This is a genomic window from Mycobacterium sp. ITM-2016-00317, assembly GCF_002968295.1.
Classification (GTDB): domain Bacteria; phylum Actinomycetota; class Actinomycetes; order Mycobacteriales; family Mycobacteriaceae; genus Mycobacterium.
On the sequence record NZ_CP134399.1, the window covers coordinates 403,326 to 518,668 of the forward strand.

A 115,343-nucleotide genomic window follows, 5' to 3' on the forward strand; every position below is an offset into this window, starting at 1 on the left:
AACCGGTCGGTCTCCTCTGCGATCTTGACGATCGCGATGCCGCGGGTGATGCGGTCGCCGAGGATCTCGTCGATGGCCATCGCCATGTGGTTGCACGCCTTGCCGGCGCCGACCAGATAGACGTTGCGTTTGGTCGACAGGTCCCACGTGCGGGTGCCGATGGTGAGGATGTCGCCATCGAGGCGGGTGATCGCCTTGATCCGGTGGTAGGCGTCCAACCGGGTCAGCACCCGATCGGCGATGGCAAGCACGACTGACCGAGATTCGCTGTCTCCCAGTCGAACGAGGTCGTCGTAGTTCTTGATCTTGTTCACTTCTGGTCTCCGAGGGATGAGTCGTGGCTATTCCGCGTACGGTGTGTCCCACAACGCAAGATGGGTGCCGAGCCCCTTGTCCTGGGCTGTGCGGTAGATCTCGTAGCCCCACGCGAGGTCGAATACGGACATCCCGCAGGCGACGAAGACGGTGCGTCGGTGACCGTCGTCATCGCGCTCGGCGGCTGTCTGCAATAAGGATCCGAGGTCGGTGAAGTCCTTGAGCGCCGGCAACTTTCCGTCATCGATGAGGCGATAGAGCGGGCCGCCGATGACGCCGTCATACGCGGCCTGCTTGTCGAGGGAGGCAACGGCCTCGTCCACGTAGGCCTCGTGCAAGGCCACGTGATCGAGCACCACACGGTTCTCCAGCCAGAATGCGTCATCTGCAGAGATCGGGCCGGAGATCAGGACTGTTGCGTCAGGGTGGAGCCAGTCATTCTGCACAACAAGAGGTTTCACGCGCGAAGCGGCGACAGTGACGACTTCGGCCCCGGCCAGGGCCCTCTGCAGGTCGTTCTCGACGACTGCGTCGACGCCCAGCGTCTGGCGGGCCCAGTCGGCCAGTTTCTCGGCAGCCGCCTCGAAGATGTCGTAGAGGTACACCCGCTTGAGGTTCGGTAGCTGACTGGCGATCGCCTTGAGGCAGGCCTTGTTGATCGGGCCGCAGCCGAGCACGGCCACCGAACCCGCAGTGGGGCTCGCCAGATGCCGTGCTGCAACTGCTGGGACGGCCCCGGTTCGAGCGGAACTCAGCAGGTTCGCCGACATCAGGCACAGCGGCTCGCCGGTCTCCTTGTCATTGAGCATCAGCGTCAGGACGGATCGCGGCAGTCCTTTGGCGGTGTTGGCGTGGTTGGAGCCGTACCACTTGTTGCCACAGATATCGAACCGTCCGCCCAGGTAACCGGGCATGGCGACGAAGCGGCGGTCCGGTCCTGCGAGGGGCATGTTCGGGAAGGGGCTGGACTTCGGGAAGGCGACGCCGAGGCCGTGGCTGTTGTGACTGGGTCCGCCCATCAGGTAGTCGCCTTGTGCGAGCAGTCCGAACACCTCTTCGCACACGTCGACGCAGCGTGTGGCGTCGAGTACCCCGGCATCGATGCAGTCCGGTTCGGACAGGAAGAGGAACTCTGTGCGTGAACTCACGGGGGACTCCTGCGAAAGGGCACGTGGCCGGAAAGGGTTGGTGGGTCGAGAATTTCGTGGCGGAGGAAGAGCCTCGGACTCGACACTGCTTACCTTGGCACCCGATGACCGATCGGTCTAGCGATAGATTCCGGCCTATAATCATCGAGAAAAGCGAACGATTGGAGCTGCAGTGCTGAATGTGCACCGAATGCGCCTTCTGGTTGAACTCAGCCGGCGTGGCACCTTGGCGCGGGTGGCGCAGGCGTTGTCATTCAGTACCTCGACGGTCAGTCAACAATTGAGCCAACTGGAGAAGGAGGCGGGCGTACGGCTCATCGAGCCTGTGGGCCGAGGAGTGCGGTTGACGTCTGCCGGCGAAATCCTGGTCGAGCACGCCGAAGTGATCCTCCGCCAGATCGACCGGGCCGAGGCGGCGTTGGCGGCCGCCCGATCGGAGATCGTCGGCGTCGCCAAAGTGGCCACCTTCCAGACAGCCGCGATCTCGCTGCTTCCCGACGTGTTGCACGTCATGAGTGAGCGTCATCCCGGGCTCACGATCTATCTTTCCGAGATCCAGCCTGATTCCGGCACTGCGGCACTGCTGGCCCGTGAGTTCGACCTGGTGCTCGGCGAGCAGTACCCAGGCCACGTGTCGCCGGCACCCGCCGGTATCGACCGGCGCCCGCTGCTCAGCGATGCTTTGCGTCTCTACGTCAGCCCGCGGCTGCGAGGAGATGCGAAGCGGTTGGAGTTGGCGCAGTTCGCGGATCTACCTTGGGTGTTGGAGCCGAAGGGGAAGCCGGCACGCATATGGGCAGAATCCGCCTGCAAAGCAGCAGGATTCGAGCCGAATGTGCGTTTCGAGTCGGCTGACCTGCTGGTACACGCGAGATTGGCGGAGACCGGCCATGCGGTTGCCGTTCTGCCGGATCTCGTCTGGGAGACACGTCGGCCGGGCGCGGAACTCATCGATCTGCCGAGCCTGCCAGAGCGTCAGGTGTACACCGCGGTGCGTACGGGTGCGGAGACTCGCCCGGTGCTGGTGGAGCTGCGGAGCGTGCTGGCGGCGGTCGGCACTCGGCAGATGGCGTCGCACACATCGACGGATGCGGATCGTGCAGCACCGCATCGTGCAAAACCACAATGAAATGTCGCGATACCGGCCCCGAACTGGCCTGCCGGTGAACGGGCGATGGAGTCTGGCCCGTGGTTTTGGAGCCCGCACCCGGACGGTCGGGCACTTTACGTTCTGTCCGCTAGGGCGTGGGATGTACGTGACACTTCGCCGATATGGCGTGTGTCTCAGCGCGCTGCACTCTTGTTCGGCACGGAGCGGAGTGCGTGAATCGGCTTGCCGACCAGCAGGGGATCGTGCACGAAGACTGACTCCGGTACAGATCCGACTCGCGGAGGAGCGATATGTCGGGTAGCAGGTGGGCCAATCTAGCCGTCGCCTATTTAGCGCTGGTCGGTGCGTTTCTTCCGTACATCGGGTGGAGTCCCGGTCTGTCCGATATCAGCGAGGAGCTGGGTCTCAGCTATTCGGAGGCGGGCAGTATTTCCTCGGTGACAGGTCTTGTCGCCGGTGTGACGATCCTGGTCGGCGGCGTGCTGGCTTCCAGGTGGGGTGCCAAGCAGATCATTCTGGCCGGTTTGGCGGCCGGCGTGGTAGGGCAGCTGGTCTTCGCGATGGCCGACGGGCTGGAGTTCGTGATGGCCGGCCGGGTTCTCGCAGGGCTCTCGGTCGGCTTCCTGTGGGTGGCCACCTACACGATGGCCGTCGACTGGTTCCGGGACAGTGGGCAAACCGGGCGCGCGGTGGGCATCATGATGTCCGGCGACGGTGTGGGCGCCTTGTTGAGTCTGTTCGCGTTCTCTGCGGTGCTCGCGGCTTTCGGCTGGCGACTCGGGTTGGGCGTGCAGGCCGTGTTCATGCTCGTGGTGCTGGTCCTCGTTGCTGTGGTGTCGAAGAACGCACCTACTACCGGCGCGGACCTGGTTCGGGTCGGCGACCTGCCCGAGAGTCAGCACCCGGCGCGGCCGGTGGAGCAGTCTGTGCGGGCCATCGCGAACCGTAACGTGCTCTCCGCCTTGATCTTCTGGGTCGGCGGTGTCGGCCTGTTCTCCGTCATCGCCAGCTGGATGCCCGCCATCCTCATCGAGGATGCCGGGATGTCTGAATCGCTCGCCGGTTTCCTGACCTCGCTGTTCTCGATCGTCGGCATGGCCGCGGCCTTCGGGGCGCCGTTGCTCGCTGAGAAGCTGGGCAGCAAGAAGCCGGTGATTGTCGTGGCGGGTGTGCTGACAGCCGCTGCGTTGGCGACCATGACGCTGTTCGTTTCCACCGGCAACTACGTCTTGGTGGCCATCTGTATGCCCCTGATCGGCTTGGGCGTTTACGCTGGTGAACCCTTGACTCTCGCCGCGGCGGTCGAGTCGGTCAGCGCCAAACACGCCGGCATCGTGAACGGCGTCATCATCGGTATCCCGTGGATCGTCAGTGGGTTTGCCTTTCCGTACATCCTCGGAACCGTCAAGGATGCGACGGGCAGCTTCGTGCAGGGATTCGTGGCGCTCACCGTCACCACCGTGGTGCTGTGTGCACTTTCCCCGTTGTTCATCAAGAAATCCTGAACGGCCGCTGTGGAGCACATGGAGGTATCGAATCGACAGCCGTGACCGAAGCTGCTGCCCGGAGGTATTTCTCAAGTCCGCGGTGCGGCAGTGCCGGTACTGCGGCGGCCTCATGGCGCTCACGTAGAAACGTGTGGCGGCGTCACATCGACGAATGATGCTGGTGGCTGCTCATCCCAACCTCGCAGCAGGATCAGCGCGGCCAGCCGCTGCGAGTGTGTCTGCAGGCTGGTGCCGACGAGCTGGTCGATCTTCTTCAGGCGGTGCCGAACCGTGTTGGGATGCGTATGAAGTATGGCGGCAGCCTCTTTGATATCACCGCCGCACTCAAGCCACGCGCGTAACGTCGGCGCCAGAGATGTTCTGCCGCGGTGCTCTTCGCGGATGAGCTGTCGAAGCTGTTCGTGCTCGAGAGATGCCACTGCCGCGGCGGCACGCCGCAGGACGACCGTGTCCCACACTTCGTCGTACGTTCCGACAGGACGACCGAGGGCACGGACCGCGTTCAGTGTCTCGGCGGCCTCCAATCGGGCTGCAGGAAGTGACTTGTCATCGGATATGGCTCTGCTGGCCGCCATCTTGCCAGGCGCGGAGGCGAACGCGAGGTCGCGAAGCCACTCCCACCCTCCGGCTCCTGTTCGTTCCGGGACTATCGCGAAGGTGAACCCGTCGACATCGGCAAGTATCGGATCCGGCCAGGACTTTTTGCGGAAGAAACTCTGCCAAAGTGCGACGTCGTCAGCCGGGCTTGCGTCCGATAGCCGCTGTAGTGCAACAACTCGTTTGGAGTGGCACGGTGGCTCCCACCGGGCGGAAGTCTCACCGACGCTGCCGCGAAGCGCCGCACGGACGGTCGCGAGGGTATGGCGTCCGGCCGTATCCCGGCTGGCGCTGAGTTGAACCAAACTCACCGCGGCGCTGGATCCGGTTGTCATCAAATACATTTCCAACTGCGCGTCGAGCGTGCCATTCCAAATCGCCCAGATGGACCCCACTGCTTGGCCGCCCACACGTAGGGGAACGACGAGGCGCTGGAGGAAGTCAGGTTCGAGGGCGGGGACGATAAACGGTCGTGCATCGTGCGCCAACCTCTTCAATACGCCGGTGGCTCGCAATCGCCGCAGTACGGCGGGCGGCACTGCGCGACTCATGATCGTAGACGTCCGCGTGCTGTCGACACCGTCGGTGGTCGCCGAATAGGCCACCACCCGGCTGTGGGCGTCCTCGATGGTCACCGGTGCGCCGAGAGCTGCCGCAAGAGCATCGGCCATCGCAAACAGATCCTGCTGCGCAGTCGATTCCGGCTTCGACCCCAGCTCATCGCGATCCACCAGGCTGTGTACGAGCCAGACGAGGTGGGACCATTCGGCTTGCGCGGCAAGCTCAGCCAAACTGATGCCCAGTTCCTGGCAGAGCGCACCCGTGGCCGCCGAGGCAACTCGGCGAACAACCACCACCCCAGCCCCGGCGGACGCGGCAAGGGCCACCACTTCCGCCTGGTGCTCGGACGTCGTCGCACCCGCCGCCGCGATCAACGAACCACGGTGCGGTTGTGCCGAATCGCCGTGAAAGTGAACTGAAGAAACCGAGGTGCGGCGGCCGTATGAGACGACCTCGACCACGCCCGCGGCCGCCAACTCACTGAGGTCCACGCCACCGGTCACGGGCTTCATTGTACGAATGTCATCGAAACCGGCTGAAGCGTTGTTCGGCTCGTACAGTGATCCGGAGATGGTAAGGCTGCACCATAGATTCATGAATGGTCGTCAGTTCGGACATCAGCAGCGGGTGGCTGTTATCGGCGCGGGCATGGTGGGTCTTTGCACTGCGTGGTACTTGCAGGAACGTGGCGTCGACGTGACCGTGATCGATGCCGACGGTGTGGCGGCCGGCTCGAGTTGGGGCAATGCCGGATGGCTGACGCCCAGTATCGCGACTCCGCTGCCGGAGCCCGCGGTCCTCAAGTACGGCGTGCGCGCTCTGGTGAGTCACGCCTCGCCCGTTTATGTTCCGCCCTCTGCCGATCCGCGGCTGATCCGCTTTCTTCTGCAGTTTGTGCGTAACAGCACTGCGGCACGGTGGCATAAGGCGATGCAGGCGTTGATCCCGCTCAATAGGGACGCACTGGCCGCCTTCGATGAGATGGAAGTGGAGCTGGCGGAGAAGTCCGCTCCCGCTGCGCCGTTCATCGCGGCGTACCGGACCACCGCGGACCGCAAGACGCTTCTGGATGAGTTCGACGAGATCCGGGCAGCGGGGCAGAACGTGAACTTCGAGATTCTCGATGGTGACACCGCCCGGGCGGAGGAGCCTGCGTTGTCGTCGGAAGTGAACGCGGCGATCAAGATCCTCGACGAGCGCTTTCTCAATCCCGCCGCGTACGTGCATGCCCTCGCCGATCAGGTCCGTGCGCGTGGCGCACGAATCATCACCGGGTGCAGCGTCCACGAAATCCGTGATATCGGCTCGGCCGTCGTGGTCGCGGGCGAGCAGTTCGACGCCGCCGTGGCCGCGACCGGTGCCCGGCTGAACACGTTGCTGCGTCCGTTCGGTGTGAAGCGGTTGGTGCAAGCGGGCCGCGGATACAGTTTCACGGTCAAGGTGGACCATCTCCCGAAGGGGCCGGTGTACTTCCCCACACAGCGGGTGGCCTGTACGCCGGTGGGTGACCGGCTGCGTATCGCCGGAATGATGGAGTTCCGCGATGTGGACGCGCCGATGGATCCTCGTCGTATTCACGTGTTGCGCAACGCTGCCGGCGAACTGTTGAACGGGGCGCACCTCGACGTTCGCGAGGACGAGTGGGTAGGGGCGCGTCCATGTACGGCCGACGGTCTGCCTCTCATCGGTGGCACGGCGAGTCCCCGTGTGTTCGCCGCCGGTGGACACGGAATGTGGGGGATCACCCTCGGCCCCGTGACCGGAAAGTTGATCGCCGAGATGATCACCACGAGCCGGACACCCGAGGCCCTTCGCGCAGTAGATCCGCTTCGTTGACCAGAGAGAAGACCATGACCGAACTCACCCGTATCGCCGCTGCAGATGCTCCGGCCGCCATCGGCCCGTACGTGCAGGCGGTTGCCCACGCCGGACTGCTCTACTGTTCGGGAGCGCTGCCCATCGATCCGAGCACGGGATCGATCGACGTGACCGACGCGGCAGACCAAGCGCGCCAATGCCTGACGAACTTGACCGCGGTGTGCGCCGAAGCCGGGACTGCGTTGAAGCGCGCAGTGCGGACCACGATCTACACCACCGACCTGAGCGCTTTCGGAGCGATCAACACCGTCTACGCGGAGTTCTTCGACGGAGAGGTACCCGCCCGCACCACCATCGAAGTCGCGGCGCTGCCCATGGGCGCCACTGTCGAGATCGACGCGATCGTCGCGCTGCGCTGACCCGCCCCGAGAAGGCTGATTCACCGCGGGGGAGCCTTCTTTATCCGCGCGAGCAGGGGTGCGTACTCAGGCTCTCGACCGTAGGTTCGCGACCAGATGTGCAGTCGTTCCAGGCTCATCGCGGGTAGGCGGTGTTGGCTTTGCGCGACGATATGCAGGATGCGGTGGATGGCGGACAGGAAATCACCGCAGCCCAGGTCCACGAACACCGCTGTGCGTTCTTCGTGACTGAGTCGGGCGCCGATGCGGTCGGCCAACTCCCAAGCCAGTTGGCTTTCGGTCACTTGGATCGTGCTGCTCCGTGCCATCTGTAAAGGCCCTGTCTACCAGCCGCGTTCGGCCAAGCGGTGCGGCTGCGGGATGTCGTCGACGTTGATGCCGACCATCGCCTCGCCGAGCCCGCGTGACACCTTGGCCAGCACGTCGGGGTCGTCGTAGAACGTCGTGGCCTTCACGATGGCCGCCGCCCGTTCGGCCGGGTTCCCGGACTTGAAGATGCCCGACCCGACGAACACGCCCTCGGCGCCGAGCTGCATCATCATCGCCGCATCGGCCGGGGTCGCGATACCGCCTGCGGTGAACAGCGTCACCGGCAGCTTGCCGGCCCGCGCCACCTCGACGACCAGATCGTAGGGCGCCTGCAATTCCTTGGCCGCGACGTACAACTCGTCCTCCGACAGCGACGTCAGCCGGCGGATCTCGCCGCCGATCTTGCGCATGTGGGTGGTGGCGTTGGACACATCGCCGGTACCGGCCTCGCCCTTGGAGCGGATCATCGCCGCGCCCTCGGTGATCCGGCGCAGCGCCTCGCCCAGGTTGGTCGCCCCGCACACGAACGGCACGGTGAAACGCCACTTGTCGATGTGGTTGGTGTAGTCGGCCGGGGTCAGCACCTCGGACTCGTCGACGTAGTCCACGCCCAGGCTCTGCAGGATCTGCGCCTCGACGAAATGACCGATCCGCGCCTTGGCCATCACCGGGATGGTGACCGCGTCGATGATGCCCTCGATCATGTCGGGGTCGCTCATCCGCGACACCCCACCCTGAGCCCGGATGTCGGCCGGAACCCGTTCCAGCGCCATCACCGCGACCGCGCCCGCGCCCTCGGCGATACGCGCCTGCTCAGGGGTGACCACGTCCATGATCACGCCGCCCTTGAGCATCTCGGCCATACCACGCTTGACCCGCGCGGTACCGGTCCGCGTGTCTTCCAGATCTGCGCGCATAACGCCAGTCTGTCGATCGGTTCAATGGGAATCGAAGGGCTGACTGTCGGCTGTTCTTCGAACGCCTCTGACATGTTGTCAACTGATGCCCAGCGCTCGTGCGGCACACATCCCCGCCGGCGGCGGAAGAGCGGTAAGTCTCGCGACCGCACCGCGCCTCATCGGCAATCGGGATATCCGTGGTCAGGGGAGAGGTGGTGGATTCCATCGCGCGGCGAGGGCGTCGCAGATGGCTCGCTGTTGATCTGCGCTCAAGGGGTGCATGAGCAGCCCCTCGATGGTGAATACGCCGATCATGACTTCGGCGTCCAGGCCGTCTGCGGCCACGCCGGCGGCGTCGAGTTCGTAGCGGAACAGGCTGGAGGTCAGCAGGTGGAAGTTGTCGTGCCAGACCGCGACTGACGGTGAGCGTTCGGCCCGGGCGTGCACGGTGCTGACCAGACGGCTCATCTGTTGCAGTTGCTGCACCACCCACAGCAGGCGCGCGGGGATGGGTTCGGCGGCCACTGACTGATACTGGGCCCACGCGTCGGTCATCACCTCGTCCAAGACGGCGATGAGCACGGCGTCCTTGTCCTCGAAGTACCAATAGATGGTGTTGGCGGTGACCCCGGCCGCCGCTGCCAGACGGCCCATCGGGGTGGCGTCGTAGCCGGCATCGACGAAGAGTTCGCGGGCGGCGGCGACGATCTCCGCCCGCTTCTCCTGCGACGCCTGGGGCCGTCTGTTCTTCGGCACCCCTCGACCTTAGACGACCGTCTTGAACGGCATTCAACAAACTGTTACCGTTTCTTGAATGGCGATCAACGAGTCGGGTTCAGCTGGAGGGCCCAGGACAGCACACACCTACACGCGGCACGACGTCACCTTCCCCTCCGAGGGTGTGGCATGCGCGGCGTGGCTGTACCGCCCCGCCGGAGTGCAGAACCCGCCAATCGTGGTGCTGGCACACGGTTTCGCCGCGTTCCGGGAACTGCGCCTGGACGCCTACGCCGCCCGGTTCGCCCAAGCCGGGTACGCCGCGTTGGTGTTCGATTACCGGTCTTGGGGGGCGAGTGCCGGGCAACCGCGTCGGGTGCTCGACATCGCCGCCCAGCATGCCGATTGGCGCGCGGCAGTGACCTACGCCCGCAGCCTCGACGGCGTCGACACCACCCGGGTCGTCGGCTGGGGGTCCTCGTTCGGCGGCGGACACGTCCTGGACTTGGCCGCCCGAGACCACGCGCTGGCGGCCGCGATCGTGCAGGTGCCGCACGTCACCGGCCCCGCGTCGGCGTTCGCACAGGCCCCAACGCTGGTCGCCCGCTTGGCGTTGGCAGCGGTGCGCGACCAGGTGGGGGCGTGGCTGGGCCGCCCACCCCATCGGGTGAAGTCGATCGGACACCCTGGCGAGGTCGCCATGATGACCTCACCGGGCGCCTATGACCTGGTGTTGAGGATGGCCGGGGACAAGCGCGACGAACTGCTGGCCGAGAACGACGTCGCCGCCCGCATCGCTCTGCGCGTGCCGCTGTACTCCCCGGGCCGTCACGCCGCCAAGATCACCGCACCAACGCTGGTCCAACTCGCCATCAAGGACGACGTCACGCCGTACGCGAAGGCTCGAAAGATCACGTCCCGCATCCCCAAGGGCGAGGTGAGGTCCTACGACTGCACGCACTTCGAGCCCTACCTCGACCCGCACTTCGAGCAGATCGTGACCGATCAGATCGCCTTCCTGGACCGCCACGTCGGAGCAGGCCCGTGACGGCGCCGCAGCAGACGGCCCCGACGTTTCCGGCATCGGTCCACACGTTGGTGGTCGGCGCCGGATTCGCCGGGATGGCCGCCGCGGCGGCGGTCCTGCGCGCAGAGCCTCAGGCCGATCTGCTGATCATCGAGCGCGCCGACGAGGTCGGTGGAACATGGCGCGACAACACCTACCCCGGGTGCGCGTGCGACGTGCCGACGTCGCTGTACTCGTTCTCCTTCGCCCCCAGCGCGACGTGGAGTCACACCTTCGCCCGCCAACCCGAGATCCATCGCTACCTGACCTCGGTGGCTGACCAGACGGGGCTGCGGCGCCACCTGATCACCGGGTGCGAGTTGCTCGGCGCGACCTGGGACGACGACCGGCAGTGCTGGCTGGTCCAGACTTCCTTGGGCGCACTGACCGCCACCGTCCTGGTCGCTGCGACCGGGGCACTGTCCACCCCGAAGCTGCCCGACGTGCCGGGACTCAAGGACTTCAGGGGCACGGTGTTTCACTCCGCCACGTGGAATCACGACCACGACCTGACCGGTGATCGGGTGGCCGTGATCGGCACGGGGGCCTCGGCGGTGCAGTTCGTCCCCGAGATCGCCGACCGTACCGCCCATTTGACGGTGTTCCAACGGACCCCCGCGTGGGTGATGCCCCGACTGGACCGCACCCTGGGCCGCTTCGAGAAAGCCTTGTATCGCCGAGTGCCGTTGTTGCAGAGACTCGTTCGCAGCATCGTCTACACCTACCGGGAGGGCTACCTCGTACTACTGGCGCACTTCACCTGGCTCCTGCCGCTGGTTCAGATGATCGCGAAGGCACAGCTGCGCCGCCAAGTGCCCGATCCGGCGCTGCGCGCGGCGTTGACGCCAGACTTTCGCATCGGGTGCAAGCGGATCCTGCTGACCAACGACTGGCTGCCCACCCTGTCCCGCGCCGACGTCGACGTGGTGACCAGCGAACTGACTGAGATCACCGCCACCGGGGTCCGCGACGGCGCGGGAACGCTGCGCGACGTCGACACGATCATCTTTGCCACCGGCTTCACCCCTACCGAGCCACCCGTCGCGCACCTGCTGACCGGCTCCGACGGCGACACCCTCGCCTCGCACTGGGCCAGGCAGTCCCAGTGCGCACCTGGGCATCACAGTGGCGGGCTTCCCGAACTTGTTCCTCATGTACGGACCCAACACCAACCTGGGACACAGTTCCATCGTCTACATGCTCGAATCCCAGGCCGCCTATCTCGCGGCCGCCCTCCGCACGATGCGCACCGAGGGCCTCGCGTCGGTCGACGTCCGCCCCGAAGCCCAAGCGTCCTACAACGCGTGGGTTGACGATGCGCTCGAGGGCACGGTGTGGAACTCCGGGGGATGTTCTAGTTGGTATTTGGACTCCCGGGCCCGCAACTCGGTCATGTGGCCGACGTTCACCTTTCGATTCCGCGCGCGCACCAGAACTTTCGACAAGAAGAACTACCTGATCCGCGCGGCAGACCGCAGCGTGACCCCTCGACGGCCGCACTGATCACCGGTGCGTCGGCCGGCATCGGAGCCGCCTTCGCCCGCACCTCGCCGCCCAGGGCTACGACGTGCTGCTCGTCGCCCGACGCGCCGAGCGCCTCGAAGAACTCGCCGCCGACCTTCGCCAGAGGCAGTCTGGTACTGGGATTCGCCATTTGAATGGCAATAAACCGTTCGTTACTTCCGTGACAACAGGCCATCAGCGCTGGTCGCGGCTTCGAGATATGTCACGGAGTTTGGCAATCTACAAGTGACCGCGGCAACCGGCATCAGCAGCAGCAGCTCTTGGCCGGGACGTTCGCGCTTAGTCGTCGGCGGGGCGGGCATCCGTTGGTCATGGGACTGACCGACACCCTGCTGCTGTTCGCCGCCGAGGGTGAGCCGCCCGGTCTGATGCCGGCACGGCAGCAGATGGCGTTCTCGCTGGGCTGGCACATCGTGCTGGCCTGCTTCGGGGTGGCGTTCCCGACGATCATCTTCGTCGTGCACCGCCGCGGCATTCTGCGGGGCGACCCGGTCGCCCTCGGGTTGGCGCAGCGCTGGGCCAAAGTGTCGGCGGTGCTGTTCGCGATCGGCGCCGTGTCGGGAACCGTGTTGAGCTTCGAGATGGGGCTGTTGTGGCCTGGACTGATGGGCCGGTTCGGCGATGTGCTGGGGTTGCCGTTTGCGTTCGAGGGGTTGTCCTTCTTCACCGAGGCCATTTTCTTGGGCATCTACCTGTACGGCTGGGGGCGCATGCCACCGCGGCGGCACCTGCTGATGCTGATTCCGATGGGCATCGCGGGTGTCGTCGGGACGTTCTGTGTGGTCTCGGTCAACGCATGGATGAATCACCCCGCCGGGTTCACGATCCGCGACGGTGAGGTCACCGACGTCAACCCGTGGCGCGCGATGTTCAACGACGGCGCGCTGCTGCAGTTCGCCCACATGTGGGTTGCGGCCTTCATGGTCGTCGGACTGACGGTGTCCGGCGTGTATGCCGCCGGCCTGCTGCGCGGGCGGGTCGACGCCCACCACCGGCTCGGCTTCACGGTGCCGTTCGCATTCGCCTCGGTCGCCGCCGTCGCGCAACCGTTCCTCGGCCACGTGTTGGGCATGCGGATCCACGACACCCAACCGGCGAAGCTGGCGGCGTTCGAACTTGCCCAGACCACCGAGGGCCCCGCGCCGCTGCGGTTGGGGGGTGTGCTGATAGACGGTGAGGTGCGTTGGGCGCTGACCATCCCGCGGCTCGGTTCGGTCATCGCGCGCAATTCGTGGGACGCCCCGGTTCCGGGCCTCGACGAGGTGCCGCGGTCGGAGTGGCCGCCGGTCAACATCACCCATCTCGCCTTCCAGTCGATGGTGGCGATCGGCACGCTGTTGGCTGCCGTGGTGGTGGTGTACTGGCTGGCCCGATGGCGTGGGCGGGATCTGCTGGCAAACCGCTGGTTCCTGCGGTTGTCCGTCATCACCGGCCCACTGGCGATCATTGCTGTCGAGTCCGGCTGGGTGGCAACCGAAGTGGGACGACAACCGTGGACGGTGTGGAAAGTGCTGACCACCGTGGACGCCGCGAGCCGCAGCAGCGGCCTGTGGTGGAGCTACGCCGTGGTGCTCATCGTCTACCTCGGCATGACAGTCGGCGCCTATGTCGTCCTGCGGTCGATGGCCCGGCGATGGCGTGCCGGCGAGACCGACCTTCCCAGCCCGTATGGGCCGCCGCGAAAGGAGTCGGTGCCGTGACGTTGGCAACGCTGGTCGCGATGGCGATGTTCCTGGGTGTCGTCGTTTACGCGTTGTTCGGCGGCGCCGATTTCGGTTCGGGTTTCTATGATCTCACCGCAGGTGACGCTCGCAGCGGCGCGAAGGTCCGCACCCTCGTCGACCACAGCATCGGGCCGGTGTGGGAGGCCAACCACGTGTGGCTGATCTACGTGTTGGTGATGTGGTGGACCGGTTTCCCCCGGACGTTCGCCGCCGCGATGACGACGTTGTTCATCCCGCTCGCGCTGGCCTTGACCGGAATCGTGTTGCGCGGCGCCAGCTTCGTGTTCCGCAAGTACTCGGCGACGCTGTCGCAGGCGCGGCTGTTCGGCGCAATCTTCGCCGCCTCGTCGCTGATCAGTCCGTTCTTCCTGGGTACCGTCGCGGGGGCGATCGCCTCGGGTCGCGTCCCGGCCGAGGGCTATGGCGACCGGGTCGGGTCCTGGGTCAACCCGACGTCGCTGGTGGGTGGCTGCCTGGCCGTGGCGACGTGTGTGTTCCTCGCGGGGGTGTTCCTCACCGCTGACGCCGCGCGCGCCGGTGACACCGACGTGGCCGAGGGGCTGCGGCGACGCACGCTGATCGTCGGTATCGTCACCGGACTCGTTGTTTTCGCCGGGCTCTACCCGGTCGCCCACGACGCGCCGACGCTGGCCGAGGGACTGCGCAGTCACGCCGCGCCGCTGCTGGCCGTCGCGCTGGTGGCCGGAGTGGCCGCTGTGTGGCTGGTGTTCCGGCGTCGATATTCGATCGCCCGAGTACCCGCCGCCGTGGCGGTGGCTTCGGTAATCACCGGGTGGGGCGTCGGCCAGTACCCATGGCTGCTCGTCGACGAAGTGACCATCGATGACGCCGCAGGCGCAGACGCCACGCTCGTCGGGTTGCTGGTCGTTGTGGCCCTGGCGGGGGCGATTGTGTTGCCGGCGCTGGCGTATCTGCTCCGGCTGACCCAGACCGACGAATGGACCCATACCTAGCAGTGGAGCAGCCGAGAAGTCAGACACCCTCTCCGCGTACGCACGGGAATCGCTGAGCGATCCCGCCCGGGCGTGCCTGTCAGAGAATCACCACTGCTTCGTTGCGGACGATACGACGTGCGACCGCTGCAACGGGTTCGCCCCGTTCCCGCGACACGCGCACCAGGAAAGCGAATGCTGTCGCAGCGTCGACCATCATCCGCTCCATGAGCATCCCCTTCGCCTGACCGATGACGTCCCGGTGAGCCAACGCGGTGCGGAAGTACTTCTCTCGGCGCTTGTTCTCCACGAGAAGTGCGGCTTGCGCAGCGAACGCTATTGCTATTCCATCACTTTCGTCGCTCCAGGCTCCCGGTCGGTCCGCATGGAAACTGAGGACACCCATGCCGTCCTCGTCCTTGAACAGTCGTAGCGCCATCACCGACCTGATCGGGGTCTCGCGGAGGACGTCCTTGGCAAAGCACGGCCACCGTTCGGCGGCCTCCAGGTCAGGGACACACAACGGCTCCTGGCTGTTGACTGCATCAAAGCAGGGCCCCTCTCCATGCCTTTCCTGAAGCTTGTTAACGATCAACGGGAGCCCGTCGGTGCATCCCACCGGACGCAGCGTGTTGCCGAGAACCAGTGTCACTCCGGCGTGGTCGACGCCTGGGATATGGACCACAGCGGCCGAGGTGATCGCTTCAATGACGTGGTTCGGATCAGAGCCGGCCCCATCCTGAATGCTCCTGATCAGACCCACGGTCTTGCGGAGTCCGGTTGCGGTGGGCCGGTCATCGTTTGGCAGGCGCTGTGACACTTTCACGGGTTGCCGCGCTGTCCCGCCGGTGGAGATCACGCCCGTTCTCCGGCCGTGGCGACCCCAGGGTCTGCCTCGACGCGATGAGCGCCGGCGGAGCTGTCGAGTGAACCGACCAGCAGCGTCGCAACGTCATGCCAGGAATCCACCAGGATGCAGGCGCCGGCGGCTGCCAGTTCGTCGCAACGCCGTTCCCGCTCATCTGCCGGTACGAACATCACGTTGCCGATGGTGGGCACGCCCGCAGCCACCGCGCTCGCGACACCGGGCACCGAATCCTCCACCGCTACCGCCTGTGCCGATGTGATGCCGAGCGCATCGATGGCGAACCGATAGACGGCCGGGTCTGGTTTGCTCGTCGGAACCGGCAGTGAGTCCTCGGCGCTGAACCGGGACCGCTCAGGGATCAGGTCGTCCAAGGTGGCCGCGGTGAAACATGCCTTCAAGCGCCCCAGCGCGCTCGAGCTGACCGCGGCGAGTTCGTACTTCAGGCTCAGGAGGGCCAGTGGGTCGAGAACGCCGCGGTCGGGCTGAAGCACAGATCCCAGGTGTGCGGTGACCTCTCTGCGTTCCTGTTGGACCCACCGTTCCAGTTCGGCTGGGGTCAGCAGTTCTGCACCCCATTCGAGGGCGAGGTCGACGGCGGTGGTGCGGAAATTCTTGCCGGTGCTGGAGATTCGGAGCTCCTCAGCGGTGTAGCGACGCGTCACGCCTATCTGCGAAAGATAGCGATTGGTAACGCCCACCGACGCTTCGAAGGCAGGCTCTTCCGACGGGAAGAGGTTGCCGTCGGCGTCGCACAGAATCACCCGTACCGCTGCGACGTCGAACTCGTCAAGGTGCCGCAACATCGCGTCCCTCCTGCCAGCTCTGGTTGAAGTGTCGTGACCCCACTGTCTTTCGCAGTGTTGCCGCAAGACCCCGCTGGTCGATATCGCGCAGCATCCGCTCCAGTTCCAAGACGAAGCCCTCATCATCACCGAGATCCCCGAAGTACTTGCGCACGGCGAGCAGCGGTCGCGGATCACTGAGCCCCACCTTGGCGATCGGGGTCAATTCCTCTGCGCGTTGGTCTTCGACCGTGATCGGCCGTCCAGAAAGGTCGTAGCCGCGCAGGTACCGGAACCAGGCGGCCACCGCCAGGGTCAGCATGGACGTGGGTCGATTCTCGCGTCGCGCCTGTTGGAGGGAGGGCAACAGGTAGGACGGCATCTTGGTGGAGCCGCGCGCCGCGAGTCGTGAAAGCCTATCGGCTACACCCGGATTGGACAGGCGTTCCAGCAGCGTGGCGCAGTAGTCGTTAAGGTCCACGTCAGCTGTGCCATCCAACAGCGGGCACAGCTCCGTACGCATGAGCTGCTCGACGTAGTGATAGACGTCAGGATCATTCATCGCCGCGTCGGTGGTCTCGTGCCGCAGCAGGATGCCGAGGTAGCTCACAGCGCAGTGCGATCCGTTGAGCAGACGGGTTTTCACCAGTTTGTACGGAGCGACATCCGGGACGAACTGAGCGCCGACCCCATCGAGCGGCGGGCGGCCGTTGCAGAACGCATCTTCAATTACCCACTGGCGGAACGGCTCCGCCACTACCGGCCACCGGTCGGCAATTCCATGGGTCTCGGCGATGCGGGTGATTTCGGTCGGAGTGGTCTTCGGCGTGATCCGGTCAACCATGGTGGACGGGAATGCCACGTTCTGCTCGATCCAGCGAGCCAGTTCGGCATCGCGCTGTTCGGCGAAGCCCACGAGGGCGGTCCTTGCCGCGTCGCCGTTGTCAGGCACGTTGTCACACGACATCACGGTAAACGGTGGCAGCCCGCTACGTCGTCGTTGCTCGAGCGCGTCCACCAGGTAAGCCCACGCCGTGCGATAGGAGACTGGACCCTGGAGGTCGTGGCGCACGGCCGCGGAGTCGGCATCGAAGTCGCCGGTGGCAGGGTTCCGGTGGTATCCGTCACCGGTGATCGTCAACGTCACCAGGCGGGTGCGTTCGTCGGCAAGCACCGCCCTTACCGCGGCATGCTCGTCCGGTGCGAAAAGGTACCGGCGCATGGCCCCCACCACGCGCCCTTCGGAGCGGTCCGCGCCACGCTCGATGACCGTGTACAGACAGTCCTGTGGCACCAGCGCCTTCTTCATCTCATCGCGGTGCAATCCGACACCGGTGACGCCCCAGTCCATCGAGAGACCGGCGCGGGCGAGGTCATCGAAGTAGCTGCCCTGGTGGGCGCGATGGAATCCCCCCACGCCGATGTGAACGACCGAAGGGGTCAGCGCCGACCGGTCGTATTTGGGAACAGACAGCCGACCGGCGTGCAGGTCGAGGGTGGCGCTGTTCAGTGGAACTCCAGTATTCGGCCGAAGCCTGATGACATTGGACATGGTTCTCCCCAGGCACGAGTGGGATGGCGAGCGGCCGGCTTCTCGAGCGGCTCGTGCGAATCACGCAGTACTTCGGGGGGTCGATCGGCGTTGCGGGGCAGGAATACCACCGCAGGAGGCGCCTAAACTCGGATTACATACACCCGCGCCAGGATGACGTGTAATGCAGCCCACAACGCCGGGCTCGCCGCCAGGACGTCGCCGGAGGCCGGCCACACGCCGGCGCTGTGTCCCGAGAGGTCGCCCACCGAGCCACCCGCCTCTTCGACAAGCAGCACGCCGCCGGCGCCGTCCCACGGTTGCAGGCCTGGCGCCCACACACCGTCGGCGCGTCCGGTCGCCACGTGCGCCAGCGCGCTCGCGGCGCTGCCGCCGCGCCTGAGATCTCGTACGGAGCCGCCTAATTCGTGAACCATGGCCCCGGCGATCGCGCGCTGGTCGTCACGGCCCAGGTTGATCTCGATCAGTGCTCGGTCCAGCGACCACACGTCGTTGACGGTGACCCGTTGGCCGTCGCAGAACGTGCCTTGTCCCCGCTGGGCATAGGTGGTCTTGCCGAGAACCGGTTCGCACACCGCCGCCGCAACGATCACGCCGTCGCTGCAGCGGACCGCGGCGACACTGACGGCCCAGTCCGACCGGCCGTACAGGTAACTCGTCGTGCCGTCGATCGGGTCGATCACCCACCGGATGCCGCTGGATCCGTCCACCGTGCCGCCCTCCTCGCCCAGCACGCCGTCATCGGGGCGGAGTCGGGTCAGCTCGGCGCGAATCGCCTCTTCGGTCTCGCGGTCCGCGCGGCTCACCAGGTCGCGGGGGCCCTGCTTCTCCTGAACCTCGAGCTGTGCGTGGACCGCCCACCAGCGCATGGCCACCCGGGCGCCCGCCGCCGCCGCGATCCGCGCCACGTCAACGAGTTCGGTTCCTTCCGAAGGCAGGTCAGCGGCGATCTCGGCCCTAGTATTGTTGTGCTGCAGCGTCGCCCACGTCTGACGGCCGAAGACAGACCTGCCCGCCGACCTCCGGACCGACCTGACGGCTCGCGTCAGCCTGCCGGGCCTCCCGAGCGCGTACAGACTGCGACTGCTGAAGAACAAATAGGCCGCCGTGATCAGGACCCAAGGCGCCAGTGCAACTGCCGGGCTGGGGCATCCGATGAGGTGGTAGCAGCCCACCAGCGCCAGCGCGCCGACGGGTATCAGGAACGTCCGCGCCCGGGGTACACCGAGTACGGGAAGCGCCGTCACCGTGAGTCCGACGGCGGCAGCCGCGACGCAACCGGCGACCGAAGCGGGACCTGCCAGCAGTAATCCGGTCACCGCCGACGCCAGTCCGGCGACCATGATCGCAATGTTCCATGGCGCCGTGAGAGGTGTCTTCTCCGACAACGGAACCCAGCGCGTCGGGCCCAGTGCGGCGTCGGACAACCGCTCTGGCAGCCACCGGGCCAGCACCACCAGGTGCTCGCGTCCCTGATCCCCGCGCGCCTCGAATCGGACCCGCCCGTCCCCGCCCGCGGTGGCGAAAGCTGTCGCTTCGACCGCCCAGCGGCTGGTGACGAACGCGACGCCGTAGGCCCAGAGCGTCACCGCCGCCCACGCCGTCAGTGCGAGGTGGGAGCGCAGATCGACAGCAAGCGCCAACCCGACCAGGCCGCGCACGGCATACCCGGCACCGGCGACCAGCCAGATGAGCACCAGACCGCGATGAAGGCGCGGCGGTGCCTGCCCGTCCTGCCCCGTATATCGGGAACGCAGCCACTCGTAGGCGAAGGCGACTCCGAAGATTCCTGCGACGGCGCAGGTGAGCAGACCTCCGAGGTCCAGTCCCGGAAGCAGGAAGACAAGAGCCACCACGCCCAGCAATCGCAGCAGCGCCACGGCACCACTGGTGGCCACGTTCCGTCGGGCGTCGCTCAGTGGTCCGGGTAACCGACCGCGGGAACCGCTGTCGGGGTGCTGTTGGTCGGCGACGAAGCCCCTGATGTCGTTCCATTGGTACCGGGCGGGATAGATGAGTAGCTCCACCGCGGCCATCACGACAACGACACGGACAGCGGACTCGATGCTCACCTCTCCCGTAGCGGCCGCGCCCACCGCGTAGGCGACAGGGATCAGCAGCGCCTTCACCAGGTCCTTTGGACGGGGCATCAGCAGGTAGCTCACCAGAGTCCGCTGCATCGCGAAAATGTTCCCGGTTCGGCTCCGCCCAAACACCGTGCTCTGCTGGGCCTGGCAACCGTCGCTTTTGTTGAGACGATTGCAAAGCACCCCCGCGGGTACCTCGGTACGGCCCCACCGCGCTATGGAAGAGGAGGTGTGCCGTCATGTCGGGATCCGATCAAGCGCTCTCACACGTCGACGAGCAACGCGAACAGAACGAAGCCAAGGCGCAGAGGGAAGCCCAAGCCGGCCCTGTTCGCAGCTCGCCGGACGCCGCTCCGGTCGGCGAGGCGATAGAGGACTTTCATCGCCGAGGTGACCTCAGCTTCGGTATCCCGGCACACCGTTGCGCTACGGGACCGGCCGAGCCGATCGCGGCGCGCTGGGCGGGCAGGGACGCCTTCCGGGCCGACATCGGGATGAACAACGGCGTGGACAACCGGCATCAGTCCTGGCAGGTCGAGCCCACAGCCATGACATTGTTCGCCGACGCGGTCGGCGCGGACGAGACGCTGTTCTCCACGAACGGCAGTACCGAGAACGTGCACGTCGCGATGATGGCCGCGGTCCGACCCGGCGAAACTCTGGTCATGGCCCGCAACGGCCACAAGTCGGCGTTCTCTGGCCTCGTTCTCTCCGGGGCGATGCCCGTCTATGTCGATCCGGAGTACGACAACCAATGGCAGCTCGCCCACAACGTGGACCCCGGCCGCCTCGACACGGTCCTGCGCGACCATCCGGACGCGGTGGCCGCAATGGTTTTCACGCCCACCTACTACGGCGTCAGCGCCGACGTGCGCGGCCTCGCCGACGCCGCGCACTCCCATGGCGTGCCGCTGATCACCAATGACGCCTGGGGACTGGACTTCAGCTTCTGCAGCCGACTACCCCCATCGGCGATCGAGTCAGGCGCCGACCTGTCCATCGGCAGCGTCCACAAATCCCTCAACGGGCTGTGCCAGACCTCGGTACTGAGCCGAAAAGGCGAGCGGATCGACCCCACGCGGCTGTCCCTGGTTTTCGAACTGACCCAGTCGACAAGCGCATCGTCGCTGTTGCTGTCGTCCATCGACGCGGCGCGGTGCCAGTTCGCCGAGCATGGCGAAGAGCTACTCGGCCACGCCGTCGATGTCGCTGCGCAAGTCCGCGGCGCGCTGTCGGAGGTCGCAGGCCTCGACGTCATGGGTGAGGAGATTCTCGCGAGTCCCGGAGCATTCGCACTGGATCCCACTCACGTGTGCATTGACGTCAATCGCCTGGGGTTGACGGGCTATCAAGCTGCCGACTGGTTGCGTGAGCGCTGTGGCGTGCATGTCGAGTTGGCCGATCACCGCAGGGTCATGGCCCTGATCACCTACGCCGACACCGACGCCACCGCGCATCGGTTCATCGACGCGATGTCCGCGCTCGCAGACGCCCACTGCGACCGCGGCGCCCAACCGATCGGCGACGCTCCGCCGTTGCCCGAACTGCGCACCGAAACGGTGATGCTGCCTCGCGACGCCTATCTCGGCGCGACCGAAATGGTGCAGTGGCGCAAGGCATCGGGTCGCATCTCGGCGGAGATGATCTGCCCCTACCCGCCGGGTATCCCAGTCATCGCCCCCGGGGAAGTGCTCACCGACGCCATCGTGGACTATCTCCAGCAGCAGGCGGCCAAAGGCGTCATGGTCGAAGGCGCCGCCGACGAGTCGCTCGCCGAGTTCCGCGTCGTCGCCCCGTAAAGCGATCGCATTGTGGACGTGTAGCGCTGCGGCGCCCGGGAACACGGGTTGTTCCAGCGTTCCGCGCTCACTCAGGAGAACAGATGAAGCTGTCTTTGCGCCCCCTTTCCGAGCAGGTCATGGTCATCACCGGCGCATCGAGCGGGATAGGTCTGGTCACGGCCAGAATGGCCGCGCGCGAGGGTGTCGGCGCCTTGGTGTTGGCAGCCCGCAACGAGGACGCGCTGAGTACGCTCACCGATGAGATCCGGGCAGCGGGCGGCAAGGCCGTCTACGTCGTGGCCGACGTCGGCGAAGAAAGCGACGTCCAGCGAATCGCCGACACGGCGATCAGCGAATTCGGGAGGTTCGACACGTGGGTCAACAACGCCGGTGTGTCGATCTTCGGCAACATCATGGACGTGTCGACCGAAGATTTCCGCCGAGTTTTCGACACCGTCTTCTGGGGTGTCGCCTACGGATCACGTGCGGCGGTGGCCCATTTTCGAACTCGCGAACCCGGGACCGCCGGCGCCCTGATCAACGTCGGCAGCTTCTTCGGTGATCGCGCCACGCCTGTCCAATCCACTTATGGCAGTGCCAAATTCGCCGTGCACGGTTTTACCGAGGCGCTGCGGATGGAAGCAGCGCATGAGGGCATCCCCGCGTCGATCACCCTCGTACATCCCGGTCGGATAGACACGCCCTACAACGAACATGCCCACAGCTATCAGGAACAGCAGCCCGCGCACCGCGGCATGATCTACCCGCCCGAGGCGGTGGCCGAGGGAATCCTGTATGCGGCAACGCATCCGAAGAGAGACGTCTACGTCGGCGCACAAGCCAAGCTGTTGGTGCTCATCGCCAACATCGCACCGCGCGTCGTCGACCGTGTCATGCAGCATTATCAGTATTGGTCTCAGCGCGCGGATCGGCCGTCACGCTCGCGAGAGGACAGCGCGCTCTATAAGCCCGGTCACGGTTTGCAGGAGCGGGGCACCCAAGCCGGACACGTCCGGTCGGGCAGTTACTACGTCAAGGCGACGACCCACCCCGCTTACACGGCATTGGCCTGTCTGGGGGTGGCCGCCGGAGGGGCCGGGGCCGCTGCCGCTGCCGGTCGCAGGAGGCTGACGCATTCGGCTGGAATCGGACGACCCAGGACGGCGGTCAAGCCCGTCTCATGAACCTGCCGACCTTCTCAGCGGGTCGAAGACCCGCAGCCCCTGCACGCGCCGCGCTAGCTTTGCCGCGTGTCTCGAACTATCGGTCCGGACTCGGAACGTTGGGCCTAGCACCACGTTGGGCCTAGCACCCAGTTGCCTGCCGGATGGACTTGCCGTGGCAAGCTTCCGCCGGGCGTCGGCCTGTTCCTTTCGCAGGCGTACGCCGGATGCTGCTCGTGATCGACGACCACGTCATTGAGATCTGCGCCTGCCCTGCCATCCACGATCAGGACTTACCCGAAAGAGGAGAGGTAAACCGTCGGTCGACAGGATGTCGGGGGTGAGGGTTCGTGGGCAGCGCCAGCCAGGTGCGGCAGATGGTGCCGGCGGCGTCTTCCCGCCTCGGGAGCGAATTCTTCACTCGGCTACGGCACGTCGGCACTTCCAGGATGTGACGGATATCCGAGAACATCCGTGGCCCCTGAACCCCCGAGAGGAGGGGGAAGGCGTTGTACAGCCCCGACATGGCGAAGACTCCGAACAGCGCCGCCTCCGCGTGATGACCCGCGAAGGTCGGAGGGCAACCGGTCCGCGCGCGGCGTTGCGGCGCATCGACGCCGCCGCAGCGGGTGGAGACCGATAGGCAATTGCGAGGGCGTCGTGGCAATGAGCGAGGTCGACGATCGGCCGCCAAACGCCAGGGGACGGGTTGGTGTTGTGCCACGCGACGTCGTCGCCGGCACCGAGCGCGCCGGCGATCAGGTGCAACCGCCGGCGCTGTTTGTTGCGGTTGTGCCGCATCAGGTGACGTGTCGGTTTGTGTTGCCAGGTGCTGCCGGTAGAACGTCTTCTTGTCCACCGCCTGCAACCCGACCAGGATCGCGACTGCTCATCTAACCGAGGAACCAGTCGAGCGCGCGCCGCGCCCAGTCGCTGGGGACCACATGGCCGCCCTCGAACTCCGCGTAGGTCAGCGCATAGCCCGCCCGTTCCAGCCGGGGTCGCAGCCGGCGGCTGGTCCGGTCGATCGGCAGAACGCGGTCATCGACACCGTGGATGAGGAAGATCGCTGGCTCACCGACCCGTTCCGCTGGAGCGGCGAAACCCGGTGAGAACGCGATGATGTGGCTGAAGAGGTCGCCGTTGGTGAGCCCCAGCGACAAGGCGTACGAGGCGCCGTCGGAGAAGCCGGCGACGGCCAGACGTCGAGGATCCACCGCCCAGCGGTCGAACACATGGGCCAGCGCGGTGTTGACTCGCACGACGTCGGTCCCGAACGACTCGAAGAGCACGTCCCACGTCGCCTCCGCGCTCTTGACGGCCAGCAGCAGCACGCCTGCCGCGTCGGCGAGCGGCAGGAACGGGTCCATTCCCCCGCGGGCGTCACCACCGGCGCCGTGCAACATCACGGCAAGCGGCGCCGCGGTGTCAGGGCGGTAGCCGGTGGGGACGTAGAGCAGCGCACCGGTCAGCTGGTGTAGGCCAGGCCCGACGGGTGCGGCGATCGGCGGATGCGGCCGCGCCTGTAAGCGGCCTTGCGAGGCATCACCGGGAGCCGTCGCAGGGGCGGCCCTCTCGACTGCGGGCCCGCCGTTGGGGCCTGCGCCGTTCGGCGCCTCCATCGCGCACGCTGCCGTGAGGATCAGCAGTGTCATTGCCGCAGCTCTCCCGAACACCCTGCGGTGCTACCCCAACAACGTGGGGTTATGCGTCGATGTCGACGGCCACGACGGCCACGACGGCCACGCCCAGTGAGCACGACTCTTCGGCGTCATTACGCGCCCACGCTTCCGACGCCTGCGGCGGCAAGTGTGGCGGGGCAGGTGGGTAAACGTGCTTCGCGAAGTTTCGATTCTCTCTCTCGCTCAGCGGTTTCGACACGCAGTTCCCCTGTAAGGCCACGCGCTTGCCCGCGATCGATCTTGAAGCGTTCCATGATGATGCCTTTGGCTCGCCCGATGATGTCTCGGCCGGGGCCGGCGCAGACCGGAACGGGCTTGTCTTTGCCAGCCGCTATGAGCGTGATCGCGGCATGGGTGGAGAGCATCGCCAGTACGGTCTCGGGATTTGGAGTGAAGGCGTGTGGCTGCCTGCCAATAAGCACCTGCTCCGGGTCGGCAATGCGCTCGCTAGCGATCAGTGGGATCGACCGGAAAGGCGTTCAGCGGTGCACAGGTCACCGCAGGTCATGCTCGGCCGGGTCGGTGTCTTCGGCGATCGCCCGCAGTCGGGCGAGATCATCGGCGTGGATGTCGGTGCGTGCCGCCACGGCGTCCATCAGCAGAGTGATCTGTGCCCTCAACGCCGGGACGTGCTCGGTGCGTCCGGCCCCGACGACATGATCGATGAGCATCTGCAAGACGCGCAGAAGTGCTGTGACCACGTGGATCTGGGTGACCGCGGCCTGGCGGATCGGGTCGAACGCATGCTCGATGTACTCGTCGTGGGACAGAATCCATGGCCGCAGCAAAGTCCGGCCGTGGGGTCCGCGGACCGAGACCAGCGGCAGTTCCGACACGAGGATGTCCCGCAGAAGGCTGCCCAGGCGCAACACCACCTCCGTCGCCGTAGTCGGGTCGTTGATCGCCGCGCTCAGCGCGCGCAACGCGATGTCGACGAGCTGACGGATACCGAAGTCCACGTCGTACTGCATGGTTCGGATGTCGGCGACCTCGACCGTGGCAAGCAGACGAGCCCTCGTCCGCTCGGGATCCTCGGGCATCGGCCACGCCGACATCAGCACCTCGCCGCGGTGAATGTATGCGCCGGTGCGGGTTTCGAGCCGCACGACCGTCGACGGCGGTACCGCCGCGAGGATGTACTTGCTCGGCGCCTGGGTCACCCAACCACTGGTCCCGGCGCGGACCACCAGCCGGTCGTCGCTGGGTTCGCCCGCTTCTTCGAGGGCGGGTTCCTCCGCGCGCGCCTCCCTCGTGGTCGCCTCCAGCACATGGTCGGCTTCCTTCGAGATCGCCCGCACCACCTCGCCGACCTGTAACCCGTGGGCCAGGCGGTTGAGGTAGCCGATGATCAGCAGCACCGTCGTCAGAGTCAGGACGATGGCGAACGTCATCTGGAGGGGAGGTGCATTCGCCGCGGGATCGGCGCTGACGTGGCGCAGCGCCAACACACAGAAGACGAATGTCGCGACCAATAGACCTATGACGAGCTGGCTGACGCGGTCGCGGATGAAGGATCGCATCACCCGCGGAGAGAACTGGCTGCTTGCCAGCTGCAGGCTCACGACGGTCAGCGAGAACACCACCCCTGCGGTGGTGATGGTCGCGCCCGCGACTGTGCTGAGCAACCAGGTGGCGGCATTGCTGTTCATCCGGACGGTCAGCGGGATCGCAAGGCCGCCGACCGTGACTCGGTCGACGAACGCCGTCGCCTCCGCCAGGACGGCCCCGCCGATGACCACTACGGTCGGCAGCGCGAACAGACTCTCCCGAAACCGGTAGCGTCCGCTGGCGATCCGCAGAGCAGGCACAGTGCGGGAACGTCCCAACATAGGTAGCAAGGTTACGACTTGCGTGCCCACTTGGAGACCTTCGTCAGTTCCTTGCCCCGCACGTCGGTTCAGTTTGGCCCGGTACACTTTTATCGCGCTTGAGATGTAGCTGAGGGCCACGAGCTCCGGTGGAGCGGGCGACGGAAACGACCGCGAGCTATTTGGAGATGAATTTCGGTGGCATGTCCGCAAGGCGTGAATGGCAGCTCCTTCGGCGGCCAGCCTTGGCAGTGCTGGGCATCGATCAACGAGGCGGCCTGAAGGCCGGCTGTGCCTACTGCGGTGCCAATCTCGTCGGCGACGGGATGCCCACGGTCGTTCTATTGGTGAGGTGGGCCGGGCTGATCATGCAAGGTGAGTCGGTGGGCGATGATGTCGGCGGCCACCGAGGAAATGCGACGACCGTAGGCGTAGGCGTAGGCCCGTAGTCGGTCCAAGGCTTCGTCGGGCTCAGTGTTCAATTGGATAGCAAGCATGCCGGCAGCGACGTGGATCTGGGTGCGGGTGAACGGTTCGCCGATACCGTCCTGCACGGCGCTGCCGCCCGCGACTGCGTCGCTGCCGCCCGCGACTGCGTCGATGGCCTCCCTGACGCCGCCGAAGGAAGCAAGGTGCTTATCCCAGTTGGTTTGGAGCCGCTGGCCGATGGCTGAGGCGCAGGCTCTGGCGGCGGCGTGTTGGTCCTGGGTGAGACTGCCGGGGGCGCGGCGGTACAACTCCAGCACTCTTGATGGCCCCAGCGCACCAGGAACGGGAAAGGCGAACAACGAGTGCACGCCGAGCTGGGTGGCCTCGGTGGCAAAGGTGGGCCATCGAGACGTGTGGCTGATGCTGTCCAGATTGGGATGAATCTGCGGCTCGTCGTAGAGGTAGGCGTCCAAGCAGGGGCCCTCACCCAGGGTGAACTGCAGTTCGTCGAGTTGTACGGCAATGGTGTCGGTGGCGTACGCCAACTCCCGGGTGTGGGCGTATCGAGTCAGGACCGCCAAGGCAGCCCCATCGGCGAGGGCAGACCGCATCGCCCGTCCGCATAGCTCGTCCACTCCCGCGAACAGGCGAGCGAATTGACGATCACCTGAGGGCGGTGGCGGGGCGCCGCGTGACGGTAGCGGATCCGGTTCCTTCGTCATCAGATCACTGCTGCTGACGGGCCGAGGCGATACAGGAACGGCCCCGCGACACCCGCAGCCAACTCGTCGAACACACGGGTGTCGTTGGCGGTCGTGCCGAGTTGGGTCCACGACCGCCTACCTGCGGGGAAGGGCTTACGTTCCGGCACGAGCCAGAAGCTACCCTCGGGTGCAAGGGATAAACGGGCGGAGCCGCCGGTAACGCCATCGACGGTGAGAAACCGTCGCGACGGCTTGCCGCGCCGTGGGATTCGCCGTTTGGATCGCAATAACGGCTCCGCCATTTCCGTGGCAACCCACCATGAGCGCTGGTCGCGGCTTAGGACATGTCATGGTCAGCCGCTCCTGTGCGCCCGCGTCCACCCCGCAACCGAGGGCACGACCCCCCGCCGCATCCCGCCGCGACGACGCGGTCGAAGACGGCGGTCACCAGCTGATTGAACCCGCCGGCTCCGGGCATCCCTGCGCGGAAACGACGTGTCGTCACGGGCTCGCCTGACATCCCATGAGACAGGGGGGGGTTCTGAACCAATCCTCCCGCAGCGTGGTCTCGAAGACCTGACATGCCGGCAGACACCGCCATCCAGTTCTTCCTTGCGCTGGTCGTCATCCTTGTGGCCTGCCGTCTGGTCGGGCTGCTGGCGCAGCGGCTGGGGCAACCGCAGGTCGTGGGCGAGATGATCGCCGGCGTCGTGCTGGGACCGTCTCTGCTCGGGCGGATAGCGCCCGGCGTTCAGGACTACCTGTTCCCGCCGGGGGTGTCGAACGTCGTGCTGTACACCACGGCGCAGATCGGCCTCGTGCTCTACATGTTCCTCGTCGGGCTCAGCTTCGACGTCGACCTCATCAAGCACCGGGCAGGGACCGCGGCCGCGGTGTCGGCGGCCGGCATCTTCACGCCGCTCGTCCTCGGCGGGTTCATCGCGCTACCGCTGCTGGGTGCCGGCGGCTACTTCGAGGACGGCGTCACACCGCTCATGGCGATGCTGTTCCTCGGCGCGGCGATCGCGATCACGGCGTTTCCCATGCTGGCCCGGATCATCTTCGAGACGGGGCTGTCCGGAACGTCGTTGGGCACCCTCGCGCTGGCGTGCGGTGCGACCGACGATGCGATCTCGTGGTGCATTCTGGCCACGGTGCTGGCCATCCACCAGGGCAGCGCGGCCATCGCCCTGGTGGCGATCGTCGGCGGAGTGCTCTACACGCTGCTGGTGCTGACAGCCGGACGGAAAGCGCTCGGCGTACTCGGCGCGATGGCCGAACGCCGCAACACCGTCACACCCTCGATGCTCAGCGTTGTCCTCGTACTGCTCATGGCGTGTGCGTGGTTCACCGATCTCATCGGCATCTACGCGATATTCGGCGCATTCATCCTCGGCGTGGCCATGCCGTCCGGCGTCTTCGCCCAACGCGTCACGGCCGGCCTGGAGCCGCTGACAACCACCTTGCTGCTGCCGCTGTTCTTCGTGTACTCGGGGCTGAACACCGAGATCGGTTTGGTGAACACGCCCACGCTGTGGGCGGTGACCCTGGGGATACTCGTGGTCGCGATCGCCGGGAAGGGCATCGCCTGCACGCTGGCCGCGCGCCTGCGCAAGGTGCCTCTCCGTGAGGCGGTCGCCCTGGGTTCGTTGATGAATGCCCGCGGATTGATCGAACTGATCCTGCTGAACATCGGCCTCGAGGCCGGGATCATCACGCCGACGCTCTTCACCATCCTGGTGTTGGTGGCCATCATCACCACTCTGATGGCCACGCCGATATTCGAATTCGCCTACGGCCGGCACCGGCCGAAGGCCGCCACCGCTGAGGAGGTGCGACGTGAAAACAGTGATCTCGCAGGGCGCTGACGACTTTCTGACGGCCGGGTCGCCGACGACGTCGGCCCGATTTCGTTGCATGGCGTCGCCGGTGCCGGGGTACCTCCCGGACCCTGCGGCCGAGGGAGGGAACGCGTGAACGTCCGGACACAGTTGTCGCAGTTGGACCCCAAAGCCCGGGAGGCTCTTGCCCGACGGATCCGAAGCCGGCTCGGCAACGACGATGCGCCGGTCGCGGATCACGACGTCGTCATCATCGGCGGCGGCGCGGCGGCGCTGACCCTCGCGCTGGAGGTGCGCACCGCCCGCCCCGCAGCACGAATCCTGATCGTCGAACCGAACGCCCACCCGGTGCCCGAAGTCACCCACACGGTCGGTGAGTCGACCGTCGAGGTCTCCGCGCACTACCTGCGCGAGCGGCTCGGCCTGGGCGACCACCTCAGCAGCGCCCAGATCCGCAAGATGGGCCTGCGGATGTTCTTCACGAACCACGGGAACACCGATATCGCCCGGCGGATGGAGCTGGGGAGTTCCCGCTTCGTCCCGCAGGTGACCTACCAGATCGATCGGGGCAGGCTGGAGAACGAACTGCACCTGCGCTGCCTGTCCGCAGGCGTCGACATCGCGTGTGGCCGCGTCCGATCCGTCGAATTCGGCGCAGACCGTCAAGCGCACACGGTAACCGTGCAGAGCGATGACGCGACCACGCGGACCACCACGCGCTGGGTCGTCGACGCCTCGGGCCGCAACCGCGTGCTACCCCGGCAGCTGAATCTGCGGCGGGCCACCGAGCATCACTGCAACGCCGCCTGGCTGCGGGTGGCGACCGAACTCGACGTCGGCCAGTGGAGCGACGACGCGGGTTGGCGGACCCGCCTGGTCGAGGGCGATCGCGCGTTGTCGACGAACCACCTGATGGGCGAGGGCTACTGGGTGTGGCTGATCCGGCTCGCGTCGGGGGCGACCAGCGTCGGCATCGTCGCCGACCCCGCCAGCCATGCGTTCGACGACTACAACACGTTGGACAAGGCGAAAGCGTGGCTACGCGAGCACGAGCCGCAGTGTGCCGAGGAATTGGCCAAGCACGACGACCTGATCAGAGACTTCCGGGTCATGAAGCACTACAGCCATGCCGCGACGAAGGTGTTCGACGGTCGGGCGCGCTGGTGCCTCACCGGTGACGCGGGGGTGTTCCTGGACCCGCTGTATTCGTCGGGTCTGGACCTGGTCGCGATCGGCAACGGACTCATCACCGACATGGTGGTCCGCGACCTCGACGGTGAAGACGTCGTCGCGAGGGGCGCGATCAGCGACTCCCTCTTCCGCTCGCTGGCCGAGATGTGGCTGGCGGTGTATCAGGACCAGTACACCCTGATGGGCACGCCGAAGGTCATGGCGGCCAAGATCATCTGGGACGTCGCCTTCTATTGGGGCTTTATCGGCCTGTTGTATCGCAACGGCCGGTTCGTCAGCGTCGCCGACGATCCCGCGGTGGTGCCCCACCTCGACGGCCTCATCGAACTCAGCAATCGCATTCAGCGGTTCCTGCGGGAGTGGGCGGCGGTGGAGGACGCCGATTCGCCCGTGCCGTTCGTCGATCTGTACTCGCCGTTGAACTTCATGGTGGCCCTGCACACGGCCATGATGGGCACCGCCCCCGACTTCGCCCAGCAGTTCGACGCCAACGCTCTGTTGCTTCGTCAGGTCGCCGGTCAGCTGGTCGAGACCGTCGTCGCGGACAAGTCCGCGATGTTCGACGACGACGACGTCGTCGCGCAGGTGCAGGCGTGGCAGCGGGACCCGCTGCTGCGGGACCTACGGGCCGTGTACCGCCGCGAGCAGGCGGTCAACCCGATCAGCCGGGACTGGATCCTGACCGCCGTTCCTGAGCTCCGGCTGGGCTGAACAGCCCGGCACCCATCCTTGGCCGTCGCCGCTACGAAGTAACAGTGGCCGCGCAACGCCGACGAAGGGATCGCGATGACCGCGTGTTTCACGACAGACGGCGACGGGCAAGCATGAGGATGCCTTCGGAACGACCCAGGCATCCGGCGTTGGCGATCGTCGGGATCGGGTGTCGCCTTCCCGGCGGCGTCGACTCCGCCGACGGCTTCTGGGACCTGCTGTGCAGCTCGACCGACGCCACCTCCGTCGTTCCCGAGACACGGTGGAATGCCGACAGGTTCCACGACCCGAACCCGGAGAAGGTCGGCAAGATGGTCACCCGCCGAGGGGGGTTCCTCGCCGACATCGATCAGTTCGATCCCCAGTTCTTCGGCATCTCCCCGCGCGAGGCGCACTCGATCGACCCGCAGCAGCGCCTGATGCTGCAGGCCACCTGGGAGGCACTGGAGGACGGTGGCATTCCCGCGGACGCCTTGGCCGGCGAGGACGTCGGGGTGTTCATCGGCGGCTTCACCCTCGACTACCAACTCCTGCAGAACCAGGGCCGCACCAGCCGCTATCAGTTCAAGGCCCATTCGGCCGCCGGGATGATGATGACGATGTTGGCGAACCGGATCTCGTTCGCCTTCGATTTCCGCGGACCCAGCATGACCGTCGACACGGCGTGCTCGAGTTCCCTGGTCGCGGTGCACCTGGCCGCCCAGAGCATCTGGAACGGTGAAAGCGCTCTCGCCCTCGCCGGCGGCGTGAACATCATGATCGGGCCGAACACGGCCATTGCCGAGTCGAAAAGCGGATTCCTCAGTCCGGACGGCCGCTCCAAGGCCTTCGACGAGTCCGCCGACGGCTACGCGCGCGGCGAAGGCGGCGCGGTCGTCGTCATCAAACCGCTCGAACAGGCAGTACGCGACGGCGACCGGGTCTACGCGCAGATCCTCGGGACAGCGGTGTCACAGGACGGCCGCACCGACGGCATCACCGTGCCCCGGGCGGAGGCGCAGGCTGCTGCGATCACGTCCGCGCTGCGGCGTGCCGGTGTCCACGCATGCGACGTCGGGTACGTCGAAGCGCACGGCACCGGAACGCCGGTCGGCGACCCCGTCGAGATCCGTGCGCTCGCCGCCGCCCTGACATCGGACCGGACGCCCACTGAACCACTGGTGATCGGATCGGTCAAGACCAACATCGGCCACCTCGAGGCGGGCGCGGGCGTGGCCGGGCTGATCAAGACGGCACTGGTGCTCCAGCGAGACTACATCCCGGCGCACCTGCACCTCGAAAACCCGACCAGCCAAGTAAGTTTCGACGACCTGAAGATCGACGTACCCCGAACCGGCCGCCCGTTCCCGAGCACCGACCGTCGCATCGCCGGGGTGAACTCGTTCGGCTTCGGCGGTACCAACGCCCACGTGGTGCTCGCCGAGCCGCCAACCGACGCCGACGCCCCTGATCGGATTGCGCCCCAGTCGATGCCGCTGACTCTCCTACCGATCTCGGCGCGCAGCGAGGAAGCCCTGGTGGCGACCGTCCGCCAGTTGGTCGAACATCTCGAAACGCATCCGGACGTCACGCTGCCGGATCTGGCATACACGCTCTCGCGGCGTCGCGCCCACCTGAGCCACCGCCACACCCTGATCGTGGGCAGTATCGACGAAGCGCGCGAACAACTTCAGGCGATCGCCGACGTCGGGCAGATCTCGTCGGTCCGCACCTCCGCGACCGCGCCGAAGTTGGCGTTCGTCTGCACGGGAATGGGCCCGCAGTGGTGGAAGATGTGCCGCGGGATGCTCGACGTCCTCCCCACGTTCACCGAGAGCATCGCCCGCACCGACCGCGAGTTGTCCCGGTACGCGGACTGGTCCCTGCTCGACGAACTCCGCAGCGACGAGACCGATTCGCGCATGGGCGAAACCGAGGTGGCACAGCCCGCGAACTTCGCCATCCAGATCGCGCTGGCCGCGCAACTGGCCGAGTTCGGAATCGAACCCGACGCCGTGATCGGGCACAGCGCCGGGGAAGTGGCCGCCCACCATCTCGCCGGCCTGCTCACCTTCGAGCAAGCGGTCGAGGTGATCTACCACCGCAGCCGACTGCAGCAGCGCACCAGCGGACAGGGACGCATGCTCGCCGTCGGCCTCGACACCGATTCGCTGCTGCGGGCCCTCGACGAGAAGACCCGCGCGGAGTTCGGGCGGCGACTGTCCGTCGCGGCGGTCAACAGCACATCGGCGGTGACCATCGCCGGCGACGGTGACGTGCTGGACGACGTCGCCGGCCGGTTGGACGAGGCCGAGATCTTCAACCGGTATCTGTCCGGGAAAGTGCCGTACCACACCCACTACATGGAGGCGATCAAAGACGACCTCCACACCGCGCTGGACGGGCTCACCTCCAAACCCGCTGCGATCCCGCTGTATTCGACGGTGACCGGTGAACAGCTGGACGAGTATGCCGCGGGCGCCGCCTACTGGTGGCAGAACACCCGCGCCACCGTACTGTTCGAACCGGCGCTGCGTCGCATGCTCGACGACGGATACACCCACTTCGTCGAACTCGGTCCCCACCCCGTACTGGCTGCGTCGATCTTCGAGATCGCCGGCACCGAGAAGGCCGTCGTGCTGGCGACCCAGCGACGCCACGACGAGGATGTGCGGACGTTCCTGAACTGCGTCGGCGCGCTGCACACCAACGGCCACGACATCGCCTGGGACGCTGTGCATCCTCGCGGGGAATTGCTGAAGCTGCCCTCGTACCCGTGGCAGACCAAGCGCTTCTGGAACGAGACCCGGGAAGCCACGGAGGCGCTGCACTACAACCCGGTGCACCCACTCCTCGGGCAGCCGGTCAGCGGCGTGCATCCGACCTGGGAAGTCGAGCTGAGCACCGGCCTGCTGCCGTTCCTGGCCGATCACCAGGTCCAGGGCAGCGTCGTCGTCCCCGGGGCGGTGTACGTCGAGATGGCACTGGCGGTCGGACAGCAGACCTATGGCATCGACCTCGGCGTCGAGCATCTCGTTCTGCACCGCGCCGTCATCCTCGACGAGACATGCGATCCCATTCTCCGGACCACTCTCGACGAGAGCACGGGCACGCTCGAGTTCGCCGCCTACACCGCGACGGCGGGCGGCGACCTTAAGTGGACGATCACGGCGACCGCCGAACTCAACACTCGCCCGAAAGCCCCTGCCCCGAAGCTTCATCCACACGATCAACCGACCGGCGCACCGATCAGCGGCGAGGACTTCTACGCCATTACCCGTGCCATCGGATTCGACTACGGTGACGCGTTCCGATCCATCACCGCGGTGACCGCCGGGGAGGGCTGGGTGTCGGCCGCGCTGGCTGTCCCGGCGCCGGTCGCCGATGATCTCGACGCCTACCGGTTCCATCCGGCGCTTGTCGACGGCGCCTTCCAAACCTTGTTCGGCGCACCGATACTCGGCCGCAATGCCGATGAGAGCCCGTACCTGCCCACGCGTATCCGGCACAGCGCGGTCTACGGCGCACCCGAAGCCGGAATGACCGTGCACCTGCGCGTCGTGTCGGCCACCGCGGAGGAGATCGAGAGCGACATCGTGATCACCGACGGCCGAGGGGAGCCGCTGGCCCTTTTCGAGGGCTTCACGGTGCGCTCGCTGGGTGCCTCGGCGCGCATGGCGTCGGAACGAATCGACAAGGGACTCTACGAACTTCAGTGGGAACCGAAGCTCGAATCCGATCGGGACCTGCAGGAGGCCAGCCCGTCGTCATGGCTCGTCTTCGCCGACGACTGGGGCATCGGTGCCGGCGTCGCGGAGCGACTGCGGGCCGCCGGTCACCGCGTGTGGACCGTGACGCACCGCGACGTCGACACGCTCAGCGAGGTCGCCGGGGGATATGCGCTCAACCCCAGCAGAGCCGAGCAATTGGGCCGACTGATCGACGAGCACGTCGCGAGACAGGGCGACCTTGCAGGCGTTGTGGACTGCTGGCCGATGGACCTCGCTGCGGCCGACCCGGACCACCAGGTGGGTGTTCTCACGATTCTGCGCCTGGCCAAGTCCCTCGCCCACCACGACGCCGTCACGCCGCGGCTCTTCCTGATCACCGACAACGCCCAACCGGCGCTCGGAACCGAATCGTTGGCGCCTGATCAGGCGACCGTCTGGGGTCTCGGCCGGGTGCTCGGCCACCAGGAATTCGTGGACCGCTGGGGAGGGCTGATAGACATCGACAGTGCGGACGGCGTCCCGGAGACCGCGGCACGCATCTGCGCGCACATCCTCGGCGACGGGTCCGAGGACCAGATCGCGATCCGCGGCGAACAGACACTCGTCCCGCGGTTGCGCCTGAGCACGAGCCTCACCCGGGCCTTTCCCACCAAGCTCATCCCCGACGCCACCTACGTCGTCACCGGCGGAACGGGCGCACTCGGTAGGACGGTGGCGACGTACCTCGCCGAGCACGGGGCGCGTCACATCACGCTGCTGAACCGAAGCCAGATCCCGGGCAGGGACCAGTGGTCGGCAATGAGCGACGGCGACCCGCACTTCACGGCCGTCCAAACGATCCGGGCGATCGAACGCCTCGGGGTCCGCGTCCGTACCGCCAGTGTCGACATCACCGACGTCGAGCAGGTGACTGCCTGGCTGAACGACCACACCCGCCGCGGCGGCCGACCGGTGCGCGGGCTCATCCACGCGGCGGGATCCGTCCACGACCAACTCCTCGTCAACGTCAGCGAAGCCGACTTCACCAAGGTGCTGGCCCCCAAGATCACCGGCACCCGCGTGCTGCACGACGCCTTCGCTGACCAGGATTTGGACTTTTTCGTGATGTTCGGTTCTGCGGGGTCGGTGATCGCGTCGCCCGGGCAGGGAAACTACGCCGCCGCCAACGCCTTCCTCGACGCCTTCGCGCACTACCGCCGGGCGCAGGGGTCGCCGGCTCTGACCATCGGGTGGGGGCCGTGGTCGGTGGGCATGGTCGAGGACCTGCACCTGGAGGACGTGTACGCGATGCGTGGAATCGACCTGATCACGCCTTCGGCGGGAGCCGCGATCCTCGACCGGCTGATCAACCAGCAGAGCCCCAACGTCATCGCCATCAGCGCAGACTGGGGCCGGGCCCGCCAACTCCTCGGCGGACGGTTGCCTGCCATGTTCGCCGCGCTCGACTCGCCCGAGGCGTCCGCGCTGAGTACGGAGTCGGGCCGCTCGATCGTCGAGGTACTGGCGGCCACACCGGTATCCGGGCGCCTCGAGGTGGTCGCCGATCACGTCCAGCAACTCATGGCCGCCGTATTCGATTGCGCGACGACCGATATCGATCCCGATGCCGTCCTCGACGACATCGGCTTGGACTCGATGATGGCCATGGACTTCCGGGTCAGGATCAACACGACGTTCTCGATCGATCTGCCGGTCCTCGAGATTCTCAAGGGAGTCAGCGTCAATGCGCTGGCCGTTCGGATACTGGCCGAACTCGAAGCCATCCACGGCGAGGTCCCCTCCGCCACGGTAGCCACCGCCGCGGCGCCGGAACCTGCCGAGGAGACCGGCGACGTCGACCAACTGCTCAACGAGTTGTCAGAGGCCGACCTGCGGGAACTCTTGGCCGAACTCGAGGGCGGCGCCGTCGAAAGCGAGGAAGGGGAGCCGCATTCGTGAACGCCTCACCGAACTCCTCGACCGCTGTGCACGTTCGGGGGCTGTCCAAGGCCTACGGGCGAAGACCGGCCGTGCGAGAACTCGATCTCGACGTCGGCCACGGCGAGATCTTCGCCATCCTCGGTCCGAATGGTGCGGGCAAATCGACGACCATCGAGATACTGGAGGGCAACCGGACCCGCGACTCGGGTAACGTGCGGGTGCTGGGCGAAGATCCCGGCACCGCGGGCCGGAACTGGCGGGCCAGGATCGGCATCGTGCTGCAGGAAGTCAGTGACGCCGGGATGCTGACGGTGTACGAGACCGTCCAGATGTTCACGAGTTGCTATCGCGCGCCGCGAATCCCGGCCGAAGTGCTTGAACTGGTGGGTCTGGGCGCCGTCGCCGGATCCCGGGTGAGGAACCTCTCCGGCGGCCAACGTCGTCGCCTCGACGTCGCTCTCGGCATCATCGGCATACCGGAACTGTTGTTCCTGGACGAGCCGACGACAGGTTTCGACCCGGAGGCCAGGCGCCAGTTCTGGGACCTCATCAAACTCCTGGCGGCCGACGGCACCACCGTGCTGCTGACCACCCATTATCTCGAAGAGGCGGCGGCGCTGGCAGATCGTGTCGCGGTCATCGCTGGAGGCAGGGTGGTGGCCGTGGACTCACCGTCGAAGTTGACCGAGCACGTGAGTTCGGCCGCGACGGTCCGATGGGTGGAGGGCGACGAGGTGCACGTCGAGCAGACGGATCACCCCACCGCGTTGGTCAGGCGGCGTAGTGCGGACGGCGCCGAATTGGCTCAACTGACGATCAGTCGACCGACCTTGGAAGACGCCTACCTACAGTTGATCGGCGCGGCGTGATGGCCATCGAACACACCGAACGGCCGATCGTGGTGCACCGCCGCGTCCCGGATCGGGAGCCGCGGCTCCCATCGGCGGTGCGCATCGGATTCTCCCGGGCGATCCCGGAATTGAAGATGTTCTACCGCCGGCCGGAACAGGTGGCGCTGACGTTCTCGATGCCCGCGTTGATCTGCCTGCTGTTGGGGTCCATCTTCTCGGCGAAGCTGCCCAACAGCGAGACCAGCACCGGCGCGGTGATCGCAGCGAGCATGCTCGCCTACGGCATCTTGTCGGCGTCTTTCATCAACCTCGGCATCAGTATCGCCGCCGACCGCGACACCGGCGCGCTTCGACGGCTTCACGGGACGCCCACCACCGCGTCGTCGTACTTCATCGGCAAGATCATGTTGGTGGCCGTCGTCAGCTTCGCCGAGGCCGTACTTCTCCTGCTGGTCGGGGTTTTCTTCTTCGGCCTGCGGCTACCGACAGACGTCTTCGGATGGTTCACGCTCGCGTGGGTGGCGCTGCTGGGCATCGTCAGCTGCTCCCTGCTGGGCATCTTCATCAGTAACCTTGCCAGCAACGCGGTTTCGGCGGCGGTCCTCACCAACGGCCCGTCTGTCGCGTTGCAGTTCGTTTCCGGGACCTACGTTCCGCTCATGGTCTTGCCGACATGGATGTTGGTCATCGGCTCCGTCTTCCCGGTCAAGTGGATGGCTCAAGGTTTCCGGTCGGTGCTGCTGCCGGCGGAGATGGTCGCCTTCGAGCCGGCAGGCAGTTGGGAACTGTGGCGGATCTTCATGGTGCTCGCGGCGTGGAGCATCGGTGGCCTGATCGGCTCACTCGCCGTCTTCCGGTGGTCGGAGAAGACGTGATCATCGCCTCGGCGGTGCTCGATGTCGGTAAACCTGCGGACGGTGGCGTCTGCTGGCGTTTGGAACTCCCGGCCACGGGAACCCGATCGCCACGGAGCAGACACACGGCCGGCAGCGTCGTTGTTGCGGGACTGCGCCGGCAGGAAGAGGTATCGCGATGAACCGTCTCCTCATCACAATGTCAGCCGGTGCGGCGGGAGCGATCTCCGCAGCGATGCTGCTCGCCGGCGTGGCGTTCGCTCAGCCCAACGACAACGACCAGCTCTCGGAGAACGCCGCGGAGGCCGTGGCGCAGCTGCAGGCCCAGGGCTACCAGGTCCAGGTGTTCGGCAACGACGACATGCCCCTGGGGTTCTGCAAGGTCTCCCAGGTCGCGATGGCCGGCGTGCAACAGCCCAGCGGCGCGACCGTTTACGTCGACTGCAGTTATGACCAGGCCGAACAGTAAGACCGGTAAGTAAGGAGGAACCCATGCGTAGGAAGTCGTCTGTGCACATGAAGGCGGTGCACATGAAAGCGGTGGCCCACCCGGCGCTGGCGGCGACGTCGGCACTCGCTGCCGCGCTGCTGTGCGCGGGCACCGCGTTCGCGCAACCCGGAGAGGACGAGGAGGCGCCGCAGCCGCAGAGTGCCGCCGACACGATCGCCCAGCTGCAGTCCGAGGGACACAGTGTGGTCGTGCGCGGTAACGACCAGGGCACCCTGGTGGGGTGCGACGTGGCGAGTGTGTCGAAGGCCGGGGACGCGTCGAACACGATGATCGTCGAGGTCAACTGCACCCCGGACTATCAGGGCTGATCATGACCGAGCCCAGGACACAGGCGTCGACGGGCGAGCTGATCTCCGAGCTGTCGCAGCAGACGTCCCGTCTGGTTCGCGATGAGCTGCGGCTGGCCCAGAAGGAGCTGCAGGAATCGGCCAGGCACGCCGGTATCGGCGCGGGCCTGGCCGGAGCGGCGGGCGTGCTCGCACTGCTCGGCCTGGCGACGTTGATCGCCGCGGCGGTCGCGGCCTTGGCGCTGGTACTTCCGGTGTGGCTGTCGGCGGTGATCGTGGCCGTGGTGCTGTTCGTTGCCGCCGGGATCGCCGCGCTGGTCGGCAAGAAACAGGCCGAGCAGGTCCCGGCGCCCGCGGCGCAGACTGTGGACAGCGTCAAGACCGACATCGATGAGATCAAGGGGGCTCGTCATGGCAGCAGGACCTGACCCGCGTCCCGAGCCCGGGCCCGAAGCCGGCATCGACGAGCTGCAGGCCGACATCGAGAAGACCCGCGCGGAACTCGGCGAGACCGTCGGCGCGCTGTCGGACAAACTCGACGTCAAGGCGCGGGCGCAGCACACGATTGTCGACGCTCGGGAATCGGTGAAGGCTCGCCCCGCGGTGCCGGTCGGGGCGCTGCTCGCCGTGGTGGCCGGTGTCGGCCTGCTGATCTGGCTGCGGCGTCGCTGAACTCAGCCCTCGCTGTCCGGTTCGGTGAGTTCCGGCGCGATCTCCCGGGTGGCCATCCCGCCCTCGCGGCCGTGATCCTCGGGTCCCGGCCTGCCTCCTTCGGGTTCTCCCGTCTTCTTGTCTGCAGCGGTCTTCTTGTCTGCAGCCCCGCTGCCGCTGTCCTCGGTCATGTCCGTTCCTTTCCGTCGGTTCCGTGATACCCCGGGGCACGATCGGTCAGACCTGCCGCCGCGCCTGGGCCGCGGTCCGGGTGACCCGCAGACGTTGCACTCGATGTTCACCACGCTGCTGAAATCCGGCACGGCCACCGTCGGCGAGATCGCGACCGCTGGGGGTTCGCCGTGGAAACCACGCTCGCGAGCTGAATAGGGGCGGCGCGTACGCTGCTGGACGTGATCGATATCGCGCTGAGCGAGATGCGTAACTGGTTCGGTTTCGGGGTGGCGGGAAACTTTGCCGGACACCTCGAACAGGCAGGCGAGGCCGCGGATTTCGCGAACGTGACCAGCGAGGGAGCGGCGCCGAAGGGGATCTTCCCGTGGTACGCGCCCGGCTCGGACACGTTCCTGGGCGAGTTCCCGCTGTCCAACGACGAGGTCGTGCTGCCTGCGGAGAGCCCGGAGTTCTCGGGTCCGCTGAACCTGCAGATCGAACCGGAGGTCGGGCTGGCCTGCCGGGTGGTGTGGCAGGGCGACACCGTGGTGACGCTGGAGCCGTTCGCGCTGGGCGCGTTCAACGACTGCTCGATCCGCCGCCCGGGCGCGCCGAAGATCAGTCACAAGAAGAACTGGGGGCCGGCGTCCAAGGGGGTTGCGGCACAGTTCTTCGACATCAGCGACCTGACCCCGGACGGTCCGACGGCCACCCTGCGCCTGGTCTGCCATCTGGACAGCGACGGTGAGGAGCACGCCTACGGCGTCGACAGCCCGCTGATCGGCTACTCGTACTACGGCGAGGTCCTGCTCGACTGGATCGTGGAGCGGCTGGCCAACCAGAAGGGCTCGCCGGACACCCCGCTCGAAGACGTCGGCGCGCTGATGGCGGCCAGCGGGCACCCCGAGCACGTACTGATCGGCATCGGCGCCACCCGGTACACGCCGCTGGGCGAATCGACCTTCCTCAAGCGGGGGGACCAGGCCATCGTGCGGGTCTACGACACCGCCTCCGACGCGGCCTCCGAGCTGCGTCAGCGCGTCCGGTAACGCAAACCGTCGGTCTTACCGTTGCCGACGTGGTTATCTGTCGCTGTGACGACTGATGACGACGTGAACGTGGCGGGGCAGCGGGCGCTGGTGATGGGGGCGAGCGGCAACGTGGGGGCCTGCGTGGTCCGCCATCTCGCCGCCGCAGGCGCCGACGTCCGGGTACTGCTGCGGAACTCCAGTTCCACCAAGGGGATCGACGGCGTCGACGTCGAGCGCGTCTACGGGGACCCGTTCAATCCCGCGACGGCCGCGGCCGCGATGGCCGACCGCGACGTCGTCTACTACTGCATCGTCGACACCAGGGCCGAGCTCAAGGATCCCGCGCCGCTGTTCGCGACCAACGTCGAGGGCCTGCGCACGGTGCTGGACGTCGCCAGCGGCGCCGACCTGGACAGATTCGTCTTCCTGAGCACGATCGGCACCATCGCCGTGGGTCCCGACGGCCAGACCGTCGACGAGGACACGCCGTTCAACTGGGCCGACCGGGCGGGCAGCTACATCGAGTCCCGGCGCGCCGCCGAACAACTGGTGCTGTCCTACGCCGCCGAACACAAGGTGCCCGCGGTGGTGGTCAACGTGTCGAACCCGTACGGCCCGCCGGACTGGCAGCCGCGCCAGGGCATGTTCGTCCAACTGGCGGCGCTCGGCAAGCTGCCGTTCTACGTGCGCGGCGTCGGTTCCGAGGTGGTGGGCATCGACGACGCCGCCGACGCGATGCTGCGCGCGTCGCTGCGCGGACGCGTGGGGCAACGCTACATCGTCTCCGAACGGTTCATGACGCACCGCGAACTCCTCACCACCGCCGCCGACGCGGTCGGCGCCCGCCGGCCCAGGATCGGGGTCCCGATGGCCGTCGTCTACGGCTTCGCGCACCTGGCCGACGCGGTGGGATCGCTACTGCGGGTGGAGGTCCCGATCAGCAAGCAGAGCGCGTTCCTGCTGGCGTTCACGTCACCGGCCAGTCACGCCAAGGCGACGCGGGAACTGGGCTGGCATCCCAGACCCACCGAGCAGTTCATCGCGCGCGCCGCGGAGAACTACGTGGAGCGCCAACGCGTGGGGGCGTAGCGCCACCCGGACTTGCCGGTGGGGGTTGGCCCCCAAAAGCGTGCTCGCCGCCACAGGATGGAATTTCTCGCCCGGTCCAGGCCTTTCACAGGTTGGCGCCGTCGCGGGGGCGGGCCCCGACCGAGGAGATCCGCAATGTCCGATCGCTGTCAGACCGCCCGAGCAGTCTCGGGTATGTCCGTGCGCCGCGCCCTGCTGATGGCAGGTGCCGGTGCAACGCTCGCCGCGGGCCTGATCGGCCCGGGCGCCGCGAGTGCCCAGGCCGCAGAATCCTGCCCGGATGTGCAGGTGGTGTTTGCCCGCGGCACCGCCGAACCCACCGGGGTCGGCCTCGTCGGAGAGGCCTTCGTCGACGCTTTGCGCGACGAGCTCAGCGGTCGCACCGTCGACGTCTACGCGGTGAACTACCCGGCGTCCTACGACTTCCTGCAGTCCACCCCGATGGGCGCCGACGACGCCAGCGCACGCATCCAGGCCATCGCCGCGGCCTGCCCCAGCACCGCCATCGTGCTGGGTGGCTACTCCCAGGGCGCGGCGGCGATCGACCTGATCACCGCAGATCCCAACGCCACGTTCGGTTTCGGCCGCCCGATGCCCGCGCCGGTCGCCGATCATGTGGCCGCCGTCGCCGTGTTCGGCAACCCGTCGACCAAGATCGGCAACCCGCTGACCGCGATCAGCCCGCTGTACGGCACGAAGACGATCGACGTGTGCAACGGTGCGGATCCGGTGTGCTCGGCCGGTGACGACCGCCCCGCGCACAGTCAGTACGTGCAGACCGGGCTGGCCCGGCAGGCCGCTGACTTCGTCGCCAAGAGGGTGACCGGCCACCAGTCGTCCGGTTCGGTGATCAACGCCTCGGCGGAGGTGAACTGACCTACCGCTTGCCGGCCCGTCGCGTCCGCTTGCGGTCGTAGAGGTCGACGTCGAAGACCACCACGGCGATCTGTCGGCCGCGGCGTGCGGCCTGCTTGAGCAGCGCCGGAGCAGCTCGTCCAGGGGCACCACGAGAAGAGCGTAGAAGACGCCGGGGCGGTGGCTAACATCTCTTGGGTGGCCGACCAACTCGACATTGCGCAGCTGGCCGCGTTGTCGGCGGTCATCGAGTTCGGCAGCTTCGACGCGGCCGCGACGCACCTGCGCGTCACCCCGTCGGCGATCAGCCAGCGGATCAAGGCCCTGGAACAGCAGGTCGGCCAGGTGCTGGTGTTGCGCGAAAAGCCCTGTGTGGCAACGGCTGCAGGGGTACCGCTGCTGCGGCTGGCGGCGCAGACCGCGCTGCTGCAGGCCGAGGCGCTCGCCGAGACGCGCGGCGGCAGCGCGGACCTGCCGCGAATCGCGATGGCGGTCAACGCCGATTCGATGGCGACGTGGTTCACCGACGTGTTCGCCCGGCTGCCGCACGTGCTGTTCGACGTGCGCATCGAGGACCAGGACCATTCCGCGCGGCTGCTGCGCGAAGGGGTGGTGATGGGCGCGGTGACCACCGAGCGCGCCCCGGTGGCCGGTTGCCGCGTCCAGCCGCTCGGGGTGATGCGCTACGTGCCGGTGGCCTCGAAGGCCTATGTGCGACGGTATCTGCCGGACGGGTTCACCCGCGACTCGGTCGCGCAGGCCCCGTCGCTGGCCTGGAACCACTCCGACGCGCTGCAGGACCAGTTGGTGCGCAAGGTGTTTCGCAGAAATATCGCCCGCCCGACCCATTACGTGCCCACCGCGGCAGGCTTCGGCGCTGCCGTGCACGCCGGGCTGGGCTGGGGGATGTACCCCGTCCAGCTGGTGGACGCGTCGTTCGTGCCGGTCACCGATCAGCATCTCGACGTGCCGTTGTACTGGCAGTGCTGGAAGCTCGACAGCGCCACCATCGGACAGGTCACCGCCGCGGTGGAGGCGGCCGCGGCGGGGCTGCTCCGCGAGCGGTGACGGCGGGCAGGGACAATCGCGGTATGCACACCGCGGTCAGGGTCCGGATTCTCGGTGTCGGCATGGGCCCCCAGCACGTCACACCGGAGGTCGCCGACGCGCTGCGCACCGTGGACTACGTGCTCGCCGCCGAGAAGTCCGGCGATGACCGCCTGCTCGCGCTGCGCCGCGAGATCCTGGGCCGGTACGGCGACGCCGAACTGGTCGCACTGCCCGATCCGGCCCGCGACCGCTCCACGGGCCTGGACACGCGGGGCTACGAAACCGCGGTCGGCGACTGGCACGACGCCCGCGCCGCCGCATACGCGCAGGTCCTCAGGGAGCGCGGCGGCACGGCGGCGTTCCTGGTCTGGGGTGACCCGTCGCTGTACGACTCGACGATCCGGGTGGTCGAGAAGGTGCGTGCCCTGCTGAGCCCGCAGGTCGATCTGGATTTCGACGTGCTGCCCGGCATCAGCGCGCCGCAGCTGCTCGCGGCGCGGCACCGCATCGTGCTGCACGAGGTCGGCAGGCCCGTTCACGTCACCACCGGCCGCCGGTTGCAGGAGGCGGTGGCCGCCGGGCTGGACAACATCGTCGCGATGCTGAACCCGCCGCCGGAACGGATGGACTTCGGCGGCCTGGCCGACTGGACGATCTGGTGGGCAGCCAACCTCGGCGCTGCCGGCGAACGCCTCGTCTCGGGTCGGCTCGGGGAGGTGCTGCCCGCGATCGGACAGGCGCGCGCCGCCGCCGACGAGTGCGACGGCTGGGTGATGGACGTGTTCCTGCTGAGGCGGACCCGGTGACCGGGCTGCTGGTCGCGGGCACGACCAGCGACGCGGGCAAGACGGCGGTGACCACGGGGCTGTGCCGCGCGCTGGCCCGCCGGGGACTCAAGGTCGCCCCGTACAAGGCGCAGAACATGTCGAACAACTCGATGGTGTGCCCGGGCGCCGACGGGACCGGGACCGAGATCGGCCGGGCCCAGTGGGTGCAGGCGCTGGCCGCCCGCGCCGTCCCGGAACCCGCGATGAACCCGGTGCTGCTCAAACCGGGAAGCGACCGCCGCAGCCACGTCGTGCTGATGGGCCGGCCGTGGGGGCAGGTGTCCTCGTCGGACTGGCTGGAGGGCCGCCGCGCGCTGGCCGAGGCAGCGCACGCCGCCTACGACGAGCTGGCCGCGCGCTACGACGTGGTGATCGCCGAAGGCGCGGGCAGTCCCACCGAGATCAACCTGCGCGCAGGCGATTACGTCAACCTCGGGCTGGCTCGGCACGCCGGTCTGCCGACCGTCGTGGTCGGCGACATCGACCGTGGCGGGGTGTTCGCGGCGTTCTTCGGGACGGTCGCGCTGCTCTCGCCCGAAGACCAGGCGTTGGTCGCGGGATTTGTGGTGAACAAGTTCCGCGGCGATCAGGCACTGCTCGATCCCGGCCTGCGCGACCTGGAACGGCTGACCGGGCGCCGGGTGTTCGGTACCGTGCCGTGGCACGCCGATCTCTGGCTGGATTCCGAAGACGCACTGGAACTTCAGGGGCGCGGGTCCGTCCGCCCGGGCGCGCCCCGCGTCGCGGTGGTGCGGCTGCCGCGGATCAGCAATTTCACCGACGTCGACGCGCTCGGCCTGGAACCCGGGCTCGACGTGGTGTTCGCGTCGCAGCCCGGCGCGCTGGCCGATGCCGACCTGGTGGTGCTGCCCGGCACGCGTGCGACGATCGCCGACCTGGCGTGGCTGCGCAGCCGCGGCCTGGACCGGGCCGTGCTGGCCCACGCTGCGGCGGGCAAGCCGGTGCTGGGGATCTGCGGCGGCTTCCAGATGCTGGGCAGGCAGATCCGCGACCCGCACGGCGTGGAGGGCGGCGCCACCGAGGCCGACGGTCTGGGCCTGCTCGACGTGGTGACGGATTTCGTTGCGGACAAGGCACTTCGGGTGCCCGAAGGCCACTGGCACGGTGCGGTCGCGACAGGCTACGAGATCCATCACGGCCGGATCACCTGCGGCGCCGGGGTCGAGGAGTTCCCCGGCGGCGCCCGCCGCGGGCAGGTGTTCGGCACGATGTGGCACGGCGCCCTCGAAGGCGACGCGCTGCGCGCCCGCTTCCTTTCCGAGACGCTCGGTGTGGCGCCGTCGGGGGTGTCGTTCCCGCAGGCCCGCGAGGACCGCCTCGACCTGCTCGGCGACCTGGTCGAGGAACACCTCGACGTGGACGCGCTTCTGGAGCTGGCCGCCTGCGGCCCGCCGCCGCAACTCCCGTTCCTGCCACCCGGAGCGCCCTGATGCGAATCCTGTTGCTGGGCGGAACATCCGAGGCCCGCGCGCTGGCCGAACTGCTGACCGCCGACGGCGTCGACGTCACCACCTCGCTGGCCGGCAGGGTCGCCCACCCCCGGCTGCCGGTCGGGGAGGTGCGTATCGGCGGCTTCGGCGGGGTTGACGGACTGCGTGCCGTACTCGACGGATACGACGTCGTCGTCGACGCGACTCACCCGTTCGCGAAGAACATCTCGGCCAACGCCGCGGCGGCGTGCCGGGCGGACGGTACCCCGCTGCTGCGGCTGGAACGTCCGGGCTGGAGCGAGCGCAGCCGCGACACCTGGCACTGGGTGGACACCCACGAGGACGCCGCGGCGACCGCGGCCCGGCTCGGCGCCCGGCCGTTCCTGACGGTGGGCCGCCAGGAGATCGACCGCTTCGTCCCAGCATTGCGTGCGCACGCGGTGCTGGCCCGGGTGGTGCAGGCCCCCGACGGCCAGCTGCCTGCCTGCTGGCACCTGTTGACCAGCCGCGGCCCCTACGAGCTGGCGGGTGAGCTGACGTTGATGCGTGAGCACCGCGCCGACGTGCTGATCACGAAAGACTCCGGCGGAGAACACACCTGGCCGAAGATGGCGGCCGCCGAACAGCTCGGCGTACCCGTCGTCGTGGTGCGCCGCCCACCCCGCGCCGCGGGGGTGCAGACCGTGCACGACATCGCCGAGGCCGTGGCCTGGGTGCGGGGGCGGGCATGAGGGTCCTGGTGACCGGTGGCGTGCGCTCCGGAAAGTCCCGCCACGCAGAACAATTGGTGAGTGGGGCGTCCCGGGTCACCTACCTGGCCCCCGGCCGGCCCGCCGACGGCAGCGACCCCGACTGGGACGCGCGCGTTGCCCAGCACCGGGCCCGCAGGCCCGCGCACTGGCGGACCGTCGAGACCGCCGACGTCGCCGCCGCGGTGCGTGAGGCCGACGGCGCCGTCCTCGTCGACTGCCTCGGCACCTGGCTGACCGCTCTGCTCGACCGGGAACGGCTCTGGGAGGCGGACTCCCGCGAGATACACGCCGCAATCGACGGCCGGGTCTCGGCCTTGTGCGAGGCGCTGGCCGCGGCCCGGGACGTGGTGGTGGTGACCAACGAGGTCGGCCTCGGCGTGGTGCCGTCGCACCGGTCGGGGGTGCTGTTCCGCGATCTGCTCGGCACCGCCAACCAGCGGGTCGCGGCGGTGTGCGAGGAGGTACACCTGGTGATCGCGGGGCGGGTGCTCAAGCTCTGACCGTCAGTCCAGGCAGAACTCGTTGCCCTCGGGATCGGCCATCACGATGTGGCCGCCCTGCAGCGGCGGGTCAGGCTCGTCCGGCCGAGGCGGGTGGCGCCCAACGCGACCAGTTGCGCGCACCGCTGTTCCAATGCCGCCATCCGCGCGTCGCCGTCGAGGCCGTCGGCGGAGCGCACGTCGAGGTGGACGCGGTTCTTGGCCGCCTTGCCCTCCGGCACCCGCTGGAAGAACAGCCGCGGACCCCGGCCGTCGGGGTCGATCACCGCGGACGCGTCGGTGTGCTGTTCGGGCGGCACGTTCATCGCGGTGAGCGCGGCCTGCCAGGAGTCGAAACCGGGCGGCGGCGGTTGCACGACGTAGCCGAGCACCGCTGCCCAGAACCCGGCCAGCGCGTCCGGGTCGGCGCAGTCGAACGTCACCTGGATCTCACGGGCGGTCATCTCGCCCATCATGGCCGAAGAAGGGCCCGCCGGCCGCGGATCCGTAGTGCTCCTCGTGCAGCACCGCCGACAGCGAGGTCCGCGCCCGCCAGCCGAAGCGTTCGAGGTCGGGGACGTCGGGCAGCTCGGAGACCGGGCCGACGCACAGCCACGCGACCGGGCGCACGTGCTCCGGCATGCCCAGCAGGTCGCGCAGGAAGTCCTCGCGGTAGAACGACACCCAGCCGACGCCGAGCCCTTCGGCGGTCGCGGACAGCCACAGGTTCTGGATCGCGCAGACCACCGAGTACAGACCCGCGTCCGGAATGGCGTGCCGCCCCAGCACCTGGGGTCCGCCGCGGGTCGGGTCGTAGCCGACGACGATGCCCAGCCCGGATTCGCAGATCCCCTCGACCTTGATGCGGTCGAACGTCTCGGCGCGCTCACCGGACAGTTCGGCGGCGAAGACCTCCCGCTCGGCGGCCACGTGATCGCGGAACGCGCGCAGGGTCTGCGGCGACCGGACCAGGACGAAGTCCCAGGGCTGCGACATGCCGACCGACGGTGCGGCGTGCGCGGCGAGCAGCACCCGGTGCAGCACGTCGTCGTCGACCGGTGCGCCGGTGAACTCGCGGCGGGTGTCCCGGCGGCGGTTGATGACGTCGTACAGGTCGCTCACCGGTGCCGCCCCGGCCGGTCCCGTGCCGGGTCGTACAGATGGCTCTCGCCGGCCTCGGGGTCCGGGCGCCCCGCCAGGGCGCGTCCCACCAGGATCACCGCGGCCTGCCGCAGGCCGACTCCACCGCGTCGGCGATGTCGTCGACCGTGCCGCGCAGGACCAGCTCCTGCGGCTGCGACGCTCGGTACACCACGACCACGGGACAGTCCGGTCCGTAGTCGGGGGCGAGCTCGGCCATCAGCTCCCGGATCCGGGTGACGGCCAGGTGCAGCACCAGCGTCGCGCGGGTGGCGGCGAAGGCCTTGAGCGACTCGGTCTCGGGCATCGCGGTCGAGCGCTGCTGGGTCCGGGTCAGCACCACCGACTGCGCGACGAGCGGGACCGTCAGCTCGCGTCCGACCCGGGCCGCGGCGGCCGCGTAGGCGGGCACCCCGGGGGTCACGTCCCAGGCCACCCCGGCCGCGTCGAGCCTGCGGGTCTGCTCGGACACCGCCGAGTACACCGACGGATCTCCGGAGACCAGCCGGACCACGCGTCGTCCGTCCCGGTGCGCGCCGACCAACCGGTCCACGATCTGGTCCAGGTCGAGGTGCTCGGTGTCGACGAGCTCGGCGGCCGGTGAGCAGTGCGCCAGCACCTCCGGGTCGAGGTAGGTGCCCGGGTACAGCACCACCTCGGCGTCGGCGAGCAGCCGGGTCGCGCGGACGGTCAGAAGGTCCGCGGCACCGGGGCCGGCGCCGACGAAGTGCACCGCACGGTCAGTCATCGAACGGCAGTCTAGAGCCGCGGGCGCGACCTCCCCGACTGTGGGTGTTGTGCACGCATTTCGGGGTTCCGGCGTGCACAACCCCCACAGTCGGCGGGTCGATCCGGGCGTCCGGCGTCAGTCCGGCAGGCCCTTGTCCAGCACGTCGAGGGCGTCGAGGAACGCCTGCCCCGACATCGGCCCGTCGTCGGATGAGGCCATGAACACGCCGATGATCGCGCCGGCCGTGACCCGCATCTGCGGGTCGTCCTCGGGGCGGTTCAGCCGCTGCGCGATCGCCGCGGTGAGCCGGCGGATCGCCTTGACGTGCTCGATCCACAGTGCGCCCTTGGCCTCGGGCAGGGAGTACAGGAGTCGCTGCCGGGCGATGATGTAGTCGTAATCGGGCCCCGCCATCCGGGCGAACACCTCGGCGGCCGCGTGCCGGTAGGCGGCCACCGGCGAGAGCCCTGCCGGAGCGGCCAGGAACGCCTCGATGATCGGCGTGAACAGGTCGTCGGAGAACAGCACCGATTCCTTGGTGGGGAAGTATCGGAAGAAGGTGCGCGGGGAGACGTCGGCGGCCTCGGCGATCTGCTCGACGGTGGTCTGCGTGTAGCCGCGCCGCTCGAACAGTCGGAACGCCTCCCGGCGCACGGTCTCGCGGGTGCGTGTCTTCTTACGCTCCCGCAGACTGGGCCGCTCGCCGCTGCTCATCCCTCGATTGTCGCAGCCGCAGCTGGCAGTCAAGGTCGTTCGTGACAAACCGGTGACGGGCGGATCTGTGGTGGTGCGGTCAGCGCGCCGGCTCCGCGGTGGTGCCGCGCACGATCAGCTCGGGTTCGAGGATCACGTCGGTGGCCCGCGACGGCCCGTCGACGAGCATCTGGACCGCCAGCTCGACCGAGCGGCGGGCGATCTCGCCGGCGTCCTGGTGGATGGTGGTCAGGTCGATGCGCGGGTTCTCCGACAGCCGACTGTCGTCGAACCCCATCAGCGACACCCGGCCCGGCACGTCCACACCGGCACGGGTGAAGACGTCGAGGATCCCGAGTGCGCAGCGGTCGTTGCCGGCCAGCACCGCCGTCGGCAGCGTCGGCGCTGCGAGCATCGTGTGCGCCGCCGCGGCGCCGGCTTCCTCGTTGTGAGCACCGGGGATCACCACGGTCTCGCGGTCCAGGCCGTGCGCGTGCATCGCGCCGCAGTAGGCGGCCAGCCGGTCGTCGGAGCCGGGGTCCGTGCCGCCGCTGACGTGGTGAATCCGGCGGTGCCCCAACTCGACCAGGTAGTCGACGGCCTGCCGGATGCCCTTGGCGTCGTCGGTCCGGACGGTCGCCAGCGGGACCTCGTCGTTCAGTCCGGTCAGCCGCCTGCACGCCACGACCACGGGCACGCGGCCCGCGAGCTCGTCGAAGAAGTCCTGACCGGCCTTCGGCCCGAGCAGGATCAGCGCGCCGCAGCGGTGGCTGAGCAGTGAGTCGACGACGGTGGCCTCGGTCCGCCCGGGGAGGTTCGCCGACAGCAGAACCTCGTAGCCGAGTTTCTCGGCGGCCGGATAGATGTGGGTGATCAGCTCGGCCTCGAAGAGCTGCCGGATGTCGCTCATGACGCCGAGGGTGCGGCTGCGGCCCTGCGCGAGCAGCCGGGCCGCGGAGTCCGGCCGGTAACCGATCTCGTCGGCGATCGCCAGCACCCGCTGTCGGGTCTCGTCGCTGGCGCCGGGCTTTCCGTCGAGGATGAACGACACCAGCGTGCGTGACACCCCTGCGCGTTCGGCGACATCGGCCATCGTGGGTCGGCGACGCCGGGGCGGGGTGGTCACAGCCGCGGTCCTCTCGGTAAGTGAAGGTTGACACATCTTGGGGCTCGGTTCATAGTAGTCCTTACGCGCGTTACTAACGCGCGTTAGTACTCCGAAGCGAGGTCCCCGGTGTCCATTCCCACCACGCCTGACAAGCCCACGCCGCCTGACAACCCCCCGACGCCCGACCACCCGGGCCGCTTCCTGACGAAGCTCACGGTCATCGCCACGCTCGGCGGCCTGCTGTTCGGCTACGACACCGGGGTCATCTCCGGCGCGCTGCTGTACATGAAGGACGATCTGGCACTCTCGGCGTTCGGCGAGGCCACCGTGGTCAGCTCGCTGCTGTTCCCGGGTGCCGCGTTCGGCGCGCTGTTCGGCGGCCGGGTCGCCGACCGCCTCGGGCGCAAGCGCACGCTGTTGATCTGTGCGGGCCTGTTCCTGATCGGGGCGCTCGGCTGCGCGCTGGCGCCCAACGTGCAGATCATGGTCGCGGCGCGCATCGTGTTGGGCCTGGGCGTCGGCGCCGCGGCCGTGACGTGCCCGCTCTACCTGGCCGAGATGGCGCCGGCCGACCGGCGGGGCCGCATGGTCACCATCAACGAGTTGATGATCGTCACCGGTCAGATGCTCGCCTTCGCCACCAACGCGCTGCTCGATCACCTCATCCAGGACCCGCACGTGTGGCGGACCATGCTGGCCGTCGCGACGGTCCCGGCGATCGCGCTGCTGGTCGGCATGCTCGCGTTGCCCGACTCGCCGCGCTGGTACGCCCTGCAGGGCCGCCTGTCCGACGCCCGGAACGTGTTGCGGCTCAGTCGTGCTCCTGGCGAGGCCGAGGCCGAGTACGCGATCGTGGTCGACCACACCAGCCACATGCTCAAGAGCACCAGCACCCCGTTCTCGGTGATCCGCGACGTGCCGTGGATCCGCCGGGTCGTGCTGGTCGGGTGCGGGCTGGCGATCGTGCAGCAGGCCACCGGCATCAACACCGTGAACTACTACGCCCCGACCATCCTGGAGCAGAGCGGTCTCGGGGTCAGCGCCTCGTTGGTCGCGACCATCGCGGTCGGAGTGACGTCCGTGGTCACCACGATCATCGGCATCATCCTGCTCGGCTACATCGGACGGCGGACCATGCTGCAGATCGGCTTCGCCGGGGTGGCGGCCTCGCAGGCCGCGTTGGCGGCGGCATTTCTGTTGCCGGAGAACACCACTCGCAGCTACGTGATTCTCGGCTGCATGGTGCTGTTCGTCGGGTTCGTGCAGATGTTCATCGGAACCTGTGTGTGGCTGCTGCTCTCGGAGATCTTCCCGCTGTCGGTGCGCGGGTTCGCGATGGGCATCGCGGTGTTCGTGCTGTGGTGCACCAACGCGATCATCTCGTTCGTGTTCCCGCTGTTGAACAACGCACTCGGGTCCACCGGCACTTTCGCACTGTTCGTCCTGGTGAACATCGGCTCCTGGGTTTTCGTGCATCGCCTGGTGCCCGAGACCAAGGGCACCACCCTCGAAGAACTCGAGGAACGTCTGGAAACCGAGGGAATCTCGGCATCGACCATCGAAAGGACCCCTGTATGAGCACCATTCGTGTCGGCTCTGCGCCGGATTCGTGGGGAGTGTGGTTCCCCGACGATCCGCAGCAGACGCCCTACACCCGGTTCCTCGACGAGGTCGCCGAGTCCGGCTACGAGTGGATCGAGCTCGGCCCCTACGGCTACCTGCCCACCGATCCGGACAAGCTCTCCGACGAGCTCGCCGCGCGAGGGCTGAAGCTCTCGGCAGGAACGGTTTTCGAGCACCTGCACCGCGACAGCGCGGCCGACAACTGGGAGGCGGTGTGGAAGCAGGTCGAGGACGTGGCCAGGCTGACCGCGGCGGTCGGCGGTAAGCACGTCGTGGTGATCCCGGAGATGTGGCGTGACCCTGCCACCGGCGAGGTGCTCGAAGACCGTCATCTCACCGAGGGACAGTGGGCCAAGAAGACCGGCGGGATGAACGACCTCGGCAAGGCGATGTTCGAAACCTACGGGGTGCGTGCGCAATACCATCCGCACGCCGACTCGCACGTCGACACCGAGGACAACGTCTACCGCTTCCTCGACGGCACCGACAGCCGGTATGTGAACCTGTGCCTGGACACCGGCCACATCTCCTACTGCGGCGGCGACAACATCGCGATCATCCGCCGCGCCCCCGAACGCATCGGGTACCTGCATCTCAAGCAGGTCGACCCCGAGGTGCGCGCCAAGGTCGAAGCCGAGGATCTGCCGTTCGGCGAGGCCGTCAAGCTCGGCGCGATGACCGAGCCGCCGCTGGGAATCCCGGACATGCCACCGCTTCTCGCCGAGATCGACAAGCTCGGCATCGACGTGTTCGCGATCGTCGAGCAGGACATGTATCCCTGCGAGGCCGACGCACCGCTGCCCATCGCCAAGCGCACCCGAAGCTACCTCGGGTCGTGCGGCATCCCGTCCGTCACCTTCAAGTAGAGAGTCCCATGTCTGATTCGAAAGAGCTCAGGGTCGCCGTCCTCGGGGTCGGCCTGATGGGCGCAGATCACGTCGCGCGCCTCACCTCTCGCATCTCCGGCGCCCGGGTCGCCGTCGTCAACGACTACGTCACCGAGAAGGCAGAACAGCTCGCGGCCGGCATCCCCTGCTGCCGCGCCGTCGGTGATCCGCTGGACGCGATCGCCGATCCGGAGGTCGATGCCGTGCTGCTCGCCACACCTGGCCCCACGCACGAGAAGCAGCTGCTGGCCTGCCTGGAGCAGCGCAAGCCGGTGCTGTGCGAGAAGCCGATGACCACCGACGTCGAGACCTCGCTGGAGGTGGTTCGCCGCGAGGCCGAGACCGGTGCCCGACTGATCCAGGTCGGCTTCATGCGCCGCTTCGACGACGAGTACGTGGCGCTGAAGTCACTGATCGACGGCGGCGAACTGGGCAATCCACTGCTACTGCACTGCGTGCACCGCAACCCGGCGGTCCCGGAGCACTTCGACTCGGCGATGACGGTCCGCGACTCGCTGGTCCACGAGGTCGACGTGGCCCGCTTCCTGTTCGGCGAGGAGATCACCTCGATCCAGATCGTCACACCGACACCGAATTCACTGGCCCGCGAGGGGCTCGCCGATCCGCAGATCGCGATCATGACGACCGCGAGCGGCCGGCACGTCGACGTCGAGCTGTTCGTCACCACCGGCGTGGCCTACGAGGTGCGCACCGAGATCGTCGCCGAGAAGGGCAGCGCGATGATCGGTCTGGACGTCGGGCTGGTCAGTAAGGGTGCCTCGGGGACCTGGGGCGGCACCATCACCCCCAGCTTCAAGGAGCGATTCGGCCGGGCCTACGACACCGAGATCCAGCGCTGGGCCGACGCGGTCCGATCCGGTGCCGCGACAGGCGATTACACCGATGGTCCCGGCGCATGGGACGGCTACGCCGCCACGGCGGTGTGCGAAGCCGGGGTGCAGGCACTGCAGTCCGGTCAACCCGTCGCGGTCTCCCTGGCCGACCGCGCCTCGATCCCGGGAGCCTGAGCCATGAAGATCGCCCTCGACCCGACCCCGTTCCATCACGACTACGGCCTGTTGGAGTTGCCGAAGGTGGTGGCCGAGTTGGGGTATGAGTACCTGCAACTGACGCCGCATCGGGATTTCATCCCGTTCTACAACCATCCCCGCGCCGACGACGCATTGGTAGCCGCGTTCCGCACGGCGTGTGCCGACGCCGGGGTCGGGATCGCGTCGGTGCTGCCGGTGCTGCGCTGGTCGGGTCCCGACGAGGACGCCCGCGAGGCCGCGGTGCGCAACTGGAAGCGGGTCGTGCAGATCACCGTGGATCTGGGGGTGAACGTGATCAACACGGAGTTCTCCGGTCGCCCCGAGCAGGCCGAGGTGTCGGAGCGGGCGTTCTTCCGGTCCATGGAGGAGTTGGTGCCGATCTTCGAGCGCGAGGGCATCGATGTGCGGATCGACCCGCACCCCGACGATTTCGTCGAGGACGGCCTGGAGGCGCTGCGCATCATCCGCGGGGTGAACTCACCGAACATCGGGTTCGTCTACGTCGCGTGCCACACCTTCCACATGGGTGCGAACATGGCCGAGATCATGGCCGCCGCGGGGGACACGCTGCGGTTGGTGCACGTGGCCGATTCGATGGATCACCACCGCTCGCACGGGTTGCGCTACATCACGAACCCGCCGGGCAATCCGGTGCGGGTGCATCAGCACCTCAAGATCGGCGACGGTGACGTCGACTGGGACGAGTTCTTCGGCGGGCTGGGCCGGCTCGGGTTCTACGAGCGCGAGGACACCGTGATGGTGTCCAGTGTGTTCGGCGAGGACGAGCACGCCCACGAGGTGTCGCGCTTCCAGCACAAGACCATGACCGACTACGTCGCCAAATACCGTTGACCGCCGAAATTGCATTCCACGCGGCCGAAACACGAAAAACGCCGCGTGGAATGCAATTTCGACACGAAGGAGATCGATGAAGCTCGGCGTGTACACCGCGATCCTGCACGACAGACCGCTGCGCGAAGCGCTGGAGATCATCGGCGCGCTGGGCCTGACGGGGGCCGAGGTCAACGCGGGCGGGTTCCTGCCCACGCCGCACCTGCCCGTCGGCGGTCTGCTCTCCGGTGAGGTCTCGGTCGCGCAGTACCTGTCGACGTTCGACGGCACCGGTGTGTCCCTGGCGGGGCTGAACTGCAACGGCAACCCGCTGCACCCCGATCCGGAGGTCGGCCCGGAGGACGCGCAGGATCTGCGCAACGCGATCCGAGTGGCCGGCCTGCTCGGCGTCGACCGGGTGGTGACGATGTCCGGTCTGCCGCAGGCGCATCCGGGCGGGAAGTGGCCGGCGTGGCACGTCAACACCTGGGACTCGGGCTACCTCGACTCCCTCGACTACCAGTGGGACGACGTCGCGGTGCCGTTCTGGACCGAGATCGACGCGCTGGCGCGCGACCACGGCGTCAGGCTCGCCATCGAGATGCACCCGCAGAACCTGGTGTTCAATCCACCCACGCTCCGGCGGTTGGTCGAGCGGACGGGCGCCACGAACGTCGGGGCGGAGATGGATCCCTCGCATCTGTTCTGGCAGGGCATCGACCCGATCGCGGCCGTCGAGTGGTTGGGTCCGCTGGTGTTTCACGCCGCGGCCAAGGACACCCGCATCAACGACAACTGCAGGATCTACGGTGTCCTGGACGAACGGTTCACCAGGATCCCGGCAGACCGGAATCCGACCGGCCTCGGCGGCAGGCACGTCGTGAACAAGTGGCCCGAGGATTCGGCGTGGGACTTCGTGGCCGTCGGGCAGGGGCACGACGTGCAGTTCTGGTCCCGTTTCCTGCAGGCCCTCGAGGCCGTGGACCCGGACATGTGGGTCAACATCGAGCACGAGGATGCCGCCTTCGGGCCGCTCGAAGGTCTGCGAGTCGCCGCCGAGACGCTCAAATCGGCGAACCCGATTGCCGTCTGACGTATCCGCAGGCAGCGCATCTTTCTGCCGCGCCGACGTCGAGGCGGATTTGGCCGGCAAACCTGGCGTCCCCGTAAGATCGCCTATGTTGACACTCGCCGTAAGCACAATGCAGCCGAGCGTCGTCACCAACTCTGTGACGCCGCCATCGCGTTGTTGGCCGAGGAAGGCCCCCGCGGCCTGAGCCACCTGAAGGTCGACAGGCGCGCCGGCGTGCCGGACGGCACCACGTCCTTCTACTACCGGACCCGCACGGCGCTGCTGCACGGCGTCGCCGACCAGCTGGTCCGCTATGACGCGCAGGCGTTCTCCGAGGTCTTCAAGGACGCGCCCAACAGCGCAGGCGACGTGCTGATGAAGGTGCTCGCCGAGCAGGTCCTGCGGATCCGCCGGGAACCCCAGATGTCGCGCACCCGGGCACGGTTGGAGCTGACCATGCTGGGCCGGGTCGACGCCGAGATCGCCGCCGGCTTCCGGCAGGTCTCCGAGACCTATCGCGCGCTGGTGGAGCGGGCGGTCATCGCGATGCAGAACGACCGGGGTGACACGCTGGACCGCGAACTGCTCGACGAGCAGGCCTCGGTGGTGCTGACCTATATCCGCGGGCTGGTGTTCGCGTTCGCCAACGACTCGCCCGAGGAGATGAGCCGGGACGACATCGCACGGCAGATCCGCGCGGTCGTCCTCGGCGTGGCCGCCGAGCGGGCCGAGATCGGCTGAGCGGCGTCAGTCGATCAGCGTCTCCACCGGCGTGCGCGCGAAGTACACGGCGAACCCCGCCGCCACCACCCACAGCAGCGGGCTGACCTCACGGATCTTCCCCGCGGCGGTGCGCATCACCACCCAGCTGATGAAGCCGACGCCGATGCCGTTGGCGATCGAGTAGCTGAACGGCATCACCGCGACGGTCAGCACCACCGGAAGCGCCACCGAGAACTCCGACAGATCGATGTGGCGCAGATGCGACACCATCATCGCGCCGACCACCACCAGCGCGGCGGCGGCAACCTCGGTCGGCACGATCGACGCGAGCGGTGAGATGAACATCGCGGCCAGGAACAGCGTGCCGGCCACCACGTTGGCCAGGCCGGTGCGCGCACCCTCCTCGATGCCGGCCCCGGACTCGATGAACACCGTGTTCGACGACGCCGACGTCGCACCGCCGACCACGGCACCGGCACCTTCGACGACCAGCGCCCCGCGCAACCGCGGGAACGTCCCCTTCTCGTCGGCCAGTCCGGCCTCGCGGGAAAGGCCGGTCATGGTGCCCATGGCGTCGAAGAAGTTCGCGAACACCAGCGTGAACACGAGCATCACCGCGGCGAGAATCCCGATGCGGCTGAAGCTGTCCATGCTGAACTCGCCGACCAGCGACAGATCCGGCAGGGAGAACGGCGACCCGGACAGCGCGGGCACCGACAGGCTCCAGCCACCGGGATTGTCGACCGCCGATCCGAGATGCCAGATCGCCTCCACCACGACCGCGACCACGGTGCCGGCCACCAGCCCGATCAGGATGCCCCCGCGCACCCGCTTGGCCACCAGCACACCGGTGAGCAGCAGCGTCAACACGAAGATCAGCGTCGGGATCGTGCTGATCGATCCCTGACCGCCGCTGCCGAGTCCCACCGGCGGCGACGGCGCACCGGTCGACGAGATGAACCCGGCATCGACCACGCCGATGAACAGGATGAACAGGCCGATGCCCGCGGTGATGGCGAGCTTGAGCTGCATCGGTACCGCGTCGAACACCATCCGGCGCAGCCCGGTCACCGCCAGCAGCACGATGATCAGCCCGTTGATGACCACCAGACCCATCGCCTCGGGCCACGTCACCTCGCCGACGACGGTGGTGGCCAGGAACGAGTTGATGCCCAACCCGGCGGCCAGCGCGAAGGGCAGGCGGGCGATGAGCCCGAACAGGATCGTCATCACGCCGGCGGCCAGCGACGTCGTCGCCGACACCTGGGCGAAGTCCAGCCGGTTGCCGTCGACATCCGTCGAACTCGACAGGATGATCGGGTTCAAGACGATGATGTAGGCCATCGCGATGAAAGTGACGACGCCACCGCGAATTTCGGTGGCCACACTCGACTGGCGGGCCGTGATCTCGAAGAATCGGTCCACTGCGTTCACGCCGCGCCCCTAGTACCGCGGTGTGGGGGCGGGAGGCGGCGGGGCGATCGGCATGCACAGCCCCGTCTGGGTGTCGAGGTACTTGCCCTCGACGCAGAACGGTGCGCATCCGTAGATCACCCCGGTCTGGCCGGGCGGGCACTGCGCCGTCGGGGTGGCCGGAGTGCTCCACGCGGACGCCGCCAGTGGCGCCACTGCGGCGGCGGCCACCGCCGCGGCGCCCAGGTAGCGCGAAATCCGTTGTGTCACTCCGCTTCCTCTCAAGTCGGCATGCCAGTGGCGACGCGTGGGGCGTCCTTCTCGGGCGCGACGTCGAGCACCAGCTCGGCCACCCGGGCCCGGTGCTGTTCGGCGCTGCCCAGCAGGGCCGCGTCAGTGTAGGCCCGCTTGTAATACAAGTGCGCCTGGTGTTCCCAGGTGAAACCGATACCACCGTGGACCTGGATGGTATCTGTCGCAACTCGAACCAGCGCGGCGGAGCAGGTTGCCTGCGCGATGCTCGCGGCCAGCGCCGGATCGTCGGGGACGTCGGCGAGGTGGGCCAGCGCCCACACGGCGTGGTACGCGGTCGATCGGGCGTGCTCGAGCGCGACCAGGTCGTCGGCCAGCCGGTGCTTGACCGCCTGGAACGAGCCGATCGGCCTGCCGAACTGCAGCCGGTTCTTCGCGTAGTCGACGGTGAGGTCCAGCAGGTGCTGCGCGGCGCCCACCTGTTCGGCGGCCAGCAGCGCCGCGCCGACGGTGAACGCATGGTTGATCACCCGTTCGGCCTCGGCCGGGCCTGCGATCAACCGGGCGGGGGCCCCGAACAGCCCGACGGTGGCCTGGGGCCGGGTCAGATCCATCGTCTTGAGCGGGATCCGCTGCACCCCAAGACCGTTCGTCTCGACGGCATACAGTCCGGGCCCGTCGGGGCCGGTGGCGGCGACCAGCAGCACGTCGGCCGCGCCGGCGTCGACCACCCGCTCGACGGTGCCGGTCAGCGTCCAGTCCTCACCGGTGCCGACCGCGTCGACGGTGACCGCGGCGGGATTGAACGCGGCCGCGTCGTCGGGCACGGCGAACGCCGCGGTGCGCGCGCCCTCGACCAGGTCGGTCAGTAGCCCTGTCGGGTCGGACGCCGCGACCAGCGCCGGGATCGCCAGGTAGACGGTGCCGAAGAGCGGACCGCACGCCAGCGCGGCGCCGAGCTGCTCGACCGCGACCGCCTGGTCGACCAGCGTGCCGCCGACACCGCCGGCCGATTCGGGCACCGACAACCCCAGCACGCCCAGCTCGGCACCCAACCGGCCCCACGTCTTCGCGTCGTAGGGCGGGTCGGCGACCATCGCACCGCGCACCGCGCCCTCATCGCTGTGGTCGGCGCAGAACTTGCGCACCGCGGCACGCAACTGGCCCTGCTCCTCGGTGAAGACGAACTCGCGCCCCTGTGGGTCAGCCACGAACTCAGCCACGCGGCACCTCCTTCCACGGCATCCCCGCGTCCGCTCGCAGATCCCCCGGCAGACCCAGCACCCGCTCGGCCAGGATGTTGCGCATCACTTCGGAGGTGCCGCCCTCGATCGTGTTGGCGCGGCTGCGCAGGAACCGCTGCTGAATCGGCCCGCGCCAATCGTCGGGATCCCCGTCGTCCAGTGAGTATCCGTCGTAGAGGATCCCCTCGGCGCCCAGCAGGTCCATGCAGAACTCGTAGATGTGCTGGTTGAGTTCGGCACCGACGAGTTTGCCGACGGAGGCCTCCGGGCCGGGGCCGCCGACGCTCGCCGCCGCCCGTGACCGCTCGGAGGTGAGCCGTTGCGCTTCCGAGCGCAGCCACAGGCTGGTCAGCCGGTCCCGCAGCACCGGGGTGTGCAGGTCGGGACGGGACGCCCACAACGCGACCGCGTCGGAGATGGTGCCCGCCCCGCGCCGGTTGCCGCTGCCGCCCAGCGCGCTGCGCTCGTTCATCAGCGTGGTCATCGCGACCCGCCACCCGTCGCCGACCTCACCGAGGCGGTACGCGTCCGGGATGCGGGCGTCGGTCAGATAGACCTCGTTGAACTCCGCGTGTCCGGTGAGTTGGCGCAGCGGCCGGGTCTGGACGCCGGTGTCGTGCATGTCGACGACGAAGTACGTCAAACCTTTGTGTTTGGGGACGTCAGGGTTGGTGCGGGCGAGCAGCAGGCCCCACCTGGCGCGGTGCGCGAGGCTGGTCCACACCTTCTGGCCGTTGACCACCCAGGTGTCGCCGTCGAGCACCGCGGAGGTGGCCAGCCCCGCGAGGTCCGAACCCGCGCCGGGCTCGGAGAACAGCTGGCACCAGATCTCCTCGGTGGTGGCCAGCGGCCGCAACAGCCGCCGGCGGACCTCGTCGGTCTGGGCGTGCTCGCGCACGGTCGGCGCGGCCATGCCGTAGCCCATCGGGTTCAGGCCCAGCGGCACCGGGCCACCGGCGCCCTGCAGGATCCGGTCGGCGACGGCTTGCAGGCCACGCGACAGGCCGAGCCCGCCGAAACCCTCGGGGAAATGCACCCAGGACAGCCCGGCGTCGAAACAGGCGCCGAGAAACTCCTGGACAGGAACGGTCTTGGGGTCGTGTTCGTCGACCACCCGGCGGGCGGTCTCGGCGACCCGGTCGGCATCAGTGCCCATAGCTGCACACTAAATCAGGGCGTGCAGCCGTAGACCACCAACTCGTGGGTCGGGAAGCGGGAAGGGTCAGGCCTGGGGCAGCGCGAGCCGGCCGAAGTGCGACCTGTGACGACGCTGGAGCAGGTAGCGGAGCCACCGAACATCAAGTAACACAGTGATCCTTACGCAGTCTTGGTGAGCAGGGGGAGGAGTTGACGGCGCGCGACAGCAGCGTCGGCGAAGTCGTTGAGCGCCTCGGGCACCGAGCCCGCAGCAGGGAAATCGATGCCGGCCTCGCGGAGGGTCTGCTCGACCGCGCGGCTGGCGATCATCGACCACTCGACGCCGGCGGAGGTGCACACGTCGTCGACCGCAAACAGAAGCGAAACCGCTTCGCGGGTAAAGGATTCAACCCCGCTGAGGTCGAGCACGAACGGCTTCTCGGCGAGGATGAAACGGTCGGTGTACTCGCTGGCGGGCCCCACATTGCCTTCGTCGAGACGACCGGAGATCGTCACGACGGTGGCCAATTGGCGGCAGTGTGCCCGAATACCTGCGCCATCGCAGTGAAACGTCGGATTGCCGTACATCGCAGCCTCCCTCGATCCAGTGGTGACACAGGCGCCGGTGTGGCGCTATGTAGATCAAGGTAATGAGCCAATCTAAGGCCGCTGGGTGTATCTACTAATACTTCGGTAAGAACTCTGCGCGGCGCTCATAGCAAACTCGCCGGTAACATTCACCGCCGCAACTGCTGGGATCCGGTGTAGTTGACCCACGGGTCGTAGTCGGCCAGCAGCTCCTCCTGTGCGGGCCGTGCGTCCTCGGCGACGTGCTGGAGGTTGATCCTGATCCGGTACCAGATCGAGCTGGGCCCGCGCATGCCGTCGACGAGAACATCTGTGGGCTTCAGCTTTTCGGCCGCGGCGGGATACTTCTCGCGCCACTGCCGCAGAGCGGCCATCGCCTCGTCCCGGGTCTTGGTCCGGGCGATCTCGATCAGCGGCATCGTCGAGACCCGGCGGCCGTCGGCGGATTTGCGGGCGCCTTTGGGCGCCTTCTCGGCAGGCCCCAGCCGGTCGGCGAGGTCGAGCAGCGCCTGCAGGCTGCCCGCGGCGTCGTCCATGCCCTCCCACGGGTCCCCGCGTTCGGCGAACCGCCGCGGCACCGTGTGCACCGTGAACTCCTCGGGCTTGCAGCCGGCGACCTCGTCCCAGGACAGCGGCGTGGACACCCGCGCGTCCGGGGTCGCGCGCACCGAGTACGCCGACGCGACGGTACGGTCCTTGGCGTTCTGGTTGAAGTCGACGAACACGCCGTGGCGTTCCTCCTTCCACCACCGGGCGGTCGCCGATTCCGGTGCCCGCCGCTCCACCTCGCGGGCCACCGCCTCGGCGGCGAGCCGGACCAGCTTGAACGGCCAGTCGCGGTGGATGCGCGCGTAGATGTGGAAGCCGCGCGAACCCGACGTCTTGGGCCACGCCGCCAACCCGTGGTCCTCCAACACCTCGCGGGCGACGAACGCGACGTCGAGGATCTGGCGCCAGCCGACGCCGGGCATCGGGTCGAGGTCGACGCGCAACTCGTCGGGATGCTCGAGGTCGTCGGCCCGCACCGGGTGCGGGTTCAGGTCGACACAGCCGAGGTTCACCGCCCAGATCAGCCCGGCCGGATCGTGCAGCACCGCCTCCTTGGCCGACGTCCCCGAGGCGTACTTCAGCTCTGCGACGTCGACGAAGTCCGGTCGCTTCTCGGGGGCGCGCTTCTGGAACACGGCCTCCTGCTCGATGCCCTTGACGAAGCGCTTCAGGATCATCGGCCGGTCGCGCACACCGCGCAGTGCGCCGTCGGCCACCGCGGCGTAGTAGTGCATCAGGTCGAGCTTGGTCAGCCCGAGGTCGGCGAACACCACCTTGTCGGGATGGCTGATCGGGACCTGCTCACCGGCGATCTCGAACCAGTCGCGGGTGGCCATCTCTCCATCGTAGGTTCCAAACCGCGATGCGACGGGCGTCACATATGGTTGACGCATGTCCAGATTCAGCGAACTTCCGTTGCAGGCCGCCGCCAGGGTCCAGCAGACCGTCGGCAAGTATCTCGACCGGGGTTCCGCCGAGCTGCACTATGCGCGCAAGATGTTCGAGGCCGGAGCGCTGAAGCTGGAGCCGCCGCAGGACGTCGCCGCGCTGGTGGCCGACATGCGGCGCTGGGGTGAGTTCGGAATGATCCCGGCGCTCAACGCACGTCGTTACCCGAACCGCACGGCGATCATCGACGACTTCGGCGAGATGACGTTCAAGGAACTCGACGACGCGGCCAACGCGGTGGCCAACGGACTGCTGGCCAAGGGCGTCAAGGGCGGCGACGGCGTGGCGATCCTGGCCCGCAACCACCGCTGGTTCCTCGTCTCGGTGTATGCCACAGCGAAGACGGGCGGCCGCATCATCCTGCTCAACAGTGAGTTCTCCGGCCCGCAGATCAAGGAGGTGTCCGAACGCGAGGGCGCCAAGCTGGTCATCTACGACGACGAATACACCGCCGCCGTCGCCGCGGCCGACCCGGAACTGGGCAAACTGCGCTCGCTCGGGGTGAACCCGGACAAGCCTGAACCTTCGGAAAGCACCGACGAGACCCTCGAGGAACTGATCGCGCGCACCAGCTCGAACCCGCCGCCGAAGGTCACCCAGCATTCGTCGATCATCATCCTGACCAGCGGCACCACCGGGACACCGAAGGGCGCCAACCGCAGCGCCCCGCCGTCACTGGCCCCGATCGGCGGCGTGCTGTCGGCGGTGCCGTTCAAGGGCCAGGAGATCACGTCCTTGCCGGCGCCGATGTTCCACGCGCTCGGGTTCCTGCACTCGACGATCGCGATGATGTTGGGCTCGACGCTGGTGCTGCGCCGCCGGTTCAAGCCGGCCACCGTGCTCGCCGACATCGAGAAGTACCGGGTCACCGCGATCGTCGTGGTGCCGGTGATGTTGTCGCGGATGCTCGACAAGCTGGACAAGTCCTCGCCGAAGCCCGACCTGTCGTCGCTGCGGATCGTGTTCGTCTCCGGTTCCCAGCTGGGTGCCGAGCTGGCAGGCAGGGCGCTCAAGGAACTCGGCCCGATCATCTACAACCTCTACGGCTCCACCGAGGTCGCCTTCGCGACCATCGCCGGGCCGCAACACCTTTCGATCAACCCGGCCACGGTCGGGCCGGTCGTCAAGGGGATGAAGGTCCGGATCCTCGACGACAACGGCAACGACGTGCCGCGCGGGGAGGTGGGCCGGATCTTCGTCGGCAACTTCTTCCCGTTCCAGGGCTACACCGGCGGTGGCGGCAAGCAGATCATCGACGGGCTGCTGTCCTCGGGCGACGTGGGCTACTTCGACGAGAATGACCTGCTCTACGTCAGCGGCCGTGACGACGAGATGATCGTCTCCGGCGGCGAGAACGTGTTCCCCGCCGAGATCGAGGATCTCGTCAGCGGCCACCCCGAGGTGGTGGAGGCCACCGCGATCGGGGTCGAGGACAAGGAGTGGGGCCACCGGCTGCGCTGCTTCGTGGTCAAGGCCGAGGGCGCGACGGTCGACGAGGACGCGATCAAGTCCTACGTCCGCGAGAACCTGGCCCGCTACAAGGTCCCGCGCGAGGTGGTCTTCCTCGACGAGCTGCCCCGCAACCCGACGGGCAAGATCCTCAAGCGTGAGCTGCGCGAGCTCGCTATCGACTAGCCCGGCTCCTGAACTGTTCGCATCGCGAGTCTGAAGAAGATGCCGACGATCGGCTGGCTTCTCGACAACAACTTCAGATTCGGCGGGTGGCCGAGGGAATGGTCCTTCGACCGCCGCCGTCTACCCGAGCGTGAACATCGATCTGACAGGTAAGACCGCACTCGTCACCGGCTCGACCCAGGGCATCGGGCTGGCCATCGCCCGGTCACTGGCCGACGCCGACGGCGCGCAGACACTGGTGGAGGCGCTGCCGCAGGTCGACATCCTGGTGAACAACCTGGGGATCTTCGGCGCGGTACCGGCCGGCGAGATCACCGACGAGCTGTGGCGCAACTTCTTCGAGGTGAACGTGCTGGCCGCGGCCCGACTGATCCGGCTCTATCTGCCCGGCACCGGGGTCACGGTGAACTCCGTCATCGCCGGACCCACGCACGCCGCCGGGGTGGAGGACTTCGTCTACCAGCTGGTGGACTCACCGCTGGCGTCGGCGACGACCGGCGGCGCGCTGCGGGTGGACGGCGGCTACGTCGACGCGATCCTGTCCTGACGCTCACTCGGAGAACGCGGCCGACCCAGGGACGGCCAGAGTGAGCAGCATCAGCAGCAGCAGGAACCAGCCGGCGCCCTGCCACGCGGTCCAGCCGCTGCCCGCCTTCCACTGCCGGTAGGTGCGCACCAGCGCGCCGACGCCGCCGGCGAACAGGAACGCCGGCACCAGCGACGCACTGAACACCGAGCTCCGATCGCCGAATGCGTAGACGGCGAACGCAATCGCTGCCAGCACCACGACCACGAGGGCGTAGGTGACCGCGGCCCGGTACTCGCCGGGCCGGTTGAACCGTTTCTCGACGAAATCACGATCATTCGACATCGCGGGTGGGGTTCCCGCACGCGCGCCGGGCAAACCGTCAGCTGCTGATCGACCGCAGCCCGAACGTGCGGACCGGGCCCGCGGTGGTCGCGCGGCACTGGGAGAACAGCGGTTCGGACATCGCCACGTCCAGAAGCACGGTGACCGTACCGCTCTCGGTGGCCAGCACCACCTCGATCGCGCCGTCGACGGGTTCGACGGCCACCGGGGGCAGCGCGTCGATGCGGTCCTCGCCGAGGGTCTCGCGCGCGAAATGCTGTGCGGCCTGGACGGCGTGGGGCAGCGCGGTCCGGCCGCGCAGGAACCGGTCGTCGAGTCTGCCGTCGAGATACAACCGGACCAGCCCGGCGGCGTCGGTGTGGTCGACGCGTCCGTAGCAGAGCCCTTCGGGCAGGATCAGCATTGTCGCGGCGAACCGGTCACCGCCCAGATGTGAACACTCCCAGGTGCTTTCGGGAAACTGGGCGGCGATGGCGGCCGCTGCGGCGCGTCCGCGCACCGCGCAGCACTGGTCGTGCCTGCCGTGGGCGCAGACGGCCACCAGTGGGCCGTCGGTGTCGGCGCCGTCGGCCCCGTCGAGGTCGATGTCGAGGTAGTCACGTGCACTGTCGACCTCGCCGTGGCGCAGCGCAGGCCTGCCCACCTCCGATCTGGCCACGAACCACCGCCAGCGGGGCGTCTCCGTGCGACGGCCGGGCCGGCGGATCGCCGCGATCCGCATCCCGGCGGACTCGGCGCGACGCACGATCGCTCGGCCGAGGCCGGCGTCGAGGCAACCCGGAGATTCGAGGAAGGCCGACGGGCCCCAGCCGCCCTCCAGTTCCAGCAGCAACCACCTCGAGCCTGCCGACGCGGTGCCGTACATCGGTTCGCCGCGGGTCAGCGACTGGTCGCTGCACGGCGGGCGTGTCCCGGATGTCACGTCGGCACCACCACGCCTTCGCGCAGCAGCCGGCGCACCAGCACGGTGCCGTCCGTGCGGTCCAGGCCCGGCAGTGAGCCCGCGTCGGTGACGCCGCCGCGGAGGATCTCGTCCAGCGCAGGCGCGCACAGCGCGGGGAAGGTGATCGTCTTGTCCGCCAGCCGGATCGACACCCGCCCGTCTGCGCCGTGCTGCACGGTCGCGCACAGACCGCCGCGGCACCGCACCGGCACCGTGTCGGCGTGTTCGACCGCCCGCAGCGTCTGCAGCGGTCGGACGGCCTCGGGCCGGGTCCGCGATCCGTGCCGGGCGGTCAGCCGGTCGGCGGCGGCGGTGCTGAGCGCCGTCGCGTCGTCGCGCAGATGGGTGACGATCTGCGCGATCACCTTGGCCGCGGTCGCGGCCATCGCGTTGCCGTCGACAGGGTCGATGCCCAGCGGCAGCGGGGCCCGGAACTCGTCGGAGCGGCTGAGTTCGTCGAGGACGGCGCGCGCGACATCGAACCCCGTCGTCGCCGACACGCCGATCGTCAGGTGGATCGAGGTCGTGTCGAGTGCCTGCGCGGCGTGCACCCACCCGCGCGGTAGGTAGAGCGCGTCGCCGTCGGCGAGCACGGTGTCGATCACCGGCTCGGCGGTGACGCGTTCTTCGATGCGGGCGCGGTGCTCTGTCCACGGCTGGTCCGGCAGCGGGTGCAGGTGCACCGGTGCGTGCACGACCCAGCGCTTGCGACCCGACACCTGCAGGACGAACACGTCGTGGACGTCGTAGTGGAAGTCGAAGCCGCGATTGTCCGGTGGGGTGATGTAGGCGTTGGCCTGCACCGGGTGCCCGATATCGGCCACGGCCTGCCGGACGAACTCGATCAGCGGCGGCCACAGCCGGTGCAGCCCCTGCAGCACGATCGTGGCGCCCGAACCCAGTTCGGTCAGCACCTTCGCCGCGTCCACCTGGTCGGTGATCTCCGCGCCGAAGCCGGCGGGGCCGAGGTAGGAGTCCTTGGGCAGGACCTGGCCCTCCTTGGCGAGCCGGATGAACGGCGCGCGCACCCCGCGCTCGGCGATCAACTCGTCCACCGTCTCCGGAGAGAGCAGGTCACCGAAGTCGCGGGGCAGCGTCTTCGCCGGGCTCAGCAGCGGCTTGCGCCCCCAGTATCCGGCGGCGAAGGCATCAGGGGCGATGCCGATGCAACGGCTGAGCACAGCAGCGGCTCAGGCGGTGCCGTCGGCGCCGCCGTCGTGTCCTTCGGGGTTGCTGCCGCCGTCGGCGGTGCCCTCGCCGTCAGCGGTGCCGTCGGCGCCGCCGTCGTGTCCCTCGGGGTTGCTTCCGCCGTCGGCCGTGCCTTCGCCGCCGCCGCCGGGCGTGGTGGTCATGTCATCGTCGTCGAGTGCCATGGGGTCTCTTTCCGCTGTGATCCCATGCGGGATCTCCGCTGCGCGGGCTGCGCGCGATGGGATTGCCCCGCACGAGTTCTCCCGAAACACCGGGCGGGCTACGGATCGCGCGGCAGGCCCAGCAGACGTTCGGCGATGATGTTCAGCTGCACCTCGGAGGTGCCGCCGTAGATCGTGGTCGCTCGGCTGGCCAGAAGGTACTCGGCCCAGCGCCCGGTGACCTGCCCGAGATCGCCGACGACGGCGTCGGTGCCGAACGAGGACACCGCGAACTCGGCGTAGCCCTGCCCCGTCTTCATCGACAGCAGCTTGGAGATCGCCGCGGCGGGCATCGGATCGCCGCCGGCCAGCGTCAGCAGCGTCGAGCGCATGTTGAGGATCTTGGCCGCGTGGCCTTCGGCGATCAGGATCCCGGCGTGGTTCTGCGCGATCTGGTCGAACTGCCCCTCGGCGACGAACTCGACGAACTTGTCCAGGCTCGGCAGGAACGGCGGCTCGCTGCTACCGATGGACACCCGCTCGTTGGTCAGCGTGTTGCGGCTGACCTCCCAGCCGCGGTTGACCTCACCGAGCACCATGTCGTCGGGGACGAAGACGTCGTCGATGAACACGGTGTTGAACATCGCGTTGCCGGTCAGCTCGCGCAGCGGTTTGACCTCGACCCCTTCGCTCTCCATGTCGAGCAGGAAGTAGGTGATCCCGGCGTGTTTCGGGGCGCTCGGGTCGGTGCGGGCCAGCAGCGCGCCCCACTGGGAGAACTGCGCGCCGGTGGTCCAGATCTTCTGGCCGGTGATGCGCCAGCCACCGTCGACCTTGGTGGCCTTGGTGGTCAGGCTGGCCAGGTCGGAACCGGCGCCGGGCTCGGAGAACAGCTGGCACCAGATCATCTCGCCGCGGAACGTCGGCGGCAGGAAGCGCTGCTGCTGCGCGTCGGTGCCGAACGCGACGATCGACGGGATGATCCACGCGGCGATGCCCATCTGGGGCCGCTTGACCCGGCCCGTCGCGAACTCCTGGGCGATGATGATCTGCTCGATCGGGCTGGCCGCGCGGCCCCAGGGCAGCGGCAGGTGGGGCTGCACCCAGCCGCCCTCGGCGATCGCGGTGTTGCGCTTCTCGCGTGGAATCTCTTTCAGCGCAGCCACTTCCGCGCGGATCTCGTCGCGCAGCTTCTCGGTGTCGGGGTCGAGGTCGATGTTCAATGCCCGCATGCCGGTGCTGGTCGCGAGGTCGACCACCCGCTGCGGGTAGTCCGAGGCGCGACCGAACGAGGCCGCCAGCACCAGGGCGCGGCGGTAGTAGACGTTGGTGTCGTGCTCCCAGGTGAAGCCGATGCCGCCGTGCACCTGGATGCAGTCCTGGGCGCAGTGCTGCGCGGCCGCCGGTGCCAGCGTGGCGGCCACTGCGGCGGCGAATTCGTATGCGGTGTCTGTTTTTTCGTCGGCTCCGTCGGCCTCGTCGATGGCCCGGGCGGCGTCCCAGACCGCGGCGGTGGCCCGCTCGGTCTCGGCGATCATGCCCGCGCACTTGTGCTTGATGGCCTGGAACTGGCCGATCGGCCGGCCGAACTGCTCGCGGATCTTCGCGTACTCCGACGCGGTGTCGGTGGCCCAGCGCGCGACGCCGATCGCCTCGGCGGACAGCAGGGTCGACATCAGCGCGCGGGCGTGGCCGCGGCTCAGAGTGGCCAGCACCCGATCGTCGCCGACCTCGACGGCGTTGGCCCGCACGTGGGCGACCGGGCGCAGCGGGTCGACGCTGGGCACCGGCTCGATCTCCAGTGCTGCGGCGTCGAGCACCACCCATTCCTCGCCGGACTCGATCGCTACGGGCAGCACCAGCAGCGACGCCTGCGCGGCGGCGGGCACCGCGCGGGCCTCGCCACGGATCACCAGGCTGTTGCCCTGCCGCGTCGCGGTCAGGCCGGAGTCGAGTGCGTACGCGGCGATGACCTCACCGGAGGCGAGGTCGCCGAGTACCGCGGCGTCGGGGTTGTCGGCGGCGATCAGCGCACTGGCGATCGCGGACGGGACGAACGGACCCGGCACCGCGCCGTAACCGAATTCGGCGATGACGACCGCCAGTTCGAGGATGCCGAAGCCCTGTCCGCCGACCGACTCGGCCAGGTGCACGCCCTGCAGGCCCTGCTCGGCCGCGGACTTCCAGTACGGCGGCGGGTTGGGGATCGGGCTCTCCAGGGCCTCGTGCAAGACCTCGGACGGGGCGACCCGTTCGACGAAGGACCGCACCGAATCGGCCAGGTCGTTGTGCTCTTCCAGGATCGCGATGGGCATAGCTGCACCTCTTCACGTCGTCGTGACTGGTCCCAACCGGTTGGTTGGGTCGAGGTTACCCGGCGACCTGGTTCACCACGTTGGCGAGGTGGCGCCCGTCACGTAATCGTTCGCAGTTGTCCACCGCGAACTCGAGGTAACGACGCATGGTGTCGGCGGTGTACCAGGTCACGTGCGGGGTCAGCACCACGTTGGGCAGGGCCAGCAGCGGGTTGTCCGCAGGCACCGGTTCCACGGCGAACACGTCCAGGCCGGCCGCGGCCAGCGTGCCGCCGTGCAGCGCGTCGACCAGCGCCGCCTCGTCGACGATCGGGCCGCGCGAGGTGTTCACCAGCACCGCGTCGTCCTTCATCCGGGCCAGTGCGTCGCGGCCGAGCAGACCTGCGGTGGCGTCGGTGAGCGGAAGGTGCAGCGAGACGATGTCGCTGTGGGCCAACAGGTCCGGCAGGGTGCGCCAGCCGGGTGTGCCGTCGTCGCGGGTGCTGGTGTGGAGCACCTCGGCGCCCATCGCCAGCAGGATGTGCTCGACCTGTTTGGCGATGTTGCCGTAGCCGACCAACCCGACGGTGCAGCTCGCGATGTCGCGGACGGTCTCGCCCAGCGACGGATCCGACGGCCAACCCCGGCCGGCCCGGGTGGCCCGGTCGAGTTCGGGAAGCCTGCGCAGCGCGGCCAGCATCAGCAGCAGCGTGCCCTCGGCGACCGACGGCGCGTTCGCCCCCGGCATGTTGGCGACCGCCACGCCGCGGGCCGTCGCGGCGTCGACATCGATGGTGTTGACGCCCGCGCCGAGCTTGTGCACCAGCCGCAGCCGGGGTGCCTTGGCCAGATCCTCGCCGGACAGCGGGCGCAGCACGTGCCAGATCACCTCGGCTTCGGGCAGCTCCCGGTAGAACGTGTCGTCGTCGTCCTCGGCGCAGAACCGGACATCCAGCCAACCATCGTGCGAAGCAAGGAATTCGGCGACCTTGCTGTCGGGTCCGGCGGGAACGAAATGCGCCAGCACCCTCACCATCGGCGTGCGATCCACGCGGCGATGGTATCGGCCTTCTCGTCGCGCGCGCCCGGCGTCGTGAAATAGTGGTCGGTGTCGACCGAGCACATCTCCTTGTCGGCGCTGCCGAGCGCGTCGTGGATCCGCTGGGCGTCGGAGGGGTAGACGCCGGTGTCCTGTTCGGCGTTGATCACCAACGCGGGGCTCGTGATCCGCGCCAGGTGCGGTTCGGCGCGGGTCTGCGCGTGCCGCAGGCTCCACATGCCGAGCCAGTTGCGCAGCGTGCAGGCGGCCGCGATCCCGCGGGTGGACCGGTTCGCCTTGGCGGGCACGCCCGCGTAGCACGAGTTGGCGGTCCGCTTGGTCGGTTCCAGGCTGGGATCCACCATGCGTGGGTCGGCCCAGGTGCGCATCACTGTGAAGGGACGGTCGGAGAATCCGGCCGCGCGGACCCGGAGCAGCTCGGCCTCGGCCCAGTCGGTGATGGCGTCGTTGCGGGCGATCTGGGCGGCCCGGTACCGCGCGACAAAGTCCGGGCTGTACGGCGGACCGTTCCGGTCGTTGAACAGGTCGAGATCGGAATCGGTTGCGACCGCGTCGTTCTCGTCGACGACGGATGCGTCCATCCACGCGGTCAGCACGTCCGGGCGGCCGGGGTGGGCGGCGCTGGCGACGTAGCCGTCGGCCGGTGGCAGGTCGTCGAGTCCGACGGCGTTGGCCTGATAGGCCGCCATCAACGACCCGCCGCCGGAATTGCCGAGCAGGATCACGGTTTCCACACCCTGGACCTCGCGTAGCCAGCGCACGCCGACGCCGATGTCGACCAGCGCGTGGTCGAGCAGGAAGCTGCTCTCGAATCCCCGGAACCGGGTGTTCCAGCCCAGGAAGCCGATTCCCCGGGCGGCCATGTAGTCGGCGAGATAATGCTCTGAGAAGTCGATCTGGTAGTGCGTGGCGATCATCGCCACCTTCGGGGTGTGACCGGCGGCGCGGTGGTAGAGCCCCTGACACGGGTGCCCGCCCCCGGCCCGCCGTGCGGTCGGCGAGTCGAGGCCGATGAATTCCCGGGTGACGCCGGGTGTCTGGGTGTCGGCTGGCTGGCTCATGGCGTGCGCGTCTCCGGGTGGTAGATGGTGCGGTAGAAGATGTCTGCCAGCGTCTTCACGCAGGCCGCGTCGTCGGCCTCGTTGCCGCCGTTGACGCCCGAGAGCTGTTGGTAGCAGAACTGGTTGAGCATCGAGACCAGCGCCACCGCGATCAGCCGGGGATCGTCGCCCTGGCAGAAGCCCTGCCGCTGCGCGTCTTTCACCATCGAGGTGACCAATGCGATCGGCAGCGAGCAGATCTCGTTCCAGTATCCGGCGAAGTCGTCGCTGACCATGGCCAACTGGCTGACCGCGATGATCTCGGCCAGCCGGTGGCGGTAGGTGTCCCAGTGGGCGGCCGCGGCCCGGTGGCAGAGCTCGTGGTCGGTCACGTCCGGCCGCGCGGCGGCCAGTGCGCGGGTGCGGGCTTCGTCGCGGAAGCGCACCGCCCACTCCCGGACCATCGCCTCCTTGGAGTCGTAATAGTTGTAGAACGACGCGGTGGAGCGGCCGGCCTCGCCGGCGATGTCGGCGATCGTGGTGGCCAGGATGCCCTTGCGTGCGACGACCGCACGCGCGGCCGCGTCGATCGCGGCCTGGGTCTGGCGTCCGCGCACCGTCGGAAGTTCCTCCCGGGGACTGACGCTCACTCGCGTTTCGCTCCTGTTCGCCGTTGATCTGGAACTGAATCTGATGTTAGATTCAGTTTCGCACCCCGCGCGCCGAAATCGCACCCGCTCGGCGATACCAGGAAGGCGCGATCGTGATCAAGCCGGACAACACGAACACCGAGTTCGCACTCGGCGGTATCAACCATGTGGCCCTGGTGTGCTCGGACATGCGCAAGACCGTCGACTTCTACAGCGGTGTGCTCGGGATGCCGTTGGTCAAGTCGCTGGATCTGCCCGGCGGCATGGGTCAGCACTTCTTCTTCGACGCCGGCAACGGCGACTGCGTCGCGTTCTTCTGGTTCGCCGACGCGCCGGACCGGGTGCCGGGCATCTCCTCGCCCGAGGCCATCCCGGGTATCGGTGACATCGTCAGCGCCGTGAGCACGATGAACCACCTGGCGTTCCACGTGCCTGCCGAGAAGTTCGACGAATACCGCCGCAGGCTCAAGGACAAAGGGGTCCGCGTGGGCCCGGTCCTCAACCACGACGAGAGTGACATGCAGGTCTCGGCGACCCTGCATCCCGGGGTGTACGTGCGGTCCTTCTACTTCCTCGACCCCGACGGGATCACCCTCGAGTTCGCCTGTTGGACCAAGGAATTCGGCGAATCCGACACGACGACGGTGCCCAAGACCGCCGCCGACCGGCGGGTACCGGTCTCGGGTTAGTCGCGGTACAGCGCGGGATCGCCGAGCCGGTCCAGTAGCGCGCCGAGTTGGCCCGCCAGTTCGGCCGGGGTGAAGTCGAGGTCGCCGGCCAGCCAGGCGCTCAGCGTCTGCGCCACCCCGCCGACCGCGAAGTGGGCCGCGGCCCTGATCCGTTCGTTCTGCTCCAGTTGCAGCCTGGTCCCCGCGTGCTGGCCGGACAGCAGCGCGAACAACGCGCCGGACTCCGCCCGCTTGCGCACTACCACCGGGTTGTCCAGCCGTGCACTGAACAGCAGCCAGGCCCACCCGGACGTCGTCGGAGATGGTGCGCACGATGTTGGCCATGCCCTGACGGCTCTGTTCGCGTACCGGAGCGGCCGCGACGGCGGCCTGCGTGGTGGCCGCGATGTCGGCGACCACCCAGTCGAACACGGCGCCGACGAACGCGTCCTTGTCGGTGAAGCTCTCGTAGAAGTAGCGCGCCGCCAGACCGGCCTGTGCGCAGATCGCGCGGACCGTCAGATCGGGCGGCGCCGACCGGCCGCCCAGCAGGTCCAGTCCGGCCTCCAGGAACCGGCGCCTGCGCTCGGCGACCCGCTGCGGGGCCTGCACGCCGCGGTACGGGCGAACCTGGGCCATGGCGACCATCTTGACACCCCCAGCGGCGACGCGGCAATATCTGGAAACTGGCGTTCGCACATTTGCGTCCGGCGCCGCCGAGAGGAGTGTTCCCGTGACCCTGGACGAATCGGTCGGCGCGCAGGTGCCGGTGGTCGAACGCCCGGTGAACCTCTCGACGGGCCCGGTGGGCCACGGCGGCCGCGCGGCCCGCGTCGACGGCGTGCTCGGCCTGGGGCTGCTGGCCGGGCCGGCGAACGTGATCATGCAGCTCGCCCGCCCGGGGGTCGGCTACGGCGTGGCGGAGAGCCGGGTGGAGAGCGGCCGGATCGACCGCCACCCGGTCAAGCGGGCCCGCACCACCTTCACCTACCTCGCGGTGTCCACCAGCGGCACGGCCGAGCAACAGGCCGCCTTCCGGCGCGCGGTCAATGGGGCGCACGCGCAGGTGTTCTCCACCGACGAGAGCCCGGTGAAGTACCACGCCTTCGACAAGGAACTGCAGTTGTGGGTCGGTGCGTGCCTCTACAAGGGCGTGCTCGACGTACACCGGTTGTTCGACGGTGAACTCGATGATGAGGCCGCCGACCGGCTGTACCTGAAGGGCCGGGCGCTGGCGACGATGCTGCAGGTGCCCGAGGACATGTGGCCCGCGGACCGGGCCGCGTTCGACCGGTACTGGCAGAAGTCCCTCGACGAGGTGCACATCGACGACACCGTGCGGGAGTTCCTGCTGCCGATCGCGGCGACCCGGCTGCGCGGGCTGACGCTGCCCGGTCCACTGCAGCGGCAGGCCGAGAAGATGGCGCTGCTGATCACCACCGGCTTCCTGCCGCAGCGCTTCCGCGACGAGATGCGGCTGCCGTGGGACGCACAGCGGCAACGCCGGTTCGACCGGCTGATGACCACGCTGGGCGCGGTCAACCGGGTCTCGCCCAGGATCGTGCGGGAATTTCCGTTCAACGTCCTGCTCAGGGACCTCGACTGGCGGATCCGGACTGGGCGTCCGCTGGTCTGATCTCAGCGGTGGCCCGGCTCCCGTTCCCGCCCTGCCCCGTGCGTCTCGACACTTAGGCCATGCAATGCTAACTTCAGCAAAGTTAGCTTAGCCATACATAAGTCGTCGCAAGGAGATGCGGGGGTCGGGGTCCGGTGGTGCCGGGGTCCGGCACCGCGAAAAGCTCATGGATTTTGGGAGTGACACGATCGCGGCGTCGGCCGGACCGCCCCGCGTCGATCCGGATGTGGTCAGCCGGTTCGCCACCTGCTGCCGCGCGCTGGGGTTGTCCGTGCACGACCGGCGGCGACCCGCGGACCAGGCAGCGGCCAGGAACGGCTTCGCGGCGCTGACGCGCATCGCGCACGACCAGTGCGACGCATGGGCCGGGCTCGCCGCCGCCGGTGACGACTCCCCGCATGTCATCGAGGCGGTGTGGCAGACGTCGGCGACGGCCGGAGCCCTCCAGCGCGCGATCCAGCTCGAGCCGGGTGCGCTCGGATTCGGCTACGGCAGCGGGCTGTACCTGCGGTTCCGCGCGGCCACCCGCGACGACTTCGCCCTGGCCTACGCCGTGCGCCTCTGCGACGCCGACCGGTACGAGGAGGCTGACGAACTCGTCGGTCGGCTTCTCGAACGGCGGCCCGACTGGCTGGAGGCACGGTGGGTGCGCGCGGTGCTGCACCACCGGGCGGGCCGGTGGTCCGACGTGGTGCGGATGCTGACCCCGCTGGTGGCCGACCCGGCCCTGGACGACACCACCGCGCACGCCGCCCGGGTCGCGCTCGGCACCGCGCTGGCCCGGCTGGGGATGTTCGCCCCCGCACTGTCACACCTGGAGCGGCCCGAAGGCCCCGTCGCCGTCGCGGCGGTGGACGGCGCGCTGATCAAGGCGTTGTCGCTGCGCGCCCAGGGCGAGGACGACGAGGCCCACGAGCTGCTCCAGGAGCTCTACGCGGCCAACCCGGAGAATGCGCAGATCGAAGAGGCGTTGTCGGACAATACCTTCGGCATCCCGACCACCAGCGCTGCCCGCATCGAGGCGCGCAGCAACCCGTGGGACCCGGCGACCGAGCCCGGCGAAGCCGACTTCGTCGACCCGGGCGCCAAGGACCGCAAGGCGCACCTGCTGATCGAGGCCGAGGCCGAACTGGCCGAGTTCATCGGCCTCGACGAGGTCAAGTACCAGGTGGCCCGCCTGAAAAGCTCTGTGGCGATGTCGATCCGGCGTCAGGAGCGCGGTCTGGCCGTCGCCCAGCGCACCAACCATCTGGTCTTCGCGGGCCCGCCCGGCACCGGCAAGACCACGATCGCCCGCGTAGTCGCCAAGATCTACTGCGGGCTCGGCCTTTTGAAGAAGGAGACGGTGCGCGAGGTGCACCGCGCCGACCTGATCGGCCAGCACATCGGCGAGACCGAGGCCAAGACGAACGCGATCATCGACAGCGCACTCGACGGGGTGCTGTTCCTCGACGAGGCCTACGCGCTGGTCTCCACCGGCGCCAAGAACGATTTCGGGTTGGTGGCCATCGACACGCTGCTGGCCCGGATGGAGAACGACCGTGACCGGCTGGTCGTCATCGTCGCCGGGTACCGCAAGGACCTCGACACGTTCCTCGACAGCAACGAGGGTCTGCGGTCCCGATTCACCAGAAGCATCGACTTCCCGTCGTACTCAGGCAAGGAGCTCGTCGAGATCGCCACACGCATGGCCGAGAAGCGGGACTCCCGCTTCGAAGACGCCGCCCGCGCAGACATGGAGCGGTTGTTCGAATACCTGGCGCAGGCCACCACCCCCGACGCCAACGGGGTGGACCGGCGCAGCCTCGACATCGCGGGTAACGGCCGCTTCGTGCGTAACCTCGTCGAACGTTCCGAGGAGGAGCGCGAATACCGGCTCGACCACTCGGACTCGGACGACTTCACCGACGACGAGCTGATGACGATCACCGCCACCGACGTGGCCCACTCGGCCGGTCCGCTGCTGCGCGGCCTCGGCCTGTCCATGCCGCAACAACTTCCGGAACAGCAGTGAGCACCCCCGAGGAAGAGCGGCGGTCGTTCACCTCCCGCACGCCGACCAACGAGAACCCGCAGCGGGTCACCTACCGCCGCGGATTCGTCACCCGTCACCAGGTCACCGGTTGGCGATTCGTGATGCGCCGCATCGCTTCCGGGGTCGCCCTGCACGACACCCGGATGCTGGTCGACCCGCTGCGCACCCAGTCGCGCTCGGTGCTCGTCGGCGCACTGGTCCTGGTCACCGGATTGATCGGCTGCTTCCTGTTCTCGTTGATCCGGCCCTCCGGGTCCGCGGGCACCGACGCCGTGCTCGCCGACCGCGACACCGCGGCGCTCTATGTCAGGCTGGGGGAGCAGCTGCACCCGGTGCTGAACCTCGCCTCGGCCCGCCTGATCACCGGTCGGCCCGACAACCCGGCGATGGTCAAGAGCAGCGAGCTCGACCAGTTCCCCCGCGGGAACCTGATCGGCATCCCCGGCGCGCCGGAACGCATGGTGGCCAACACGACCCGCGACGCGTACTGGACGGTGTGCGACGCGGCGACGGGTTCGACCACCGGTGTCACCGTGATCGCCGGTCCGCCCGTCGACGGCGGCGAGCGTGCCACCGTCCTGCCGGCCGGGCACGCGGTGCTCGCCGAGAACGGTGGCCGGACCTGGCTGCTGTGGGACGGCAGGCGCAGCCCGATCGATCTGGCCGACCGCGCGGTCACCGATGCCCTCGGTATCGGCGTGGATGTCGCTGCGCCGCAACCCATCGCGGATGGCCTGTTCAACGCGATCCCCGAGGCGCCGCCGCTGGTCACGCCGGCCGTCGCCGGCGCCGGGATGCCGTCGGAGGCACCGCTGCCCGAACCGCTTCCGGTCGGTGCCGTCGTCGTCGCGTACGACGCGGACAACGCGATCCGCCATTACGTCGTGCTCGCCGACGGTCTGCAGCCGGTCACGCCGGTGGTGGCCGCGGTGCTGCGCAACTCGAACTCCTACGGTCTGGCGCAGCCGCCGAGGCTGGACGCCGATGTGGTGGCCAGGATCCCGGAGGCGACCGGCGTCGACACCGCGGTCTACCCGCCGGAACGGGTCACCCTCGTCGACCTCGCGGCCGATCCGGTCGTCTGCGCCGAATGGGCCAAACCCGAAGGCGCACAGGATAGTTCCCTGACTCTGCGGTCCGGCGCGGTGTTGCCGGTCGCCGACGGCGTGCGCACAGTCGAGCTGGTCAGCTCCGGCGCGCCCGGCGGGCCGACCGGGTCGCGCTGCCGCCGGGCACCGGCTGGTTCGTCGACAGCGGCGGCTCGCTGTTCTGGGTCGGAGACACCGGCGTTCGCTACGGCATCGAGACGAACGCCGGCGCCGACGGCGCCGACACCGTGGCCGCGCTCGGCCTCACCACCGCGCCGTTGCCCATCCCGTGGTCGGTGCTGTCCCAGTTCGCCGCGGGCCCGACGCTGTCGCGGACCGACGCACTGCTGGCTCACGATTCATTGGCGCCCGCGCCCGCACCCGCCCGGTTGCAGACCACCCCTCTGTTGGAGAAACCATGAGCAGGCTGATCTTCGAGCACCGCAGGCGCGTGCCCGCGCCGGCCGTGCCGAAGGGCACCATCACCATCGAGCCGCCCCCGGAGCTGCCGCGGGTGATCCCGCCGTCGCTGCTGCGCCGCGCGCTGCCGTACCTGATCGTGATCCTGATCGTCGGGATGATCGTCGCGCTCGTCGCGACCGGGCTGCGGATGATCTCGCCGACCATGCTGTTCTTCCCGTTCGTGCTGCTGCTCGCCGCCACGGCGCTGTACCGCGGTACCGACAACAAGATGCGCACCGAGGAGGTCGACGCCGAGCGCGCCGACTATCTGCGCTACCTGTCGGTGGTGCGCGACAACGTGCGCGCACACGCCGACGAGCAGCGCGCCGCACTGGAGTGGTCCCACCCGGAACCGGCTGCACTGGTGAGCATCCCGGGCACCCGGCGCCAGTGGGAACGCGACCCGCACGACAGCGACTTCCTGGTGCTGCGCGCCGGGCTGCACGACCAGCCGCTGGGCACCACGCTGCGCGTCAAGGACACCGCCGACGAGATCGACCTGGAACCGGTGTCCCACAGCACGCTCCGCAGCCTGCTCGACACCCAGCGCACCGTGCACGCCGCGCCCGCCGGGATCGAGCTGACCAGGATCGCGCGGATCACCGTCGTCGGTGACCAGGCCGAGGTGGCCGGTGCTGTGCGGGCCTGGATCGCCCAGGCCGTCACCTGGCACGACCCGTCGGTGCTCGGTGTCGCGTTCGCCGGGCAGCGGTTGGAGTCCCACGCGTGGTCGTGGCTGAAATGGCTGCCGCACACCGACGTTCCGGGTCAGGCCGACGGGGTGGGCCCCGCCCGGTACCTGGCGACCGATCCGGCCGAGCTGCACTCGCTGCTGGCGCCGGTGCTGGCCGAGCGGTCGGCGTTCACCGGTGACGGCCCCGCGCAGGCCAAGCACCTGCTCGTCGTGCTCGACGATCCCGACGCCGATCCCGGCCAGTTCGTCGGCCGCGGTCTGGCCGGGGTGACCGTCATCCACCGGAGCGCGGCGGAACCCGACCGCGACCAGTACCCGGATCCCGAGCGGCCGGTCCTGCGCGTGGCCGCGGGCCGGATCCAGCGGTGGCAGAACGGCGGCTGGGCGCCGTACGTCGACGCCGCCGACCGGTTGGGCGCCGACGACGCACGCCACATCGCGCGCCGGCTGGCCCGCTGGGACTCCAACCCCGACCACGGCCGGTCCGCGACCACCGGCGGCGCGGCGTTCACCACGCTGCTGGGGATTCCGGACGCGTCGGCACTTGACGTCGCGGCGCTGTGGGCGCCGCGCAACCGCGACGACGAACTGCGGGTGCCCATCGGGGTGACCGCGACGGGCGAACCACTGATCTTCGACCTCAAGGACGAGGCCGAGGGCGGTATGGGCCCGCACGGCCTGATGATCGGCATGACGGGCTCGGGCAAGTCGCAGACGCTGATGGCGATCCTGTTGTCGCTGTTGACGACCCACTCGGCCGACCGGCTGATCGTCATCTACGCCGACTTCAAGGGCGAGGCCGGCGCGGACATCTTCCGCAACTTCCCGCAGGTCGTCGCCGTGATCTCCAACATGGCCGAGAAGCGTTCGCTGGCCGACCGGTTTGCCGACACCCTGCGCGGTGAGGTGGCCCGCCGCGAGCAGTTGCTCAAGGAGGCCGGCGCGTGCAGGGCAGTGCGTTCAACTCCGTCACCGAGTACGAGAACGCCCGCATGTCCGGGGCCGCAGAGGCCGCCGACCTGCCGCCGCTGCCCACGCTGTTCGTGGTCGCCGACGAGTTCACCCTGATGCTGGCCGAGCACCCCGAGTACGCCGAGCTGTTCGATTACGTTGCCCGCAAGGGACGCTCGTTCCGGATCCACCTGCTGTTCGCGTCCCAGACGCTGGACGTGGGCCGGATCAAGGACATCGACAAGAACACCTCCTACCGCATCGGCCTGAAGGTGGCCAGCCCCAGCGTGTCCCGGCAGATCATCGGTGTGGAGGACGCCTATCACATCGAGTCCGGCCGTGAGCACAAGGGCGAGGGCTTCCTGGTGCCTGCGCCGGGTGCCCGGCCGATCAAGTTCCGCAGCACCTACGTCGACGGGATCTACGAGCCGCCGCGGGTGGACCGGTCGATCGTGGTGCACGCAATCCCGAAGCCACAGTTGTTCACTGCCGGATGGGTCGATCCCGAACCCGACACGGTGATCGTCGAGGACGGCGCCGACGTCGAGGTGCTGCCGCCCCGCAAGCTGATCACCACGATCGGTGAGCAACTCGCCCGCTACGGGCCCCGCGCGCCGCAGCTGTGGCTGCCGCCGCTGGAGGAGCCGATTCCGCTGCGCGAGGTGCTGCAGCGCTCCGGTGTCGCTGCGCAGCAATGGCGCTGGCCGCTCGGCGAGATCGACCGCCCCTTCGAGATGCGCCGCGACCCGTTGATCTTCGACGCCACCTCGGCGTCGGCGAACGTGGTGATCCACGGCGGCCCGAAGTCCGGGAAGTCCACCGCGCTGCAGACGTTCGTGCTGTCGGCCGCGGCGTTGCACGCCCCGGGGGACGTGTCGTTCTACTGTCTGGACTACGGCGGCGGGCAGCTGCGGGCCCTCGACGGGCTGGCCCATGTCGGCAGCGTGGCCTCTCCGCTGGAATCCGAGCGGATCCGGCGCACGTTCGGCGAACTGGAGCAGCTGCTGCGGGCCCGTCAACAGCACGGCGCCACCGCGGGCAACGGCGGATACCGGGACGGTTACGGCGAGGTCTTCCTGCTGATCGACAACCTGTACGCGTTCAGCCGGGACAACACCGACACCTTCAATGCACGCAACCCGTTGCTGGCCAAGGTGACCGAGCTCGTCAACACCGGGCTGGCCTACGGCATCCACGTCGTGATCACCACCCCGAACTGGCTGGAGGTGCCACTGGCGATGCGCGACGGGCTCGGCCTGCGCCTCGAGCTGCGGTTGCACGACGCCCGCGACAGCAACGTCCGCGCGGTCGCCAAGGACACCTCGCTGCGCGCCGGCCGAGAGCGTGCCCGCCGACCAGCCCGGACGCGGCCTCACGATGGCCGCCGAGCACTTCCTGTTCGCCACTCCGGCACTGGAGTCCATCTCCGCGCTCAACGCCCGCTACCCGGGGCAGAGCGCCCCGCCGGTGCGGCTGCTGCCTGCCGACCTGTCGCCGAGCGTGTTCCCGACGCTCTACCCGGGCCCGGAGAAGGTGGTGCTCGGCCAGCGGGAAGAGGACCTCGCGGCGGTCACGGCCGACTTCGGCGACAACCCGCTGATGATGGTGTTCGGCGACGCCAAGACCGGCAAGACGACCCTGCTGCGGCACCTGATCCGGACCATCCGGGAGAACTCGCGGCCCGACCAGGTCGCGTTCACAGTGATCGACCGGCGCCTGCAACTGGTCGACGAACCGCTGTTCCCCGACAACGAGTACACGCCCAACATCGACCGGATCCTGCCGGCGATGCTCGGCCTGTCGGCGCTACTGGAGAAGCGCCGCCCACCCGCGGGGCTGAGCCCGCAGGAACTCAGCCGGTGGGACTTCCGCGCCGGTGCCAACGGATCCGGCAGCCACCTGCACTACCTGATCGTCGACGACGTCGACCAGATCCCGGACGGACCGGCCGTCAGCGGCCCGTTCGCCGGTCAGCGGCCCTGGACCGCATTGATCGGATTGCTGGCCCAGGCCTCGGATCTGGGTCTGCGGGTGATCGTCACCGCGAGGGCGGCCGGCTCGGCGCACGCGGTGATGACCGCGCCGCTGCTGCGCCGGCTCAACGACCTGCAGGCCACCACGCTGATGCTGTCGGGTAACCCGCAGGACAGCGGCAAGATCCGTGGTCACCGGTTCTCCCGGCTGCCGGTCGGGCGGGCGATGCTGCTCGACGACGGCAACACCGCGGACACCCCGACGTTCCTCCAGCTCGTCAACCCTCTCGCCGAGGACACGGCCGCCCGAACCGGCCACAGCGGAAAGGAATACAGCTGATGACCCTGCGTGTCGTCCCCGAAGGTCTGACCGCCGCCGGCGCGGCGGTGGAGGCACTCACCGCCAGGATGGCCGCCGCGCACGCCGCCGCCGCCCCGCTGGTCACCGCGGTCCTGCCACCGGCGGCGGACGCGGTGTCCCTGCAGACCGCAACGGGTTTCAGCGCCGCCGGTGCCGAGCATCAGGCCGTGGCGGCCCAGGGTGTCGAGGAACTCGGCCGGTCCGGGATCGGGGTCGGTGAGTCCGCGCTCAGCTACGCCACCGGGGACGCGATGGCCGCCACGACCTACATGACCGCCCGGGGCGCAGGGTGATAGCCGCCCCGGTGTGGATGGCGCTGCCGCCCGAGGTGCATTCGGCGCTGCTCAGCAGCGGCCCCGGACCGGGCTCGCTACTGGCCGCGGCAGGGGCGTGGCAGTCCCTGAGCGCCGAATACGCCGCTGCCGCAGCAGAGCTCACCGCCATCCTGGCGGGCGTGCAGGCCGGCGCATGGGAGGGGTCGAGCTCCGAACAGTACGTCGCCGCGCACACGCCCTACCTGGCGTGGCTTGCGCAGCAGAGTGCCGCGGGTGCCGCCGCGGCGGTACAGCACGAGACCGCCGCCGCCGCGTACGCGACGGCGCTGGCGACCATGCCGACGCTGCCCGAGCTGGCGCTCAACCACACCACCCGCGCCGTGCTGGTGTCCACGAACTTCCTCGGCATCAACACGATTCCGATCGCGCTGAACGAGGCCGACTACGTCCGGATGTGGATCCAGGCGGCCACGACCATGGCGACCTACCAGGCGGTCTCGGGCGCCGCGCTGGCCGCGACCCCGACCGCGAACCCCGCCCCGCCGGTGCTGCTGCCCGGGGTGGGGGAAGCCGGCAGGGCGATGGCCGACGTCAGCGCGATGGCCGCCCAGATCCAGGCCACCGAGGCGGGTTCGGCGATGAGCCTGTCCGACATCATCGCCGACCTCATCCGGGCCTACGGCGAGCTGATCCGGTTCCTGTTCGAACCGATCATCGACTTTTTGCGTGACCCGCTCGGCAACACCATCAGGCTGATCACCGACTTCCTGACCAACCCCGCGCAGGCGCTGATCACCTGGGGCCCGTTCCTGTCCGCGATTGCCTACCAGGCGATCTCGTGGGTCGGCGCGTCGATCCTGTACCCGTCGCTGATCCTTCTCCCACTGATCGCGACCACGCTCGCGATCGTGCTCGGCGTGGGCGCCTACCTGCTGGAAAACCTGCCTGCCCCGCCCCAGGACACCCCCGCCGAGGAGCCGGCCGCGGCGTCCTCGCCTGCCCCGGCCCGCGCCGACCAGCCCGGCCCGGCCGTCGCGATCAGCGCACCGCCGCCGCCGAGCGGGGTGGCCGCCACCGCCACGACGGTCACCACCGGAACAGCCCCCGCACCGGGTGCGCCCGCTACCGCGGTCGCCCCGTTCGTGCCGTACGCGGTGGCCGGCCGCGACCCCGAGGAGGGGTTCTCCCCGACGGTGGGCGGCTCCAGCAGCGCCAAGGCGCCGGCGTCCGGCATCCCCGCGGCGGCGTCGGGCGTCGCCGCCTCGGCAGCCGAGAGGCGTAAGCGCAGGCGCAAGCAGAAGGACGAGATCACCGGGCGTGCCTACGCCGACGCCTACGCCGACTACGAACCCGAAGCCGGCGCCGACGACGGACCGCAGGCCCGGCAGGACCCCCGGATTGCCGCAGGGGAGCGCGGTGCCGGGCAGATGGGTTTCGCGGGCACCCTGGCCAAGGACGCCGAACAGGCCGGTGGGCTGACCACGCTGTCGGGCGGTGCGTTCGGCGGCGGACCGAAAGCCCCGATGCTGCCCGGCAACTGGGACCCCAACTCTGGCGCCGACGCGGATCCCCGGAATGACGATCGACCCAACCACCACGATGGAAAGGAACAACCATGAGCATGCTGGACGCTCACATCCCGCAGCTGGTCGCCTCCGAGGCGGCGTTCGGCGCGAAAGCCGCGCTCATGCGCAGCACCATCGCCCAGGCCGAGCAGGCGGCGCAGTCCTCGCAGGCCTTCCACATGGGGGAGTCCTCGGCCGCGTTCCAGGGCGCGCACGCCCGCTTCGTCGAGGCCTCGGCGAAGATCAACGCGCTGCTGGACCTGGCCCAGGCCAACATCGGTGACGCGGCGGCCTCCTATGTGGCCGAAGACGCCGCTGCCGCAAGCAATTACACCGCCATCTGAGCCGGCCCGCCGACACCTCACCGAAAAGAGACCCCGATGTCACAGATCATGTACAACTACCCGGCGATGCTCGCCCACGCCGCCGAGATGAACAGCTACGCGGGTGCGCTCTACGCCGTCGGCGCGGACATCGCCGCAGAGCAGACCGCGCTGCAGGCCGCCTGGCAGGGCGACACCGGCATGACCTACCAGGCCTGGCAGGCGCAATGGAACGGGGCCATGGGGGAACTGGTCCGGGCCTATCGGGCGATGGCAGGCACCCACGAGATGAACACCACGTCGATGGCCGCACGGGATCAGGCCGAAGGCGCCAAATGGGGCTGACGGGTTCCCGTGCGCGCTGACGCCGTCGAGCTGACCGCCGACGCGGCCTGGTTCCTCGCCGACGCGCTCGGCGCGGGGTCGTTCCCGTGGGTGCTGGCGGTGACGCCGCCCTACAGCGACCACGCGGATCGGGCGCGGTTCGAGGCGGCACAGACCGAGCGGCTGACCCGGATGGGCGTGCTCGACGCCGACCGGGCCGTCGATCCCGCGGTGGCCCGGTGGATCCGGCTGGTGTGCCGGCCCACCCAGTGGCTGGAGCTGCGATTCGTCGGCGAGCGCGGCGCGATGCTGCGCGGCATCGTCGCCCGCGACGCCGCGCGGACCGTGGTGGCGTTGCGCAGCGGCGGGTTGATCACGCTGACCGAGATGCAGATCGACCATCCGCAGGCGTTGGTGCCGGTGCTGACGGTCGGGCTGTCGGGCCGCCCGCCTGCCCGGTTCGCCGAGTTCACCCTGCCCGCCCGGGTCGGCGCCAAGGCGGACGACCAGATCCGCCGGGGCGCCTCGGTCGGGGACCTACTCGACTATCTCGGTGTTCCCGCGTCCGCGCGCCCTGTGGTGGTGGCCGCGTTCGAGGAGCCCCGCACCTACGTCGAGATCGTGGCAGGCCAGCACCGTGACGGGCACCGGGTCAGCACCGATGTCGGGGTCAGCGTCGTCGACACGACTGCAGGACGGGTGCTGGTCAGCCCGACCAAAGCCCGCGACGGGGAATGGATCTCGACGTTCGCCCCCGGTGAGCCGATCGCCGTCGCCGCCGCGGTCGAGCGGTTGACCGGCGCGCTGCCGGACGGACCGTGGTTCCCGGACCAGCCCGTGACCAGAGACTTCGACGACCGCAGGGTCGACAGCAGAAGCCAGAGAGAAGAGATATGCCACCGCTAGAGACCAACACCCTCGGTTCCGCCGCCGCCGTGGTGCCAATCGTCCGTGTCGCCGTGCTCACCGCCGAGCAGGCCGGTGAGGATGACGCCGAACGCACGGGCCGGATCACCGAGATCGCGCTGCCCGCCGAACTCCCGCTGCGCGAGATCGTCCCCGCGGTGCAGCGCATCGTGGCGCCCAGCGACGAGTCCGGCGCCGCGGCGACGCCGCTGAGCCTCGCGCCGATCGGCGGCGCGCCGTTCAGCCTGGACGCGACGCTGAACACGGTCGGCGTCGTCGACGGCGATCTGCTGGCGCTGCAACCGGTTCCGGCGGGTCCGCCCGCGCCGCGCATCGTCGAGGACATCGCCGACGCCGCGATGATCTTCTCCGCGTCCCGCGAAAAGCCCTGGGGGATAGACCACATCCGCCGCGGCGCGACGGCCGCGGTGATCGGCCTGATCCTGGTCGCCACCGCGCTGTCGGTGGCGCACCGGGTGTTCACCGATTCGCTGATCGGACTGTTCGCGGTCAGCGCGGTCGCGATCGGCGCGGTCCTCGGGGCGCTGCTGGCCCGGGCGGCTCGCCACGACTGGCCACGGCACTTGCCGCGGCCGCGTTGCCGCCGGTCGCCGCGGCGTTCACGCTCGCGGTGCCCGGCGAGTTCGGCGCCTCCAACGTCGTGCTGGGCGCGGCGGGGGTGGCCGCCTGGTCGGTCATCAGCATCACCGTCGGCGAGCGCGCCGTCGCGCTGTTCACCGCCGTGGCCGCTTCCGCAGTCGGTGCGCTACTGGTGGCCGCGGCGGCGTCGGTGTGGACGCTGACACCGCTGCACATCGGCTGCATCCTGATCCTGGTGGGGCTGATCGTCACGGTGCAGTCCGCGCAGCTGTCCGCGATGTGCGCCCGGCTGCCGGTGCCGGTGATCCCCGCGCCCGGCGACCCCACCCCGTCCGCCCCGCCGCTGCGGGTGCTGCAGGATCTGCCCCGGCGCATCCGCGCGAGCGACGCGCACCAGACCGGCTTCCTCGCCGCAGGTGCGCTGCTCGGCGTCACCGGTTCGGTGTTCGTGCTCTGGCCCGCCGTCGGCGGTGACGGCAGCGTGTCTCCGTGGGCGTGGGTCCTGGTGGGCGCCGTCGCCCTCGGTGCGGTGCTGCGCGCCCGGGTGTGGGATTCGGCCTCGTGCAAGGCGTGGCTGCTCGCGCAGCCGTTCCTGACCGCGACCGCGCTGCTGGTCGTCTTCACGGTGACGGGCCGTTACGGCGCCGCGTGGTGGGCGCTGGGCGTGCTCGCCGTGCTCGTCGCCGCCTGGGTGGTGGCCGCGCTGAACCCGCGCATCGCCGAGCCGGAGACCTACTCGCTGCCGATGCGCCGCCTGCTGGGCTTCGCGGCCGCCGCCGTGGACGCGTCGGTGATCCCGGTGATGGCCTACCTCGTGGGGCTGTTCACTCTGGCGCTGAACGGATTCTGACGATGAGTGCTCACCCGCGGGTATCGGACCGGTGAGGCGGCGCGCGAGAGCGGCGCTGGCGGTGACGGCCGTGATGCTGGCGGTCGGTGCGTCGCCGGCAGGGGCGATCACTCCACCGGAGGTCGATCCGGGCGCGACGCCGCCGAGCGGCAGCGCCGGTCCGGCCGCGACGATGGCCCAACGCAATCCGTGTGTCACCGCCACCGCGATACCGGGTACCGAACCCGGCGCCGTCGACCCGAACCGGTCGGCGCTGAACCTGGCGCAGGCGTGGACCCACAGCCGGGGCGAAGGACAGACCGTCGCAGTGCTCGACACCGGGGTCAAGCCCGGTCCTCGGCTGCCCGACGTCGAGGCCGGGGGCGACTTCGTCGCCTCCGGTGACGGACTGACCGACTGCGACGGCCAGGGCACCCTCGCCGCCGGCCTGATCGCCGGACAGCCCGGCGCAGAAGGCTTTTCCGGCGTGGCGCCCGAGGCCCGGATCCTCGCGATCCGGGTCACCTCACCGCGGTACGCACCCCGCGACGGCGGGGAGGACCCCGTCGTCACCCGCGCGACCGTGGAGGCGCAGGCGCTGGCACGGGCCGTCGTGCGCGCCGCGGACCTGGGCGCCCGGGTCATCAGCATCTCCGCGGTGACGTGCGTGCCGGCCGGGAAGAACTTCGACCAGAGCGGCCTGGGAGCGGCGCTGCGCTACGCCGCGGTCGACAAGGACGCCGTGATCGTCGCCGCCGCGGGCGACGGCGGCGCGGCAGGCGGATGCGGCGCCAACCCGCTGGGCGATCCGGCGCTGCCCTCGGATCCGCGCAACTGGTCCGGCGTCACCGCCGTGTCGATCCCGGCGTGGTGGCAGGACTACGTGCTCTCGGTCGGCTCTCTGGGCCCCGACGGCACACCGTCACCGTTCACGATGGCCGGACCCTGGGTCGGCATCGCCGCCCCCGGCGAGAACATCGTGTCGGTGAGCAACGACGAAACCGGCGGACTGGCCGACGGCCTGCCCGGCGCTCAGGACCAGATCGACCCGATCCGCGGCACCGGCTACGCGACGTCCTACGTGTCCGGCGTTGCGGCATTGGTGCGCAGCAGGTTTCCCGAGCTGACCGCCCGCCAGGTGATCGAACGTCTCACCGGCACCGCGCAGGCGGCGGCCACCGCACCGTCGAATCTCGTCGGGGCAGGACGCCTCGACCCGGTCGCGGCGCTGACCTGGAACGTCCCGGCGACCGCCGGAGACACCGACCCCGCGGCGGTCAAACCGGTCGCCGCGCCGCCACCACCGCCGACGCGCGACCCCGTGCCGCGGGTGGTCGCATTCGCCGGGCCGGCGTGCTGGCGCTCGTCGTGCTCGCCGTGTGCGTGCTGAACGCAAGAAGGAAGGAGACGCCGTCATGACGTTACGGCTCACTTTGGCGGCGCTGCTCGTCGTCCCGGCGGCGATGGCCTATCCGTGGGAGACCGTCGGCCGGCGATGGCTGCTCGGCGTCGCGATCGCCGCGGTCGTCGTGCTGTTCGCGCGCTGGCGCGGACACTTCGTCACCACCATCCTCGGCCGCCAAATCGGGATCCTTTTGCGCCGCGGCCGGATCCGTGACACCGAGGCGTCCGGCGAGTACACCACCGTGACGCTGCGGCTGGAGCCGCGCGAGTCCCGCGAGCTGCCGCCGGCCCTGATCGCCGGGTACCTGGACCGGTATGGCATCACCTTCGACAAGGTCCGGGTGACCCACCGCGACGTGGACGGCACCCGCGTCACCTGGGTCGGCCTGACCCTCGGGGCGGCGGCCAACATCGCGGCGCTGTCCGCGCGTTCACCGCGAATCCCTCTGCGGGACACCGCAGAAGTGGCGGCCCGGCGCCTGGCCGACCACCTGCGTGAGGCCGGCTGGGACGTGACGGTCGACGACGCCCCGGCCGCCCCGCTGTCCGGCGCGGCCACGGAGCGGTACAGCGGCGTGGACGACGGCCGCGGCTTTCTGGCCGCCTACCGGATCGCCGTCGACGGATCGCTGGACGAGACGTTCTCGGCGGTGCGTGCGCACGACAGCGGCGAAGTCTGGACGGTAGCCGAATCCACCGGCAGCAGAACGCGACCCGAACTCGCCGCGGCTTGCGTCCTGCGCACCGCCGACCGGCCGGCTTCACGCGCGCCGCTGCCCGGGCTGACCCCCGAACACGGCAGACACGCACGCGCGCTGGCCGCGCTGGCGCCCGGCTCGGACCGGCGGCTGCTCAGTCGAACATGAACCCGCCGAGGAAGCGGGTCATCCGGCGCAGGTAGTCGGGCTGACTGACGTGCAGCACGTGGTTGCCCGGGAACCAGTGGAACGCGCAGCGGTCCCAGTGCTGCCACAGGATCTCGGCTTGTTCGGGCGGGGCCAGCCGGTCGCCGAGCCCGGCGATGATCAGTCGCCGGTCCTTCGGCACCAGCGGCCGGTAGTTCAGCGGTGACGAGTACATGGTCGCCGCGTCGACGAGCTCGGTGTCGGTGCCCGCGACCCAGTCCCGGAGTGCCACCACCTTGTTGGCCGGGAACCACTCGTCGACGGTCCGGTCCGGGGTGACCACCGGGACGTTCGGGATGACGGCCTGGATGCGGTCGTCCACGCTCGCGATCAGCGCCGAGGTGTAGCCGCCCAGCGACATGCCGGTCAGCGCGATGCGGTCCACCCCGGTGTACTCCAGGTAGTCCAGGATCGAACGGAAGTCGTACACCGCCTGCGCCATCGCCTCGGCGAAACCGGCCATGCCGTGGGCGAAGTAGCCGTGTCCGCTGAACGGCGAGTACTTCTCGGCCCGCCGGCCGTGGAACGGCAGCGTGTACAGCATCACGTCGTAGCCGCAGCGGTAGAACCACGGCAGTGCGAAGAACAGCCCGTTGAACAGATACGCCGAACCCATGAAGCCGTGGATCAGGCACAGGGTGGGACGCGGTCCGTCGTCGTGGCGCCAGTGTTGGGCGTGCACCACGTTGTTGCGCACCAGCCCGAGGCGCTGGTCGCGCAGTGCGGGATTGACCGCGCGGAAGCTGCTCTGGAAGCGGAGGTTGCGGACGTTGCCGCGCGCGACCCACTCCGCGACCGGGTTGGCCGGCCGCGACGACACCCGCGGTGGCGACTGCGGCGCCGGGAACGCCAGCTGCGGATCCTTCTCGGCGGCCAGCTCGGCGTAGAAGCGGAGATGGTCACGCTCGGCGTCGGCCTGTGAGCGGCGCAGCGCCCCAACCACCGACGGCACCATGGTGGCGCTGAGCAGCGAGGCGATCGAGGTGCGCAGCGCCAGGTCCGCGATCGCCGACGAGTCGACGATCAGGCGTTGCCGCAACGTCAGGTCGACCCGCCGCGGCAACCCGCGCGAACCGGCGTCGGCACCCGGGACGTCCGGAACCGGGATCGGCGGATCGACGGGGGCGTGCGAATCGGTCACGGAGCGGCCCTTCCTTCCCCGGTGCTGCCGCCTGATGGTAGCCCGGCGCCGGTTCCCGGTGCTCCGAACAAGCGAACCGCGTTGTCGTGGAACACGTTGCGCAGCCAGGTGTCGTCGACACCGGGTAGCTCGGTGAGCACCGACATCGCGTGGGCGTAGCCGTACGGGATGTTCGGGAAGTCGCTGCCGAAGAGGATGCGGTGGCCCATGTCGCGCAGCCGGCCGTACTCGCCGGCCGGGAACGGCATGGCTTCCTCCATGAACCCGGTGAACGCCATCGTGGTGTCCAGCCGCAGCTGCTCGAAATCCTCACAGAGGTCCAGGAAATCGCTGTACTCCGGCCCGCCCATGTGCGCGATCACCAGGCGCAGCCGGGGATGCTCGGAGAGCACCGCCCGGATCGGTGCGGGCCCGGTGTAGGTGCCGGGAGTCGGGCCCGAGCCGCAATGGATGACCACCGGGGTGCCTGCGTCCTCGATCAGGCCCCAGACATCGTCGAGCAGCGGATCGGCCGGGTCGTAGCCGCCCACCTGGATGTGCGCCTTGAACACCCGGGCACCGGATTCCAGCGCCGCGGTGACATAGCGGGCGGCGTCGGGTTCGGGGAAGAACGTCGCGGTGTGCAGGCAGTCCGGCGTGTCGGCGGCGAACCCGGCCGCCCACTGGTTCAGCCAGGCCGCCATGCCGGGCTTGTGCGGGTAGACCAGCGAGGTGAAGGCCAGCACCCCGAACGCGCGCAGCGTGCGCAACCGGTCCTGCTCGTCGGTGCGGTAGGTGATCGGCCACGGCCTGCCGATCAGCGGGCCCGCGTCATCGAAGTACCGCCAGACCTTGTCCATCACGTTCTTCGGCATGAAGTGCGTGTGCACGTCGACGACACCGGGCACCGCCAGCCCCTGCCAGATCCGCCGGACCGATTCGGTGTCATCCATCGACTCGATGATGGCACCCGCGCCGGGGGAGCAAGATCTACGGGTATGTGGGACCCCGATGTGTACCTCGCGTTCGCCGACCACCGGGCCCGGCCGTTCTTCGACCTGCTGGCCCGGGTCGGGGCGGACCGGCCGCGCCGGGTGGTGGACCTGGGCTGCGGACCCGGCAACCTCACCGAGGTGCTGGGCAGGCGCTGGCCGGACGCGCAGGTGCAGGGCTGGGATGCGTCACCGGAGATGGTCGACGCCGCCCTCGAACGCGGAGTGGATGCCCGCCGCGGCGACATCGCGGACTGGGTGCCCGAACCCGGCACCGACGTGGTGATCGCCAACGCGGCGCTGCAGTGGGTGCCCGGACATCGCGACCTGCTCACGCGGTGGGCGGGGCAGCTGGTGCCGGGGGCGTGGATCGCGTTCCAGGTGCCGGGCAACTTCGACGCCCCGTCGCACGCCGCGATCCGGGAGGTGGCGCGCCGGGAACCGTTCGCCGCCGCGCTGGCCGACATGCCCTGGCGGGACGCGGACGTGGTCGGGACACCGGTCGAGTACGCCGGGCTGCTCACCGACGCCGGCTGCGCCGTCGACGCCTGGGAGACCACCTATGTGCACGAATTACGGGGCGAGACACCGGTACTGGACTGGATCACCGGGACGGCGCTGACCCAGGTGCGGGAGCGGCTGACCGACGACGGCTGGCAGCGGTACCGCCAGGCCATCACCCCGCTGCTGGCACAGGCATATCCGGCCCGCGCGGACGGCATCACGTTCTTCCCGTTCCGCCGGATCTTCGTCGTCGCCCGGACTGGCGGCGCGGGTTCAGCAGCTCGATAACTCACCGGCGAACCGTCGCCCCTACGCCGGACGGTTTTCCGCGGGGGGATCTGAAGACTCCGCGGCCATCGGGAGCTGAGCGGTTGCCGGTGTATCCGCGAGTGGCGTGGTCGTCCCTCTCACCACCAGGTGCGAGCGGAAGGTGAGGGTTTTGTAGGGGGCTGTCGGATGGTCGATGCGGTCCAGCAGGGCTTGGGCGCCGGCCTCCGCCATGGCGCGACTCGGCTGATGGACTGTGGTCAAGTCGAACGCCGGCCAGGCGGACATGGCGATGTCGTCGTATCCCACGATCCACAGGTCCTCCGGAACCGCTACCCCGACTGCCCGGGCCGCGTCGAGTGCGCCGAAGGCGATCAGGTCATTACTACAGAAGACGGCGGTGGGGGGATCCTCGGCGCGGAGTAGTTGCGCTGTTGCGCTGTAGCCGAAGTCGTGACTGAACGGTCCTTCCAGTGTTCGTTTCGCGTCGAGGGGCACGCCGGCTTCGCTGAGTCGTTCAGCAAATCCGCGGCGCCGGTGGCGGGCGGTACTGGCTGTGGAGGGTCCCCCGATGAAGGCGATCCGGCGGTGACCGTTGTCGAGGAAGTATTCGGCGACGGCACGGCCGCCGGTGAGGTTGTCGCTGGAGACCTGGTCACAGGCCAACGTGTCGACCGTGCGGTTGATGAGCACGACGGGACTGTGCTTGCTGATTGCGGCCCGCAGTGGTGCCGAGGCCTCGGTGACCGTGGTGAAGAGGACGCCGTCGACGGATCCGGCGTTGATGGCCTCGAGTGCGGCGTCGTTTCCCGGTCCGTCGGAGTTCCACAACGTCACCTTCTTGCCGGCGGCGTCGAGGTACTCGGTCAGCGCGTTGAGAATCTCGGGATAGAACGGATTGGTGAGGTCGGCGACGACGACGCCGATGGTGTCGACCCGGCCGGTCTTCATCGCGCGGGCGCCCAGATTCGGCACGTAGCCGACCACTTTTGCCGCCTGCAGGATCTTGTCCCGCGTCGCTGGGCTGACGCTTCCACCACTCAACGCGCGAGACACCGTCGCCTGCGAGACCCCGGCGACGCGGGCAACGTCTCGGCTCGTTGACATACGTATCCACTTCTCTCATCGGGGCATCGGACATCGTGACGAGCGCATCATCCTACGTCCAAGCATCGTGAACTGGACGCATCGGTGTATACGAATACGGTGGACGTTTCGGATACGTAACCACGGATACTGACCTTAGTATGCCCAGGTAAACGCCCAATCGATAATGACATGAAATCAGATCTTCCGATCTTGTATGTATACGTATACACTAAGCACATCGAGCGATCGGGAACACCTTTCCCGTCCTCGAGTGACCTGGGCGGCACCGCTGCCCGACGACGACCCAACGGAGAAGTCCATGACGATGGCCACTGCCCCCCGAACCGCGATCCCGACCGTGGATCTCAAAGCGCCTCAGCGTGAAAGCGTCGAGCGGGGCAGCACCACCTCGGTGCGTTCCACGGTGGAGAGCGTGATCGAGGACATCCGCACCCGCGGTGACGCCGCTGTGCGGGAGTACTCGGAGAAGTTCGACAAATACTCGGCCGACAGCTATCTGCTTTCTCCCGAGAAGATCCAGGAGATCATGGCGCGCGTTCCGCGCCAGGTCATCGAAGACATCGAGTTCGTCCAGGAGCAGGTCCGGGTGATGGCCCAGAAGCAGCTCGAATCGCTGACTGACTTCGAGATCGAAACGCACCCAGGGGTTTTCCTCGGTCAGAGGAACGTGCCGATCCAGGCGGCCGGTGCATACATCCCCGGCGGGAAGTACCCGCTGCTGGCCAGTGCCCACATGACGATCGTCACCGCCAAGGTGGCCGGTGTGCAGCGCGTCGCGGCCTGCACGCCGCTGATCCGCGGCGAGGTGCCGGACGCGACGGTCGCCGCTATGCACCTGGCGGGCGCCGACGAGATCTATCTGCTCGGCGGTATCCAGGCGGTCGCCGCTATGGCCGTCGGCACCGAGACCATCCGCCCGGTCAACATGCTCGCCGGTCCTGGCAACGCCTTTGTCGCGGAAGCCAAGCGGCAGCTGTTCGGGGAAGTCGGGATCGACCTGTTCGCCGGTCCTACGGAAGTACTGATCGTGGCCGACGAGCATGCCGACCCGTTCATCGTCGCGGTCGACTTGCTCTCGCAGGCGGAGCACGGACCCGACAGCCCCGCCGTGCTGATCACTACCAGCGAGGAGCTGGGCCGCGCGGTCATCGAGCACGTCGACACCATCCTCGTCGATATGCCCACCCGCGATTTCGCCGATCCGGCCTGGCGAGACTGGGGTGAGGTCCGCGTCGTGCAGACGCTCGATGAAGCGTACGCACTGGCCGACGAGTACGCCTTCGAACACGTGCAGATCCTTACCGAGAACCCGCGCGAAGCACTTGACAAGATGCACGACTACGGCGCCCTGTTTCTCGGCGAAGGTACCTGTGTCTCATACGGGGACAAGGTGATCGGTACGAACCATGTCCTTCCCACCCGGGGGGCGGCCCGCTATACCGGTGGTCTGTGGGTCGGCAAGTATCTGCGCACCGTGACCTATCAGGAGGTCACGAACACTGAGTCGAGTGCATTCTTCGGCGAGTTGTGCGGGCGTGCCGCCAGGGTCGAGCTCTTCGAGGGTCACGCGCGATCCGGTGACGTGCGCGCCGCGAAATACCGCGGCGAGAAGCTGGCCTGGTCGGACCACGGGTTCACCGACTAGCGCATCACCGAAAGTGACTGGGCCACAGTCATTGAAGTGACTGGGCCACAGTCATAGCCGGCATCGTCGGGTCCGAGCACTGTTTTGTGAAATATCGCCTCCCGACCGGTGTGGCCGCCAACACGACGGATACACCGTCGGCTGATCGCCGCCAAACCTCCGGTCCCAAGCAGCGAGGACCCAACCCCTAAACCTGTGTCACCGACGGTGACGCGGCCATCCGATCGGAGAAATCATGGCAACCGCCACCCTGACACCGGAGAAGCTCCGCCGACGGTCCGTGCAGTCCGGCACCATCGGCGCAATCGTCGAATGGTACGAGTACACGATCTACGGAACGTCTGCCGCGCTCGTCTTCGGACATCTGTTCTTCCCGAACCTGCCCGGTTCCATCGGTCAGATCGTTTCGCTCGCGACCTTCGGCGTCGGATTCCTGGCCCGGCCGGTCGGGGCCTTCGTATCCGGTCACCTCGGCGACCGAATCGGGCGCAAAGCCACCCTCATCATGACCTTCACCATCATGACGGTGGCGACAGCTGCGATCGGGTTCCTGCCCACCTACGCGCAGATCGGTGTCGCCGCGCCGCTGCTGCTGTGCCTGCTGCGGCTGGCGCAGGGCTTCGCCGTCGGCGGCGAATGGGGCGGCGCGGCGATCATCGCCGTCGAGAACTCGCCTCGCGAGAAGCGGGGACTGTTCGGCTCCTGGCCGCAGATCGGTGTCTCCGCAGGACTGCTGCTCGGGACCGCCGTGGTGTCGCTGGCGTCCTGGATCTCCGGTGACGCATTCGACGACTGGGGATGGCGCATTCCGTTCCTGCTGGCGATCGTGCTGGCGTTCGTCGGATTGTTCATCCGGCTGCGGGCCGCCGAGAGCCCGACCTTCCTGACGGAGAAAGCCAAGATGGAGGCTGAGCTGAGAAGCGCAAAGCACCCGCGGTGGTTCTGTTCCGCAACTACAAGAAGCCGCTGCTGATCGCGATCTTCGGCCGTTTCGCAGAAGCCGGAAACTATTACCTGTTCACTACTTTCGTGCTGTCCTACGTGACCACCACGCTCGGTGTGCCGCGGTCGTACGGTCTGATCGCCTCCATGGTCGGCGCCACTGCGAACATCATCATGATCCCCGTGTTCGGACGGCTCTCGGACCGTATCGGCCGGGTGAAGACGTTCCTCATCGGCGGCGCGATCATCGTCGTCACGGCGTGGCCCATCTTCGCGATGGTGCACACCGGCCAACTCTGGGGCATCATCGCCGGCGTCACGATCTTTCTGGCGCTCGGGCACGCGATGGTCTATGCACCGCTGCCCGCGCTGTACTGCGAGTTGTTCCCGACGGCCCTGCGCTATTCGGGAATCTCGATCGGCTACCAGATGGCGTCGATCCTTTTGGCCAGCTTCACTCCGGCGCTCGCCAGCGCCATGGTGCTGTGGGCCGGCGGTGGGCTATGGATGGTGATCACCTTCGCGATCGTGACCACGTTGATCGCCATGATCGCCATCTCGTTCGCCCGTGACCGCAGACACCTGGAACTCGATGAGATCGATACGCGGCTGACGACCGAACTCGCGATGCCGGTCAGGTCGGCGTCGTGACGGCTTGTCGTCGCCCGGGCTCAGGTGGGCAGATCCTCCCTCTCCGCGTCCACCCGGTAACGGTCGACCCATTCGTCGGAGCGGTGATCGGCCTGACGCTCCAGCACCGGTGCCGGCGCCAGGCCCGGATCCTGCCCGATGCTCTCCAGCACCTCGGCGACCACCTGAGTCAGGTTGCGCCACAACACCGGATACGGCACGTCCATCGGCTCGACGTTCTCCTCGGCGAACCAGGCGCGCCAGCCCGCCTCCTGCTGGCGCAGCATCGTGACCACGTGGGCGATCGCGCCGGCGTGGTACTCGGCGCGGGCGTCGCGCCCCGGGTCCGGGCGACCGCGCCACACCCGGGTCTGCACCGCCCGCCAGAACGAAACCGCCTGGGACACCACATCGGGACGGTGGACGTGGATCAGCAGCGGATCGCTGCCGACGACGTCGCGGATCGCCGACAGCAGTCCGGTCCCGGACCGGCCGGGCAAACTGTCGGCGCGCTGCAGCAGCAGCGGGGTCTGGTTCCACATCAGCTTGCCGCCCCACACGCCGTTCGGGGTGCGCCCGACGGTGCGGATGTAGTCGCGCCAGATCTCCGGCGGCGCCAGGTCCGGCTTGCCCTCGTCGGTCGGGTCGAGCAACCTCAGGATCGACTCGTCCTGCACGCTCTCGAACCACTGCCGCGGCTGCGGCGACTGACTGGTCGTCGGCAGATACTGGAAGAACTCCCCGGGTTCGCCGGCCACCCCGGTCGCCCGCAGGGATTCGACCAGCAACGTACTGCCACTACGCTGCGACGCGAGGACCAGGTATGCCGACGGGCTGGTTGACATGCGCGTGAGCCTAACCGCATTCGCCGGCCGCGGCACGGTCGGTGATTGCGATCAGGATGAGTGCAACTATTGCGTCGAGCTCCGGTCGTGCTCGATCCCGCGATCGGCGGCATCCGGTGAGCGACTTGGGATCTGGAGCCCCTTGATGTGGGCGTAGGTCTGTGTGTACCGGTCGGCGATGCGGGTGCCCGCGAAGTCCGACGGAATCACATCCTTGGTCTTCTGCCGCCAGTCGTCGAGCAGCAGCGCCAACTCGGCGCCGATGGTTTCGGCTGTCTCGGTGGCGTCGGTGCCCAGCAAATTCTGCTGCTCGGTCGGGTCGGCCGTCAGGTCGTAGAGCTCACGGCTGGGGCGCGGCGTCTGGACGCGCGGTGCGACCAGCCGGCCCGGCGCGCTGTCGGCGATGTCCCACGGCAGGTCGAGAAGTGGTCGGGGAGCGTAATTCTCGATGTAGCTGTACTCCCGGGTGCGGATGGCGCGGATCGGGTCGAACGAATCGTGGTAGGTCTTCATCGTGTAGACCGCGCTGCGCACCGGATCAGGCGTGGGCGTCGCGAGATGTGTTGCGTGCGAGAGCCCTTCGACAGGGTCCGGGACGTCGATCCCGAGCAGCTCGAGCAGGGTCGGGACCAGGTCCACGCCGCTGAACAGTTCGTCGTAGACGCGCGGCGCGACCGCGGAATCGCGGGGCGGCCGGACGATCAGCGCGATGCCGGTGCCCGCGTCGTACAGCGTCGACTTCGCGCGCGGCAGCGCCGGCCCGTGGTCGGTCACGAACACCACCCAGGTGGTGCGGTCCAGGCCGGTCGCCTCCAGGGTGTCCAGCAGTTGGCCGACGGCGGCGTCGGCGACGGTGATCGACCCGTAGAAGTCCGCGAGGTCCTGGCGCACATCCTCGGTGTCGGGCAGGTAGTCGGGCAGGGTGACCGCGTGCGGGTCGGCCGGGCGGTAACGGGCTCGCGGGTAGGGGCGGTGCGTCTCGAAGAACCCGGCGGTGAGCAGGAACGGTTTGTCCGGCGGGGCGGTGAGCCAGCGGGTGGCCTGCTCGACGACGTACTCGCAGTAGGAGTTGGACACGTCGAATTCGTCGAAGCCGAGCCGGTCCGGGAACGACGTCTCGTGCTGCATGCCGAACAGCGCGGTGTGCCAACCGTTCTCGCCGAGCAGATGTGGCAGCGTGCGAACCCCGGGGCGGTACTCCCACCCGTGGTGGGCCAGGCCCACCAGGCCGTTGGACTGCGGGTACCGGCCGGTGAACAGGGAGCCGCGCGATGGACTGCACAGCGGGGCGGTCGCGTGTGCGGCGGTGAACAGGATGCCTTCCTCGGCGAGCCGGTCGAGCCGGGGGCTGGTGACGTCGGTGTGACCGTAGGCCCCGAGGTGGCGGCCGAGATCGTGCCAGTGCACGAGCAGCACGTTGTCCCGGCGCGGTGTGGTCACAGCGGTCCCTTCCCGTCGATCCGGTTTTATCCCCAGTTCCGAATCTATCCACAGCCGGAGAATTCGGCCCCGCCGGCCGCCGATGGACCAATTAGTGTCGAAAGCATGTTCGAATCGCTGGTGGCCGAGGCGGTCGGCTCGCGCGGCGCAGCCGCGATCGGATCGTGGGCGCGGCTGGAGAACGCCGCGGCTGCGCGCCGGCTCGCGGCGATGGCCGACCTGCTCGAAGCCAAGCTCGCAGGCAAGGACAGCGCCGAGCGTGACCAGTGGTGCCTGGACAACTGGGACGCGGTGTCGGCCGAGGTCGCTGCGGCGCAGGGGGTCTCACTCGGCATCGCGTCCAACGAGCTGCTGGACGCGTGGGCGCTGCGGCAACGGCTGCCCCGGCTGGCGGAAGTTTTCGCCACGGGAGCACTGTCGTACCGCCTCGCCAGGGCGGCGGTGAAGCGCACCCGGCTGATCATCGACAGAGACGTCATGGCGAAGGTGGACGTGGAGATCGCCGCCCAGGTCACCGGATGGGGTGCGCTGTCGATGGCCAAGCAGGAGGCCGAAATCGACTACTGGGTTGACCGATTCGACCCGTCGGCGGTGATGCGGGCGGAGAGTTCCGCACGGTCACGGCACGTCGACATCATTGCGGCCGCGAACGGTTCCGGTGTCTGTTACGTCGAAGCGGTCCTGCACGGGCATGACGGCGAGGTTCTGGACAGACGGCTCGACGAGATGGCCCGCGGGGTATGCGACGGCGACCCGCGGACACTCGACCAACGGCGGTCCGATGCGATGGGTGCGATGGCCGCCAAAGCGGACCGATTGAACTGCCTGTGCGACAACGACGACTGTGCGGCGGGCGAGCACACACCGAGTTCGGTCGTCGTGCATGTGATCGCCGCGGAAGAGAGCCTGGCGGACCCGACGCCGTTCGCCGTGCACGGTGAGCAGCCGCCGGAGCCGAACCAGGGTGGGCACCTCCTGGCGCTTCCGGCCGCGACCGGACCGGCGGCCACCGGCCCCGCGAAGGTGCTCGGGGGTTCGCTCCTGCCCGCGCCGTTGCTGGCCGCCGTGCTGGCCGGCACGGCCACGATCCGTCGGCTGATCCATCCCGGACAATCGCCGCCGGAGCCGCGGTACGTGCCGTCGGCGAAGCTGGCGGACTTCGTCCGGTGTCGCGACATGACGTGCCGGTTCCCGGGCTGTGATGTGCCGTCGGACCGCTGCGACCTCGACCATACGATCCCGTACGGGGCCGGGCCGACGCAGGCCTCGAACCTCAAGGCGCTATGCCGAAAACACCACTTGCTCAAGACGTTCTGGGGCTGGCGTGATGTCCAGTTCCCGGACGGCGCGGTCGCATGGACGTCACCGAGTGGTCAATCCTTCACCACGTGGCCCGGCAGCAGGGTGCTGTTCCCGGCGCTGTGCCGGCCGACGGCTCCGGTCGCTGTCCGGCCGGATGTCCCGACGAAGGGGGAGCGCTCCCCGGGGCTGGGCATGCCGCGACGGAAGCGGACCCGCGCCGCGGCCCGGGCGCAGCGCATCGCCGATCAGCGCAGGCAGAACGAGACGCGACAGGGAACCGCCGATGACGACCCGCCGTTCTGAGCGGCGCCGCGCCGCGCCGAAGTCGGTGCCGGTCGTAGACAATGGTGCGGGTGACCGACGAACCGGACCCGTACGTCAGGGTGTACGCATCCCGCGTGCACAACCTGAGATCCGTCGACGTCGCCGCGCCCCGCGACGCGTTCGTGGTGTTCACCGGGGTATCCGGCTCCGGCAAGTCGTCGCTGGCGTTCGGCACCGTCTACGCCGAGGCGCAGCGCCGCTACTTCGAGTCGGTGGCGCCCTACGCCCGGCGACTGCTGCTGCCCCAGGACGCCCCGAAGGTCGACGACATCACCGGTCTGCCCCCGGCGGTGGCGCTGCAGCAGCGTCGCGGCACCGCGACGTCCCGCTCGACCGTCGGCACCGTCACCACATTGTCGAACCTGCTGCGGATGCTGTTCTCCCGCGCCGGCACCTACCCGCCCGGAGCGACGGAGCGACTGGACTCCGACGCGTTCTCGCCGAACACCACAGTCGGCGCGTGCCCGCAGTGCCACGGCCTGGGGCGGATCCACGAGGTGACCGAGCAGACCCTGGTGCCCGATCCGACGCTGACCATCCGCGAGGGCGCGGTGGCTGCCTGGCCGGGCGCCTGGCAGGGCCAGAACCTGCGCGACATCCTGATCACGCTGGGCTACGACATCGACAAGCCGTGGCGCAAACTGACCAAGCGGCAACGGGATTGGATCCTGTTCACCGACGAGCAGCCCACCGTCGAGATCGATCCGAGCCGCCACCCGGTGACCGCGGACTACTACTACAACGGCACCTTCTCCAGCGCCGAGCGGCACGTCCGCCACACGCTGGCCAACTCGCAGAGCGCGACGATGCGGCGCCGGGTGCTGCAATACGTGCACAGCGTCGACTGCCCCGTCTGCGACGGCTCCGGATTGCGCCCCGAAGCGCTCGCGGTGACCTTCGCCGGCCGCACCATCGCGGACCTGGTCTGCCTGCCGCTGACGGCGCTCGCCGACGTACTCGCCCCCGCCGCCGCCCGAACCGAGTTCGCCGCCGCCTACGAATCCACCGAATCGGGAGAGTTCACCGAGGTCGCCACCATGATCGCCGCCGACCTGGTGGCCCGGATCGCGGTGCTGGTCGATCTGGGCCTGGGCTACCTGAGCCTGCACCGGCGCACCCCCACGGTGTCCCCGGGCGAGCTGCAGCGGCTGCGGCTGGCCACCCAGCTACGGGCCGGGCTGTTCGGCGTCCTCTACGTGCTCGACGAGCCGTCGGCAGGCCTGCATCCCGCCGACGCCGAACCGCTGCTCGAGGTGCTCGATCGGCTTCGCCGGGCCGGCAATTCGCTGTTCGTGGTCGAACACGACATGGACGTGGTGCGCCGCGCCGACTGGATCGTCGACGTCGGGCCCGGCGCAGGCGAACTCGGCGGCGACGTGCTTTACAGCGGACCGATAGCCGGGCTCGCCGACGTCGAATCCTCGATCACCCGGCGGTTCCTGTTCTCCGAGACACCGCCGGCCCCGCGGCCCACCCGCACCCCGGCGGGCACCCTCGCGCTGCGCGGCGTCTCGTTCCACAACCTGCGCGACGTCGACGTCGACATCCCGCTGGGCACGTTCGTCGCCGTGACCGGGGTGTCGGGATCGGGCAAGTCGACGCTGGTGTGCAAGGTGCTCGGCGACGTGATGGCCCGGCAGCTGGGCAGGTCCGCCGAACCGGCCGACGAGACCGCCGACGGGGATGCCGAACTCCTCGACATCGACGCCGATGCCAGTATCGGGGTGACCGTCGACGGCGCCGGGGTGATCGACCGCCTGGTCACCGTGGACCAGCGGCCCATCGGGCGCACCCCGCGGTCCAACCTGGCCACCTACACCGGGCTGTTCGACGCGGTCCGCAAAGCGTTCGCCGACACCGCCGAGGCCCGCAAGCGAGGCTGGAGCGCAGGCCGGTTCTCGTTCAACGTCGCCGAGGGCCGCTGCGCCACCTGCCAGGGCGAGGGCTTCGTTGCGGTCGAACTGCTGTTCCTGCCGGGCACCTACGCGACCTGCCCGACGTGCGGCGGCGCCCGCTACTCGGCGGAGACCCTCGAGGTCACCTACCGCGACCGCACCATCGCAGACGTCCTCGCGATGACCGTCGACGACGCGGCCGACTTCCTGGCCGACCTCGCCGGTGCGGCCAGAAGTCTGATCACACTGCGCGACGTGGGCCTGGGCTACCTACGGCTCGGGCAACCGGCAACCGAGCTGTCCGGCGGTGAGGCGCAACGCATCAAGCTCGCGACCGAGTTGCAGCGCGCCAAGCGCGGCCACACCCTCTACGTCCTCGACGAGCCCACCACCGGGCTGCACCCCGCCGACGTCGAGCTGCTGGAACGTCAGCTGCACCGCCTCGTCGACGCCGGGAACACCGTGGTGGTGGCCGAACACGACATGTCGGTCGTGGCAGGCGCGGACCACGTCATCGACCTCGGGCCCGGCGGCGGTGAGGACGGCGGTGCGGTCGTCGCGGCAGGCACACCGCGTCAGGTCGCCGCCGACCCGGTGAGCCGGACCGCGCCGTACCTCGCCGCGCAGCTGAGCCCGGCGTGACCGTCAGGGGTGATACGGGACCCCGACGGTGCGGAACACGAACTCCGGCGGCACGTCGTAGGCCAGCGTGGTGCGGGGCAGCCGGGCCAGCACATCGGCCGGGATGTGCTCCTTGTAGTGCAGCGACAGCTCACCGGAGCAACGCGGGTCCACCGCGGCGACGTCGACGTCGAGCTGAAGGCCGGTCTCGGACAGCTCGGCCGTGACCGCGCCCGACTGCGGCGCGTCCCAGCGCACGTCCATGGTGAGGCCGGCCAGCTTCGGCACCGAGGACAGCGTCGCCAGCACCCGCTCGTTGGTGATCACCAGCGAACCGACGTAGCTGGCGATGCTGCCGCTGGACCGCAGGCCGGGCACCGACCCCCGGAACCGCCGGGTGACGGCCACGTACTCGGACATGAACAGCACGCCCTCGGCCTCGACCTCCGCGCGCAACGCGCTGGGAAGCTTGCCGATTCGGAACAGCTTCCGCAGAAATACGGTCATGACCGAACGGTAGCTCAGCCGACCGGTGGTACAGCTTGTCAGGTGAGGTTGCGCACCGGATGGCTGGTCGGCAGCGCCGTGGCGGCATTCGCGGTGTACCTGCTGATGTGGCTGGGCTACGTGCAGGGATGGCCGTGGCTGGTCGGCATCGACACCGCCGCACTCGATGCCGCCTACCGGTTCGCCGCCACCCGCCCCGGCTGGGTGACCGGCTGGGACGTGTTCTGCACCGTGCTGGGGCCCGGCGCGTTCCGGCTGGCGGTGCTGGTCGTCATCGTGATCGCGCTGACCCGGCGCAGATACCGGCTCGCGGTGTTCCTGCTGCTCACAGTGGAACTGAGCGGTCCGCTCACCGAGGCGGCCAAGCACATCGCCGACCGGCCCCGGCCCGACACCGCAATGGTGTCGGCGATGTCGTCGGCGTTCCCGTCCGGCCACGCCCTCGGCGTGATGGTCTCGGTGGCGGCCTTGCTCACCGTCGCGCTGCCGGTGGTCCGTCCACGGTGGCGCACCGCGCTGATCGCGCTCGGTGTGCTGCTGATCCTGACCATCGGCGCCGGGCGGGTGGTGCTCAACGTGCACCACCCGTCGGACGTCGTCGCGGGCTGGGGCCTGGGCTATGCGTACTTCGTCGGATGCCTGCTGCTGGTGAAGCCGGTCAGGGCAGCGGCCGGAACACGGGAAGAGCTCGATACCGCACGCTGAAACTGGCCTTGGTCACCTCGGTGCCGACCTCGCCGTCCAGCGCCAGCACCGTCGGCCCGTCCACCGATTCGAACGAGAACTCCGGCACCCGCATCTCGTGATACAGCGGGCTGCGCTCCAGCCGGCCAAGCATCAACGCGGTCAGGATGCGGAGCCTGCTCAGCCGCCGGCCGGTCTCCAGGATCCGGACGTCGAGCAGCCCGTCGTCCATCCGGGTTCGTCGCGCCGGCGCGAAGCCCGACGGCAGATAGGTCGAGTTGCCCAGGAAGAACAGCGACGTCTGCAGGGTGTGGTTGTCGTAGCAGATCCGGACCGGCAGGGAGCGGCGCAGCGTGTGGAACATGGCATAGACACCGGCCAGCGGCTTGCCGATCTTGTGCTCGAGCTTTTCCCGCGTCTCGACGAACCTCGGATAGGCGCCGATGCTCGCGGTGTTGATCACCATCTGCTTCTCGTTGAGGCAGACCATGTCGACACACGACACCCAGCCGCGCTGGATCGCCTCGATGGTCCTGGCAGCGGTATCGCAGCCGATGTCCCTGGCGAAGTGGTTGAACGTCCCCGCCGGGAACACCGCGAGCGGGATGCCCGCCTCGATCGCGACGCCTGCCGCGACAGCCACCGTGCCGTCGCCGCCACCGATCCCGAGCACCTCCGCCCGCTGCGCGGCCGCCCGGATCGCCTCGTCGAAGTCGTCGCCCTCGCCGAGCTCGACGATCTCGGCCTGCGGAAGCGCGGCCTTGACCTCGTGCAGCACCCGGTCGCCGGTCCCGCTGCCCGAGGCCGGATTGATGACCAGCACCAAGCCCTTGCCCTCGGGGCGGGCCGGGGTGTCCACCCGCAGCGGCGACGCGGTGGGCAGCCGGGTCTCGACAGCCGGCGGCACCACACGCGCGCCCAGCACCGCGATGCCTGCGCCCAGACCGAACCCGGCCAGCACGTCGCCCGGGTAGTGCGCGCCGGTGGCCACCCGCGACATGCCGACCAGCCCCGCCAGTAAGGACAGGGGCAGGCCCAGCGCGGCGTTCTCCAGCCCGACGCCCACCGCGAACGCCGCGGCGCTGGCCGAATGTCCCGACGGCAGTGAGTTCGACGTCGGTTGCCGACGGGTCTGCCGGGCCAGCGGCACGAGGACCCGGTTGGGCCGCTCCCGCTTCCAGACCCGTTTGGCGATCTGGTTGGTCAGCAGGCTGGTCACCGCGAGGCTCATCACCCCGCGGGCCGCGCCGCGCCGCGCCGCGGAATTGCCGAACAGCGTCAGCCCGGCCGCGATCGCGAACCACAGCTTGGAATGGTCGGCGGCCCTGGTCAGCGGTGGCATCACCGCGTCGATCAGCGGGCTGGGGGAGTCGGCTATCGCCTCGAACACCTCGCGGTCCAGAGTGCCGAGACCGGCCCCGATCTGGCGGATTCCGCGGCCGCGCCGCCGGATGGGCAGAAAGTCCATGACGCCAACCTACGTGCCCTTCTGACGTGTTGTAGCGCGGTGCGGGTGCGTCCGAATGGCACAGTTGGGGCATGCCGACCGCGCCGCGACCCGAGCCGCTCCGAAATGTGCTGCGTCGTCTGGTCATTGCGCTCGGCGTGGCGAACCTGGCGGTACTGCTGGGCGCTGCGCCCGCCTCGGCCGACTTCGCGCCGTGGTTCGCGAATTCGGTCGGCGGCGCCACCCAGGTGCTCGCGGTCACGGGTACCGGCGGGTCGGACGCCAAGCTCGACGTGTGGGAACGCACCGCGGCCGGCTGGCAGCCGGTGGCCGGCGGCATCGGCGTCCCCGCCAAGATCGGGTCAAAGGGCATGTCGGCGAACCACTTCGAGGGATCGAAGATGACCCCGGCGGGGATCTACTCCCTCGACTTCGCGTTCGGCACCCAACCGGATCCCGGCAGCGGGCTGAAATACGTCCAGGTCGGCCGAAACCACTGGTGGGACGGCGACGTCGCGAGCCCCACCTACAACACCATGCAGGTGTGCGAGCGGGAGAACTGCCCCTTCGCGACCTCAGGCGCCGGAACCGAGAACCTCGACATCCCGCAGTACGCGCACGCGGTGGTGATGGGGGTCAACAAGCAACGGATCCCGGGTAAGGGCAGCGCGTTCTTCGTGCACGGCACCACCGGCGCCGCCACCGCGGGCTGCGTCGCGATCGACGACGCCACGCTGGTGACGATCATGCGCTGGCTGCGGCCGGGCGCGATGATCGCGATCACCGAGTGATCAGAGGTTGATCGCGCGTCCGGCCTTCACCTTGAAGTTCAACGCGTCCAGGCTCATCGACGCGTCGTAGGTGCGGTCGTATCCGGTCTCACAGATCCGCCAGCCGTCGGCGGTGCGGCGGTACCTGTCGTGGTAGAAGCCGGCGCCGATCAGCATGAAGTTGAAGTCGGGTGCGATCACCCGGTCCTGCAGGTACCAGGTCGCCTTGGCCTCGTCGCCGTCGACGGTGATCTCGGGGTGGTTGACCCGGTGCTCGGTGAGGATCTCCGGTCCCAGCGAGTTGCGCATGAAGTTCACCAGGTCGTCGCGGTCGGTGAAGTGGTGCTCCTCGCCGATCGACTCGCCGTAGCGGCCGACGACGTCCTCGGTGAGAGTGTCGGCGAACTCGTCCCAGTTCTTGGTGTCCAGGGCCCGGAGGTAGCGATACTTGACCTGCTTGATGTCGTCGATGTCACTCATGGCGCCATTGCAGCACACACGCCGGTTCGTCCGTGGCTGCGGTCGCGAAATCGTTTAGGGTGGCCTCAATCATGAGCGAAGCGTTGGGGTTGTCCATCGGAACCACCAACCTCGCGGCGGCAACAGTCGGCCGGCAGCCGGTGATCCGGCGTTCGGTGCTGACCCTGTACGGCCACACCGCCCCCGAGGTCGGTGCGGCGAGTGGACGCCCCGGCGGGGTGGTGCTGTCCGGGTTCGTCGAACGCGTCGGGGACCCGGTGCCGCTGGTCGCCGCCGACGGCTCGTCCTATCCGGCCGAGCAGCTGGTCGTCGAGGCGCTGGAGACGATGGCCGGCCTGGCCGCCCCGGACGCGCCGTCCGACGTGGCGATCTCCGTGCCGTCGTACTGGTCTGCCCGGTCGACGGCGGCGCTCGCCGGGGCGCTGCAGGCCAGCGCCGTCCTCACCCCCGGGGGCGCGCTGCCGCGGCTGATCCCGGACGCCGACGCCGCGCTGACCGCGCTCAACGCCGACCCGGGGCTGGACCGCCGCGGCGTGGTGGTGCTGCTCGATCTCGGCGGGGGCGGCACCAGCATCACGCTGGCCGACGCCGCGTCGGCGTTCACCCCGATCGGCGACACCCAGCGGTTCGCGGAGTTCGCCGGCGACCAGATCGACCAGACCGTGCTCAGCCACGTGCTGGCCGGGGTCGGTGGCGGCGTCGATCCCGAGCAGACGGCGGCGGTGGGATCGCTGGCCGCGCTGCGTGAGCAGTGCCGCGCCGCCAAGGAACGCCTGTCGCTGCAGACCGCGACCGACCTGCCCGTCGACCTGCCCGGCCACCGCGGCGACGTCCGGCTGACCCGGGGCGAGCTCGAAGAGCTCATCGCCCGGCCGCTCGACGGCGTCTTCGACGCGCTCGAGCAGGCGCTGGCACGGAACGAGATCGGCCTCGGCGCCGTCTCCTCGGTCGCGCTCGTCGGCGGAGGATCGGCAATCCCTCTTGTCGCGCAACAGGTTTCGCAGCGGTTCCGGGTGCCGGTGGTGACCACGCCACGGCCCGCGCTGGATGCGGCCGCCGGGGCCGCGCTGGTCGCCGCGTACGGCCGCAGTGCCGAGACCGTCACGGTCGCCACCGTCGAAGCCGACAGCACCTACGCGCTGGCGTGGTCGCAGGACGATCTGCGCGACGACGACATCGTCCCGTTCACCGGCGAGATCCCCGAAGAACGGCCCAATCCGTACGCGCTGTCCGGGGAGTACGAGACCGAGGTCATCGCGCCCGACGACCGTGACGACGGCGCCGGCGGGGGCTCGCGGCTGCCGCTGTCACTGACCGGTCTGGTCGCCGCGGTCGCGCTGCTGGCGGTCGGCGGCGCGGCGATCGCGTTGACCAGTCTCGACAGCCCGGAGCCGAACCGGCCCACGCCGGGCAACGTGCCGTTGAGCAGCGCGCTGGTGCCCTCGCCGGAGCCGCCGCCGGTGCAGACGGTCCCCCAGCAACCCGTGCAGCCCCCACGGACGGTCGAACCGCCTGCGCCGGTCGCCCCGCCGGTGGTGACGACCGCGCCGACCGCCGTCCCGACGACCACCACACCGACCACCACCACGACGACGACTACGACCACGACGACGACCACCACGACGACGACTACGACCCCGACGACGACCACCACCACAACCACGACGCAGCCCACCACCACCCAGCCCACCACCACGCGGCCGACCACAACCACCCAGGCACCGCCGCCGACGACCACCCAGGCACCGCCGCCGACGACCACGCAGGCGCCGCCACCGCCGCCGGAACCGGAACCGGTCGAGCCGCCGGCCACGGTCGCGCCGCCGGTGATCACCACCTATCTGGAGCTGCCGTTCGGCCTCCCCGACCAGATCCTGGACCCGGACGGCGCTTGACCGGCGGTTTCGGCCTGATCTTGGTTCTTGCCAGGGAAAGAAACTAGGGATTTCCCCGATTCCTCCCCGGGCACCCCACGCATATGTTTGCAGCGTCGGTTCGATCGGCTGCGGAGGGGACAGCCGATCGGGCCGACTTCTTTTCGTCAGCCCGGCAGCGGGGCAGCGGCCTCCAGCGGATGGTGGCAGGCCGCCGCATGCCCGGTCCCGTACGCCGCCATTGCCGGCTCCTCGGCGGAGCAGACCTCGGTGCTCCACGGGCAGCGCGTGTGGAAGCGGCACCCGGACGGAGGATTCGACGGGCTCGGCACATCACCTTCGAGGACGATGCGTTCGCGGGCCGCATTGCGGCGGGGGTCCGGGATCGGCACCGCCGACAGCAACGCGTCCGAATACGGGTGCACCGGGTGCCCATACAGGTCGTCGGTGCGCGAGTCCTCCACGATCTTCCCCAGGTACATCACCGCGACCCGGTCCGACACGTGGCGCACCACTCCGAGGTCGTGCGCGACGAACAGATAGGACAGGCCGAACTCTTCCTGCAGATCCTTGAGCAGGTTCACGATCTGGGCCTGCACCGACACGTCGAGCGCGGAGACCGGCTCGTCGGCGACGATGAGCTTCGGACGCAGCGCCAGCGCGCGGGCGATCCCGATGCGCTGCCGCTGGCCGCCGGAGAACTCGTGCGGGTACCGGTTGAAATGCTCGGCGCGAAGGCCCACCCGGTCCAACAGCTCCTGCACCTGCCGGGTGAGGTCGGCGCCGTCGGCCAGACCGTGCAGCCGCATGGGCTCGCCGATGATCTGCCCGATCCGTTTGCGCGGATTCAGCGACGAGAACGGATCCTGGAAGATCATCTGCATCTGGCGCCGCAGCGGACGCAGTTCCCGCCGCGACATCCCGACCAGCTCCTGCCCCTGAAAGCGCACCGATCCCGACGTGGGCGCGGTCAACTGCAGGATGGCCCGGCACAACGTCGACTTTCCGCAGCCGGATTCACCGACCAGCCCGAGCGTCTGGCCCTCCTCCAGCGTCAGGCTGACCCCGTCGACGGCGCGGACGCGGCCCACCTCGCGCTCGACGAGCAGCCCCGATTTGATCGGGAAGTGCTTGACGAGGTCGGTCACCTCCAGCAGCGGGGCGCTCACGGCCGCACCGTCGCTTTCGCGTCCTCGCCCAGCCAGCAGCGATCGAGGTGGGTGACGACGCCACCGGGCGCCAGCGGCGGTGGCGCGGCGCACCGGTCGAACTCGAACGCGCAGCGCGGGGCGAACCGGCACCCCGACGGCGGATCCAGCAGCGACGGCGGCGCGCCCGAGATCTGCGCGAGCCGCTCGGTGCGTGGCTGGTCCAGCCGCGCAAGGGAACCCAACAACCCCCAGGTGTAGGGATGTGACGGCGCATAGAAGATGTCGTCGAGGCTGCCGTCCTCGACGATCTGGCCGGCGTACATCACCACCACCCGGTCGGCGACCTCGGCGACCACACCGAGATCATGGGTGATCAGCACGACCGCCAGGCCGCGATCCCGGTTCAGATCGGCGAGGAGCCGCAGGATCTGGGCCTGCACCGTCACGTCCAGTGCGGTCGTCGGCTCGTCGGCGATCAACACCGCGGGCTCCACCGCCAGCGCCATCGCGATCATCACCCGCTGCCGCATGCCCCCGGAGAACTCGTGCGGGTAATTGCGCGCCCGCCCTTGCGGATTGGGGATCCCCACCGAACCGAGCAGTTCGACGACACGTTGCTCGGCCTCCTTCTTGGACATGTCGCGATGGGCCCGGATCATCTCCACGATCTGATCCCCGACCCGGTACACCGGGTTCAACGAGGACATCGGATCCTGGAACACCATCGCGATCTCCTCGCCGCGGATACCGCGCAGGGCGTCCTCGTCCAGACCGGTCAGCTCCTGTCCCCGGTAGGTGACCGAACCGGTGACCCGGGTGTTGGGCGAACGGGTCAACCCGGTCAGCGTCTGGGCGGTGACGCTCTTGCCGCAGCCGGATTCGCCGACGATGGCCAGGATCTCGCCGGGCGCCAGGTCGAACGACACCCCGTCGACCGCGCGGACGACGCCGTCCTCGGTGGCGAAACTGACCCGCAGGTCCTCGACCGTCAACAAGGGTGTCACGCGACTGCCGCCTCTCCCAACCGGATTCGGGGATCGAGTACCGCGTAGGCGATGTCGACCACCGTGTTGAACAGAACGATGAAGAACGCGCCGAACAGCGTGACCGCCATCAGGGGCGGCAGGTCCAGGCTGCGGATCGCCTCCCCGGCGTAGAGGCCCACCCCGTCGAGGTTGTAGACCGTCTCGGTGAGGATCGCCCCGCCGCCCACGACCATCCCGAAATCCAGGCCGAACAGGGTGATGATCGGAATCATCGAGTTGCGCAACACATGCCGAACCCGCACCTGCCGCTCGCTGAGACCCTTGGCCCTGGCCGTGCGCACGTAGTCCTCGTTCATCGCGTCGAGCATGTTGGACCGCAGCACCCGGCTGTAGAACCCGATGAACAGCACCGCCAGCGTGAACCACGGCAGCACAAGGTGATACGCCCAGCCCAGCGGGTCCTCGGTCAGCTCCACATAGCTCCCGGTCGGGAACAGCTGGACCTTGAAGCTCAGGAAGTAGAGCAGGATCGCGGCCAGCCAGAACACCGGCACCGAGATCCCGACCAGGGACAGTATTGTCAGCGCGCGGTCGGCGAACCTGCCCGCGTGCACGGCGCTGAGATACCCGAACAGCACCGCCAGCGACATCCAGATCACCGCGGCGCCGATGCACAGCGAGAAGGTGGCAGGCAGTCCCTCCCAGATCTGTTCGACCACATTGCGATGGCTGGCATAGGAGGTCAGCTGACCGGTGAAGATCTCCTTCATCATCGTGACGTACTGGACCGGCAGCGGCTGGTCGAGCCCGAGGTCGGCGTTGACCCGGGCGATCAGCTGCGGATCGGCGTTCTTGCCCGCGATGCGCGCCGCCGGGTCCGAGTTCGGGATGACGTTGAAGATCAGGAACACGATCACCGAGATCGCGAACAGCACCGCGATCATGCCCAGCACCCGTCGTGCCACGAAGCGTGCCATGTTCAGTGCTCCAACCGGATTCGGGCCTTGGGATCCAGCGCGTCGCGCAGGCCGTCACCGAAGACGTTGAGCGCCAACACCGTCACCACGATCATCAGGCCCGGAACGATCGTCAGATGAGGTGCGGTGTAGATCATCTGGTAGCCGTCGGCGATCATCGTGCCCCAGGACGCGTTCGGCGGCCTGACCCCGGCGCCGAGGAAGCTCAGCGCCGACTCCAGCAGCATGTTGTTGGCGATGTTCAGCGTGAAGAACACGATGATCGTCGAGATGATGTTCGGCAGCAGCTCGCCAACCATGATGCGCAGCGGCCCCATGCCCTGGGCGACCGCGGCCTCGACGAACTCCTTCTCGCGCAACGCGAGTATCTCCCCGCGTAGCGGGCGTGCCATGTAGGGCACGTACACCAGCCCGATGATCAGGATCGGAATCCAGATCGAATCCCCGGCAACGGCAACAACTCCCAGCTTCAGGCCACCCACGGCGAGCGCGGTGCCCAGCGCGATGCCCAGTAGCAGCACCGGAAACGCCCAGATCACGTCGAGCACCCGGGACAGCACCGCGTCGATCCACCCGCGGAAGTAGCCGGCCAGCAACGCGACCACGACGGCCAGCACGGTGGTGACCGCGGCGGCGGCCAGGCCGATGTAGATCGACGTGCGTCCGCCGTAGAGCAACCGGACCATCACGTCGCGGCCGTTCTGGTCGGCCCCGAGCAGGTAGCGCCCGTGCAGACCCGGCCCCAGCGGCGTGCCGTCGGGCGACACGATGTCGGTGGCCACGCCGTCGATGACGATGGTGTCGGTGATGTGGTTGTCGTTGGGTCCGGTGTGCGCCACGTGCTGGGCCCACCACGGCGCCGCCAGGCACAGCAGAACCACCAGCACGAACAACACACCGCAGCCGAGTGCCATCTTGTTGCGGCGCAGGCGCAGCCACGCCAGATACCACGGGCTTCGGCCCTGGGTCTGCGACGTGGGGGTCCCGGGAGGTGCCGCGGGGACGGCGACGACGTCGGTCACTTCAGCGCGAACGAGGTGAAGTCCTGTTTGAACAGCAGGTGGTGATAGGACTTGTCGAAGTCCATCCGCTCGGACAGGAACGTGGTGAACTGCTCGTTGCCGTAGGGCGCCCACACCGCCTGCTCCATGTACGCCCGGTCGAGATCGGCGTACTGCTGCTCGACACCCTCGTCGCTGATCTGCTTGGTCAGCAGCTCGTCCATCCTGGCGTTGTTGGCCGGGATGTTCGCCCGCGACAGGTTGTTCCCGTTCGTCGGCAGAATGCTGTCGCCGTGCAGCAGCGGGCGGAAGAAGTCGTCCGGGTGCGGGAAGTCCTGGAACCAGTCGGCGAACCCGGTGTCCACGTCTGGGGTGGACTGGTTGCCGATAGTCGTCCAGTACACGTCCCCGGCGATGACCTTCAGGGTGGCGTTGAAGCCCAGCTGGCTCAGCAGATCGTGGTAGTACTCGCCGATCCGCTTGCGGTCCGGCTCGTCGTCGGTCCAGACCGTGATGTCGCGGTCGGCCGGGTTCGCTTCGGCGATCAGCTGTCTGGCCTTGTCCAGATCGGGCCCCGGATAGAGCTTGTACTCCTGGTAGCCGGGCATCCCGGGTGGCAGGATCTGCTGGGTCGGGTGCAACCGGCCACCGAAGATCCGGTTCAGCGCTTCCGGGTCGATGGCGTAGTTGATCGCCTGGCGCACCTTCAGGTCGTTGAACGGCGCGCGTTCGGTGTTCATGAACATGTAGTAGGTGTTGATCGACTCCTCCATGCGGAACCGGTCGGAATAGCGCGCCTTGAGTTCCTGCAACCGGTCCGACGGCGGTGGGTCCATCATGAAATCGACCTTGTTCTGGATGATGTCGGTGACCTGCGCGCCCTGGTTCTTGTTCTCGACCAGGTTGATCCTGTCGACTTCCGCGTCGGGGACCTCGTCGGCGCCGGCGTCCTTGACGGTCTGGAACTGCGGATTGCGTTCCAGCGTCAGTCGTCTCGGAGCTTCGACCGAGGAGATCATGAACGGTCCGCTGGCCGGTGGCGGGCTGTTCGTGGCGTCGGTGTCCAGCGGGGTGCTCGGTGGGACGGGCGCGGCGAACATCAGGCCGAGAAGATTGTCGAAAGTGCCGTTGGGCTGGGTCAACTGGATCGTGATGTCACCGGTGGCGTCGTCGGTGGTGATGCCGGTGATGGTGTCGGCGGCGCCGTCGGCGTACTCCCTGGCGCCGACGATCAC

General features: G+C 68.6%; 98 protein-coding genes and 9 pseudogenes (2 of these 107 cut by a window edge). 58 read left to right on the forward strand and 49 right to left on the reverse strand.

Annotated features, from left to right (window positions below):
- Together C6A87_RS01875 and C6A87_RS01880 are read right to left on the reverse strand one after the other, a co-directional pair.
- Window positions 1-314, reverse strand: the 5' end (the start) of a protein-coding gene (locus C6A87_RS01875) for a DUF4147 domain-containing protein (protein WP_311115719.1). 1,090 nt of this gene lie to the left of the window's left edge; 314 of the gene's 1,404 nt are visible here — the first part of the coding sequence; its start codon is at window positions 312-314; its stop codon lies beyond the left edge, outside the window.
- Window positions 315-341: 27 nt separating this feature from the next.
- Entirely contained in the window at window positions 342-1,463 is a 1,122-nt protein-coding gene (locus tag C6A87_RS01880; RefSeq protein WP_311115720.1) for a tyramine oxidase subunit B, read from the reverse strand.
- A 190-nt stretch (window positions 1,464-1,653) separates the two neighbouring features.
- Between C6A87_RS01880 and C6A87_RS01885 the strand changes: the two genes are divergently transcribed.
- Together C6A87_RS01885 and C6A87_RS01890 are read left to right on the forward strand one after the other, a co-directional pair.
- Window positions 1,654-2,592, forward strand: a complete 939-nt coding sequence (locus tag C6A87_RS01885) for a LysR family transcriptional regulator (RefSeq protein ID WP_311115721.1) — start codon at window positions 1,654-1,656, stop codon at window positions 2,590-2,592.
- A gap of 272 nt (window positions 2,593-2,864) precedes the next feature.
- Entirely contained in the window at window positions 2,865-4,079 is a 1,215-nt protein-coding gene (locus tag C6A87_RS01890) for an MFS transporter (protein WP_311115722.1), read from the forward strand.
- 119 nt (window positions 4,080-4,198) lie between these two features.
- On the opposite strand, the gene C6A87_RS01895 is transcribed toward C6A87_RS01890, so the two are convergent.
- Window positions 4,199-5,743 carry a helix-turn-helix domain-containing protein gene (locus C6A87_RS01895; RefSeq protein ID WP_311115723.1) on the reverse strand — a complete coding sequence of 515 codons (1,545 nt, stop codon included), beginning with the start codon at window positions 5,741-5,743 and terminating at the stop codon, window positions 4,199-4,201.
- A gap of 91 nt (window positions 5,744-5,834) precedes the next feature.
- Here C6A87_RS01895 and C6A87_RS01900 point away from each other — a divergent pair, with 91 nt between their 5' ends.
- Both C6A87_RS01900 and C6A87_RS01905 read left to right on the forward strand, forming a co-directional pair.
- Window positions 5,835-7,076, forward strand: a complete 1,242-nt coding sequence (locus C6A87_RS01900) for an FAD-dependent oxidoreductase (protein WP_311115724.1) — start codon at window positions 5,835-5,837, stop codon at window positions 7,074-7,076.
- Between the two features lie 14 nt (window positions 7,077-7,090).
- On the forward strand, window positions 7,091-7,477 hold the full coding sequence (locus C6A87_RS01905; protein WP_311115725.1) for a Rid family detoxifying hydrolase: 387 nt from the start codon (window positions 7,091-7,093) through the stop codon (window positions 7,475-7,477).
- Between the two features lie 20 nt (window positions 7,478-7,497).
- Here the strand turns inward: C6A87_RS01905 and C6A87_RS01910 are convergent, their stop codons facing one another.
- From C6A87_RS01910 to C6A87_RS01920, 3 genes are all read right to left on the reverse strand, one after another.
- Window positions 7,498-7,761, reverse strand: a complete 264-nt coding sequence (locus C6A87_RS01910) for a tryptophanase (protein WP_133167587.1) — start codon at window positions 7,759-7,761, stop codon at window positions 7,498-7,500.
- Window positions 7,762-7,800: 39 nt separating this feature from the next.
- Window positions 7,801-8,703: a pyridoxal 5'-phosphate synthase lyase subunit PdxS gene (pdxS, locus tag C6A87_RS01915; RefSeq protein ID WP_311115726.1), complete on the reverse strand. Its 903-nt coding sequence runs from the start codon at window positions 8,701-8,703 to the stop codon at window positions 7,801-7,803.
- 183 nt (window positions 8,704-8,886) lie between these two features.
- A complete protein-coding gene (locus C6A87_RS01920) occupies window positions 8,887-9,441 on the reverse strand; it encodes a TetR/AcrR family transcriptional regulator (RefSeq protein ID WP_311115727.1) in 555 nt (184 codons plus the stop codon).
- 58 nt (window positions 9,442-9,499) lie between these two features.
- Between C6A87_RS01920 and C6A87_RS01925 the strand changes: the two genes are divergently transcribed.
- The 5 genes and pseudogenes from C6A87_RS01925 (at window position 9,500) to C6A87_RS01945 (ending at window position 14,690) form a co-directional block, all read left to right on the forward strand.
- Window positions 9,500-10,450, forward strand: coding sequence for an alpha/beta hydrolase (locus C6A87_RS01925; protein ID WP_311115728.1), 951 nt, complete (start codon window positions 9,500-9,502; stop codon window positions 10,448-10,450).
- Window positions 10,451-10,524: 74 nt separating this feature from the next.
- Window positions 10,525-11,971, forward strand: a pseudogene (locus C6A87_RS01930) (flavin-containing monooxygenase).
- Window positions 11,968-12,098, forward strand: a pseudogene (locus C6A87_RS01935) (SDR family NAD(P)-dependent oxidoreductase); the annotation flags it as partial. The pseudogenes C6A87_RS01930 and C6A87_RS01935, both read left to right, overlap by 4 nt.
- A 205-nt stretch (window positions 12,099-12,303) precedes the next feature.
- A complete protein-coding gene (locus tag C6A87_RS01940) occupies window positions 12,304-13,692 on the forward strand; it encodes a cytochrome ubiquinol oxidase subunit I (RefSeq protein WP_311115729.1) in 1,389 nt (462 codons plus the stop codon).
- Complete coding sequence (locus C6A87_RS01945; protein WP_311115730.1) at window positions 13,689-14,690, forward strand: cytochrome d ubiquinol oxidase subunit II; 1,002 nt, start codon at window positions 13,689-13,691, stop codon at window positions 14,688-14,690. Before C6A87_RS01940 ends, C6A87_RS01945 begins: the two co-directional genes overlap by 4 nt.
- 79 nt (window positions 14,691-14,769) lie before the next feature.
- On the opposite strand, the gene C6A87_RS01950 is transcribed toward C6A87_RS01945, so the two are convergent.
- From C6A87_RS01950 to C6A87_RS01965, 4 genes are all read right to left on the reverse strand, one after another.
- A complete protein-coding gene (locus C6A87_RS01950) occupies window positions 14,770-15,528 on the reverse strand; it encodes a GAF and ANTAR domain-containing protein (RefSeq protein WP_311115731.1) in 759 nt (252 codons plus the stop codon).
- Entirely contained in the window at window positions 15,525-16,340 is an 816-nt protein-coding gene (locus C6A87_RS01955) for an HAD family phosphatase (RefSeq protein WP_311115732.1), read from the reverse strand. The genes C6A87_RS01950 and C6A87_RS01955 overlap by 4 nt, the downstream gene beginning before the upstream one ends.
- The gene (locus C6A87_RS01960; protein WP_311115733.1) at window positions 16,324-17,871 is read right to left on the reverse strand and encodes a mannitol dehydrogenase family protein; all 1,548 of its coding nucleotides are present in this window, start codon (window positions 17,869-17,871) and stop codon (window positions 16,324-16,326) included. Before C6A87_RS01960 ends, C6A87_RS01955 begins: the two co-directional genes overlap by 17 nt.
- Before the next feature lie 122 nt (window positions 17,872-17,993).
- The gene (locus tag C6A87_RS01965) at window positions 17,994-20,051 is read right to left on the reverse strand and encodes an inositol monophosphatase family protein (protein ID WP_311115734.1); all 2,058 of its coding nucleotides are present in this window, start codon (window positions 20,049-20,051) and stop codon (window positions 17,994-17,996) included.
- Between the two features lie 146 nt (window positions 20,052-20,197).
- Between C6A87_RS01965 and C6A87_RS01970 the strand changes: the two genes are divergently transcribed.
- Both C6A87_RS01970 and C6A87_RS01975 read left to right on the forward strand, forming a co-directional pair.
- Window positions 20,198-21,757, forward strand: a complete 1,560-nt coding sequence (locus C6A87_RS01970) for a DegT/DnrJ/EryC1/StrS family aminotransferase (protein WP_311115735.1) — start codon at window positions 20,198-20,200, stop codon at window positions 21,755-21,757.
- Window positions 21,758-21,840: 83 nt separating this feature from the next.
- Window positions 21,841-22,923: an SDR family oxidoreductase gene (locus C6A87_RS01975; RefSeq protein WP_311115736.1), complete on the forward strand. Its 1,083-nt coding sequence runs from the start codon at window positions 21,841-21,843 to the stop codon at window positions 22,921-22,923.
- Between the two features lie 872 nt (window positions 22,924-23,795).
- Here C6A87_RS01975 and C6A87_RS01980 read toward each other — a convergent pair.
- The 5 genes from C6A87_RS01980 to C6A87_RS02000 form a co-directional block, all read right to left on the reverse strand.
- Window positions 23,796-24,557, reverse strand: a complete 762-nt coding sequence (locus C6A87_RS01980) for a hypothetical protein (protein WP_311115737.1) — start codon at window positions 24,555-24,557, stop codon at window positions 23,796-23,798.
- 119 nt (window positions 24,558-24,676) lie between these two features.
- Window positions 24,677-24,949: a hypothetical protein gene (locus C6A87_RS01985; RefSeq protein ID WP_311115738.1), complete on the reverse strand. Its 273-nt coding sequence runs from the start codon at window positions 24,947-24,949 to the stop codon at window positions 24,677-24,679.
- 129 nt (window positions 24,950-25,078) lie between these two features.
- A complete protein-coding gene (locus C6A87_RS01990) occupies window positions 25,079-26,413 on the reverse strand; it encodes a DUF2254 domain-containing protein (protein WP_311115739.1) in 1,335 nt (444 codons plus the stop codon).
- Between the two features lie 320 nt (window positions 26,414-26,733).
- Complete coding sequence (locus C6A87_RS01995) at window positions 26,734-27,366, reverse strand: ANTAR domain-containing protein (RefSeq protein WP_311115740.1); 633 nt, start codon at window positions 27,364-27,366, stop codon at window positions 26,734-26,736.
- A gap of 176 nt (window positions 27,367-27,542) precedes the next feature.
- Window positions 27,543-27,692: a hypothetical protein gene (locus C6A87_RS02000; RefSeq protein WP_311115741.1), complete on the reverse strand. Its 150-nt coding sequence runs from the start codon at window positions 27,690-27,692 to the stop codon at window positions 27,543-27,545.
- A gap of 414 nt (window positions 27,693-28,106) precedes the next feature.
- On the opposite strand from C6A87_RS02000, the gene C6A87_RS02005 reads away from it, so the two are divergent.
- The 9 genes from C6A87_RS02005 to C6A87_RS02045 all read left to right on the forward strand — a co-directional run bounded on the left by C6A87_RS02005 (window position 28,107) and on the right by C6A87_RS02045 (window position 40,073).
- Entirely contained in the window at window positions 28,107-29,393 is a 1,287-nt protein-coding gene (locus tag C6A87_RS02005; RefSeq protein WP_311115742.1) for a cation:proton antiporter, read from the forward strand.
- Window positions 29,394-29,498: 105 nt separating this feature from the next.
- Window positions 29,499-31,268 (forward strand): lycopene cyclase family protein, encoded by a 1,770-nt coding sequence (locus C6A87_RS02010; protein ID WP_311115743.1) that lies wholly within the window; start codon window positions 29,499-29,501, stop codon window positions 31,266-31,268.
- Between the two features lie 119 nt (window positions 31,269-31,387).
- The gene (locus C6A87_RS02015) at window positions 31,388-36,916 is read left to right on the forward strand and encodes a type I polyketide synthase (RefSeq protein WP_311115744.1); all 5,529 of its coding nucleotides are present in this window, start codon (window positions 31,388-31,390) and stop codon (window positions 36,914-36,916) included.
- Window positions 36,913-37,767 carry an ABC transporter ATP-binding protein gene (locus C6A87_RS02020; protein WP_311115745.1) on the forward strand — a complete coding sequence of 285 codons (855 nt, stop codon included), beginning with the start codon at window positions 36,913-36,915 and terminating at the stop codon, window positions 37,765-37,767. Before C6A87_RS02015 ends, C6A87_RS02020 begins: the two co-directional genes overlap by 4 nt.
- Complete coding sequence (locus tag C6A87_RS02025) at window positions 37,767-38,624, forward strand: ABC transporter permease (protein ID WP_311115746.1); 858 nt, start codon at window positions 37,767-37,769, stop codon at window positions 38,622-38,624. Before C6A87_RS02020 ends, C6A87_RS02025 begins: the two co-directional genes overlap by 1 nt.
- A 178-nt stretch (window positions 38,625-38,802) precedes the next feature.
- On the forward strand, window positions 38,803-39,072 hold the full coding sequence (locus tag C6A87_RS02030; RefSeq protein ID WP_311115747.1) for a PepSY domain-containing protein: 270 nt from the start codon (window positions 38,803-38,805) through the stop codon (window positions 39,070-39,072).
- A gap of 23 nt (window positions 39,073-39,095) precedes the next feature.
- Window positions 39,096-39,422 carry a hypothetical protein gene (locus C6A87_RS02035; RefSeq protein ID WP_142406782.1) on the forward strand — a complete coding sequence of 109 codons (327 nt, stop codon included), beginning with the start codon at window positions 39,096-39,098 and terminating at the stop codon, window positions 39,420-39,422.
- 2 nt (window positions 39,423-39,424) lie between these two features.
- Complete coding sequence (locus C6A87_RS02040; RefSeq protein ID WP_311115748.1) at window positions 39,425-39,829, forward strand: phage holin family protein; 405 nt, start codon at window positions 39,425-39,427, stop codon at window positions 39,827-39,829.
- On the forward strand, window positions 39,813-40,073 hold the full coding sequence (locus C6A87_RS02045) for a DUF3618 domain-containing protein (RefSeq protein WP_311115749.1): 261 nt from the start codon (window positions 39,813-39,815) through the stop codon (window positions 40,071-40,073). Before C6A87_RS02040 ends, C6A87_RS02045 begins: the two co-directional genes overlap by 17 nt.
- Before the next feature lie 2 nt (window positions 40,074-40,075).
- On the opposite strand, the gene C6A87_RS02050 is transcribed toward C6A87_RS02045, so the two are convergent.
- Window positions 40,076-40,243 carry a hypothetical protein gene (locus tag C6A87_RS02050; RefSeq protein ID WP_311115750.1) on the reverse strand — a complete coding sequence of 56 codons (168 nt, stop codon included), beginning with the start codon at window positions 40,241-40,243 and terminating at the stop codon, window positions 40,076-40,078.
- Between the two features lie 222 nt (window positions 40,244-40,465).
- Between C6A87_RS02050 and C6A87_RS02055 the strand changes: the two genes are divergently transcribed.
- The 8 genes from C6A87_RS02055 to C6A87_RS02090 all read left to right on the forward strand — a co-directional run bounded on the left by C6A87_RS02055 (window position 40,466) and on the right by C6A87_RS02090 (window position 47,781).
- Window positions 40,466-41,275 (forward strand): DUF5718 family protein, encoded by an 810-nt coding sequence (locus tag C6A87_RS02055; RefSeq protein WP_311115751.1) that lies wholly within the window; start codon window positions 40,466-40,468, stop codon window positions 41,273-41,275.
- A gap of 93 nt (window positions 41,276-41,368) precedes the next feature.
- A complete protein-coding gene (locus C6A87_RS02060) occupies window positions 41,369-42,346 on the forward strand; it encodes an NAD-dependent epimerase/dehydratase family protein (RefSeq protein WP_311118153.1) in 978 nt (325 codons plus the stop codon).
- Window positions 42,347-42,481: 135 nt separating this feature from the next.
- Window positions 42,482-43,222 carry a cutinase family protein gene (locus tag C6A87_RS02065; RefSeq protein WP_396836972.1) on the forward strand — a complete coding sequence of 247 codons (741 nt, stop codon included), beginning with the start codon at window positions 42,482-42,484 and terminating at the stop codon, window positions 43,220-43,222.
- A gap of 177 nt (window positions 43,223-43,399) precedes the next feature.
- Window positions 43,400-44,269 carry a LysR family transcriptional regulator ArgP gene (locus C6A87_RS02070; protein WP_311115753.1) on the forward strand — a complete coding sequence of 290 codons (870 nt, stop codon included), beginning with the start codon at window positions 43,400-43,402 and terminating at the stop codon, window positions 44,267-44,269.
- A 23-nt stretch (window positions 44,270-44,292) separates the two neighbouring features.
- The gene (gene cobF / locus C6A87_RS02075) at window positions 44,293-45,057 is read left to right on the forward strand and encodes a precorrin-6A synthase (deacetylating) (protein ID WP_311115754.1); all 765 of its coding nucleotides are present in this window, start codon (window positions 44,293-44,295) and stop codon (window positions 45,055-45,057) included.
- Complete coding sequence (locus C6A87_RS02080) at window positions 45,054-46,529, forward strand: cobyric acid synthase (protein ID WP_311115755.1); 1,476 nt, start codon at window positions 45,054-45,056, stop codon at window positions 46,527-46,529. Before cobF ends, C6A87_RS02080 begins: the two co-directional genes overlap by 4 nt.
- Window positions 46,529-47,260, forward strand: coding sequence for a cobalt-precorrin-6A reductase (locus tag C6A87_RS02085; protein WP_311115756.1), 732 nt, complete (start codon window positions 46,529-46,531; stop codon window positions 47,258-47,260). Before C6A87_RS02080 ends, C6A87_RS02085 begins: the two co-directional genes overlap by 1 nt.
- Window positions 47,257-47,781, forward strand: coding sequence for a bifunctional adenosylcobinamide kinase/adenosylcobinamide-phosphate guanylyltransferase (locus tag C6A87_RS02090; RefSeq protein ID WP_311115757.1), 525 nt, complete (start codon window positions 47,257-47,259; stop codon window positions 47,779-47,781). Before C6A87_RS02085 ends, C6A87_RS02090 begins: the two co-directional genes overlap by 4 nt.
- 3 nt (window positions 47,782-47,784) lie before the next feature.
- On the opposite strand, the pseudogene C6A87_RS02095 reads toward C6A87_RS02090, so the two are convergent.
- The 5 genes and pseudogenes from C6A87_RS02095 to C6A87_RS02115 form a co-directional block, all read right to left on the reverse strand.
- Window positions 47,785-48,233, reverse strand: a pseudogene (locus tag C6A87_RS02095) (VOC family protein).
- Window positions 48,211-48,882: a 5,6-dimethylbenzimidazole synthase gene (gene bluB / locus C6A87_RS02100; RefSeq protein WP_311115758.1), complete on the reverse strand. Its 672-nt coding sequence runs from the start codon at window positions 48,880-48,882 to the stop codon at window positions 48,211-48,213. Before bluB ends, C6A87_RS02095 begins: the two are co-directional and overlap by 23 nt.
- Window positions 48,879-49,648: pseudogene (gene cobM, locus C6A87_RS02105) on the reverse strand (precorrin-4 C(11)-methyltransferase). Before cobM ends, bluB begins: the two are co-directional and overlap by 4 nt.
- A 117-nt stretch (window positions 49,649-49,765) precedes the next feature.
- Window positions 49,766-50,344 carry a TetR family transcriptional regulator gene (locus C6A87_RS02110; RefSeq protein WP_311115759.1) on the reverse strand — a complete coding sequence of 193 codons (579 nt, stop codon included), beginning with the start codon at window positions 50,342-50,344 and terminating at the stop codon, window positions 49,766-49,768.
- A gap of 79 nt (window positions 50,345-50,423) precedes the next feature.
- A complete protein-coding gene (locus C6A87_RS02115) occupies window positions 50,424-51,416 on the reverse strand; it encodes a LacI family DNA-binding transcriptional regulator (RefSeq protein WP_311118154.1) in 993 nt (330 codons plus the stop codon).
- 216 nt (window positions 51,417-51,632) lie between these two features.
- Here C6A87_RS02115 and C6A87_RS02120 point away from each other — a divergent pair, with 216 nt between their 5' ends.
- The 6 genes from C6A87_RS02120 to C6A87_RS02145 all read left to right on the forward strand — a co-directional run bounded on the left by C6A87_RS02120 (window position 51,633) and on the right by C6A87_RS02145 (window position 57,637).
- Complete coding sequence (locus C6A87_RS02120) at window positions 51,633-53,009, forward strand: sugar porter family MFS transporter (protein ID WP_311118155.1); 1,377 nt, start codon at window positions 51,633-51,635, stop codon at window positions 53,007-53,009.
- A complete protein-coding gene (locus tag C6A87_RS02125) occupies window positions 53,006-53,920 on the forward strand; it encodes a sugar phosphate isomerase/epimerase (protein ID WP_311115760.1) in 915 nt (304 codons plus the stop codon). The genes C6A87_RS02120 and C6A87_RS02125 overlap by 4 nt, the downstream gene beginning before the upstream one ends.
- An 8-nt stretch (window positions 53,921-53,928) precedes the next feature.
- Window positions 53,929-54,969, forward strand: a complete 1,041-nt coding sequence (locus C6A87_RS02130) for a Gfo/Idh/MocA family oxidoreductase (protein WP_311115761.1) — start codon at window positions 53,929-53,931, stop codon at window positions 54,967-54,969.
- A gap of 3 nt (window positions 54,970-54,972) precedes the next feature.
- Window positions 54,973-55,845, forward strand: a complete 873-nt coding sequence (locus C6A87_RS02135; RefSeq protein ID WP_311115762.1) for a sugar phosphate isomerase/epimerase family protein — start codon at window positions 54,973-54,975, stop codon at window positions 55,843-55,845.
- A gap of 76 nt (window positions 55,846-55,921) precedes the next feature.
- Entirely contained in the window at window positions 55,922-56,917 is a 996-nt protein-coding gene (locus C6A87_RS02140; protein WP_311115763.1) for a sugar phosphate isomerase/epimerase, read from the forward strand.
- 147 nt (window positions 56,918-57,064) lie between these two features.
- The gene (locus C6A87_RS02145) at window positions 57,065-57,637 is read left to right on the forward strand and encodes a TetR/AcrR family transcriptional regulator (RefSeq protein ID WP_396837146.1); all 573 of its coding nucleotides are present in this window, start codon (window positions 57,065-57,067) and stop codon (window positions 57,635-57,637) included.
- Window positions 57,638-57,643: 6 nt separating this feature from the next.
- Here C6A87_RS02145 and C6A87_RS02150 read toward each other — a convergent pair whose 3' ends face one another.
- The 6 genes from C6A87_RS02150 to C6A87_RS02175 form a co-directional block, all read right to left on the reverse strand.
- Window positions 57,644-59,053, reverse strand: coding sequence for an NCS2 family permease (locus C6A87_RS02150; RefSeq protein WP_311115765.1), 1,410 nt, complete (start codon window positions 59,051-59,053; stop codon window positions 57,644-57,646).
- Window positions 59,054-59,062: 9 nt separating this feature from the next.
- Window positions 59,063-59,302, reverse strand: coding sequence for a hypothetical protein (locus C6A87_RS02155; protein WP_311115766.1), 240 nt, complete (start codon window positions 59,300-59,302; stop codon window positions 59,063-59,065).
- A gap of 11 nt (window positions 59,303-59,313) precedes the next feature.
- Window positions 59,314-60,495 carry an acyl-CoA dehydrogenase family protein gene (locus tag C6A87_RS02160; protein WP_311118156.1) on the reverse strand — a complete coding sequence of 394 codons (1,182 nt, stop codon included), beginning with the start codon at window positions 60,493-60,495 and terminating at the stop codon, window positions 59,314-59,316.
- A 4-nt stretch (window positions 60,496-60,499) separates the two neighbouring features.
- Window positions 60,500-61,684 (reverse strand): acyl-CoA dehydrogenase family protein, encoded by a 1,185-nt coding sequence (locus tag C6A87_RS02165; RefSeq protein ID WP_311115767.1) that lies wholly within the window; start codon window positions 61,682-61,684, stop codon window positions 60,500-60,502.
- Window positions 61,685-61,845: 161 nt separating this feature from the next.
- Window positions 61,846-62,253 (reverse strand): STAS domain-containing protein, encoded by a 408-nt coding sequence (locus C6A87_RS02170; RefSeq protein WP_311115768.1) that lies wholly within the window; start codon window positions 62,251-62,253, stop codon window positions 61,846-61,848.
- A 149-nt stretch (window positions 62,254-62,402) separates the two neighbouring features.
- Window positions 62,403-63,638 carry a DNA polymerase domain-containing protein gene (locus C6A87_RS02175; RefSeq protein ID WP_311115769.1) on the reverse strand — a complete coding sequence of 412 codons (1,236 nt, stop codon included), beginning with the start codon at window positions 63,636-63,638 and terminating at the stop codon, window positions 62,403-62,405.
- A gap of 55 nt (window positions 63,639-63,693) precedes the next feature.
- On the opposite strand from C6A87_RS02175, the gene fadD2 reads away from it, so the two are divergent.
- Complete coding sequence (gene fadD2 / locus C6A87_RS02180; protein WP_311115770.1) at window positions 63,694-65,385, forward strand: long-chain-fatty-acid--CoA ligase FadD2; 1,692 nt, start codon at window positions 63,694-63,696, stop codon at window positions 65,383-65,385.
- Between the two features lie 130 nt (window positions 65,386-65,515).
- Window positions 65,516-65,932 (forward strand): SDR family NAD(P)-dependent oxidoreductase, encoded by a 417-nt coding sequence (locus C6A87_RS02185; protein WP_311115771.1) that lies wholly within the window; start codon window positions 65,516-65,518, stop codon window positions 65,930-65,932.
- 3 nt (window positions 65,933-65,935) lie between these two features.
- Here C6A87_RS02185 and C6A87_RS02190 read toward each other — a convergent pair whose 3' ends face one another.
- The 8 genes from C6A87_RS02190 to C6A87_RS02225 all read right to left on the reverse strand — a co-directional run bounded on the left by C6A87_RS02190 (window position 65,936) and on the right by C6A87_RS02225 (window position 73,595).
- Window positions 65,936-66,256, reverse strand: coding sequence for a hypothetical protein (locus tag C6A87_RS02190; RefSeq protein WP_311115772.1), 321 nt, complete (start codon window positions 66,254-66,256; stop codon window positions 65,936-65,938).
- A 37-nt stretch (window positions 66,257-66,293) separates the two neighbouring features.
- Complete coding sequence (locus tag C6A87_RS02195) at window positions 66,294-67,121, reverse strand: sucrase ferredoxin (protein ID WP_396837147.1); 828 nt, start codon at window positions 67,119-67,121, stop codon at window positions 66,294-66,296.
- 53 nt (window positions 67,122-67,174) lie between these two features.
- Window positions 67,175-68,380 (reverse strand): JmjC domain-containing protein, encoded by a 1,206-nt coding sequence (locus C6A87_RS02200; RefSeq protein ID WP_311115774.1) that lies wholly within the window; start codon window positions 68,378-68,380, stop codon window positions 67,175-67,177.
- 9 nt (window positions 68,381-68,389) lie between these two features.
- The gene (locus C6A87_RS02205; RefSeq protein ID WP_003933748.1) at window positions 68,390-68,572 is read right to left on the reverse strand and encodes a hypothetical protein; all 183 of its coding nucleotides are present in this window, start codon (window positions 68,570-68,572) and stop codon (window positions 68,390-68,392) included.
- A gap of 98 nt (window positions 68,573-68,670) precedes the next feature.
- Window positions 68,671-70,866 (reverse strand): acyl-CoA dehydrogenase, encoded by a 2,196-nt coding sequence (locus C6A87_RS02210; protein ID WP_311115775.1) that lies wholly within the window; start codon window positions 70,864-70,866, stop codon window positions 68,671-68,673.
- Window positions 70,867-70,921: 55 nt separating this feature from the next.
- Window positions 70,922-71,881: a 2-hydroxyacid dehydrogenase gene (locus C6A87_RS02215; protein WP_311118157.1), complete on the reverse strand. Its 960-nt coding sequence runs from the start codon at window positions 71,879-71,881 to the stop codon at window positions 70,922-70,924.
- Window positions 71,875-72,966 (reverse strand): alpha/beta hydrolase, encoded by a 1,092-nt coding sequence (locus C6A87_RS02220; RefSeq protein ID WP_311115776.1) that lies wholly within the window; start codon window positions 72,964-72,966, stop codon window positions 71,875-71,877. The genes C6A87_RS02215 and C6A87_RS02220 overlap by 7 nt, the downstream gene beginning before the upstream one ends.
- Window positions 72,963-73,595, reverse strand: coding sequence for a TetR/AcrR family transcriptional regulator (locus C6A87_RS02225; RefSeq protein ID WP_311115777.1), 633 nt, complete (start codon window positions 73,593-73,595; stop codon window positions 72,963-72,965). The genes C6A87_RS02220 and C6A87_RS02225 overlap by 4 nt, the downstream gene beginning before the upstream one ends.
- Before the next feature lie 113 nt (window positions 73,596-73,708).
- Between C6A87_RS02225 and C6A87_RS02230 the strand changes: the two genes are divergently transcribed.
- Window positions 73,709-74,284, forward strand: coding sequence for a VOC family protein (locus C6A87_RS02230; protein ID WP_311115778.1), 576 nt, complete (start codon window positions 73,709-73,711; stop codon window positions 74,282-74,284).
- Here C6A87_RS02230 and C6A87_RS02235 read toward each other — a convergent pair.
- Window positions 74,281-74,911, reverse strand: a pseudogene (locus C6A87_RS02235) (TetR/AcrR family transcriptional regulator). The gene C6A87_RS02230 and the pseudogene C6A87_RS02235 overlap by 4 nt on opposite strands.
- Window positions 74,912-74,996: 85 nt before the next feature.
- On the opposite strand from C6A87_RS02235, the gene C6A87_RS02240 reads away from it, so the two are divergent.
- From C6A87_RS02240 to eccE, 12 genes and pseudogenes are all read left to right on the forward strand, one after another.
- Window positions 74,997-75,899 carry an oxygenase MpaB family protein gene (locus C6A87_RS02240; protein ID WP_311115779.1) on the forward strand — a complete coding sequence of 301 codons (903 nt, stop codon included), beginning with the start codon at window positions 74,997-74,999 and terminating at the stop codon, window positions 75,897-75,899.
- A 166-nt stretch (window positions 75,900-76,065) separates the two neighbouring features.
- Window positions 76,066-77,913 carry a type VII secretion AAA-ATPase EccA gene (gene eccA, locus C6A87_RS02245; RefSeq protein ID WP_311115780.1) on the forward strand — a complete coding sequence of 616 codons (1,848 nt, stop codon included), beginning with the start codon at window positions 76,066-76,068 and terminating at the stop codon, window positions 77,911-77,913.
- Window positions 77,910-79,444: pseudogene (eccB, locus tag C6A87_RS02250) on the forward strand (type VII secretion protein EccB). The gene eccA and the pseudogene eccB overlap by 4 nt, the downstream one beginning before the upstream one ends.
- Window positions 79,441-83,442: pseudogene (eccCa, locus tag C6A87_RS29140) on the forward strand (type VII secretion protein EccCa). The pseudogenes eccB and eccCa overlap by 4 nt, the downstream one beginning before the upstream one ends.
- Entirely contained in the window at window positions 83,442-83,756 is a 315-nt protein-coding gene (locus C6A87_RS02280; RefSeq protein WP_311115782.1) for a PE family protein, read from the forward strand. Before eccCa ends, C6A87_RS02280 begins: the two are co-directional and overlap by 1 nt.
- A 17-nt stretch (window positions 83,757-83,773) precedes the next feature.
- Window positions 83,774-85,357 (forward strand): PPE family protein, encoded by a 1,584-nt coding sequence (locus C6A87_RS02285; protein WP_311115783.1) that lies wholly within the window; start codon window positions 83,774-83,776, stop codon window positions 85,355-85,357.
- On the forward strand, window positions 85,354-85,647 hold the full coding sequence (esxG, locus tag C6A87_RS02290; RefSeq protein WP_311115784.1) for a type VII secretion system protein EsxG: 294 nt from the start codon (window positions 85,354-85,356) through the stop codon (window positions 85,645-85,647). The genes C6A87_RS02285 and esxG overlap by 4 nt, the downstream gene beginning before the upstream one ends.
- Before the next feature lie 36 nt (window positions 85,648-85,683).
- Window positions 85,684-85,971, forward strand: a complete 288-nt coding sequence (locus tag C6A87_RS02295) for a WXG100 family type VII secretion target (protein ID WP_311115785.1) — start codon at window positions 85,684-85,686, stop codon at window positions 85,969-85,971.
- Between the two features lie 9 nt (window positions 85,972-85,980).
- Window positions 85,981-86,856, forward strand: a complete 876-nt coding sequence (locus C6A87_RS02300) for an ESX secretion-associated protein EspG (protein ID WP_311115786.1) — start codon at window positions 85,981-85,983, stop codon at window positions 86,854-86,856.
- Window positions 86,844-88,306: pseudogene (gene eccD, locus C6A87_RS02305) on the forward strand (type VII secretion integral membrane protein EccD). The gene C6A87_RS02300 and the pseudogene eccD overlap by 13 nt, the downstream one beginning before the upstream one ends.
- A 73-nt stretch (window positions 88,307-88,379) precedes the next feature.
- Window positions 88,380-89,704 (forward strand): annotated as a pseudogene (gene mycP, locus C6A87_RS02310) (type VII secretion-associated serine protease mycosin).
- Entirely contained in the window at window positions 89,701-90,555 is an 855-nt protein-coding gene (gene eccE / locus C6A87_RS02315) for a type VII secretion protein EccE (protein WP_311115787.1), read from the forward strand. Before mycP ends, eccE begins: the two are co-directional and overlap by 4 nt.
- On the opposite strand, the gene C6A87_RS02320 is transcribed toward eccE, so the two are convergent.
- Window positions 90,542-91,735, reverse strand: a complete 1,194-nt coding sequence (locus C6A87_RS02320; RefSeq protein WP_311115788.1) for an alpha/beta fold hydrolase — start codon at window positions 91,733-91,735, stop codon at window positions 90,542-90,544. The two genes, eccE and C6A87_RS02320, sit on opposite strands and share 14 nt — an antisense overlap.
- A complete protein-coding gene (locus C6A87_RS02325; RefSeq protein ID WP_311115789.1) occupies window positions 91,732-92,667 on the reverse strand; it encodes an amidohydrolase family protein in 936 nt (311 codons plus the stop codon). The genes C6A87_RS02320 and C6A87_RS02325 overlap by 4 nt, the downstream gene beginning before the upstream one ends.
- A 45-nt stretch (window positions 92,668-92,712) precedes the next feature.
- Between C6A87_RS02325 and C6A87_RS02330 the strand changes: the two genes are divergently transcribed.
- On the forward strand, window positions 92,713-93,498 hold the full coding sequence (locus C6A87_RS02330) for a trans-aconitate 2-methyltransferase (protein ID WP_311115790.1): 786 nt from the start codon (window positions 92,713-92,715) through the stop codon (window positions 93,496-93,498).
- Between the two features lie 21 nt (window positions 93,499-93,519).
- Here C6A87_RS02330 and C6A87_RS02335 read toward each other — a convergent pair whose 3' ends face one another.
- Window positions 93,520-94,584, reverse strand: a complete 1,065-nt coding sequence (locus C6A87_RS02335) for a LacI family DNA-binding transcriptional regulator (protein ID WP_311115791.1) — start codon at window positions 94,582-94,584, stop codon at window positions 93,520-93,522.
- A 307-nt stretch (window positions 94,585-94,891) separates the two neighbouring features.
- Between C6A87_RS02335 and hisD the strand changes: the two genes are divergently transcribed.
- The 3 genes from hisD to C6A87_RS02350 all read left to right on the forward strand — a co-directional run bounded on the left by hisD (window position 94,892) and on the right by C6A87_RS02350 (window position 97,825).
- Window positions 94,892-96,232, forward strand: a complete 1,341-nt coding sequence (hisD, locus tag C6A87_RS02340; protein ID WP_396837148.1) for a histidinol dehydrogenase — start codon at window positions 94,892-94,894, stop codon at window positions 96,230-96,232.
- A gap of 235 nt (window positions 96,233-96,467) precedes the next feature.
- Window positions 96,468-97,205 carry an MFS transporter gene (locus C6A87_RS02345; protein ID WP_311115792.1) on the forward strand — a complete coding sequence of 246 codons (738 nt, stop codon included), beginning with the start codon at window positions 96,468-96,470 and terminating at the stop codon, window positions 97,203-97,205.
- A complete protein-coding gene (locus C6A87_RS02350) occupies window positions 97,169-97,825 on the forward strand; it encodes an MFS transporter (RefSeq protein WP_311115793.1) in 657 nt (218 codons plus the stop codon). The genes C6A87_RS02345 and C6A87_RS02350 overlap by 37 nt, the downstream gene beginning before the upstream one ends.
- Window positions 97,826-97,845: 20 nt before the next feature.
- On the opposite strand, the gene C6A87_RS02355 is transcribed toward C6A87_RS02350, so the two are convergent.
- Together C6A87_RS02355 and C6A87_RS02360 are read right to left on the reverse strand one after the other, a co-directional pair.
- On the reverse strand, window positions 97,846-98,649 hold the full coding sequence (locus C6A87_RS02355) for a trehalose 2-sulfotransferase (protein ID WP_311115794.1): 804 nt from the start codon (window positions 98,647-98,649) through the stop codon (window positions 97,846-97,848).
- Window positions 98,650-98,715: 66 nt separating this feature from the next.
- The gene (locus C6A87_RS02360; RefSeq protein ID WP_311115795.1) at window positions 98,716-100,089 is read right to left on the reverse strand and encodes a sulfatase; all 1,374 of its coding nucleotides are present in this window, start codon (window positions 100,087-100,089) and stop codon (window positions 98,716-98,718) included.
- 105 nt (window positions 100,090-100,194) lie between these two features.
- Here C6A87_RS02360 and C6A87_RS02365 point away from each other — a divergent pair, with 105 nt between their 5' ends.
- The gene (locus C6A87_RS02365; RefSeq protein ID WP_311115796.1) at window positions 100,195-101,694 is read left to right on the forward strand and encodes a DUF222 domain-containing protein; all 1,500 of its coding nucleotides are present in this window, start codon (window positions 100,195-100,197) and stop codon (window positions 101,692-101,694) included.
- A 41-nt stretch (window positions 101,695-101,735) separates the two neighbouring features.
- The gene (locus C6A87_RS02370; RefSeq protein ID WP_311115797.1) at window positions 101,736-104,252 is read left to right on the forward strand and encodes an excinuclease ABC subunit UvrA; all 2,517 of its coding nucleotides are present in this window, start codon (window positions 101,736-101,738) and stop codon (window positions 104,250-104,252) included.
- A 3-nt stretch (window positions 104,253-104,255) separates the two neighbouring features.
- Here C6A87_RS02370 and C6A87_RS02375 read toward each other — a convergent pair whose 3' ends face one another.
- On the reverse strand, window positions 104,256-104,738 hold the full coding sequence (locus C6A87_RS02375) for a hypothetical protein (protein WP_311115798.1): 483 nt from the start codon (window positions 104,736-104,738) through the stop codon (window positions 104,256-104,258).
- A gap of 42 nt (window positions 104,739-104,780) precedes the next feature.
- Between C6A87_RS02375 and C6A87_RS02380 the strand changes: the two genes are divergently transcribed.
- Window positions 104,781-105,443, forward strand: coding sequence for a phosphatase PAP2 family protein (locus C6A87_RS02380; RefSeq protein WP_311115799.1), 663 nt, complete (start codon window positions 104,781-104,783; stop codon window positions 105,441-105,443).
- On the opposite strand, the gene C6A87_RS02385 is transcribed toward C6A87_RS02380, so the two are convergent.
- A complete protein-coding gene (locus C6A87_RS02385) occupies window positions 105,397-106,890 on the reverse strand; it encodes a diacylglycerol kinase family protein (protein ID WP_311115800.1) in 1,494 nt (497 codons plus the stop codon). The genes C6A87_RS02380 and C6A87_RS02385 overlap by 47 nt on opposite strands.
- Window positions 106,891-106,961: 71 nt before the next feature.
- Here C6A87_RS02385 and C6A87_RS02390 point away from each other — a divergent pair, with 71 nt between their 5' ends.
- Window positions 106,962-107,660, forward strand: coding sequence for a L,D-transpeptidase (locus C6A87_RS02390; RefSeq protein ID WP_396836973.1), 699 nt, complete (start codon window positions 106,962-106,964; stop codon window positions 107,658-107,660).
- Here the strand turns inward: C6A87_RS02390 and C6A87_RS02395 are convergent, their stop codons facing one another.
- The gene (locus tag C6A87_RS02395; RefSeq protein ID WP_311115801.1) at window positions 107,661-108,119 is read right to left on the reverse strand and encodes a nuclear transport factor 2 family protein; all 459 of its coding nucleotides are present in this window, start codon (window positions 108,117-108,119) and stop codon (window positions 107,661-107,663) included.
- Between the two features lie 71 nt (window positions 108,120-108,190).
- Here C6A87_RS02395 and C6A87_RS02400 point away from each other — a divergent pair, with 71 nt between their 5' ends.
- Complete coding sequence (locus C6A87_RS02400; RefSeq protein WP_311115802.1) at window positions 108,191-110,014, forward strand: Hsp70 family protein; 1,824 nt, start codon at window positions 108,191-108,193, stop codon at window positions 110,012-110,014.
- A 146-nt stretch (window positions 110,015-110,160) separates the two neighbouring features.
- Here the strand turns inward: C6A87_RS02400 and C6A87_RS02405 are convergent, their stop codons facing one another.
- The 5 genes in view from C6A87_RS02405 to C6A87_RS02425 are tightly spaced (at most 2 nt apart) and all read right to left on the reverse strand, a layout consistent with a single transcriptional unit that may run on beyond the window.
- Window positions 110,161-111,162: a dipeptide ABC transporter ATP-binding protein gene (locus tag C6A87_RS02405; protein WP_311115803.1), complete on the reverse strand. Its 1,002-nt coding sequence runs from the start codon at window positions 111,160-111,162 to the stop codon at window positions 110,161-110,163.
- Window positions 111,159-112,148, reverse strand: coding sequence for an ABC transporter ATP-binding protein (locus C6A87_RS02410; RefSeq protein ID WP_311115804.1), 990 nt, complete (start codon window positions 112,146-112,148; stop codon window positions 111,159-111,161). The genes C6A87_RS02405 and C6A87_RS02410 overlap by 4 nt, the downstream gene beginning before the upstream one ends.
- Complete coding sequence (locus C6A87_RS02415; RefSeq protein ID WP_311115805.1) at window positions 112,145-113,107, reverse strand: ABC transporter permease; 963 nt, start codon at window positions 113,105-113,107, stop codon at window positions 112,145-112,147. Before C6A87_RS02415 ends, C6A87_RS02410 begins: the two co-directional genes overlap by 4 nt.
- A 2-nt stretch (window positions 113,108-113,109) precedes the next feature.
- Window positions 113,110-114,129, reverse strand: coding sequence for an ABC transporter permease (locus C6A87_RS02420; protein WP_311115806.1), 1,020 nt, complete (start codon window positions 114,127-114,129; stop codon window positions 113,110-113,112).
- Window positions 114,126-115,343, reverse strand: partial view of an ABC transporter substrate-binding protein gene (locus tag C6A87_RS02425; RefSeq protein WP_311115807.1) — the 3' portion only. 441 nt of this gene lie beyond the right edge of the window; the window shows 1,218 of its 1,659 coding nt (coding positions 442-1,659); the start codon falls outside the window, past its right edge; the stop codon is at window positions 114,126-114,128. The genes C6A87_RS02420 and C6A87_RS02425 overlap by 4 nt, the downstream gene beginning before the upstream one ends.

What these genes read in the sequence shown, in the direction of transcription:
- C6A87_RS01885 (WP_311115721.1), top strand. Translation starts at nt 1,654, where the DNA reads ATGCGCCTTCTGGTTGAACTCAGCCGGCGTGGCACCTTGGCGCGGGTG.
- C6A87_RS01890 (WP_311115722.1), top strand. Translation starts at nt 2,865, where the DNA reads ATGTCGGGTAGCAGGTGGGCCAATCTAGCCGTCGCCTATTTAGCGCTG.
- C6A87_RS01900 (WP_311115724.1), top strand. Translation starts at nt 5,835, where the DNA reads ATGAATGGTCGTCAGTTCGGACATCAGCAGCGGGTGGCTGTTATCGGC.
- C6A87_RS01905 (WP_311115725.1), top strand. Translation starts at nt 7,091, where the DNA reads ATGACCGAACTCACCCGTATCGCCGCTGCAGATGCTCCGGCCGCCATC.
- pdxS (WP_311115726.1), bottom strand. Translation starts at nt 8,703, where the DNA reads ATGCGCGCAGATCTGGAAGACACGCGGACCGGTACCGCGCGGGTCAAG.
- C6A87_RS01925 (WP_311115728.1), top strand. Translation starts at nt 9,500, where the DNA reads ATGGCGATCAACGAGTCGGGTTCAGCTGGAGGGCCCAGGACAGCACAC.
- C6A87_RS01940 (WP_311115729.1), top strand. Translation starts at nt 12,304, where the DNA reads ATGGGACTGACCGACACCCTGCTGCTGTTCGCCGCCGAGGGTGAGCCG.
- C6A87_RS01955 (WP_311115732.1), bottom strand. Translation starts at nt 16,340, where the DNA reads ATGTTGCGGCACCTTGACGAGTTCGACGTCGCAGCGGTACGGGTGATT.
- C6A87_RS01960 (WP_311115733.1), bottom strand. Translation starts at nt 17,871, where the DNA reads ATGTCCAATGTCATCAGGCTTCGGCCGAATACTGGAGTTCCACTGAAC.
- C6A87_RS01965 (WP_311115734.1), bottom strand. Translation starts at nt 20,051, where the DNA reads ATGCAGCGGACTCTGGTGAGCTACCTGCTGATGCCCCGTCCAAAGGAC.
- C6A87_RS01970 (WP_311115735.1), top strand. Translation starts at nt 20,198, where the DNA reads ATGTCGGGATCCGATCAAGCGCTCTCACACGTCGACGAGCAACGCGAA.
- C6A87_RS01975 (WP_311115736.1), top strand. Translation starts at nt 21,841, where the DNA reads ATGAAGCTGTCTTTGCGCCCCCTTTCCGAGCAGGTCATGGTCATCACC.
- C6A87_RS01980 (WP_311115737.1), bottom strand. Translation starts at nt 24,557, where the DNA reads ATGACACTGCTGATCCTCACGGCAGCGTGCGCGATGGAGGCGCCGAAC.
- C6A87_RS01985 (WP_311115738.1), bottom strand. Translation starts at nt 24,949, where the DNA reads ATGCTCTCCACCCATGCCGCGATCACGCTCATAGCGGCTGGCAAAGAC.
- C6A87_RS01990 (WP_311115739.1), bottom strand. Translation starts at nt 26,413, where the DNA reads ATGTTGGGACGTTCCCGCACTGTGCCTGCTCTGCGGATCGCCAGCGGA.
- C6A87_RS02005 (WP_311115742.1), top strand. Translation starts at nt 28,107, where the DNA reads ATGCCGGCAGACACCGCCATCCAGTTCTTCCTTGCGCTGGTCGTCATC.
- C6A87_RS02015 (WP_311115744.1), top strand. Translation starts at nt 31,388, where the DNA reads ATGCCTTCGGAACGACCCAGGCATCCGGCGTTGGCGATCGTCGGGATC.
- C6A87_RS02025 (WP_311115746.1), top strand. Translation starts at nt 37,767, where the DNA reads ATGGCCATCGAACACACCGAACGGCCGATCGTGGTGCACCGCCGCGTC.
- C6A87_RS02030 (WP_311115747.1), top strand. Translation starts at nt 38,803, where the DNA reads ATGTCAGCCGGTGCGGCGGGAGCGATCTCCGCAGCGATGCTGCTCGCC.
- C6A87_RS02035 (WP_142406782.1), top strand. Translation starts at nt 39,096, where the DNA reads ATGCGTAGGAAGTCGTCTGTGCACATGAAGGCGGTGCACATGAAAGCG.
- C6A87_RS02040 (WP_311115748.1), top strand. Translation starts at nt 39,425, where the DNA reads ATGACCGAGCCCAGGACACAGGCGTCGACGGGCGAGCTGATCTCCGAG.
- C6A87_RS02045 (WP_311115749.1), top strand. Translation starts at nt 39,813, where the DNA reads ATGGCAGCAGGACCTGACCCGCGTCCCGAGCCCGGGCCCGAAGCCGGC.
- C6A87_RS02050 (WP_311115750.1), bottom strand. Translation starts at nt 40,243, where the DNA reads ATGACCGAGGACAGCGGCAGCGGGGCTGCAGACAAGAAGACCGCTGCA.
- C6A87_RS02060 (WP_311118153.1), top strand. Translation starts at nt 41,369, where the DNA reads ATGGGGGCGAGCGGCAACGTGGGGGCCTGCGTGGTCCGCCATCTCGCC.
- C6A87_RS02065 (WP_396836972.1), top strand. Translation starts at nt 42,482, where the DNA reads ATGTCCGATCGCTGTCAGACCGCCCGAGCAGTCTCGGGTATGTCCGTG.
- cobF (WP_311115754.1), top strand. Translation starts at nt 44,293, where the DNA reads ATGCACACCGCGGTCAGGGTCCGGATTCTCGGTGTCGGCATGGGCCCC.
- C6A87_RS02085 (WP_311115756.1), top strand. Translation starts at nt 46,529, where the DNA reads ATGCGAATCCTGTTGCTGGGCGGAACATCCGAGGCCCGCGCGCTGGCC.
- C6A87_RS02090 (WP_311115757.1), top strand. Translation starts at nt 47,257, where the DNA reads ATGAGGGTCCTGGTGACCGGTGGCGTGCGCTCCGGAAAGTCCCGCCAC.
- C6A87_RS02110 (WP_311115759.1), bottom strand. Translation starts at nt 50,344, where the DNA reads ATGAGCAGCGGCGAGCGGCCCAGTCTGCGGGAGCGTAAGAAGACACGC.
- C6A87_RS02115 (WP_311118154.1), bottom strand. Translation starts at nt 51,416, where the DNA reads ATGGCCGATGTCGCCGAACGCGCAGGGGTGTCACGCACGCTGGTGTCG.
- C6A87_RS02125 (WP_311115760.1), top strand. Translation starts at nt 53,006, where the DNA reads ATGAGCACCATTCGTGTCGGCTCTGCGCCGGATTCGTGGGGAGTGTGG.
- C6A87_RS02130 (WP_311115761.1), top strand. Translation starts at nt 53,929, where the DNA reads ATGTCTGATTCGAAAGAGCTCAGGGTCGCCGTCCTCGGGGTCGGCCTG.
- C6A87_RS02135 (WP_311115762.1), top strand. Translation starts at nt 54,973, where the DNA reads ATGAAGATCGCCCTCGACCCGACCCCGTTCCATCACGACTACGGCCTG.
- C6A87_RS02140 (WP_311115763.1), top strand. Translation starts at nt 55,922, where the DNA reads ATGAAGCTCGGCGTGTACACCGCGATCCTGCACGACAGACCGCTGCGC.
- C6A87_RS02165 (WP_311115767.1), bottom strand. Translation starts at nt 61,684, where the DNA reads ATGGGCACTGATGCCGACCGGGTCGCCGAGACCGCCCGCCGGGTGGTC.
- C6A87_RS02170 (WP_311115768.1), bottom strand. Translation starts at nt 62,253, where the DNA reads ATGTACGGCAATCCGACGTTTCACTGCGATGGCGCAGGTATTCGGGCA.
- C6A87_RS02175 (WP_311115769.1), bottom strand. Translation starts at nt 63,638, where the DNA reads ATGGCCACCCGCGACTGGTTCGAGATCGCCGGTGAGCAGGTCCCGATC.
- fadD2 (WP_311115770.1), top strand. Translation starts at nt 63,694, where the DNA reads ATGTCCAGATTCAGCGAACTTCCGTTGCAGGCCGCCGCCAGGGTCCAG.
- C6A87_RS02190 (WP_311115772.1), bottom strand. Translation starts at nt 66,256, where the DNA reads ATGTCGAATGATCGTGATTTCGTCGAGAAACGGTTCAACCGGCCCGGC.
- C6A87_RS02195 (WP_396837147.1), bottom strand. Translation starts at nt 67,121, where the DNA reads ATGTACGGCACCGCGTCGGCAGGCTCGAGGTGGTTGCTGCTGGAACTG.
- C6A87_RS02205 (WP_003933748.1), bottom strand. Translation starts at nt 68,572, where the DNA reads ATGGCACTCGACGACGATGACATGACCACCACGCCCGGCGGCGGCGGC.
- C6A87_RS02210 (WP_311115775.1), bottom strand. Translation starts at nt 70,866, where the DNA reads ATGCCCATCGCGATCCTGGAAGAGCACAACGACCTGGCCGATTCGGTG.
- C6A87_RS02215 (WP_311118157.1), bottom strand. Translation starts at nt 71,881, where the DNA reads ATGGTGAGGGTGCTGGCGCATTTCGTTCCCGCCGGACCCGACAGCAAG.
- C6A87_RS02220 (WP_311115776.1), bottom strand. Translation starts at nt 72,966, where the DNA reads ATGAGCCAGCCAGCCGACACCCAGACACCCGGCGTCACCCGGGAATTC.
- eccA (WP_311115780.1), top strand. Translation starts at nt 76,066, where the DNA reads ATGGATTTTGGGAGTGACACGATCGCGGCGTCGGCCGGACCGCCCCGC.
- C6A87_RS02280 (WP_311115782.1), top strand. Translation starts at nt 83,442, where the DNA reads ATGACCCTGCGTGTCGTCCCCGAAGGTCTGACCGCCGCCGGCGCGGCG.
- C6A87_RS02285 (WP_311115783.1), top strand. Translation starts at nt 83,774, where the DNA reads ATGGCGCTGCCGCCCGAGGTGCATTCGGCGCTGCTCAGCAGCGGCCCC.
- esxG (WP_311115784.1), top strand. Translation starts at nt 85,354, where the DNA reads ATGAGCATGCTGGACGCTCACATCCCGCAGCTGGTCGCCTCCGAGGCG.
- C6A87_RS02295 (WP_311115785.1), top strand. Translation starts at nt 85,684, where the DNA reads ATGTCACAGATCATGTACAACTACCCGGCGATGCTCGCCCACGCCGCC.
- eccE (WP_311115787.1), top strand. Translation starts at nt 89,701, where the DNA reads ATGACGTTACGGCTCACTTTGGCGGCGCTGCTCGTCGTCCCGGCGGCG.
- C6A87_RS02325 (WP_311115789.1), bottom strand. Translation starts at nt 92,667, where the DNA reads ATGGATGACACCGAATCGGTCCGGCGGATCTGGCAGGGGCTGGCGGTG.
- C6A87_RS02330 (WP_311115790.1), top strand. Translation starts at nt 92,713, where the DNA reads ATGTGGGACCCCGATGTGTACCTCGCGTTCGCCGACCACCGGGCCCGG.
- C6A87_RS02335 (WP_311115791.1), bottom strand. Translation starts at nt 94,584, where the DNA reads ATGTCAACGAGCCGAGACGTTGCCCGCGTCGCCGGGGTCTCGCAGGCG.
- hisD (WP_396837148.1), top strand. Translation starts at nt 94,892, where the DNA reads ATGGCCACTGCCCCCCGAACCGCGATCCCGACCGTGGATCTCAAAGCG.
- C6A87_RS02345 (WP_311115792.1), top strand. Translation starts at nt 96,468, where the DNA reads ATGGCAACCGCCACCCTGACACCGGAGAAGCTCCGCCGACGGTCCGTG.
- C6A87_RS02355 (WP_311115794.1), bottom strand. Translation starts at nt 98,649, where the DNA reads ATGTCAACCAGCCCGTCGGCATACCTGGTCCTCGCGTCGCAGCGTAGT.
- C6A87_RS02365 (WP_311115796.1), top strand. Translation starts at nt 100,195, where the DNA reads ATGTTCGAATCGCTGGTGGCCGAGGCGGTCGGCTCGCGCGGCGCAGCC.
- C6A87_RS02370 (WP_311115797.1), top strand. Translation starts at nt 101,736, where the DNA reads ATGGTGCGGGTGACCGACGAACCGGACCCGTACGTCAGGGTGTACGCA.
- C6A87_RS02375 (WP_311115798.1), bottom strand. Translation starts at nt 104,738, where the DNA reads ATGACCGTATTTCTGCGGAAGCTGTTCCGAATCGGCAAGCTTCCCAGC.
- C6A87_RS02385 (WP_311115800.1), bottom strand. Translation starts at nt 106,890, where the DNA reads ATGGACTTTCTGCCCATCCGGCGGCGCGGCCGCGGAATCCGCCAGATC.
- C6A87_RS02390 (WP_396836973.1), top strand. Translation starts at nt 106,962, where the DNA reads ATGCCGACCGCGCCGCGACCCGAGCCGCTCCGAAATGTGCTGCGTCGT.
- C6A87_RS02395 (WP_311115801.1), bottom strand. Translation starts at nt 108,119, where the DNA reads ATGAGTGACATCGACGACATCAAGCAGGTCAAGTATCGCTACCTCCGG.
- C6A87_RS02400 (WP_311115802.1), top strand. Translation starts at nt 108,191, where the DNA reads ATGAGCGAAGCGTTGGGGTTGTCCATCGGAACCACCAACCTCGCGGCG.
- C6A87_RS02415 (WP_311115805.1), bottom strand. Translation starts at nt 113,107, where the DNA reads ATGGCACGCTTCGTGGCACGACGGGTGCTGGGCATGATCGCGGTGCTG.